Source organism: Leifsonia sp. Y878, from assembly GCF_057669685.1.
Genome location: NZ_JBYHFS010000002.1, coordinates 743220 through 854607, shown reverse-complemented (window position 1 = coordinate 854607; position 111388 = coordinate 743220). Strand labels below are relative to the sequence as shown.

General features: G+C 65.0%; 110 protein-coding genes (1 of these 110 running past the window's edge). 48 read left to right on the top strand and 62 right to left on the bottom strand.

What is annotated here, in order from left to right; genetic code table 11:
• The 4 genes in view from AC25Y4_RS10160 to AC25Y4_RS10145 are tightly spaced (at most 37 nt apart) and all read right to left on the bottom strand, a layout consistent with a single transcriptional unit that may run on beyond the window.
• On the bottom strand, positions 1 to 950 hold the 5' portion of the coding sequence (locus AC25Y4_RS10160; protein ID WP_488120271.1) for a ribonuclease J. Its footprint begins 727 nt before the window's first position; the window shows 950 of its 1677 coding nt (coding positions 1-950); the start codon lies at positions 948 to 950; the stop codon falls past the left edge of the window.
• A 32-nt stretch (positions 951 to 982) separates the two neighbouring features.
• Positions 983 to 1960, bottom strand: a complete 978-nt coding sequence (gene dapA / locus AC25Y4_RS10155) for a 4-hydroxy-tetrahydrodipicolinate synthase (protein ID WP_488120270.1) — start codon at positions 1958 to 1960, stop codon at positions 983 to 985.
• 37 nt (positions 1961 to 1997) lie between these two features.
• Positions 1998 to 2870 carry an SDR family oxidoreductase gene (locus tag AC25Y4_RS10150; protein WP_488120269.1) on the bottom strand — a complete coding sequence of 291 codons (873 nt, stop codon included), beginning with the start codon at positions 2868 to 2870 and terminating at the stop codon, positions 1998 to 2000.
• Positions 2867 to 3448, bottom strand: coding sequence for a dihydrofolate reductase family protein (locus AC25Y4_RS10145; protein WP_488120268.1), 582 nt, complete (start codon positions 3446 to 3448; stop codon positions 2867 to 2869). The genes AC25Y4_RS10150 and AC25Y4_RS10145 overlap by 4 nt, the downstream gene beginning before the upstream one ends.
• A gap of 202 nt (positions 3449 to 3650) precedes the next feature.
• Here AC25Y4_RS10145 and AC25Y4_RS10140 point away from each other — a divergent pair, with 202 nt between their 5' ends.
• Complete coding sequence (locus tag AC25Y4_RS10140; RefSeq protein WP_488120267.1) at positions 3651 to 4742, top strand: DUF2510 domain-containing protein; 1092 nt, start codon at positions 3651 to 3653, stop codon at positions 4740 to 4742.
• 191 nt (positions 4743 to 4933) lie between these two features.
• Here AC25Y4_RS10140 and AC25Y4_RS10135 read toward each other — a convergent pair whose 3' ends face one another.
• Complete coding sequence (locus tag AC25Y4_RS10135; protein WP_488120266.1) at positions 4934 to 5581, bottom strand: TetR/AcrR family transcriptional regulator; 648 nt, start codon at positions 5579 to 5581, stop codon at positions 4934 to 4936.
• Between the two features lie 80 nt (positions 5582 to 5661).
• Between AC25Y4_RS10135 and AC25Y4_RS10130 the strand changes: the two genes are divergently transcribed.
• The 10 genes from AC25Y4_RS10130 to AC25Y4_RS10085 all read left to right on the top strand — a co-directional run bounded on the left by AC25Y4_RS10130 (position 5662) and on the right by AC25Y4_RS10085 (position 15192).
• Positions 5662 to 7164 (top strand): APC family permease, encoded by a 1503-nt coding sequence (locus tag AC25Y4_RS10130; protein ID WP_488120265.1) that lies wholly within the window; start codon positions 5662 to 5664, stop codon positions 7162 to 7164.
• Positions 7157 to 8806 (top strand): amidohydrolase, encoded by a 1650-nt coding sequence (locus AC25Y4_RS10125; RefSeq protein WP_488120264.1) that lies wholly within the window; start codon positions 7157 to 7159, stop codon positions 8804 to 8806. Before AC25Y4_RS10130 ends, AC25Y4_RS10125 begins: the two co-directional genes overlap by 8 nt.
• Positions 8806 to 9828, top strand: a complete 1023-nt coding sequence (locus tag AC25Y4_RS10120) for a nitrilase-related carbon-nitrogen hydrolase (RefSeq protein ID WP_488120263.1) — start codon at positions 8806 to 8808, stop codon at positions 9826 to 9828. The genes AC25Y4_RS10125 and AC25Y4_RS10120 overlap by 1 nt, the downstream gene beginning before the upstream one ends.
• A 26-nt stretch (positions 9829 to 9854) precedes the next feature.
• Positions 9855 to 10871, top strand: coding sequence for an agmatine deiminase family protein (locus AC25Y4_RS10115; RefSeq protein ID WP_488120470.1), 1017 nt, complete (start codon positions 9855 to 9857; stop codon positions 10869 to 10871).
• Positions 10872 to 10908: 37 nt separating this feature from the next.
• Positions 10909 to 11157, top strand: coding sequence for a LapA family protein (locus AC25Y4_RS10110; RefSeq protein WP_488120262.1), 249 nt, complete (start codon positions 10909 to 10911; stop codon positions 11155 to 11157).
• 84 nt (positions 11158 to 11241) lie between these two features.
• Positions 11242 to 12486: an amidohydrolase gene (locus AC25Y4_RS10105; RefSeq protein ID WP_488120261.1), complete on the top strand. Its 1245-nt coding sequence runs from the start codon at positions 11242 to 11244 to the stop codon at positions 12484 to 12486.
• A gap of 51 nt (positions 12487 to 12537) precedes the next feature.
• Positions 12538 to 13113 (top strand): TlpA family protein disulfide reductase, encoded by a 576-nt coding sequence (locus AC25Y4_RS10100; RefSeq protein ID WP_488120260.1) that lies wholly within the window; start codon positions 12538 to 12540, stop codon positions 13111 to 13113.
• On the top strand, positions 13094 to 13690 hold the full coding sequence (locus AC25Y4_RS10095) for a DUF4395 domain-containing protein (RefSeq protein ID WP_488120259.1): 597 nt from the start codon (positions 13094 to 13096) through the stop codon (positions 13688 to 13690). Before AC25Y4_RS10100 ends, AC25Y4_RS10095 begins: the two co-directional genes overlap by 20 nt.
• A 108-nt stretch (positions 13691 to 13798) precedes the next feature.
• Positions 13799 to 14224 carry an OsmC family peroxiredoxin gene (locus tag AC25Y4_RS10090; RefSeq protein WP_488120258.1) on the top strand — a complete coding sequence of 142 codons (426 nt, stop codon included), beginning with the start codon at positions 13799 to 13801 and terminating at the stop codon, positions 14222 to 14224.
• A 77-nt stretch (positions 14225 to 14301) separates the two neighbouring features.
• Positions 14302 to 15192 carry a TIGR01777 family oxidoreductase gene (locus tag AC25Y4_RS10085; RefSeq protein WP_488120257.1) on the top strand — a complete coding sequence of 297 codons (891 nt, stop codon included), beginning with the start codon at positions 14302 to 14304 and terminating at the stop codon, positions 15190 to 15192.
• Positions 15193 to 15520: 328 nt separating this feature from the next.
• Here the strand turns inward: AC25Y4_RS10085 and AC25Y4_RS10080 are convergent, their stop codons facing one another.
• Positions 15521 to 15685 carry a hypothetical protein gene (locus AC25Y4_RS10080; protein WP_488120256.1) on the bottom strand — a complete coding sequence of 55 codons (165 nt, stop codon included), beginning with the start codon at positions 15683 to 15685 and terminating at the stop codon, positions 15521 to 15523.
• Positions 15686 to 15872: 187 nt separating this feature from the next.
• On the opposite strand from AC25Y4_RS10080, the gene AC25Y4_RS10075 reads away from it, so the two are divergent.
• The 3 genes from AC25Y4_RS10075 to AC25Y4_RS10065 are packed head-to-tail and all read left to right on the top strand — an operon-like array spanning position 15873 to position 18057.
• A complete protein-coding gene (locus AC25Y4_RS10075; RefSeq protein WP_488120255.1) occupies positions 15873 to 16319 on the top strand; it encodes a GntR family transcriptional regulator in 447 nt (148 codons plus the stop codon).
• Positions 16316 to 17224, top strand: a complete 909-nt coding sequence (locus AC25Y4_RS10070; RefSeq protein WP_488120254.1) for an ABC transporter ATP-binding protein — start codon at positions 16316 to 16318, stop codon at positions 17222 to 17224. The genes AC25Y4_RS10075 and AC25Y4_RS10070 overlap by 4 nt, the downstream gene beginning before the upstream one ends.
• On the top strand, positions 17221 to 18057 hold the full coding sequence (locus tag AC25Y4_RS10065) for a hypothetical protein (RefSeq protein ID WP_488120253.1): 837 nt from the start codon (positions 17221 to 17223) through the stop codon (positions 18055 to 18057). The genes AC25Y4_RS10070 and AC25Y4_RS10065 overlap by 4 nt, the downstream gene beginning before the upstream one ends.
• Positions 18058 to 18172: 115 nt before the next feature.
• Here the strand turns inward: AC25Y4_RS10065 and AC25Y4_RS10060 are convergent, their stop codons facing one another.
• The 3 genes from AC25Y4_RS10060 to dapB all read right to left on the bottom strand — a co-directional run bounded on the left by AC25Y4_RS10060 (position 18173) and on the right by dapB (position 21263).
• Complete coding sequence (locus AC25Y4_RS10060) at positions 18173 to 19813, bottom strand: acid phosphatase (RefSeq protein ID WP_488120252.1); 1641 nt, start codon at positions 19811 to 19813, stop codon at positions 18173 to 18175.
• Between the two features lie 242 nt (positions 19814 to 20055).
• On the bottom strand, positions 20056 to 20505 hold the full coding sequence (locus AC25Y4_RS10055) for a tetratricopeptide repeat protein (RefSeq protein WP_488120251.1): 450 nt from the start codon (positions 20503 to 20505) through the stop codon (positions 20056 to 20058).
• Complete coding sequence (dapB, locus tag AC25Y4_RS10050; protein WP_488120250.1) at positions 20502 to 21263, bottom strand: 4-hydroxy-tetrahydrodipicolinate reductase; 762 nt, start codon at positions 21261 to 21263, stop codon at positions 20502 to 20504. The genes AC25Y4_RS10055 and dapB overlap by 4 nt, the downstream gene beginning before the upstream one ends.
• A gap of 60 nt (positions 21264 to 21323) precedes the next feature.
• On the opposite strand from dapB, the gene AC25Y4_RS10045 reads away from it, so the two are divergent.
• Together AC25Y4_RS10045 and AC25Y4_RS10040 are read left to right on the top strand one after the other, a co-directional pair.
• The gene (locus tag AC25Y4_RS10045; RefSeq protein WP_488120249.1) at positions 21324 to 21833 is read left to right on the top strand and encodes a GNAT family N-acetyltransferase; all 510 of its coding nucleotides are present in this window, start codon (positions 21324 to 21326) and stop codon (positions 21831 to 21833) included.
• Positions 21834 to 21877: 44 nt separating this feature from the next.
• A complete protein-coding gene (locus AC25Y4_RS10040) occupies positions 21878 to 22078 on the top strand; it encodes a hypothetical protein (protein WP_488120248.1) in 201 nt (66 codons plus the stop codon).
• 69 nt (positions 22079 to 22147) lie between these two features.
• Here AC25Y4_RS10040 and AC25Y4_RS10035 read toward each other — a convergent pair whose 3' ends face one another.
• Together AC25Y4_RS10035 and AC25Y4_RS10030 are read right to left on the bottom strand one after the other, a co-directional pair.
• Positions 22148 to 22750 (bottom strand): histidine phosphatase family protein, encoded by a 603-nt coding sequence (locus tag AC25Y4_RS10035; RefSeq protein WP_488120247.1) that lies wholly within the window; start codon positions 22748 to 22750, stop codon positions 22148 to 22150.
• 112 nt (positions 22751 to 22862) lie between these two features.
• Positions 22863 to 24254 (bottom strand): M16 family metallopeptidase, encoded by a 1392-nt coding sequence (locus AC25Y4_RS10030; protein WP_488120246.1) that lies wholly within the window; start codon positions 24252 to 24254, stop codon positions 22863 to 22865.
• A gap of 149 nt (positions 24255 to 24403) precedes the next feature.
• Between AC25Y4_RS10030 and AC25Y4_RS10025 the strand changes: the two genes are divergently transcribed.
• The gene (locus AC25Y4_RS10025; RefSeq protein WP_488120245.1) at positions 24404 to 24994 is read left to right on the top strand and encodes a TetR/AcrR family transcriptional regulator; all 591 of its coding nucleotides are present in this window, start codon (positions 24404 to 24406) and stop codon (positions 24992 to 24994) included.
• A gap of 34 nt (positions 24995 to 25028) precedes the next feature.
• Here the strand turns inward: AC25Y4_RS10025 and AC25Y4_RS10020 are convergent, their stop codons facing one another.
• On the bottom strand, positions 25029 to 26072 hold the full coding sequence (locus AC25Y4_RS10020) for an aldo/keto reductase (RefSeq protein WP_488120244.1): 1044 nt from the start codon (positions 26070 to 26072) through the stop codon (positions 25029 to 25031).
• Between the two features lie 169 nt (positions 26073 to 26241).
• Here AC25Y4_RS10020 and AC25Y4_RS10015 point away from each other — a divergent pair, with 169 nt between their 5' ends.
• Positions 26242 to 26802 (top strand): glutathione peroxidase, encoded by a 561-nt coding sequence (locus tag AC25Y4_RS10015; RefSeq protein WP_488120243.1) that lies wholly within the window; start codon positions 26242 to 26244, stop codon positions 26800 to 26802.
• Here AC25Y4_RS10015 and AC25Y4_RS10010 read toward each other — a convergent pair.
• From AC25Y4_RS10010 to AC25Y4_RS09990, 5 genes are read right to left on the bottom strand one after another with little or no spacing between them, the layout of a single operon-like run.
• Complete coding sequence (locus AC25Y4_RS10010; RefSeq protein ID WP_488120242.1) at positions 26799 to 27611, bottom strand: HpcH/HpaI aldolase/citrate lyase family protein; 813 nt, start codon at positions 27609 to 27611, stop codon at positions 26799 to 26801. The genes AC25Y4_RS10015 and AC25Y4_RS10010 overlap by 4 nt on opposite strands.
• Positions 27608 to 28120, bottom strand: a complete 513-nt coding sequence (locus tag AC25Y4_RS10005; protein ID WP_488120241.1) for a MaoC family dehydratase — start codon at positions 28118 to 28120, stop codon at positions 27608 to 27610. Before AC25Y4_RS10005 ends, AC25Y4_RS10010 begins: the two co-directional genes overlap by 4 nt.
• Positions 28117 to 29412 carry an acyl-CoA dehydrogenase family protein gene (locus AC25Y4_RS10000; protein WP_488120240.1) on the bottom strand — a complete coding sequence of 432 codons (1296 nt, stop codon included), beginning with the start codon at positions 29410 to 29412 and terminating at the stop codon, positions 28117 to 28119. The genes AC25Y4_RS10005 and AC25Y4_RS10000 overlap by 4 nt, the downstream gene beginning before the upstream one ends.
• Positions 29409 to 31643 carry an acetyl/propionyl/methylcrotonyl-CoA carboxylase subunit alpha gene (locus AC25Y4_RS09995; RefSeq protein WP_488120239.1) on the bottom strand — a complete coding sequence of 745 codons (2235 nt, stop codon included), beginning with the start codon at positions 31641 to 31643 and terminating at the stop codon, positions 29409 to 29411. The genes AC25Y4_RS10000 and AC25Y4_RS09995 overlap by 4 nt, the downstream gene beginning before the upstream one ends.
• Positions 31644 to 31650: 7 nt before the next feature.
• Complete coding sequence (locus AC25Y4_RS09990; protein WP_488120238.1) at positions 31651 to 33258, bottom strand: carboxyl transferase domain-containing protein; 1608 nt, start codon at positions 33256 to 33258, stop codon at positions 31651 to 31653.
• Between the two features lie 87 nt (positions 33259 to 33345).
• On the opposite strand from AC25Y4_RS09990, the gene AC25Y4_RS09985 reads away from it, so the two are divergent.
• Positions 33346 to 34014: an SACE_7040 family transcriptional regulator gene (locus tag AC25Y4_RS09985; protein WP_488120237.1), complete on the top strand. Its 669-nt coding sequence runs from the start codon at positions 33346 to 33348 to the stop codon at positions 34012 to 34014.
• Positions 34015 to 34031: 17 nt separating this feature from the next.
• On the opposite strand, the gene AC25Y4_RS09980 is transcribed toward AC25Y4_RS09985, so the two are convergent.
• From AC25Y4_RS09980 to pdhA, 4 genes are all read right to left on the bottom strand, one after another.
• Positions 34032 to 34691: a VOC family protein gene (locus tag AC25Y4_RS09980; protein ID WP_488120236.1), complete on the bottom strand. Its 660-nt coding sequence runs from the start codon at positions 34689 to 34691 to the stop codon at positions 34032 to 34034.
• A gap of 48 nt (positions 34692 to 34739) precedes the next feature.
• A complete protein-coding gene (locus tag AC25Y4_RS09975; protein WP_488120235.1) occupies positions 34740 to 36026 on the bottom strand; it encodes a dihydrolipoamide acetyltransferase family protein in 1287 nt (428 codons plus the stop codon).
• Positions 36026 to 36985, bottom strand: coding sequence for an alpha-ketoacid dehydrogenase subunit beta (locus AC25Y4_RS09970; protein WP_488120469.1), 960 nt, complete (start codon positions 36983 to 36985; stop codon positions 36026 to 36028). Before AC25Y4_RS09970 ends, AC25Y4_RS09975 begins: the two co-directional genes overlap by 1 nt.
• A gap of 116 nt (positions 36986 to 37101) precedes the next feature.
• Entirely contained in the window at positions 37102 to 38319 is a 1218-nt protein-coding gene (gene pdhA / locus AC25Y4_RS09965) for a pyruvate dehydrogenase (acetyl-transferring) E1 component subunit alpha (protein ID WP_488120234.1), read from the bottom strand.
• Between the two features lie 315 nt (positions 38320 to 38634).
• Between pdhA and AC25Y4_RS09960 the strand changes: the two genes are divergently transcribed.
• From AC25Y4_RS09960 to AC25Y4_RS09950, 3 genes are read left to right on the top strand one after another with little or no spacing between them, the layout of a single operon-like run.
• Positions 38635 to 39393, top strand: a complete 759-nt coding sequence (locus AC25Y4_RS09960; protein WP_488120233.1) for a TetR/AcrR family transcriptional regulator — start codon at positions 38635 to 38637, stop codon at positions 39391 to 39393.
• Complete coding sequence (locus AC25Y4_RS09955) at positions 39390 to 40139, top strand: SDR family NAD(P)-dependent oxidoreductase (protein ID WP_488120232.1); 750 nt, start codon at positions 39390 to 39392, stop codon at positions 40137 to 40139. Before AC25Y4_RS09960 ends, AC25Y4_RS09955 begins: the two co-directional genes overlap by 4 nt.
• 46 nt (positions 40140 to 40185) lie before the next feature.
• Positions 40186 to 40662: an Lrp/AsnC family transcriptional regulator gene (locus tag AC25Y4_RS09950; RefSeq protein ID WP_488120231.1), complete on the top strand. Its 477-nt coding sequence runs from the start codon at positions 40186 to 40188 to the stop codon at positions 40660 to 40662.
• A gap of 180 nt (positions 40663 to 40842) precedes the next feature.
• On the opposite strand, the gene AC25Y4_RS09945 is transcribed toward AC25Y4_RS09950, so the two are convergent.
• Positions 40843 to 43122 (bottom strand): polyribonucleotide nucleotidyltransferase, encoded by a 2280-nt coding sequence (locus tag AC25Y4_RS09945; RefSeq protein WP_488120230.1) that lies wholly within the window; start codon positions 43120 to 43122, stop codon positions 40843 to 40845.
• Positions 43123 to 43558: 436 nt separating this feature from the next.
• On the opposite strand from AC25Y4_RS09945, the gene AC25Y4_RS09940 reads away from it, so the two are divergent.
• Positions 43559 to 44578: a zinc-dependent alcohol dehydrogenase family protein gene (locus tag AC25Y4_RS09940; RefSeq protein WP_488120229.1), complete on the top strand. Its 1020-nt coding sequence runs from the start codon at positions 43559 to 43561 to the stop codon at positions 44576 to 44578.
• Between the two features lie 80 nt (positions 44579 to 44658).
• Here the strand turns inward: AC25Y4_RS09940 and AC25Y4_RS09935 are convergent, their stop codons facing one another.
• The 9 genes from AC25Y4_RS09935 to AC25Y4_RS09895 form a co-directional block, all read right to left on the bottom strand.
• Positions 44659 to 45288 carry an FMN reductase gene (locus AC25Y4_RS09935; protein WP_488120228.1) on the bottom strand — a complete coding sequence of 210 codons (630 nt, stop codon included), beginning with the start codon at positions 45286 to 45288 and terminating at the stop codon, positions 44659 to 44661.
• Position 45289: 1 nt separating this feature from the next.
• Positions 45290 to 46435, bottom strand: a complete 1146-nt coding sequence (locus AC25Y4_RS09930; RefSeq protein WP_488120227.1) for an LLM class flavin-dependent oxidoreductase — start codon at positions 46433 to 46435, stop codon at positions 45290 to 45292.
• Between the two features lie 61 nt (positions 46436 to 46496).
• Entirely contained in the window at positions 46497 to 48050 is a 1554-nt protein-coding gene (locus tag AC25Y4_RS09925) for an amino acid permease (RefSeq protein ID WP_488120226.1), read from the bottom strand.
• Positions 48051 to 48104: 54 nt separating this feature from the next.
• Complete coding sequence (locus AC25Y4_RS09920; RefSeq protein WP_488120225.1) at positions 48105 to 48542, bottom strand: VanZ family protein; 438 nt, start codon at positions 48540 to 48542, stop codon at positions 48105 to 48107.
• 81 nt (positions 48543 to 48623) lie between these two features.
• A complete protein-coding gene (locus tag AC25Y4_RS09915; protein WP_488120224.1) occupies positions 48624 to 49676 on the bottom strand; it encodes an LLM class flavin-dependent oxidoreductase in 1053 nt (350 codons plus the stop codon).
• 80 nt (positions 49677 to 49756) lie between these two features.
• Positions 49757 to 50530 carry a fructosamine kinase family protein gene (locus AC25Y4_RS09910; RefSeq protein WP_488120223.1) on the bottom strand — a complete coding sequence of 258 codons (774 nt, stop codon included), beginning with the start codon at positions 50528 to 50530 and terminating at the stop codon, positions 49757 to 49759.
• 319 nt (positions 50531 to 50849) lie between these two features.
• The gene (gene rpsO / locus AC25Y4_RS09905) at positions 50850 to 51119 is read right to left on the bottom strand and encodes a 30S ribosomal protein S15 (protein ID WP_488120222.1); all 270 of its coding nucleotides are present in this window, start codon (positions 51117 to 51119) and stop codon (positions 50850 to 50852) included.
• 341 nt (positions 51120 to 51460) lie between these two features.
• Positions 51461 to 51952, bottom strand: coding sequence for an SRPBCC family protein (locus tag AC25Y4_RS09900; RefSeq protein WP_488120221.1), 492 nt, complete (start codon positions 51950 to 51952; stop codon positions 51461 to 51463).
• Positions 51949 to 52305, bottom strand: coding sequence for an ArsR/SmtB family transcription factor (locus tag AC25Y4_RS09895; RefSeq protein ID WP_488120220.1), 357 nt, complete (start codon positions 52303 to 52305; stop codon positions 51949 to 51951). The genes AC25Y4_RS09900 and AC25Y4_RS09895 overlap by 4 nt, the downstream gene beginning before the upstream one ends.
• Positions 52306 to 52486: 181 nt before the next feature.
• Between AC25Y4_RS09895 and AC25Y4_RS09890 the strand changes: the two genes are divergently transcribed.
• Together AC25Y4_RS09890 and AC25Y4_RS09885 are read left to right on the top strand one after the other, a co-directional pair.
• On the top strand, positions 52487 to 53710 hold the full coding sequence (locus AC25Y4_RS09890) for a phosphotransferase (protein WP_488120219.1): 1224 nt from the start codon (positions 52487 to 52489) through the stop codon (positions 53708 to 53710).
• Positions 53710 to 55089: an aspartate aminotransferase family protein gene (locus tag AC25Y4_RS09885; protein WP_488120218.1), complete on the top strand. Its 1380-nt coding sequence runs from the start codon at positions 53710 to 53712 to the stop codon at positions 55087 to 55089. Before AC25Y4_RS09890 ends, AC25Y4_RS09885 begins: the two co-directional genes overlap by 1 nt.
• 83 nt (positions 55090 to 55172) lie before the next feature.
• Here AC25Y4_RS09885 and dhaK read toward each other — a convergent pair whose 3' ends face one another.
• The 6 genes from dhaK to AC25Y4_RS09855 all read right to left on the bottom strand — a co-directional run bounded on the left by dhaK (position 55173) and on the right by AC25Y4_RS09855 (position 60113).
• Complete coding sequence (dhaK, locus tag AC25Y4_RS09880; protein ID WP_488120217.1) at positions 55173 to 56168, bottom strand: dihydroxyacetone kinase subunit DhaK; 996 nt, start codon at positions 56166 to 56168, stop codon at positions 55173 to 55175.
• Positions 56169 to 56265: 97 nt separating this feature from the next.
• On the bottom strand, positions 56266 to 56928 hold the full coding sequence (gene dhaL / locus AC25Y4_RS09875; protein WP_488120216.1) for a dihydroxyacetone kinase subunit DhaL: 663 nt from the start codon (positions 56926 to 56928) through the stop codon (positions 56266 to 56268).
• Entirely contained in the window at positions 56925 to 57713 is a 789-nt protein-coding gene (locus AC25Y4_RS09870) for an HAD-IA family hydrolase (RefSeq protein ID WP_488120215.1), read from the bottom strand. The genes dhaL and AC25Y4_RS09870 overlap by 4 nt, the downstream gene beginning before the upstream one ends.
• A 2-nt stretch (positions 57714 to 57715) precedes the next feature.
• Positions 57716 to 58576: a class II fructose-bisphosphate aldolase gene (locus AC25Y4_RS09865; protein WP_488120214.1), complete on the bottom strand. Its 861-nt coding sequence runs from the start codon at positions 58574 to 58576 to the stop codon at positions 57716 to 57718.
• 140 nt (positions 58577 to 58716) lie between these two features.
• Positions 58717 to 59166 carry a PaaI family thioesterase gene (locus AC25Y4_RS09860; protein WP_488120213.1) on the bottom strand — a complete coding sequence of 150 codons (450 nt, stop codon included), beginning with the start codon at positions 59164 to 59166 and terminating at the stop codon, positions 58717 to 58719.
• Complete coding sequence (locus AC25Y4_RS09855; protein ID WP_488120212.1) at positions 59163 to 60113, bottom strand: LLM class flavin-dependent oxidoreductase; 951 nt, start codon at positions 60111 to 60113, stop codon at positions 59163 to 59165. The genes AC25Y4_RS09860 and AC25Y4_RS09855 overlap by 4 nt, the downstream gene beginning before the upstream one ends.
• 157 nt (positions 60114 to 60270) lie before the next feature.
• Here AC25Y4_RS09855 and AC25Y4_RS09850 point away from each other — a divergent pair, with 157 nt between their 5' ends.
• Genes AC25Y4_RS09850 through AC25Y4_RS09840 form a run of 3 tightly spaced genes read left to right on the top strand, consistent with a single transcriptional unit; the run spans position 60271 to position 62168 of the window.
• A complete protein-coding gene (locus tag AC25Y4_RS09850; RefSeq protein WP_488120211.1) occupies positions 60271 to 61452 on the top strand; it encodes a M4 family metallopeptidase in 1182 nt (393 codons plus the stop codon).
• On the top strand, positions 61449 to 61715 hold the full coding sequence (locus AC25Y4_RS09845; RefSeq protein WP_488120210.1) for a protealysin inhibitor emfourin: 267 nt from the start codon (positions 61449 to 61451) through the stop codon (positions 61713 to 61715). Before AC25Y4_RS09850 ends, AC25Y4_RS09845 begins: the two co-directional genes overlap by 4 nt.
• A gap of 30 nt (positions 61716 to 61745) precedes the next feature.
• On the top strand, positions 61746 to 62168 hold the full coding sequence (locus tag AC25Y4_RS09840) for a pyridoxamine 5'-phosphate oxidase family protein (protein WP_488120209.1): 423 nt from the start codon (positions 61746 to 61748) through the stop codon (positions 62166 to 62168).
• A 56-nt stretch (positions 62169 to 62224) separates the two neighbouring features.
• Here the strand turns inward: AC25Y4_RS09840 and AC25Y4_RS09835 are convergent, their stop codons facing one another.
• The 4 genes from AC25Y4_RS09835 to gdhA all read right to left on the bottom strand — a co-directional run bounded on the left by AC25Y4_RS09835 (position 62225) and on the right by gdhA (position 66292).
• Positions 62225 to 62629 (bottom strand): pilus assembly protein CpaE, encoded by a 405-nt coding sequence (locus tag AC25Y4_RS09835; protein WP_488120208.1) that lies wholly within the window; start codon positions 62627 to 62629, stop codon positions 62225 to 62227.
• 194 nt (positions 62630 to 62823) lie between these two features.
• Complete coding sequence (locus AC25Y4_RS09830) at positions 62824 to 63195, bottom strand: FKBP-type peptidyl-prolyl cis-trans isomerase (RefSeq protein ID WP_488120207.1); 372 nt, start codon at positions 63193 to 63195, stop codon at positions 62824 to 62826.
• A gap of 247 nt (positions 63196 to 63442) precedes the next feature.
• A complete protein-coding gene (locus tag AC25Y4_RS09825; protein ID WP_488120206.1) occupies positions 63443 to 64846 on the bottom strand; it encodes an FAD-binding oxidoreductase in 1404 nt (467 codons plus the stop codon).
• 84 nt (positions 64847 to 64930) lie between these two features.
• Positions 64931 to 66292, bottom strand: coding sequence for an NADP-specific glutamate dehydrogenase (gene gdhA / locus AC25Y4_RS09820; RefSeq protein WP_488120205.1), 1362 nt, complete (start codon positions 66290 to 66292; stop codon positions 64931 to 64933).
• Positions 66293 to 66456: 164 nt separating this feature from the next.
• Here gdhA and AC25Y4_RS09815 point away from each other — a divergent pair, with 164 nt between their 5' ends.
• Together AC25Y4_RS09815 and AC25Y4_RS09810 are read left to right on the top strand one after the other, a co-directional pair.
• Positions 66457 to 67332, top strand: coding sequence for a fumarylacetoacetate hydrolase family protein (locus AC25Y4_RS09815; protein WP_488120204.1), 876 nt, complete (start codon positions 66457 to 66459; stop codon positions 67330 to 67332).
• Positions 67333 to 67480: 148 nt separating this feature from the next.
• Positions 67481 to 68242 carry a glycosyltransferase family 2 protein gene (locus AC25Y4_RS09810; protein WP_488120203.1) on the top strand — a complete coding sequence of 254 codons (762 nt, stop codon included), beginning with the start codon at positions 67481 to 67483 and terminating at the stop codon, positions 68240 to 68242.
• 42 nt (positions 68243 to 68284) lie between these two features.
• Here the strand turns inward: AC25Y4_RS09810 and AC25Y4_RS09805 are convergent, their stop codons facing one another.
• Entirely contained in the window at positions 68285 to 69205 is a 921-nt protein-coding gene (locus AC25Y4_RS09805) for an alpha/beta fold hydrolase (RefSeq protein WP_488120202.1), read from the bottom strand.
• 75 nt (positions 69206 to 69280) lie between these two features.
• A complete protein-coding gene (locus AC25Y4_RS09800) occupies positions 69281 to 70732 on the bottom strand; it encodes an aspartate ammonia-lyase (RefSeq protein ID WP_488120201.1) in 1452 nt (483 codons plus the stop codon).
• Between the two features lie 329 nt (positions 70733 to 71061).
• On the opposite strand from AC25Y4_RS09800, the gene AC25Y4_RS09795 reads away from it, so the two are divergent.
• Positions 71062 to 71889 carry a dienelactone hydrolase family protein gene (locus AC25Y4_RS09795; protein ID WP_488120200.1) on the top strand — a complete coding sequence of 276 codons (828 nt, stop codon included), beginning with the start codon at positions 71062 to 71064 and terminating at the stop codon, positions 71887 to 71889.
• A gap of 179 nt (positions 71890 to 72068) precedes the next feature.
• On the opposite strand, the gene AC25Y4_RS09790 is transcribed toward AC25Y4_RS09795, so the two are convergent.
• On the bottom strand, positions 72069 to 73655 hold the full coding sequence (locus AC25Y4_RS09790; RefSeq protein WP_488120199.1) for an amino acid permease: 1587 nt from the start codon (positions 73653 to 73655) through the stop codon (positions 72069 to 72071).
• A 243-nt stretch (positions 73656 to 73898) separates the two neighbouring features.
• On the opposite strand from AC25Y4_RS09790, the gene AC25Y4_RS09785 reads away from it, so the two are divergent.
• From AC25Y4_RS09785 to AC25Y4_RS09765, 5 genes are all read left to right on the top strand, one after another.
• Complete coding sequence (locus AC25Y4_RS09785) at positions 73899 to 75266, top strand: glutamine synthetase family protein (RefSeq protein ID WP_488120198.1); 1368 nt, start codon at positions 73899 to 73901, stop codon at positions 75264 to 75266.
• Positions 75253 to 76053, top strand: a complete 801-nt coding sequence (locus AC25Y4_RS09780) for a gamma-glutamyl-gamma-aminobutyrate hydrolase family protein (RefSeq protein WP_488120197.1) — start codon at positions 75253 to 75255, stop codon at positions 76051 to 76053. Before AC25Y4_RS09785 ends, AC25Y4_RS09780 begins: the two co-directional genes overlap by 14 nt.
• Positions 76050 to 77411 (top strand): aldehyde dehydrogenase family protein, encoded by a 1362-nt coding sequence (locus AC25Y4_RS09775; protein WP_488120196.1) that lies wholly within the window; start codon positions 76050 to 76052, stop codon positions 77409 to 77411. The genes AC25Y4_RS09780 and AC25Y4_RS09775 overlap by 4 nt, the downstream gene beginning before the upstream one ends.
• An 84-nt stretch (positions 77412 to 77495) precedes the next feature.
• Positions 77496 to 78287 carry a 3-oxoacyl-ACP reductase gene (locus AC25Y4_RS09770; protein WP_488120195.1) on the top strand — a complete coding sequence of 264 codons (792 nt, stop codon included), beginning with the start codon at positions 77496 to 77498 and terminating at the stop codon, positions 78285 to 78287.
• Positions 78288 to 78299: 12 nt separating this feature from the next.
• Positions 78300 to 79046 (top strand): FadR/GntR family transcriptional regulator, encoded by a 747-nt coding sequence (locus AC25Y4_RS09765; RefSeq protein WP_488120468.1) that lies wholly within the window; start codon positions 78300 to 78302, stop codon positions 79044 to 79046.
• A gap of 76 nt (positions 79047 to 79122) precedes the next feature.
• Here AC25Y4_RS09765 and AC25Y4_RS09760 read toward each other — a convergent pair whose 3' ends face one another.
• Both AC25Y4_RS09760 and AC25Y4_RS09755 read right to left on the bottom strand, forming a co-directional pair.
• Positions 79123 to 79422, bottom strand: a complete 300-nt coding sequence (locus tag AC25Y4_RS09760; RefSeq protein WP_488120194.1) for a hypothetical protein — start codon at positions 79420 to 79422, stop codon at positions 79123 to 79125.
• A gap of 144 nt (positions 79423 to 79566) precedes the next feature.
• Positions 79567 to 81045: an NCS2 family permease gene (locus AC25Y4_RS09755; RefSeq protein ID WP_488120467.1), complete on the bottom strand. Its 1479-nt coding sequence runs from the start codon at positions 81043 to 81045 to the stop codon at positions 79567 to 79569.
• Positions 81046 to 81229: 184 nt separating this feature from the next.
• Between AC25Y4_RS09755 and AC25Y4_RS09750 the strand changes: the two genes are divergently transcribed.
• Positions 81230 to 82504, top strand: coding sequence for a uracil-xanthine permease family protein (locus AC25Y4_RS09750; protein ID WP_488120193.1), 1275 nt, complete (start codon positions 81230 to 81232; stop codon positions 82502 to 82504).
• Between the two features lie 701 nt (positions 82505 to 83205).
• On the opposite strand, the gene AC25Y4_RS09745 is transcribed toward AC25Y4_RS09750, so the two are convergent.
• The 3 genes from AC25Y4_RS09745 to AC25Y4_RS09735 form a co-directional block, all read right to left on the bottom strand.
• Positions 83206 to 83538, bottom strand: a complete 333-nt coding sequence (locus AC25Y4_RS09745) for a peptidase (RefSeq protein WP_488120192.1) — start codon at positions 83536 to 83538, stop codon at positions 83206 to 83208.
• Positions 83535 to 84728, bottom strand: a complete 1194-nt coding sequence (locus AC25Y4_RS09740) for an anion permease (protein ID WP_488120191.1) — start codon at positions 84726 to 84728, stop codon at positions 83535 to 83537. Before AC25Y4_RS09740 ends, AC25Y4_RS09745 begins: the two co-directional genes overlap by 4 nt.
• Before the next feature lie 107 nt (positions 84729 to 84835).
• Positions 84836 to 85309, bottom strand: a complete 474-nt coding sequence (locus AC25Y4_RS09735; protein ID WP_488120190.1) for an 8-oxo-dGTP diphosphatase — start codon at positions 85307 to 85309, stop codon at positions 84836 to 84838.
• An 80-nt stretch (positions 85310 to 85389) separates the two neighbouring features.
• Between AC25Y4_RS09735 and AC25Y4_RS09730 the strand changes: the two genes are divergently transcribed.
• Positions 85390 to 85644, top strand: coding sequence for a mycoredoxin (locus tag AC25Y4_RS09730; RefSeq protein WP_488120189.1), 255 nt, complete (start codon positions 85390 to 85392; stop codon positions 85642 to 85644).
• Here AC25Y4_RS09730 and AC25Y4_RS09725 read toward each other — a convergent pair.
• The 4 genes from AC25Y4_RS09725 to AC25Y4_RS09710 all read right to left on the bottom strand — a co-directional run bounded on the left by AC25Y4_RS09725 (position 85641) and on the right by AC25Y4_RS09710 (position 91468).
• Complete coding sequence (locus tag AC25Y4_RS09725) at positions 85641 to 86669, bottom strand: 6-phosphofructokinase (RefSeq protein WP_488120188.1); 1029 nt, start codon at positions 86667 to 86669, stop codon at positions 85641 to 85643. The genes AC25Y4_RS09730 and AC25Y4_RS09725 overlap by 4 nt on opposite strands.
• A 125-nt stretch (positions 86670 to 86794) precedes the next feature.
• Positions 86795 to 88978 carry a DEAD/DEAH box helicase gene (locus AC25Y4_RS09720; RefSeq protein WP_488120187.1) on the bottom strand — a complete coding sequence of 728 codons (2184 nt, stop codon included), beginning with the start codon at positions 88976 to 88978 and terminating at the stop codon, positions 86795 to 86797.
• 223 nt (positions 88979 to 89201) lie between these two features.
• Positions 89202 to 89552, bottom strand: coding sequence for a DUF6804 family protein (locus AC25Y4_RS09715; protein WP_488120186.1), 351 nt, complete (start codon positions 89550 to 89552; stop codon positions 89202 to 89204).
• On the bottom strand, positions 89552 to 91468 hold the full coding sequence (locus AC25Y4_RS09710) for a DUF2207 domain-containing protein (protein ID WP_488120185.1): 1917 nt from the start codon (positions 91466 to 91468) through the stop codon (positions 89552 to 89554). The genes AC25Y4_RS09715 and AC25Y4_RS09710 overlap by 1 nt, the downstream gene beginning before the upstream one ends.
• A gap of 109 nt (positions 91469 to 91577) precedes the next feature.
• Here AC25Y4_RS09710 and AC25Y4_RS09705 point away from each other — a divergent pair, with 109 nt between their 5' ends.
• The 3 genes from AC25Y4_RS09705 to AC25Y4_RS09695 all read left to right on the top strand — a co-directional run bounded on the left by AC25Y4_RS09705 (position 91578) and on the right by AC25Y4_RS09695 (position 94394).
• Positions 91578 to 91856 carry a metal-sensitive transcriptional regulator gene (locus AC25Y4_RS09705; RefSeq protein ID WP_488120184.1) on the top strand — a complete coding sequence of 93 codons (279 nt, stop codon included), beginning with the start codon at positions 91578 to 91580 and terminating at the stop codon, positions 91854 to 91856.
• Positions 91849 to 93318, top strand: a complete 1470-nt coding sequence (locus AC25Y4_RS09700; RefSeq protein WP_488120183.1) for a M20/M25/M40 family metallo-hydrolase — start codon at positions 91849 to 91851, stop codon at positions 93316 to 93318. Before AC25Y4_RS09705 ends, AC25Y4_RS09700 begins: the two co-directional genes overlap by 8 nt.
• Positions 93319 to 93515: 197 nt before the next feature.
• Positions 93516 to 94394: an EamA family transporter gene (locus tag AC25Y4_RS09695; protein ID WP_488120182.1), complete on the top strand. Its 879-nt coding sequence runs from the start codon at positions 93516 to 93518 to the stop codon at positions 94392 to 94394.
• An 8-nt stretch (positions 94395 to 94402) separates the two neighbouring features.
• Here AC25Y4_RS09695 and AC25Y4_RS09690 read toward each other — a convergent pair whose 3' ends face one another.
• Positions 94403 to 95152 carry a GntR family transcriptional regulator gene (locus AC25Y4_RS09690; protein WP_488120181.1) on the bottom strand — a complete coding sequence of 250 codons (750 nt, stop codon included), beginning with the start codon at positions 95150 to 95152 and terminating at the stop codon, positions 94403 to 94405.
• A 168-nt stretch (positions 95153 to 95320) separates the two neighbouring features.
• Between AC25Y4_RS09690 and AC25Y4_RS09685 the strand changes: the two genes are divergently transcribed.
• The 6 genes from AC25Y4_RS09685 to AC25Y4_RS09660 are packed head-to-tail and all read left to right on the top strand — an operon-like array spanning position 95321 to position 101849.
• On the top strand, positions 95321 to 96250 hold the full coding sequence (locus AC25Y4_RS09685) for a phosphate/phosphite/phosphonate ABC transporter substrate-binding protein (RefSeq protein WP_488120180.1): 930 nt from the start codon (positions 95321 to 95323) through the stop codon (positions 96248 to 96250).
• Positions 96251 to 96288: 38 nt separating this feature from the next.
• Positions 96289 to 97119 (top strand): phosphonate ABC transporter ATP-binding protein, encoded by an 831-nt coding sequence (phnC, locus tag AC25Y4_RS09680; protein ID WP_488120179.1) that lies wholly within the window; start codon positions 96289 to 96291, stop codon positions 97117 to 97119.
• A complete protein-coding gene (gene phnE, locus AC25Y4_RS09675) occupies positions 97116 to 98840 on the top strand; it encodes a phosphonate ABC transporter, permease protein PhnE (protein WP_488120178.1) in 1725 nt (574 codons plus the stop codon). Before phnC ends, phnE begins: the two co-directional genes overlap by 4 nt.
• Complete coding sequence (locus tag AC25Y4_RS09670; protein WP_488120177.1) at positions 98837 to 99985, top strand: TIGR03364 family FAD-dependent oxidoreductase; 1149 nt, start codon at positions 98837 to 98839, stop codon at positions 99983 to 99985. The genes phnE and AC25Y4_RS09670 overlap by 4 nt, the downstream gene beginning before the upstream one ends.
• Entirely contained in the window at positions 99985 to 100710 is a 726-nt protein-coding gene (locus AC25Y4_RS09665) for an HAD family hydrolase (protein ID WP_488120176.1), read from the top strand. The genes AC25Y4_RS09670 and AC25Y4_RS09665 overlap by 1 nt, the downstream gene beginning before the upstream one ends.
• Positions 100707 to 101849: a zinc-binding dehydrogenase gene (locus AC25Y4_RS09660; protein ID WP_488120175.1), complete on the top strand. Its 1143-nt coding sequence runs from the start codon at positions 100707 to 100709 to the stop codon at positions 101847 to 101849. The genes AC25Y4_RS09665 and AC25Y4_RS09660 overlap by 4 nt, the downstream gene beginning before the upstream one ends.
• A 364-nt stretch (positions 101850 to 102213) precedes the next feature.
• Here AC25Y4_RS09660 and AC25Y4_RS09655 read toward each other — a convergent pair whose 3' ends face one another.
• Positions 102214 to 102819 carry a TetR/AcrR family transcriptional regulator gene (locus tag AC25Y4_RS09655; protein ID WP_488120174.1) on the bottom strand — a complete coding sequence of 202 codons (606 nt, stop codon included), beginning with the start codon at positions 102817 to 102819 and terminating at the stop codon, positions 102214 to 102216.
• Positions 102820 to 102902: 83 nt separating this feature from the next.
• On the opposite strand from AC25Y4_RS09655, the gene AC25Y4_RS09650 reads away from it, so the two are divergent.
• A complete protein-coding gene (locus AC25Y4_RS09650; RefSeq protein WP_488120173.1) occupies positions 102903 to 103736 on the top strand; it encodes an SDR family NAD(P)-dependent oxidoreductase in 834 nt (277 codons plus the stop codon).
• Positions 103737 to 103826: 90 nt separating this feature from the next.
• Here AC25Y4_RS09650 and AC25Y4_RS09645 read toward each other — a convergent pair whose 3' ends face one another.
• From AC25Y4_RS09645 to AC25Y4_RS09615, 7 genes are all read right to left on the bottom strand, one after another.
• Complete coding sequence (locus AC25Y4_RS09645; RefSeq protein WP_488120172.1) at positions 103827 to 104387, bottom strand: GDSL-type esterase/lipase family protein; 561 nt, start codon at positions 104385 to 104387, stop codon at positions 103827 to 103829.
• A gap of 111 nt (positions 104388 to 104498) precedes the next feature.
• The gene (locus tag AC25Y4_RS09640; protein ID WP_488120171.1) at positions 104499 to 106103 is read right to left on the bottom strand and encodes an SDR family oxidoreductase; all 1605 of its coding nucleotides are present in this window, start codon (positions 106101 to 106103) and stop codon (positions 104499 to 104501) included.
• Positions 106104 to 106281: 178 nt separating this feature from the next.
• The gene (locus tag AC25Y4_RS09635) at positions 106282 to 107145 is read right to left on the bottom strand and encodes an aldehyde dehydrogenase family protein (RefSeq protein WP_488120170.1); all 864 of its coding nucleotides are present in this window, start codon (positions 107143 to 107145) and stop codon (positions 106282 to 106284) included.
• Positions 107142 to 108734, bottom strand: a complete 1593-nt coding sequence (locus AC25Y4_RS09630; protein WP_488120169.1) for an aldehyde dehydrogenase family protein — start codon at positions 108732 to 108734, stop codon at positions 107142 to 107144. Before AC25Y4_RS09630 ends, AC25Y4_RS09635 begins: the two co-directional genes overlap by 4 nt.
• Before the next feature lie 11 nt (positions 108735 to 108745).
• The gene (deoC, locus tag AC25Y4_RS09625) at positions 108746 to 109750 is read right to left on the bottom strand and encodes a deoxyribose-phosphate aldolase (protein ID WP_488120168.1); all 1005 of its coding nucleotides are present in this window, start codon (positions 109748 to 109750) and stop codon (positions 108746 to 108748) included.
• Positions 109747 to 110712 carry a sugar-binding transcriptional regulator gene (locus AC25Y4_RS09620; protein ID WP_488120167.1) on the bottom strand — a complete coding sequence of 322 codons (966 nt, stop codon included), beginning with the start codon at positions 110710 to 110712 and terminating at the stop codon, positions 109747 to 109749. The genes deoC and AC25Y4_RS09620 overlap by 4 nt, the downstream gene beginning before the upstream one ends.
• A 207-nt stretch (positions 110713 to 110919) precedes the next feature.
• Entirely contained in the window at positions 110920 to 111378 is a 459-nt protein-coding gene (locus tag AC25Y4_RS09615; protein WP_488120166.1) for a bleomycin resistance protein, read from the bottom strand.
• Positions 111379 to 111388 lie beyond the last annotated feature (10 nt).

The window sequence follows — 111388 nt, the reverse complement described above, 5'->3', positions numbered from 1 at the left end:
CGGCTGAGCACTGCCATCGGCTCGCCCTGCGACCCGGTGGACATGTAGACGATCTTGTCGTCTGGGATGTCCTTGGCCTTCTTGAAGTCGATCAGCACGTTGGCCGGCACCTTGAGGTAGCCGAGGTCGGCAGCGATGGTCATGTTGCGCACCATCGAACGGCCGAGCAGGGCAACGCGGCGACCGTTGGCGTGAGCGGCGTCAAGCACCTGCTGCACACGGTGCACGTGGCTGGAGAAGCTGGCCACGATCACACGACGCGGCGCGCGGGCGATGACGTCATCGAGCACGGGGCCGATGGCGCGCTCGCTCGGCGTGAAGCCGGGAACGTCAGCGTTGGTCGAGTCGACCAGGAACAGGTCGATGCCCTCTTCACCGAGACGCGCGAAGTCGCGCAGGTCGGTGAGACGGTTGTCGAGCGGCAGCTGGTCCATCTTGAAGTCACCGGTGTGCAGCACTGAGCCACCATCGGTGAAGATGGCGACGGCAAGCGCGTCGGGGATCGAGTGGTTGACGGCCACGAACTCCAGTTCGAACGGGCCGATGATTTCTTCCTGGCCCTCCTTCACCGTGAGCGTGAACGGCTTGATGCGGTGTTCCTTGAGCTTGGCTTCGATGAAGGCGAGCGTCAGGGCAGAGCCGATCAGCGGGATGTCGGCGCGCAGCTTGAGCAGGTAGGGAACCGCACCGATGTGGTCTTCGTGACCGTGCGTCAGAACAATGCCGAGCACGTCGTCAAGACGGTCACGGATCGGGCTGAAGTCGGGCAGGATCAGGTCAACACCGGGCTGGTGCTCTTCGGGGAACAACACTCCGCAGTCGACGATCAGAATCTTGCCGTCGATTTCGAAGGTGGTCATGTTTCGGCCGATTTCGCCGATTCCGCCGATCGGGGTGATGCGGAGTGTGCCCGGCTTGAGCTTGGGCGGATCGTATACGTCGTTGGGCATATGCCCTCCTCAGGTGATTATTTCGGGTGTGATTAGCGTGTAGTGCCCGCAACCTTCGGCAATGCGCCGCCAGCGGCGGCGTTGCGGTCAGGGCGGAAGTTCGAGAAGTCGACGCCAGGAATGTCTGTGACCAGGTCGATCTCGTCTTCGATCTTCGCGGCCTCCCATTCCTCTGGGCCGACCAGGGGCAGGCGCACGCGCGGGCTACTGATGCGGCCCAGTCCGTGCAGGATGTACTTGGCCGCGACGGTGCCAGGCACGTGGGTCATGACAGCGCGCACCAGCGGTTCGAGCTGCTGGTGTGCTGCGGTGGCCGTCGTCAGGTCGCCGGCGTTGACCGCGTCGATGATGACGCGGTACGGCCCGGCTGCGACATTGGCGGTGACGCCGATGAGTCCGGTCGCACCAATGGCCAGGTGCGGCAGGATGTTGGCGTCATCGCCGGAGAAGTAGAGCAGGTCTGTCTGGTTCAGCACGCGGCTGGCCTGCGCGAAGTCGCCCTTGGCATCCTTGATGGCACGGATGTTGGGGTGCTTGGCCGCCCGCAGGATGGTCTCGTAGGCAATCGGAACGCCGGTGCGCCCCGGGATGTCGTACAGGATGACCGGCAGATCTGTTGCATCGGCGATCATCCGGAAGTGGGTGAGCACTCCCGCCTGGGTTGGCTTGTTGTAGTACGGCGTGACGATCATGTTGCCGTCGGCGCCGGCCTTCTCGCTGCGCTTGGCGAGCTCAATCGCGTGGGCCGTCTCGTTCGAGCCACCGCCCGTGATGATCTTGGCGCGCCCGGAGGCGACGGCCTTGCCGACCTCGACGAGCTTCAGCTTCTCCGGGTCGGTCAGGGTGGAGGTCTCACCGGTCGTGCCGGTGACGACGATGCCATCCGCTCCTGCGTTGATGACGTCGTCGATGTGCTTCTCGACGCCAGGCCAGTCCACTTCACCGTCCGCGGTGAAGGGGGTGACAAGAGCGACGAGAACCTGACCGAAGGGATTCAAAGACGTAGACACGTTTTACAGGGTATCGGGTTGAGACGCAATCAAACGCCTAACGATTGGCGAGCACGTCTTCCAATGTGCGCGGGGCGTGCCCGGTAATAGCCTGCACCTCGGTGGTGACCCGCGCCAGTTCACCATCTGCGATCGCGGTATACGTGCTGACCCACGCCTCAACCTGCCAGTCTGGTGCGCCGTAGTGGGCGCGGGAGGCGAACGCCTCCTCCAGCGTTTCATTGACGAAGGTAAATTCTTTTCCCGTTGCAGCGGATGCCCGACGCGCGACGTCTGCGAAGCTCAGGGCCTCTCCCCCGGTGAGTTCGTAGATGGTGTTCACGTGCTGGTCTGGATGCAGGAGAACGGTTGTCGCGACATCCGCCACGTCTGCCCTGGCGACAGCGGCCGTGACGCCGTCGCCGGCCGGACCCCGGATCACGCCGTTCTCGTCGGCGAATTCTGGCAGCAGGTCGAGGTAAAAGTTGTCGCGGAGGAACGTGTAGTCCATGCCGGTGTCGCGAATGGCGGCCTCTGTGGCGCCGTGGTCGCGGGCCAGCGTGAAGCCGGCGGCGTGCCCGGCTCCGACAAATGAGGTGTAGACGATGTGGCGAACGCCAGCCCTGGCGGCCGCGGTGATGAAGGTGACGTGCTCGTGCACCCGGTCTGCCGATTCGTGGGCCGAGACCATGAAGAGCACGTCGACCCCGTCGAGAGCTTTCTCGGCGGCGGCCGCATCGCGGTATTCGGCGACGCCGATCTCTGTGTCATTCGCCGCGCCGTTCTCTGCGCCGCCGAGCCGCGGTGCTCGTGCGGCGTCGCGCACGATCAGGCGAACGGTGAGTTCGTCGCTAGATGCCTGGTCAACCAGCCCCCTGGCCACGCGGGAGCCGATGTGGCCTGTAGCCCCGGTCACTGCAATGCGTGTCATGCTGCGCTCTCCTTCACTACCTCGTACGTTGACTGGGTGAATCCGGCACCGAGCTCCCGCGTTCCGGTGAGTGCGAGGGTGATGTCGTGATCCAGAGGGCCGAACAGCGACGCACCGCTGCCGAGCAGCACGGGCGCCCTGGTGATGGTGAGGTCGGTGATGAGGCCGGCCCGAAGGAAGGACTGGATGGTCTGGCCGCCGTCAACGTAGACGCGGTGAGCGCCTTCGCTCGTGAGGGTGGCCACGGCGTCATCGAGGCAACCGTGCACGCTGGTGAGCGCTTCGAATCGTGGCCCCGCAGTCCCTGCGGCAGCCGCCGCCTCCGACTCGTGCGCAAGCCTGCGGCTGAGGACCAGTACGCGCTTGCCCTCATAGGGCCATTGCCCGAATCCGAGGATGGTCTCGTAGGTTGTCCGACCCACGACCAACGTGTCGATCGAGTCGAAGAATGCGTCGTATCCGGTGTCTCCGAGTGCGGCTGCGGAACTGGTCAGCCAGTCGAGGTCGCCGTTCTCCCTCGCGATGAATCCGTCGAGGCTGGTACCAATGAATACGGATGCTGCAAAGTTCACCGTCATACTTCGCACGCTACCACCGGGCACCGACGCCGCAGCTGGCCGGTGGCACAGCTGGCCGGTGGCGGATCTCACCGGCGACCCAGCCAGCCGGCGCCAGTCACTTCTTCGGGGCGTCATCGACCCCTGCACTGGGGTAAGCAACCGCAGACCGCTTCTGCCAGCCTCAATTTGCTTGTACTTCAACAATGGGGGGGGCTCATTGGTGCGCGCAGAACCCGGCTTCGTCGTACCCGCTGGCTGGTACGTTGACCCGCAGCATGGCCGCCAGCTTCGCTGGTGGAGCGGGGCGTCCTGGACGGAACACCTCGCACCGCTCCCAGAGCTGATCAATACGCCGACGGAGGCCCCGGGAGCGGCATCGCCCGCCACCGCCACAACTAGTGCTTCTGCCCTGACGGCCAATCACGAGTCAACCACGACGGATGACTCCCCCACCGCTCAGATTCCCGCAGAAACGGATGCCCGCGACGCTGCGGCGAGCGCAGCGGCTCCCGAGCGGGCAGAATCCGCAGCACCCCTCAGCCGGCGTGAGCTGCGGGAACGCGCTGCCGACTCAGCAACTGCCCTCACTCCCCCTGTCCCGCGCATCGCCCCGGTCTCCAGCTACGGCTGGGATGACGAAACCGAGAAGGTCGACACGTTTCGATCCGCTGTCATACACGCACCGGTCACCGCCTATCGCGTTATCCCCAGTCGCTGGAACACCCTTTCGGTCTGGCTGATCGCCTTCACGCCGTGGATGACACTCGTCTGCATGGTCTTGTGGTTCATGGTGAGCGCCCAGCACAGCAGTATCTGGGCGCAGCTTCGTCTGCTCGTACTTCCGCTTCTCCTCACGCTCACGTGGGCGGGGCGAGACCGCAAAAGGCTGAGCACGTGGGGGCACGACACCGTGCCCCATTGGGCATGGGCGCTCCTCGGACCACTCAGCTATCTCATCGCCCGTACCGTTGTGCTGCGACGGAACGCCGGCGTGGGTTCCGCACCCCTCTGGGTATGGATCATCAACCTGATCATTGTCGTTGGCAGCAGTGTGCTCCTCAGCTTCGCGGTGCTGGCTGCCTACGTGCCGGAGATGATGCGAGGCATCGAGCAGAGCATCAGCGCAGACCTCCAGTCGAGCGGCGCCACCTACACGGTCGAGTGCCCAGACACGCTGACATCGTTCTCACTCACGTTCACCTGCACGGCGACGGATGCCACGGGCACGACCCAGCCGATCAACGTCGAGATGGACGGATTCGACGGGGCGTACTACTACTCGGTTCCTGGGGCGCTTCCCGAGCAGGCGTGAACGGCCACGTCAACCACCTGCACCCGTAGTTCAGGCGGAGAAATTGTGAAACGCCGAGCAGACATGGCGTGTGTCGTCGGCGTGTCGCAAAAACTCCGCTCGAAGCGGTAGGAGCGGCCTGGTGTGCAGGTCTCGAGACGGCCCTGGCGGGCCTCCTCGACCAACGGGGGTGCGAGACGGAGGGACGGGGGTCAGGCCTGGAGCGGCATCCGCTGGCGCAAGCCGGCTATCAGCAGCTCGCAGCCGTACTCGAACGAGCGCTCCGCGCGGGTTGCAGCGTCGTTGGCTGCGATCGCACGCTGCAATGGGCTGGGGGCAGCGGCATCCGCTCCCGGTGATTCGGGAAAGCGCCAGACCTCGCTCGGCGCGTGCGTGTCGAGCGCAGCGCCGAACGCGAAGCTGTCGAGCATGCAGATCATGGGGATGAGATCGTCGTCTGGCACCCCGGCTTCGCTGAACTTCGTCGCAACGCGGTCATACACGTCGATGGCAGCTGGGTGCGTGATGGTCTGCCTGAACAACAGCGGCACAAGCGCCGGTACCTGTGAATAGGTGCGGCGCATGGCTCGTACCGTGGCCAGCACCAGCGCCTCCCAGCCGACGGGCGGGGAGGACGCCCCCAGCACCCCGACGTCAACGGGGTACTGCTCGAGCAGCTTGCCGCGCATGAGTTCGATGATCTCTTCGCGGCCGCTGACGTGGTTGTAGAGGGATGACGGCGTCACACCGAGACTCTTGGCGAGCCCCGGAATGGTGAACTCTCCCGTTGCCTGAAGCAGGCGAATGCTCGCGTCAGTGATGATGTCGACCGAAAGAAGGGCTACGTGGGGTCGAGGCATGACGTTCCTCCTGAATCGAATTTACACAGCCGTCATATTTGGGTCTTGACCGCGTAATACGTGCTCAACATACTAAACGAATGACATTCGTTAACACAGGTAGTGCGGCGGAATCAACGTCGATCCCAGCCCCCTCTCCCAGCGGCACGCCCGACCCCAGCGGCACGCCTGCCGGCCTGAAGAAGAATGTCCTCGGCACAGCGTCGATCGCCTTCATCGTGGTCTCTGCTGCTGCACCGCTCACGATCATCGCGGGTGTCGCTCCGCTGGCGATCAGCATCGGCGGCATCGGCTCTCCGAGCGCCTACCTCATCGCCGGCCTCGTGCTCGCCTTGTTCGCCGTTGGGTTCATGGCGATGACGAAGCACGTCAAGGCACTCGGTGGTTTCTACAGCTACATCGCCAATGCTCTCGGCCGGCATGCAGGCCTCGGCGCTGGTCTCGTCGCCGTCGTCTCGTACAACGCGCTCCAGATCGGTCTCTACGGCCTGCTCGGCGTGCAGGCGGCCGGCGCGTTCACCGCGTTCACCGGCATTGACGTGCCGTGGTGGGTCTTCGCGGCCGTTGCCATCGGGCTCGTCTACGTGCTCGGCTACCGCGGCATCGATATCGGGGCCAGGGTACTCGTCGTGCTGCTCACCCTTGAGACCGCAATTCTGCTCGTGCTGGCCGTCGCCGTCCTTGCCGCTGGCGGGGCATCCGGTTTCACGTTCGACTCATTCGCACCACAGAACGTCTTCGTCCCTGGCGTCGCCGCCATCCTTGGCTTCGCGTTCGCCGCGTTCATGGGCTTCGAGTCATCCGCGCTCTACCGCGAGGAAGCACGCAACCCCGACCGCACCCTGCCGCGCGCCACCTACATCGCCGTCGGCTTCATGGCCATTTTCTACACCTTCTCCGTCTGGATCCTCGTGCAGGCGTTCGGCAGCGCCGAGATCGTCGCGGTCGCCGGTGAGCACACCGCTGACCTGGCCTTCGTCGCCATGCAGCAGTACGTCGGCGACTGGGGCGTCGCCCTGATGTACATCCTCATCGTGACCAGCGTCTTCGCCTCGCAGCTCGCGTTCCACAACGCGATCAACCGCTACACGCTGTCGCTCAGCCGCGACGGAGTGCTGCCTGCACGCTTCGGAAAGCTGCACCCCGTTCGCCGCACCCCGTATGTCTCCGGAATCGTGCAGTCGGTCGTGGCCATCATTGTGGTCGCCTTCTTCGCCGTGCTCGGCCTCGATCCCTACCTGCAGTTGCTCATCTGGGTGAACACCCCAGGCGTGATCGGCATCACCATGCTGCAGGCGCTCACCAGCGCCGCCGTCATCGTCTTCTTCGTGCGTCACCGCGAGCTTGCCCGACGCTGGTACGTGGTACCGGCGGCCGTCCTTGCCACCATCGCGCTCCTCACGGTCACCATTCTCGTCACGTCGACCATGGAGCTGCTCACCGGCTCAACCGACGTGCTGTTCAACGCGATTCTCGTCGCCGTCACCCCCACGGTGTTCCTGGTCGGCGTCATCGCCGCCGCCGTCATCAAGCGTCGCCGCCCCGACATCTACGCCCGCATCGGAGGCCTGCGCAATGTCTGACGCCACTCCCCTCGACCTCGTCGTGCACGCTGCCCAGGTGCACACCATGACGACCGCTGACACAGACAGCACCCGCACAACGGATGCCGCCATCACCTCGATCGGCATCCGCAATGGCTCCATCGTCACCGTTGGCACGAGAGCGGATGCCGCCAGCTGGCAGGCAGAGACGTCGCTCGACCTCGGGGACGCCACCATCACGCCGGGGCTCACGGACGCGCACATCCACCCGATCATGGGTGCCGCGCTGGCAAGCGGGGCCGACCTCACGAGCGCCAGCACCATTGAGGAGGCCCGCGCCGTACTCGCGGCATACGCTGCCGACCTGTCGCGTGACGACTGGGTGCTCGGCTGGGGACTGAACCTGAACGTGTTCGGCACAGACGACATCCGCGGGGATGTCTTCGACACCGTCACACATGGCCTGCCGATGTTCCTGCGCCTGTTCGACGGGCATTCTGCATTGGCCAACCCGCGCGCCCTTGAGATCGCCGCTGTGACCGGGCCGCGCGATTTCGGCCAGGCCTCCAGCATCGCCTGTGACGAAACCGGCACGCCCACCGGCATGCTGTACGAGTGGGATGCCATGGACCTCGTCCAGCAGCACCTGCCGGAGGACGGGCCCGAAGTTCTGGCCGGTCGGTTCCTCGACATCCTCCACCAGATGTCAGCCACCGGCCTCACCGGCGGTCACGCCATGGACTTCACCGGCTCACCGGTCGACATGCTGCACGCCCTCGAAGCCGAGCTCGATCTGCCGCTGCGACTGCGCTTTGCGCCATGGTGCAACCCCGGCGCCACGGAAGCCGACCTTCAGGAACTGCTCGCGCTGCAAGGCGAGTACGGCCGACGCTGGAGCGTCGAAGGCGTCAAGCTGTTCATCGACGGCACCATCGACAATGGAACGGCCTGGCTCGCCCAGCCGGACTCCCTCGGCCAGTCCCGCGACAGCTTCTGGCCAGACCCCGCCTCGTATCGCGCCGCCCTCAGCTGGCTCGACGCGCACGGCGTGGCCACTGCCACCCACTCCATCGGCGACGCCGGCATTGAGTACGTGCTCGACACCATGGCGATGCTTGAAAGAACGGTCACCCACCGCGTCGAACACATTGAAACGGCGCCCGCGGCAGTCGTTGCGCGGTTCGCCGCCCTCGGTGTCGCCGCGAGCATGCAGCCAACGCACTGCACGCACTACACGAAGCCAGACGGCAGCGACAACTGGTCGCGTCGCCTCGGGCCTGAGCGCACCGCTCGCGGATTTCCGACGAGGGACATTCGCGACAGCGGCGCTATCCTCGCCCTCGGCTCTGACTGGCCGATCGCACCGTTCGACCCGCGCGCGATCATGGCCGATGCCCAGCTCCGCAGGCAGGTCGGCCACCCGGAGGCCGCGCCCTGCCAGCCGGAGCAGGCGCTCACGGCCAGGATGGCGCTGGAGGGCTACACGAGCCATGCAGCTGCCTCGATCGGGCAGCTAGATCAAAGCGGCACCATCGCACCTGGGCGGTACGCTGACCTCACCGTTTTCGGCGCAGACCCGCTGGCGCTCGGCGCAGACGACCTGGCTGACGTTCCCATCGTCGCCACCATCGTTGCCGGATCCCTGCAGTACCGCGGCAAGGACTACCAGGGAGAGATCTAATGGCAACGACGCCACGTGAATCGAACATCCGCGTCATCGAATCGAGCGGCGACTTCCCCTCGCTGGCCCACGTCGATCGTGCGCCGGCCGCTCCCCTGCGCGTCGCCCTGGTCCAGCACGCCTGGCAAGCGGATGCCGTGGCCCTCCGCTCCTGGCTGGACGAGGCCGTCGACGCGGCAGCGGCCGCCGGCGCCCAGATCGTGTTCCTGCCGGAGATCACGCTGAGCCGCTACCCGGCCGACACCATTCCCACGGGCGTGGCCAGCGACCAGGCCGAAGACCTCGCGACGGGTCCGACACTGGAGTTCGCGGAATCGGCTGCCCGTCGAACCGGCTGCTACGTGCACGTGTCGCTGTATCGCACGGCACTGGGTGCCGATGGCCAGAGCGACGGACTCGGCCTCAACACGGCCATCATCGTCAGCCCCGCCGGCGACCTCGCCGCGGCAACGAACAAGCTGCATATCCCGGTCACGGCCGGCTACTACGAAGACAAGTACTTCCGGCAGGGCCCGGCCGACGAGCCGTACCCCGTCTATGCACTCGACGACCTGGCCGGCGCCCGCCTCGGCCTGCCGACCTGCTGGGACGAATGGTTCCCAGAGGTCGCCAGGGCGTACGCGCTGGGCGGCGCGAACCTCGTGGTCTACCCGACGGCGATCGGCTCAGAACCCGACCACCCCGACTTCGACACCATGCCGCTCTGGCGCCAGGTGATTGTCGGCAACGGCATCGCCAACGGCCTGTTCATGGTCGTGCCCAACCGCACGGGAGCCGAGATCAAGCCAGACGGCACGCCGGGCAACACCTTCTACGGCTCGTCGTTCATCAGCGATCCATACGGCCGCGTGCTCGTCGAGGCGCCGCGCGACGAAGCCTGCGTGCTGGTTGCCGACCTCGACCTTGGCCAGCGGGACGACTGGCTCGACCTGTTCCCGTTCCTGGCCACCCGGCGTCCAGACACGTACGGCGTGCTGACCGCGCCGGTCGAAACGGGCCGATCGACACGGCGTGTGCCGTGACGCTTTCACCCTCAAGCGGATGGCGGATGCCCGCAGAGGGCGACCGTCACGAACGCCTGTGGCTGGCCTGGCCGACCAGCGGCTACACCCTCGGCGAGAGCGCGGCAGAGGCTGAGACGGCCAGGCAGACGTGGGCGGCCGTTGCCAACGCGGCGGCGGACTTCGAGCCGGTGTCTGTCGTTGTCGCCCCGCGCGACGCCGACCTCGCCCCGCGCTACCTCGACGCGTCGATCGAGCTGCACGTTCGTGAGCTCGACGACGCCTGGATTCGCGACAGCGGCCCTACCTTCGTGGTCAATGACGACGAACCAGGTCGGCTCGGCGCGGTCACCTGGGTGTTCAACGGCTGGGGCCAGCAGGAGTGGGCCAGCTGGGAGCACGACAGCACCCTTGGCCCCGCTGTCGCAGAGTGGGCCGGCGCAGACTGCATCGAGTCCACCCTCGTCAACGAGGGCGGCGGCATCCACGTCGACGGGCTCGGCACGGTGTTCGTCACCGAGACGGTGCAGCGGGATCCAGGGCGAAACCCCGGCATCTCCCGCGCAGCAGTGGAAGCCGAATTCGCTCGCACCCTTGGCACGACCAACACCGTGTGGCTCCCCCGCGGCCTCACCCGCGACTCAGCGGAATTCGGCACCAGTGGCCACGTCGACATCGTCGCCACCATTGCATCGCCAGGCCGAGTATTGCTGCACGACCAGCGCGACCCCGCACATCCCGACTTCGCTGTCACCGCGCTCATCCGCGAGGCGCTCACCGCGGCAAGGGATGCCGCAGGAAACCCGTTCGAGATCATCGACCTGCCAGCCCCGACCGTGCTGCGCGACGCCGGCGGATTCGTCGACTACAGCTACGTCAACCACGTGCTCGTGAACGACGGCGTCATCGCCTGCTCGTTCGGCGACGAGCGCGATGCGGATGCCGTCGCCATCCTTGGCGACGCCTACCCAGGACGCCGGGTGGTCACCGTTGACGCCCGCCCGCTCTTCGAGCGCGGCGGAGGCATCCACTGCATCACCCAGCAACAGCCCGCCGTTCGCTAGGCTCTGCGGTACGTACCGCCAGTGAACGGAGTGCACAGTGTCGACATCCGCTGAAAACCGCACCGAGAAGCGCAGTTTCCTGTCCCGGCTCACGCCGCTCAATTGGGTTGCCATCGTGTTGGTGATCCTCGCGGTGATCTTCATCGCGCAGAACACGGGCACCGCCTCTGTTGACCTGCTGTGGCTCACCGTTGCCGCTCCGCAGTGGTTGACCATCAGCATCGTCTTTCTGATCGGCTGGCTAGCCGGGTACTTCAGCAGTCGTCGCAGGAACGACAAGAAGTAGCGCCACGCTCCATCAATCACCCTCTGGTCAACCGGCGACCCTCTGGCTACCCTGACAGCGACAAGCAGAGGGGAAGCCGCAACCATGCGCCCACACGAGAACATCACCATAGATCCGACGCTGGCTGATCTGTACAAAGACATCCACAGCCATCCGGAACTTGGCTTTCAGGAGCATCGCACCGGCGACATCGTGTCTGAACGGCTGCGTGCACTGGGCTTCGACGTCACGACAGGAGTTGGACAGACCGGTATCGTCGGGCTGCTCACGAACGGGTCAGGTCCAACGGCGCTGCTTCGGGCAGACATGGACGCCCTGCCGGTGAAGGAAGATACCGGCCTCGACTACGCCAGCACCGTCACGGCGACCGATGAGCATGGCAAAGTCGTGCCGGTCGGCCACGCCTGCGGCCACGACATGCACATCACCGCGCTCCTGGGTGCAGCTGAGGTGCTCTCCACCGACACCGCCAGCTGGTCTGGAACTCTCATGCTGGTCTTCCAGCCGGCTGAAGAACTCGGCGCCGGCGCGCAGGCCATGGTCGACGACGGCTTGTTCGAGAGGTTCCCCAAGCCCGATGTGGTGCTCGGCCAGCATGTTGCCCCGCTGCCGGCCGGCAAGATAGCCGGCCACCCCGGTCCGTCGTACGCGGGCTCCGACTCATTGCGGGTGCGCCTCGTGGGAAAGGGAGCACACGGGTCACGCCCTGAGGCCTCCATCGACCCCATCGTGATGGCCGCCGACACGGTGCTGCGCCTGCAGACCATCATCTCCCGCGAGATCCCGAGCACGGCGACAGCGGTACTCACCGTCGGCTCTATCCACGCCGGAGACGCCGCCAACGTCATCCCCGGCTCTGCCGAGCTGCAGTTGAACATCCGCAGCTACGACGACGCCACTCGGGAGCGCATCCTGAGCAGCGTCGATCGTATTGTGCGGGGCGAAGCTGCAACGGCCGGTGCGCCAGAGCAGCCGACGATCACCGAGATTGAGCGGTTCCCGATCGTCGTGAACGACGCAGCGGCGTTGAAGAAGACCTTCGACGCGTTCGCGGCGTGGCTGGGTGCCGACAAGCTCCTCGATCCGGGGGCGGGGGCCGGCAGCGAGGACGTCGGCGTGCTCGCGACGAGCTCAGGCGCCCCGCTGTCGTACTGGCTGCTCGGCGGCACAGACCCTTCGCTGTTCACCACGGGTGACATGACAGACCCTGCCCTGCTCACCGTGCCATCGAACCACTCACCGCGCTACGCTCCCGTCATCGAGCCGACGCTGTCGATTGGAGTCACCGCGCTCGTCACGGCGACGAGAACCTGGCTGCCACCCGCGTAATCTGCGGTCACAGTGGCCTGCAGGTGCCTGCCCGCGCGTAGCGTCGCTGGCATGCATCCGCTCCTCGCGCTGCTGGCCATTGCGGGCCTCGTTGCGATCGTCACCGCGATCGGCCTCGTGTGGCGCGCCCGCAACGGCCGGCTGAGAGGCGCAGCGGATGCCGTATCTCGCGCTCCGCAGGCGGCAACGGCTGGTGACGGCGCGGCCGGTGACGGCGCGGCTGGTCACGGCGCGGCTGGTCACCGCGCGGCCGTCGACGCGCTCACTCCTGCCGACCTCGGCGGATCGGCACCGCTGGGCACGACCGCGACCCTCGTGCAGTTCTCGACCGAATTCTGCGCCCGATGCCCAGCCACCCGGCGTTTGCTCGGCGAGGTGGCATCGGAACGGGACGGCGTGGTCCACCTCGATGTCGATCTCACACACAGGGCAGACCTCGCCAGGCAGTTCAAGATCCTCCAGACGCCGACCACCCTGATCCTCGGTCCAGACGGCGTGCCGACAGCCAGGATCAACGGGCTGCCCAGACGGCCAGAGGTGACCACTCACCTCGATGGGCTACTGAACGGCAGCCACCCCCGCCACCCAATCCCTGAAGGGAACAGCCATGCCACCGTCATCCGCTGACCACTCGGCAAACGCAGCGCACTCGACCAACGCAGCGCACTCGACCAACGCCCCGCACTCGGCTGCCGCGCAACCCGCAGCAACGCAGCCCATCGCGACCCAGCCCGTCGGCCGGGCGGGCATCGACCCGCGCGGGCCGCGGTTCAGCGCTGGAGTCACGGCGGTGCTCCTGCTTGTCGTGGTTTTCCTTGCCCTGGTGGGAGCATCCGTTGCCGCGCTCGTGCTGCTCGGTGTGCTCGCTGCCCTGTTTGCCTGGGGCGCATTCGCCGGCGTCCGGGCGCACCCCTATGGGCTGTTCTTCGCCAGGGTGGTGCGGCCGCGCCTGCAGCCGCCCACAGAACTGGAAGACCCGGCGCCGCCCCGATTCGCGCAGGGGGTTGGGCTTGTGGTCACCGGCATCGGCGTGGTCCTCGGCCTTCTCGGCCTGCCCCTCGCGGTGCCGATCGCCGCGACGGCGGCGTTCATCGCGGCCTTCCTCAACAGCGCCTTCGGCTACTGCCTCGGCTGCCAGATCTATCTGCTCCTGGTGCGGGCTGGCATCCTCGGGCGCGTGCGCCCCGCCGTCACCCCCGTCTGAGCTCTCCGAATTGAAGCGGCTGACAAGCTGGCTGTGCGTTCGCTCTTCAACCGTCGTCGACTCTGATCGTGCGGATAGGCTGAGCCCACAACTTCAGGAGGTTTCACCATGGCACTCACCAGCGAAGCAACCACAGTCTGGACCGGCTCCCTCGCGACCGGCAGCGGCACCACCACGCTCGACTCTTCGAACACTGCAGAGTTTTCCGTCAATTGGAAAGCGCGTGCAGAAGGCGAAGCACACACAACCAATCCTGAAGAGCTGCTCGGTGCTGCGCACTCAGCGTGCTTCTCGATGGCCCTGTCGCTCGCACTGAGTGAAGCCGGACACGTTCCAGAGAGCATCCAGACCACGGCGGCCGTCACGTTCCAGCCTGGCAAGGGCGTTGTGGGCAGCCACCTGCTGGTGAACGCAACCGTTCCCGGTCTTGACCAGGAGCAGTTCCTCGCCTTCGCCGAGGATGCGAAGGTGAACTGCCCGATCTCGCAGGCCCTCGCCGGCGTCCCGATCACGCTTGAAGCCGAGCTGGCCTAAGCAACACGCAGGCTCGGGCCCGCGCGCCCGAGCCTGCCTCTCGCTCGTTGACTTTTGGGTCGGGAAGCCGGTTTCACATGCAGGTCTTGGTCTCTGGAGCCTCCGGGCTCATCGGCACCGAAGTGTGCCGCCAGCTCGAGGCAGCCGGGCACACCGTGCTGAGGCTCGTCAGACGAGAACCGCTGCGCCCAAGGGAGTACCGCTGGCAGCCCGCTGAACTCACGATCGATCCGACGGTGATCGATCGTGCTGACGCCGTCATCAACCTCGCAGGCGCGTCGCTGGCCAGGTTGCCGTGGACGCCCGGCTACCGGCGCACCATCCTCACCTCGCGTATCCACGCCACGCGCACGCTGACGGATGCCATGGCCACGGCATCCCGCCAGCCCCAGGTGCTGCTCAATGCGTCTGCCGTCGGGATCTACGGCAACCGGCCAGGGCAGGTGCTGACAGAGTCGTCGTCGCCGGCCACTGACTTTCTCGCGAACGTCGTCTCAGCGTGGGAACAGGAAGCGCAGCGTGCCCCTGCTGGGACGCGCGTCGTGATGTTTCGCTCTGGGCTGGTGCTGGCACGCGGCGGGGCCCTCAAGCCGCTCCTCCCCCTGACCTCGCTGGGGTTGGCCGGTCCGCTCGGCGGCGGCGAGCAGCACTGGCCGTGGATCAGCCTCCTCGATGAGGCCGCCGCGATCGTGCACCTGGTCGAATCCGCTGTGTCTGGGCCGGTTAACCTGGTCGGCCCAGAGCCCGCGACCGCCAACGACGTGATGCACACGCTGGCCGACGCCATGCACCGCCCGTACCGCCTGCCGGTGCCGCGCGCTGCGATCACCCTGGCGCTTCAGGACGCCGGTCGCCAGTTGCTGCTGGCCGACCAGCAGGTTCGCCCTGAGAAGCTGCTGGCCGACGGCTTCGTCTTCACGCACTCGACGCCGGCAGAGGCGATCCGCTGGATGCTGAGCGACTCGTAGACCTCGCGCGTTGGTCGCGCCAGCTGTCTATTGAGTAACTGGAATCGGATCGCCTCCGAGATCCGCTCGCAAGAAATCGACCTAAAACTGTCGCTTTGGGTCGATTTCTTGCGAGTGGATGCCGATCAGGGGCCGTCGCGCGCATCGAACGCAGCCACGCTGCAACTGCAGCATGCGCGCAGCTGCGTACAACCCGCGCACCTCGAGCTTCGGTGGTTGAGGGGCTGCCAACGAGGGAGCACTCACTTCACAGACGCTCGCCGGCGCTCGCTTCTGAGCGAACGGAGCCATCTACCTCGCAGATGCTCGAGGATATTTGTCTGCCGCGCTAGGTACTGCGTCGCCCGGCGATGTATCGGAGCAGCCACACGATGATGGCGATGATGAGCAGGACGATCCCCACCCACAGCAGCCATTGAACGGCCTGGACAAAACCGCCGAAAAGAATGAGCACAATCGCGGCGACCACGATGATGACAACCAATGCAGTCATTTCAACCACTTCCCATTGATCCAGTGCGAGGGTGCGAGTATCCGCTTCGGTCTTGACTCTTTCCCCTGGCACGTCCCCTGTCAAGCCGCAGGAGAAATTGAGGGTTGACATCCGCTTGCCCGGATGGTTGGTTAGTTACACAACCAACTAACCGGCGAACCCCGGATGCGCTGAAAGCAGGACACCCGTGATCGATGACGGCAAGCCGATCTTCGTTCAGATCGCCGAGCAGATCGAGAACGACATCATCGATGGCGTGATCGTCGAAGAGAGCCCGGTTCCCTCGACGAACGAGTTCGCCGCGTTCTATCGCATCAACCCCGCCACGGCTGGGCGCGGCGTCAATCGCCTGGTCGACGACGGCATCCTCTACAAGAAACGCGGCATCGGCATGTTCGTGGCCACCGGCGCCAGGGACAGGCTGCTGGCCCGTCGCTCAGAGGAGTTCCGCACCCACTACGTGCGGCCGCTGCTCATCGAGGCCGCAAAGCTCGACATCTCACCGACGCAACTGGTCGCCATGATCCAAGCGGATGCCGCGGCCGCGTCCCTCCCACCCGCTCACCACGGCGCCTCAGAACACAGCTCTCCTGAAAACAACGGCACTTCGACGAAAGCGACGGTTACCTCATGACAAGCACCACCCTTGCCACTGCTGTGCGCGTGGAGGGACTCACCAAGCGCTTCGGTTCGTTCACCGCTATCGACAATGTCTCCTTCACCGTCGAGCAGAACAAGATCTACGGGCTGCTCGGCCGCAATGGCGCGGGCAAGACCACGATCATGCAGTTGCTCACTGGGCAGCAGTTCGCCACGAGCGGCGATATTGCCGTCTTCGGTGAGAAGCCGGTCGAGAATGCCGGCCTGCTGCAGAAGGTCTGCTTCATCAAGGAGAGCCAGCAGTACCCGAACAGCTTCAGGCCCAAGCACGTGCTGGCCAGCGCCCCCTGGTTCTTCGAGAACTGGGACGCGGACTTCGCAGACGAACTCGTCGACGAGTTCAGGGTGCCGCTGAATCGCGACATCCGGAAGCTCTCCCGCGGGCAGCTCTCCGCGGTCGGCGTCATCGTCGGGCTGGCCTCCCGCGCCCCGCTCACCTTCTTCGACGAGCCATACCTCGGCCTCGATGCCGTCGCCAGGCAGATCTTCTACGATCGTCTCCTCGAGGACTACGCCGAGCATCCGCGCACCGTCATCCTCTCCACGCACCTCATCGACGAGGTCAGCAATCTCCTCGAGCATGTGCTCCTCATCGACGAGGGCAAGATCCTGCTCGACCAGGATGCCGACGAGTTGCGGGGTAGCGCGAGCACCGTCGTCGGTCGGGCAACGGATGTCGACGCCTTCGTCGAAGGCCGCACCGTGCTGCACAGGGATGGCATCGGCGGACTGGCATCCGTCACTGTGAGCGGCCTCTCAGACGCCGATCGGCAGCGCGCACAGGCGGCAGGCCTCGAACTCGGCCCCGTGTCGCTACAGCAACTCATCGTTCGCAAGACCTCAGGTTCATCCGTCGAGGAATGGAGCGCCAGCTCATGACCACCGCAACCCCCGCCCACACCAGTGCCACACAACCGAGTGCCACCGAGCAGGAGACGACCATGACACGCCGAGCCCCTGAGACCACGCACGCGCCTGGCGGTATCGCCCGCGTTTGGAATGTGGTGCGCTTGCACCTCGTTGACCTGCGCACGTACGTGGGCATCCCCTGGATTATCGTCGGCGGGGCGTTCGTGATCACGCTGATCATCTCGCAGATCATCATCTACGCCTCAGGTTCCGACCCCAATAGTGCCGAAACCCTGGAGGGCCAGCGCTACAGCTGGGCCGTCGTCGCCCCGCAGTGGTATCTCGTCGTGGTAGCGGTGCAGGCCATCGGCCTCACCTTCCCCTTCGCCCTCGGATTCAGCGTCACCCGCCGAGACTTCTACCTTGGCACCTCGCTGCTGTTCGTGCTGATCTCCGCCTTCAACGCTGTGGCATTCGCGGTGCTGACCCAGGTGGAGATGCTGACGAACGGGTGGGGCATAGGCGCCCGCATGTTCAACGCGCTGTGGTTCGGCATTGACGGCTTCTGGGTTGACCTGCTGTCGTTCTTCTCGATGCAGACGTTCATCTTCTTCATCGGCGCCTCGGTGGCGACCATCTACATGCGCTGGCGGATGCCAGGCATGCTGGTCTTCTGGGTTTCCCTCGCCGTGCTCGCCCTTGGGGCACTCGCCCTCATCACGTACACGAACAGCTGGCCCGCTGTCGGAACGTGGTTCGCCGCCCAGGGAATTGCCGGCTTCTTCACCTGGCTGTTCGTGCCGACAGCACTGGCAGGTATCTGCGGCTTCCTCACACTGCGGAAGGCAACCCCGAAGAACTGACGGATGCGAGGGGAGGCTCCGATCTCGGAGGCTCCCCTCGCGCACGCCCGCGCATGCGGAGCGAAGAATGGGCGCGGGGCCTTTCGGCACCCGCGCCCATCCCTCTGGTCGTGACCTAGCTCAGCGCAGTGAGCGTGATCGTGGCGGTGTACGTGCCGTCGGTGACGTCGACCGGGATCTTCAGGTCCAGTCCGGCGTCGAACGTGGCCGACCCGAGTGCGTGGCCGGCGTCGGCGTGGCCGAGGGTGGACGACACTGACAGACCTTCCCCGCCGACGAACCCGGATTCGACCCGGGCGCCGCCCTTAGCGTCGCCGCCAGTGAGCACGACGGCGGGCGACCAACCCAGGTACTTGCCTGAGAATGAGGTGGTACCGGAGGTGAAGTCACTCACCTGGGCCGAGACCGACCATTCCGGAGCGGACGGTCGCGTGTCGGTGACACGGATGGGGTTTATCGAACCGATGGCGGCGTAGTGGTCACCGGACTCGATAGCCGTGCCCATGTCGACCAGGGCATTTGTCCCGTCGATGTTCCACACGAACTCACCGGGTGCGGCCTGGGGAATGGTCACCTGAAGCTTCTGAGAGTCTGCGTCGGGAGTCGAATCGTCGATGAGCGAGACGCTGCCGTCGGCGTTGATGCTGACTTCGGCGTCCATGGCGGCGGCCAGGTTCAGTCGCTGCCAGCTGCCGGCCTCGCCCTTGTCGAGCGGGTAGCCGGAGTCGCCAGCGGTCAGCTCGAGCACCTGTCGGCGCTGCGCGTCGGTGAGGTCGGGGTGGCTGGTGATGAGCAGGGACTCGGCGTTCTGGGGCACGGTGACCGGCTGGTCGACCGCGCCGATCTGCGGGAAGTCGTAGGTCATCCGCTGTTCGTAGACGGCGATGGCCTCGTCGTCGGTGAGGTAGGGGACATCGGCCGCAATGCAGGCGTCGAGGGTGTCACCGCAGGCCTGCTCGAGCACGGTGTGGAGTTCGGTGCTTGCGGCTTCGAACAGTACGCGGAACTCCGGGTCGGTCCAGCGGCGTTCGACGATGTGCTGGCCCATCATGCGGCCGCCCATCACGTCGAGCGGGTAGTGCGCGCCCATGACGATCCGGTTGTTCCCGGCTTCGGAGGTGCGCGCCAGGATTTGGGGAGCGAGCTCGGGCAGCAGTGTCGCCAGGGTGGTTCCCTGCCAGTAGGCCTGCGAGGTGTGGCCGCTCGGGAACGCGCCGCTGGTGGAGCCCCAGGCGTCGCCGCCCACCTTGTCGCGGTAGACCAGACTCTCGCCGAAACGGATGTACGGCCGGTCGTAATCGAAGTGGTCCTTCGCCGGGTTCGACGACGAGAACCAGCCGACGAGGCCGCCCGACTTCGTCACGAGCGACTGGGTCTTGGGCAGATCGCCGTTGTCCATCGCGGTCTGGTACATCGCGCCCAGGTTCTGGCCAAGCCCGTCGGACATAGACAGGGACATGTCAGCGTACTGGTCGACGATCGCACGCTTGACCTCGGTCGAGGTCGCGTTGTTGTTGATGGCGACAGTCATGCTGTCGTTCAGGGCGATGATGTCGGGCCGGTCGGTGACGAGCGCGGAAAAGGAGTCGAGAATCGGTACGTAGTCGTATGCCGCATTCGACGGGTAGTTGTAGCTCAGTTCGTCAGGGGTGAAAGGCTCGGCGGCGTTGGCGGGTGCGGCAACTCCAGCGGAGATGAGCACCCCCAGACCTGTCGCAACGGCCAGCAGTGACGCGGATCGGCGTCTGTGGGTCATTCGGGTGGTTCCTTAACTCTAGATCGTGCGGTAATCAGATGCCCAAGCGACGGTAGTGACCCAGGGTGGCGCGGTCGTGTCTCGACAGTGAACACGAAGGGCCGACTCCCCATCGATGCGCCGCACAGCTCACCTGTCGGATCGCCTTCGGCACCGCGGAAACACAAAAACCCCTGGTCTCCGAGGAGATACAGGGGTTAGTGCTTGGGTACCTGGACTCGAACCAAGAACAATTGAGTTCGCTACAGTGCCCCAGTGGTCTTCTCCAGCGCGATCGCACGCCGCAGGGCGGCACGCGCACGGCGACGATCACCGGAAGCGTCGTAGGCGAGGCCCAGACGGAACCAGGCGCGCCAGCTATCTGGGTCGGCATCCACTTCGGCCTGGAACTGTGGGAACTGCGCATCCGCAGCCTCGCGCACCGGGCGACCGCTCGCCCGCACCGGGAGTTCTTCCTCTGGAAGGTTGCCCTCAGCGTCAAGCTGGCTCACCAGTCGCTGTGTCGCAGACCCGAAGGTCAATTCCCTGACCAGCGCCCACACTCCGATGAGGGGAAGCACGATGAGTGCGACACCGATCGCAATGCCGATCGGCTCGCCACTCGCGATGAACAGCACCGCGCGCCAGCCGACCAGGGCCATGTAGAACACCAGCAGCATGGCCATCAGGATGGCTGCGGCGCGGGCCTTCATTCTGCGGCCGTTCCGGCAGCGGTGCCGAAGCCGAGGTCAATGAGTTTGTCGAGGCCGACGGTTACCCCACGCGCCTCCCGCACCGCGTCGAGCGCCAGCAGGATGCCGCGCTCGTACGACGACGGCGAGAACGTGGTGTGGCTGATGGTGAGGGTCTCGCCAGTGCCACCGAAGATGACGTCCTGCTTGGCGATGAGTCCTTCCATGCGCAGGCTGTGGATCGGGATGCTGGCCACCTGCTGGCCCCTGGCACGCTGGTCGGTGTGCGGCGCGATCACCGGGCCGCGCTCTGCACGCGCCTCTCCGATGAGTTCTGCGGTGCGCACGGCGGTTCCCGACGGGGAATCAACCTTGGTCGAGCGGTGGCCCTCGATGATCTCGATCGAATCGTAGAAGCGGCCGGCCATCGCGGCGAACGCGGTGCCGAGCACAGAGCCGATGGAGAAGTTGGGGATGATGATGACACCGGTGTCATCGCGGTCACGCAGCGTGGCACTGAGAGCGTCAATGCGCTCCTGCGACCAGCCTGAGGTGCCAACGAGCACGCGGAGGCCGTTGTCGACGGCAAAGTCGACCACGCTCTGGCTGACGCCTGGCACAGTGAGGTCGATGACGACATCCGCTCCCAGCATCTCTGAGAGCTGGCTGCGTGAGTTGAGCCGCGCGACGATCTCGTAGCCGTCCTGGGCCTCGACGAGCCCCGCGACCAGGCGCCCCATCTTTCCTGTTGCACCGACGATGGCCACCCGTGTTGTCATGCGTCCCAATCTACCAATCACGCACGCCAGCACAGGGCGCACGCTACTAGCCTTGGGGCCATGCCAGTTTTCACCGAAGTAGCTGCGTCAGACGTTGGGGCGCTCGCCCTGCTCACCCAGTACTTCGCCGACCGGGCATCCACCTTCCCCGCCTCCCAGGGCACGTACCGCACGACATTCCCCGACCCGGCCCAGTTCGTTCCGCCGAACGGCATCTTCCTCCTCATCGGCGAAGCGAAGGACGCGGACGTCACGGCAGGTGCTCCAGACGTTATCCACGAGGGCTGCGGTGGAATCCGACGCATCGCAGACTCCCCCGACGGCGCGGTGCGCTTCGAGATCAAACATCTCTTCCTGAAGCCGGAGACGCGAGGACGCGGATGGGGACGCCTGCTGCTCGCCGAACTGGAACGCCGCGCCCGTGAGTTCGGGGCAGACGAACTCGTCCTCGACACGAATTCGAGCCTCGCCGCAGCTGCCGGGCTGTACACCAGCGCCGGCTACGCGAGTGTCCCGCCGTACAACGACAACCCGAACGCCACGGTGTGGTTGCGTAAGGTGCTCGACTGATTCGCCACTGGCGCTGGCACCGGCATGCGGCTAGATTCGGGGGCATGTGGAACTCAGTGAAGACGCTCAGGCGCATTCGGTGGATTTCACTCACGGCCGGGCTACTTGGCTTGGCTGGGTTTTGGCTCCTGCCCGCCCCCTGGCGAATCGCCAGTCTCGTCGTGTGGGTCGTCAGCATGGCCATTTGCTTTGTCGCGTTCTATCGAGCGATGTGGCTCGCGGCCGCGGTGAAGCGCACCCGCTAGCACAAGCGGATATCACACCGACCAGAGCGTCAGAGCGTCAGAGCGTCAGAGCGTCAGAGCGTCAGAGCGTCAGACCATCAGGTTGTCTGGCAGGCCCGTCCGCAGCTCGAATGGCAGGTGCCCGAGGTCGTTGTGCGTCACCAAAGTCCACGGGCGACCCGGCTTCTGCTGCAACACAGTCAGCCCACAGTTGGCCTGGTTGATGCCCACCCAGCGCCAGTCTGGCGCACCGAGCACCTCGCGTACGAACCAGGCGATCACGAAGTTGTGCGTGATCAGCAGGTCGTGGCGGTCGCCGGGACGCGACTGCAGGAACTCAGCAACGGCGTCACCCATCTGGGCGCTGCCCGCATCGATCTCGGCCTCTGAGATTGACCCGAAAAAGGAATCGTACGCCGTTGGCGTGTCATGGCCCTTGCCTGACGGATAGCAGTCGAACAGCAGCGCCGACGACTCTGGGGTGAGCGATGGCAGGCGATCAGCGATGATCTCGGCCGTCTCTGCCGCTCGCTGCAGGGGCGAGTGCCAGGCACTGGTGAACGGCACTCCCCCGAGCCGCTCTGCGAGGAGCCGTGCTTGCCGCTTGCCGCGCGCAGACAGGGGGCCATCCGGCATGCCGTGCTCGGCATCCTGTTGCTCGCCGTGACGGACCAGGTAGATGTAGTGGGGCATCGTTGTCCCTCTCTCATTTCTCGCGTGACGCTGGGTTTCGGGTGAACAGGCTGGTGTCGGGCGCGGTTGCGCTCCGCTGTGGCGCACACGGCGCCACCCCACCGTCGAGCGGTTAAGGCTGCACAGCTGCTGCCCCGTCTGGGGCGGTGAATGCGGGTGTTCGTGCCGGGAGAATCGAGGCAAAGACATCGTCGTCCAACGCACCGACGGCCGCAATGGACAGCGGCCCAGACACGAGTTCGGCGGCGAGTGCCTGCACGTCGTCGGCCGTGACGATGTCGAGGCGTCGAAGCGCCTCATCGAGGTCGGAGAACTCGCCAAGGGTGAGTTCGGATCGTCCCAGGCGCGACATACGGGTGTCTGAGTCTTCCAAAGCCAGAGCGGATGCCCCCGACAGCTGACCAGACGCACGCTTCATTTCATCTGCGGTCACGCCATGGTCAGCGAGTCTGTGCAGTTCGGACATCATGAGCTCGGCGACCTGGCCGGCCTTCGCTGGCGTGCAGCCGGCGTACATGCCGAACATCCCGGCGTCGGAGTATCCCGGCGCGAACGAGTAGACGGAGTAAGCCAGCCCGCGCTTCTCGCGCACTTCCTGGAACAGGCGCGATGACATGCCACCGCCGAAGATCGAGTTGAGCACGCTCATCGTGACGCGACGGTCGTCTGCGGCGACCAGCCCCGGCATGCCGATCAGCATGTTCGCCTGCTCGAGCGGCCGGTTGACGATGGACAGTGGCTGCCCCTGTGTCAGGAGTGACGAGCCGGCGCTCCGACGCTCGACGGGCGCGGCGAACTCTTCGAGGTCCCACCCTGCGCGGGCCAGTGAACGTGTGACCTGCGCGACAAGCACATCGTGGTCGACGGCGCCGGCAACCGTGATGACGAGATCTTGGGGGCGGTAGTTCATGCGGTAGTGCTCGAGCACGGCTTCCCGGGTGGCGGACTTGATGGTGCCCGGGTTGCCGCCGATGGGGCGACCGAGTGGGTGATCACCGAAGACAGCCTCGAAGAGACGCTCGTTGGCGACGTCGGCCGGGTCGTCATCGGCCATGGCCAGTTCTTCCAGGATGACGCCGCGTTCGTTGTCGAAGTCGTCAGGGTCGAGCCGCGACGAGGTGAACATGTCGGTCAGCACCTCAACGGCCATCGACAGGTCGCGATCCTGCACCTTGGCGTAGTAGCAGGTGTACTCCTTGGCCGTCATGGCGTTGTGCTCGCCGCCGACCGAGTCAAATGCAACGGCGATGTCCAGCGCCGACCGCGTTGTCGTGCCCTTGAACAGGAGGTGCTCGAGGAAATGCGTGGATCCGTAGTGCAGAGGAAGCTCATCTCGCGAACCAACTGCCACCCAGTAGCCGATAGTCAAGCTACGAGCCCCCGGTACGTGCTCACTCAGAATTCGCACCCCACTGGGAAGCACGCTGCGTCGGACGAGGGAATCACCTGCGGCGAAGAACGATAGTTCGGCCAGGTCTAAGGGGAACTCAACTGCACCGGTCATGTCCCCTCAACCTTACGTCACCACCGTTTGGAATGGGCTTTTGGCGTTTTCCGGGGGGACAGACAGACCAGTCTGTTTGTCCGTATGCTACAGTCTGTCTACTGGGTCCCGGGGGGCCGTCAAACGTGAACACCATAGGAGTTGGCCGGATGGTCGCACTGCAAGAATCGTCGGTCAGGCCCACCACGCACGCCAAGGTGCGCATCCTGGAGACAGCAGACACCCTGTTCTATGGCGAAGGCGTACACACGGTCGGTGTTGACCGGATCATCGCAGAGGCGCACGTGACCAAGGCGACGTTCTACAAGTACTTCCGTTCGAAGGACGCGCTCATCGTTGCGTACGTCCAGGGACGCGATAAGCAGAGCCGTGACTTCATCGAGTCGCTCGAGAAGTCGTACGACACCCCAGACCGACGACTCCGCGCATTTGTCGCGTCTGTCTCAAACGATCTGATGAACTCCAGCTTCCAGGGTGGCGCCTTCATCAACGCCGCAGCGCAGTTCACCGACCCGATGCACCCGGTGCGCATTGCGGTGACCCAGCACCGCGAGTGGTTTGCGACGGTGCTTGAGAACATGTTCCGCGGAATGGGACACCCGCGCCCAGGTGACGCAGCCGATGACTTCACCCTCGCCAGGGACGGTGCCGTCTCCAGTGCCCACCTCGGCGACGCCATCGCAGCAAACGCGGCGCTCGGCCGTGCCGTGCAGCGCATCCTCGACGAGAGCACCCGCTAGCCCCTCAGCCTGAGCGGCCGCCAACCGTCAGCGGTCAGCACGACGCTGAGATGCGATCCAGTTCCATCCGGTCGCTGCGCGTCAGCACGATATGTGCCGCCGTCATCAGCGCCTCCACCTGTGCTGGGGAGCTGGCGCTGGCAACCGGTGCCACGATGCCGTCGCGTGAGAGCAGCCAGGCCAGGGCGATCGACGCCGGGGGCACATTGTGCTCCGCAGCGATGCGCTCCATGGTCGTGAGCACACGCAGCGGCTGTCGGTGCAAATAGTGCGCTGCCCGCACACCCCTGGCCGAGTCGACCAGGTCGGCCTTCGTTCGGTACTTGCCCGTGAGAAAGCCGTGCGCCAACGCAAAGTACGGCATGACGCCGAGTCCCTGTGCCCGCGTCACCATGGAGAGCGACCCTTCGAACGCTTCCCTGTGCACGAGGTTGTAGTGGCTCTGCAGGGCAACGAAGCGCGGCAGGCCGTTCGCGGCCAGCACGCGCGCCTCCATGAGTCGCTCCGCGGAGAAGTCAGATGCCCCGATGTGCCGCACCTTGCCGCTTCTCAGCAGCAGATCGACGGCGCCCAGGCTCTCCTCCATGGGCACATCGCCGTCGTCGAGGTGGAAGTACAACAGGTCGATATAGTCGGTTTGCAGCCGCTCGAGCGACGCGTTCACCGCACCGACGATACTGCGAGCTGTGAGTCCTGGGTGGTCGTGGTTGCGCCCGATCTTGGTCGCGACGATCGTCGTATTGCGCGTGCCGCGACTGCGCATCCAGTTGCCGAGGATGACCTCGCTGAGACCGGCAGCGTAGCTGTCGGCCGTATCGACGAAGTTCCCGCCCAACCCGTGGTGACGGTCGAGGATCTCGTGGCTCGTATCGCCACTCGCTGTCCACCCGAACACACTGCCACCGAGGGCAAGCGGATAGACGTGGAGGCTCGTATCGGGCAGCGTGCGCAATGCCGTTGGCTCCGGCGCCTGTCGGCGTTTTTGCTCGTCACTGGCCGCCTCAACCTGCGACAGGTCAAGCTCGCCAGACTCTACGCCAGCGGTGTTTTTCTTCGTCAGTGCCCGATCGTGAAACATCCCGTTTCCCTTCCCCCTCGTCCGAGACTATGTCAGCGCTGCGGCACTATGTTGCGCCCATTACGGCAGTTGTCTGAAAGTTCTCGAAGCTGTACGACTATCGGCACCGGGTGCCAGATAGTGAGCCGTCTCGCAGCCTAAAAGTGTTGTGCTGGCGTAGATTTACCGCATGACCACCTCAAACCTGTATGACGTTCCCCTCACGATGATCGATGGGAGCCAGAGCACGTTCGGCCAGTTCGCGGGCAAAACTGTCCTGGTCGTGAATGTGGCGTCTCACTGTGGATTCACTCCGCAGTACGAGGGTCTCGAAAAGCTGTACGAGCGCTTCGCCGGCGACGATTTCGTCGTGCTTGGCATGCCGTGCAACCAGTTCGGCAATCAGGAATCAGGTTCTGAAGACGAGATCGCGTCATTCTGTGAACTGAACTTCGGCGTCAACTTCCCGCTGACGGCCAAGATCGATGTGCGCGGCAAGAACCAGCATCCGCTCTATGCGCAGCTGACCAAGTTCAAGCACGGCATCCTGCCCGGGCTGATCAAGTGGAACTTCGAGAAGTTCCTCATCAGCGCCGACGGCCAGATCATCGATCGCTTTGCGCCGACCGTCACCCCCGATTCACCAGACCTGGTGAACGCGGTGGAGCGCGCCCTGGCATCCGCCAAGGCCACAGCTGCGGGTCGAGCGGATGCCGACACCGCGGCCGAGACGACGTCAGAAGAGGTTTAGCTCGCAGCCCCTGCCCGACGCAGCGTTGCCTCTGCCTGCCTGAGCAACGGCCTGTCGATCATGCGCCCGTCGACGACGAACACGCCGCGGGAGCCCTTCGAGGCCGCCACGATCTCGCGGGCCCGCGCCACGTCGTCCTCCGATGGGCGGTAGGCATCGCGGATCACCGGTACTTGGCTGGGGTGGATGCAGGCCGTGGCGCCGAAACCGCTGGCGACGGCATCCGTTGCTTCTTCCCTCTGCCCATCGAGGTCATCGATGGCCAGGTGCACGGTGTCGATGGCGACGATCCCGTGCGCGCCGGCGGCAATCAGCACGCTGGCGCGGGCGAACCTGGCAACGTCGCGATACGTGCCATCGGGGAATCGGCTCGTCGACCCGCCCAGTGCCGCAATCAGGTCTTCTGCTCCCCACATCATGGCGACGACATTGGGTTCGGCGGCGATCTGCGGCGCGGCCAGCACGCCCTGCGCCGTTTCGCACAACGCGACCACCTCGTAGCCGGTCAGCGCAACGGCCTGTGCGCCTGAGGTCGCCTTCGGCAGCATCACCGTGCGGTAGTGGGTCTCGGCGAGCGCCAGCAAGTCATGCTCGAAGTCATCGCTGTCGACCGGGTTGACCCGCACGATGGTGCGCGCCGGATCCAGCCGGCTGGCGGCGAGCGCCTCGCGGGCTGCCGCCTTGGCCGCGGGTGCGACGGCGTCCTCAAGGTCGATGATCACGGCATCCGCTCGAGTGATCGCCGTGTCGTAGCGATCCGGCCGGTCGCCAGGGCAGAACAGCAGGGCAGGTCCCATGGTGAATGTCATGGTGCGGCGTCCTTGCACCAGACCAGCACCGACCGTTCTGCGACCGCCACAACGGTGCCGTCCTGGTTGGTGCCGGTATGGATGAGTGTGACGATGCCCTGGCCAGGACGCGAGGCCGAGAGTCGTTTGGCTGTGACGATGCTCTCTGAGTAGAGAGTGTCGCCGTGGAACAGCGGATGCGGAAACCTCACTCCGGCGAACCCGAGGTTGGCCACGATGGTGCCCTCTGTCAGCTGGGCGACAGAGCTGCCGACCAGGGTCGAGAGGGTGAACATGGAATTCACCAGCCGCTGGCCGAACGGCTGGGTGGCTGCCCACGCCGCGTCGAGGTGCAGCGACTGGGTGTTCATCGTCAGGGTGGTGAAGAGCACATTGTCGGCCTCGGTCACCGTGCGACCTGGCCGGTGCACGTAGCGCGTGTGCTCATCGAAGTCTTCGTAGTAGAGACCGCGCTGCAGGACGACGACGCGGTCATCCGTCGCGTGTGCCTGGTGGTCTCGCTGCGTCATGCCGCCCTCCCGTTCAGTGCGCCGTTCGCACCGCCGTTCGTGCCGTTGGTGGCGTTGGTGCTGTTCGCACCGCCCTCAAAAGAATTAAAGCCGAGTTCGCGGGCAATGACCATGAGTTGCACCTCCGTTGTGCCCTCTCCGATCTCGAGCACCTTCGAATCGCGATAGTGCCGGGCAACGGGAGTCTCGTTCAGGAAGCCGTATCCCCCGAAGATCTGGGTGGCGTCACGAGCGTTGTCCATGGCGGCTTCGCTGGCGATCAGCTTCGCCATGCTGGCCTCGAGCTTGAACGGCTTGCCATTCTCAAGCTTGTGCGCCGCGTCGTAGTACGAGAGCCTGGCTGCGTGCACCCTGGCCTGCATGCGCGCGATGGTGAACGCGATGTGCTGGTTCGACCCGATGGACCTGCCGAAGACATTGCGGGTCTTGGCGTAGCGCATGGCCTCCTCGAGGCAGCCCTGGGCGGCGCCGGTGCAGAGCGCGGCGAAGGCCACCCGCCCCTCGTCGAGCGTCTGGATGAAGTTCGCGAAGCCTCGCCCGCGCTCCCCCAGCAGGTTGCCCTCCGGCACGTGCACATCGCGCAGCGTCAGCGGATGCGTGTCAGACGTGTGCCAGCCCACCTTGTCGTACGACGGCTCAACCGTGAACCCAGGGGTGCCGTTCGGCACCAGGATGGCGCTCAGCTCCTTCTTCACCGACCCGTCTGCCCGGTGTGACTCCCCCGTCACCGCCGTGATGGTCACGAGGGCGGTGATGTCGGTGCCGGAGTTCGTGATGAACTGCTTGCTGCCGTCGATGACCCACTCGTTCCCTGCAGCACCGGAGACCAGGCGGCCGGTGGTCTGGGTGCCTGCCGCGTCTGACCCGGCTTCGGCTTCGGTGAGGCCGAAGCCGGCGAGCGCCTTCCCCGCAGCGAGCCGAGGCAGCCATTCCTCCTTCTGCGCCTGGTTGCCGCTCCGGAAGATGGGCATCGCGCCGAGGCCGACGCCCGCCTCCAGCGTGACGGCGATGCTCTGGTCTGCCCGAGCGAGCTGTTCGACGGCGAGACACAGTGGGAAGTACCCCTGGTCGCTGCCGCCGTATTCGCGAGGGAATGGCAGCCCGAAGAGCCCCATCTCCCCCATGGCATCGATGATGTCGTAGGGCAGGCTCCGCTTCGTGTCGTACTCATATGCGGCGGGAGCAACGACCGTGTCGGCGAAGTCCCGCACCTGGTCGCTGAGCTTCTGGTGTGCAGCGCTCAACTCGGAGGCGCTGCTGTTGGTGCGGTTTGTACTGAGCTCGTGACTCATGATTGATCTCCACTCGTGAGGTTGCCAGGATTCTGAGGGTTGCCGGGGTTGCCGGGGTTGCCGGGGTTGCCGGGGTTGCCAGGGTTTGGACTGTGGGATGACGCGGTAGGTGGGGAGCTTTCGATGGTGGCGAGCACCTGGCCGCGGGCGACCACGTCGCCGACGGTGTGTGCGATCCGGACGATCCCGGCCAGCGCTGCCACGAGCGTGTGCTCCATCTTCATGGCCTCGATCGTGACGATGGCGGCTCCGCTGTCGACGCTGTCGCCGTCGGTCACGCTCACGTTCGTCACGGTGCCCGGCATGGGTGAGCGCAGCTGCGGGTCGGCCACGCCGGGCACCGGTGCATCGCCGGATCTCAGGGCCGCGAGACGTTCTGCATCCGACACCACCCGAACGGATGCCGTGGCCTGCCCGTCCGCAATCCAGACGGTGCGCGGCCCACTGCCTGCTTCAACGAGCTCTGCAATGCGCACCACCCCCGCGACCTCGACGGTGTAACGGCTGGGTTCGCCGTTCAGGCTCCGAATCCCCGCAGCCACCGGGGTTCCGGCGCCGATTCTGACACGCGCGTCGTCTGGCTCCCCGGTCACCGATACGGCAACCTGGGCATCGTTGATCTCCAGCAGGTAGCGCACCGCGCGGGGCTGGCCGAGACGCCAGCCGCTTGGTCGGTGCCAGACAGATTCCGCTGTCTCCCAGGCGGAGCGGTGCAGGAACAGGGCGACGGCTGCCAGCATCCGCTCGTGTCCTGTGCCCAGTCCGGCCAGCTGCTCTGCACCCGCAGCCACGCCCCCAGAGGAATCCGCACCCGCACTCGCACTCGCTGCAGTACCAAGGCTCTGCTGGACGGCCGGTGTAGCCAGCATCCGTTCAATGAGTCCGGTGTCGAGGCGACCCGCGACAACATCGGGGTCGGCGAGCAGCGCACGCAGGTAGGCCACGTTGGTTCGCACGCCCAGGATCAGTGTTTCGGCGAGTGCCGCGTCGAGACGAGACAGCGCTTCGGCCCTGCTCTCGCCCCAGGCGATTACCTTCGCCAGCATCGGGTCATAGCGCGCGACGATCTCCAGCCCCGGCAGCAGCGCGCTGTCGACCCTGATTCTCGGCCCCGTCGGCTCCCGCAGCGCGATCACCGTGCCAGTCGACGGTAGGAAACCGTGGGCAGGATCCTCGGCGTACACCCGCGCCTCGATGGCATGGCCGGTGAAGCGGATGTCGTCCTGCCGCAGCGTCAGGTGCTCCCCCGCCGCGATGGCAAGCTGCCAGGCAACGAGGTCGACGCCGGTCACCAACTCGGTGACCGGATGCTCAACCTGCAGCCGCGTGTTCATCTCCATGAAGAAGAACTCGTCGGGCGCGGCGTCTGACACCAGGAATTCGACGGTGCCTGCCCCGCTGTACTCGACGCTGCGTGCGGCGGCGCAGGCTGCCTCTCCCATCCGGGCGCGCAGGTCATCGCCGCCTGGCAGGCCGCCCAGAAGCGGCGACGGCGACTCTTCCACCACTTTCTGGTGTCGGCGTTGCAGCGAGCACTCGCGTTCACCGAGGTGAATGACCTGGCCGTGGTTGTCGGCCAGCACCTGCACTTCGATGTGCCGCGGCCGCTCGATCAATCGCTCAAGAAAGAGGGTGTCGTCGCCGAACGCCCGAGCGGCGACACGCCTGGCTGACGCGAGCGCCGCCGGCAGATCCTCCGGGGCGGTGACGACATACATGCCCTTGCCGCCGCCACCGGCTGAGGGCTTGACGAGCAGCGGAAACCCGACTGTCGCCGCCGCGTCGATCAAGGCGGCATTGCTCAACCCTGGCTCTGCGACCCCCGGGATCACCGGCACGTTCGAGCGCGCAACGTGAGTTTTCGCCCTGATCTTGTCGCCCATCACGGTGAGCGCCGTGACGCTTGGACCGATGAAGACGAGTCCGGCGTCGCCGACCTGGGCTGCGAAGTCGGCGTTCTCACTCAGAAAGCCATAGCCGGGATGGATCGCCTCTGCGCCGGATTCTCGCGCAGCAGCCAGGACCGCCGCCCCGTCCAGGTAGTCGTCAACGCGGAGCGCAACGTCTGCTAGCTGCACGTGCAGCGCTCCCCTGTCTGCATCGCTGAAGACGGCCACAGAGCGGATGCCGAGCTCGCGCAGTGTCCGGATGATCCGGCACGCGATCTCCCCGCGGTTGGCCACCAGCACAATGTTGAACGGGCGGCGGAGTGTCTGCTGTTCGATGGGCATCCGCTTCTCACATCCTGAACAGGCCGAAGGCCGTGGCGGGCAACGGAACGCGTGAGCAGACGTCGAGGGCAAGGCCGAGCACCGTGCGGGTATCGGCCGGGTCGATGATGCCGTCGTCCCACAGGCGAGCTGTCGAGTAGTACGGGTTGCCCTGGCGTTCATACTGCGCGGTGATCGGAGCGGTGAACGCCGACTCGTCTGCCGCGCTCCAGCTTTCTCCCCTGGCCTCGATCTGGTCGCGTTTGACAGTGGCCAGCACAGCGGATGCCTGTGGGCCGCCCATCACGGAGATGCGGCTGGCCGGCCACATCCAGAGGAAGCGCGGCGAGTACGCCCGCCCGCACATGGAGTAGTTGCCGGCGCCGAACGAGCCCCCGATCACCACGGTGAGCTTCGGCACCCTGGCCGTGGCGACCGCGGTCACCATCGCGGCGCCGTGCTTGGCGATGCCGCCGGCCTCCGCGTCCCTGCCCACCATGAACCCGGCGATGTTCTGCAGGAAGACGAGCGGCGTTCCCCGCTGGTCGCAGAGTTCGATGAAGTGGGCGCCCTTTTCTGCCGACTCGCTGAACAGCACGCCGTTGTTGGCGATGATGCCCACCGGATGCCCGTGGATGCGCGCGAACCCGGTGATCAGCGTTGTGCCGTACTCGCGTTTGAACTCGTGGAACTGGCTGCCGTCGACCAGCCGGGCGATCACCTCGTGCACGTCGTATGCCGCCTGCACGTCGGTGGGGACCACCCCATATAGTTCGGCTTCGGACACCGCGGGATCCACGGGCTGCTGCACGTCCCAGGCAGGCAGGTTCGGTGCGGGCAGCGTCGCCACGATGTCACGCACGATCTGCAGGGCGTGATCGTCGTCGTCGGCCAGGTGGTCACTCACGCCGGAGACGCGGGCGTGCAGTTCGCCACCACCCAGCTCTTCTGCGGTGACGACCTCCCCGATCGCCGCCTTCACGAGGGGCGGGCCGCCGAGGAAGATCGTGCCCTGGCCGCGCACGATCACTGTCTCGTCGCTCATCGCCGGAACGTACGCGCCGCCCGCCGTGCACGAGCCGAGGACGGCGGCGATCTGCGGAATCTTGCGCGCAGACATGGTGGCCTGGTTGAAGAAGATGCGACCGAAGTGGTCGCGGTCGGGGAAGACGTCGTCCTGCATCGGCAGGAAGGCTCCCCCTGAATCGACGAGGTATATGCACGGCAGATGATTGTCGAGGGCGATCTCCTGCGCGCGCAGGTGCTTCTTCACCGTGAGCGGGTAGTAGGTGCCGCCCTTCACCGTTGCGTCATTGGAAATCACCAGCACATGGCGGCCGTGCACCAGGCCGATGCCGGCGATCAGGCCGGCGGCGGGCGACTCGTCGTCGTACATTCCGTTGGCGGCCAGCGGCGCGATCTCAAGGAACGGGCTGCCGGGGTCGAGCAGCCGGTCGATGCGCTCTCGGGGCAGCAGCTTGCCGCGGGCGATGTGCCGGTCGCGGGAGCTCGCCGTGCCGCCGAGGGCTGTCTGCTCCAGCCTCTGGCGCAGCTCCGCCACCAGGGCGTGCTGTTCGCTCGCGTTCTTCCGGAACGATGCATCACTCGCATCGATCCGGCTCTGCAGTGTCTCCATCGACGCATTCCCGCTCCGAGCCGGTGTTCCGACTCCCGGTTTCAAGTTAGTATTCACTAACTGGATTGTCTAGGGGTGGAGGGAAAGATGCGCGAGGTGAAGCATGACAGCGACGCCAACACCGACACCGAGCCGCGCCCGCTGACGCCGCGCAGCGTGGCCAAGGCCGAACGGCGGGCGTCGATTTTGGCGGCATCCGCTCGCCTGTTTGCCTCTGCCGGGTTCAACGGGGTGTCGATCGAAGACCTGGGCGCGGCCACCGGGGTGAGTGGGCCGGCGATCTACCGCCATTTCAGCAGCAAGCAGGCCGTGCTCGCGGCGCTGCTCATCGGGGTGAGCGAGGATCTCGTTGCAGGGGGCCAAGCTGTCGTCGACACCGCACCGGATGCCGCCACCGCGCTACGTGCGCTCGTCACCTTTCACGTTGATTTCGCACTGTCGCAGCCCGATGTGATCCGCGTGCAGGATCGGGATCTCGACAGCCTGGGCAAAGCGGACAGCCACCAGGTGCGTGCGCTGCAACGCCGCTATGTGGAGCTGTGGGTGGGCATACTCAGCGAGTTGAATCCGCACACGGAGACCGAGTTGCTGCGGATCAGGGCGCACGCCGTGTTCGGTCTCATGAACTCCACTCCGTACAGCACGAGCGTGACGACTGGCGCTGCGACTCGGAGGGGGAAGGGTTCCTCCAGAGACACAATCCGTGCCCTGCTGGAAGCAATGGCGCTCGGCGCCCTCACCGTTAATCCGGCTTGATCTGACCCGATCCCTCGCTAGCTGGTGGACGTGCAGACGCACATCTCGTTGCCCTCGACATCGGCCATGACCCACCAGTCTGGCGCGAACTCGTCGGTGACCAGGGTGCCGCCGGCTTCAATGATGGCGGCGACGCGCTCCTCGGCATCCGCTTCGGTCACGTAGGCGTCGAGGTGAATGCGGTTGCGGTCGGTGCGCGCGATCTCCATGTGCTGGAACCAGATCCGCGGGCCAACACCAGCCGGATCAACGAGCTCAATGCCGTTCTCGCCCGTCGTCTCGACGTAGCCGAAGGCCACCAGCCAGAATCCCTTGATGGCGTCCACGTCGGTGCAGTCGATCGCCACGTCGTACCGGCCGGGCACGACGCCCGTTGTCGAGATGTCCAGCTCCCCGGCGATGGCGGCGATGGTGCCGGCCAGCTGGAGGTCGCGGTCGGTGACTCCGCCGGCATCGTGTGAGCTCAGCGTTACCCCGACGCTGCCATAGCCGAGGCGCACGTCCGGGTGGTGATTGGCATCCTCTGCCGCCAGGCCGATGCGATTGACCAGTTCGAGTCCGCGCGCGAACGTGCCGGTGGCGAACTCCGCCTCCAGGCTGCCGTTGAAATGCACGAAGCCAGTCTCGGCCAGCGCGGATGCGGTCTGCATCGCGGTCAACACGGTCGGAGGAGTCATGGTCTCACTCTCCCCCACCGCCCGCGGCCGGTCAAGCGAGGGCACGCGCTACACGAGAGCCAGCGTCACCCCAGGATTCGACAGCATCCGGCCGATGTCGACCAGGAAGTGGGATGCCTGCTCACCATCGACCAGCCGGTGGTCGAATGTCAGCGTGAGCGTCATCACGGAGCGCAGCGCAATCCCACCATGGTGCTCCCACGGCACGCGGCGCACCGCTCCCATCGCCAGGATCGCGGCCTCACCCGGATTGAGGATGGGCGTGCCAGCATCGACCCCGAAGACTCCGATGTTGGTGATGGTGATGGTTCCCCCGATCAGAGACGACGGCTGGGTGGTACTCGCCCTCGCCTCTTCGGCCAGCGCGGTGATCGCACCGGCCAGCTCCGTGAGGCTCATGGCATCGGCCCGCTTGATATGCGGCACCAGCAGACCCCGCGGCGTGGCCACGGCGATGCCGAGATTCACGGCATGAAACTCGACGATCTCTCCGGCAGCGTCATCCCAGCTGGCGTTGAGCGCCGGGCTGCGCCGCACGGCGAGGCACAGCGCTTTCGACGCCGCGGCCAGGATGCCGATGCTGCGTCCATTGTTCACCGGGCCGAGCGACTCCAGCAACTCGAGCGTCGGCGTGACATCGACAGTGAGCGACTCGCTGGCCTGAGGTGCCGTGAACGCGCTCTGCACCATGGCTGCCGCTGTGCGACGGCGCACCCCGGTCACCGGTGTGCGCGTCTCGGTTGCGGTCTCGGCTCCTCCGGCCGTCGGCTCGGTCTCTGCAACGGATGCCGGTGGCACGGTCGCGATCGGCTTGCGCGGTCGCCGCGCTGGACGCCCGCCGCGTTCCGCCTCTGCTCCGTAGCCGACCAGGACGGGTTCGCGTTCTGGAGAAGAGTCGAGGTCGTCTGCCCCTGACTCTCGCTCTGGTCGCGGCCGTGGTTCGGTCTCCGGTTCTGGGACGGGGAGCGGTTCAGGCACGGGATCAGTCACGGGATCCGTCACGGCTTCGGTCGTCACGGCTTCGGTCATCACGGATTCGGCCCTCGCAGCATCGGTCCTCGCAGATCCAACCGCAGCGTCTTCGACGACCCCGGCCTCAACGATCTCAAAGCTCACGATCGGCTCCCCCACCTGCACCACATCGCCCGGCTCGTGATGCAGCTGCCGCACGATGCCGGCGAACGGCGACGGCAGTTCGACGGTCGCTTTGGCCGTCTCCACATCGGCCAGCGGCTGGTTGAGCGTGACCGTGTCGCCAGACGCCACGAGCCAGGTCACAATCTCCGACTCGGTGAGCCCTTCGCCGAGGTCTGGCAGCGTGAACACCTTGATCATTAGCGGCGTCCCATCACTCGGTCGACCCCGTCGAGCATCCGGTCAAGGTCGGGCAGGTGATGCCGTTCCATCCTGGCCGGCGGATACGGAATATCGAATCCGGTCACCCGAACCGGCGCTGAGGTGAGGCTCGAGAAGCAGCGCTCGATCACCCCGGTCACGATCTCCCCGCCGATGCCACCGGAGAGGGCAGCTTCGTGGCTCACCACCAGGCGTCCTGTCTTACGAACGGATGCCGTGATGCAGTCAAAATCGATGGGCGCCAGCGACCGCAGGTCGATGACCTCGATCGAGATGCCTTCGTCGGCGGCGGCACTGGCCGCATCCTGCGCGACCGCGAGCAGTCCGCCGTACGTGACGAGGGTGACATCCGTTCCCTGCGTCGTCACGACGGCGTCGCCCATCGACGTTCCGAGCGTCTCGTCGACGTGGCCCTTGACGTGATAGCGGCGCTTGGGTTCGAAGAACAGCACGGGATCGTCACTCTGGATCGCCTGTCGCAGCAGACTGTAGGCGTCTTGCGGGTTGGAGACGGCGATGACGCGCAGCCCTGCGGTGTGGGCGAAGTAAGCCTCTGGAGACTCGGAGTGATGCTCGGCCGCGCCGATCCCGCCACCGAACGGCACCCGGATGGTGAGCGGCATCCGCACCGCGCCCTGCGTGCGATAGTGCAGCTTGGCCACCTGGCTGACGATCTGGTCGAAGCCTGGGTAGATGAAACCGTCGAACTGGATCTCGCACACCGGCCGGTAGCCGCGATACGCCAGACCGACCGCGGTGCCGATGATCGCCGACTCGGCCAGCGGGGTGTCGATCACCCGCCGGGGGCCGAACTCGCGCTGGAGTCCGTTCGTCACCCGGAAGACGCCGCCGAGGGCACCGATGTCCTCACCGAGGAGCACGACCTTGTCGTCGTCGTGCATGGTGCGGCGGAGCGCCGCGTTGATGGCGTTCGCCATGGTCAGTGTCGTTGGTGGCGCAGTCGGCGGTGCGGACGCTGGCGCAGTCGGCCCTGCAACTGCGGCAACCGGCGCCCCCACCGGCGATGCCGTTGGCGTTGATTCGGTCGTGATGCTCATGACTGCGCCTCCCCGTCAGCGCCGTCGATGTCGGAGCTGTCGACATCAGCGCTGTCAGAGCTGTCAACATCAGAGCTGTCAACATCAGAGCTGTCGACGTCAAAGCTGTCGACGTCAAAGCTGTCGAGGTACTCGGCATACGTTGCCCGCTGCGCGTCGATCCCGCGGTGAGCGGAAGCGAACACGTGGTCGAAGAGCCGCAGGGGTTCCGGTGCCGGGTCGTTGACGCACCCGGCGCGCATTTCCGCTGCGACGGCATCCGCTTTCTTGGCCGTTTCTTCATCGAAGGCCGACGAGAATTCACCCTCACGTTCCAAGAGCCGGCGGAGCCGGAGAAGCGGATCCTTCGCCTTCCACGCCTCAAGTTCGGCGGCATCCCGGTAGCGGGTGGGATCGTCGGCAGTCGTGTGCGGGCCGATTCGGTAGGTCACGGCCTCGATGAAGGTGGCTCCCCCGCCCGACCGTGCACGCTCGAGCGCGATGCGGGTGGCGGCCATCACCGCGAGCACGTCGTTGCCGTCAACCCGGAGGCTGGGGATGCCGAAGCCGGGTGCGCGGTCGGCGATATGCCGCACCGCCTGCAATCCGACGGGCTCTGAGATGGCCCATTGGTTGTTCTGGCAGAAGAAGACCACGGGGAGGTGGAAGCTTGCCGCGAAGACCATGGCCTCGCTCACGTCACCCTCGCTGGTCGCGCCATCGCCGAAATAGGCGACGGCCACCGAATCGACGGCATCGAGGTCGCAGCCCATGGCGTAGCCGACCGCGTGCAGCGTGTGCGCTCCGATGATAATCGACGGGGTCGCCATGCCAACGTCGTACGGGTTCCAGCCGGACGGCGCCGTTCCGCGCCACGACCGCACGAGATCGGTCAGCCCGACGCCGCGACAGTAGGCAACCGCGTTCTCGCGGTAACTGGTGAAGACGAAGTCATCCGCTCGCAACGCCCGCGCAGAGGCGACCTGCGCCGCTTCCTGGCCCAGCAGCGGCGGCCAGAGTCCCAGCTCCCCCTGCCGGGCAAGCGCCGTGGCTTCACTGTCGATCCGCCGCACCACCACCATGTCCTGGTAGAGCGCCCTGAGGTGGTCCGGCGTGACATCCGCTATCCACGGGTCGAGCACCGGATGGGCCAGACGGTCACCCGAGGGGGTGATGAGCTGGAGGACGTCGTCGATATCGGGCCGAACCCTGGCATCGGGAGCTTCTGTGAACACGTCTGCACGCAACCTTTTCTGTCACGATCAGGACCGGGGTGCTTGTGGCGTCCGGCCCTCTGCGGCGCCATTGCCGAGATACTGCGAGACTACGCTCGGACAACACCCAGCACAATCACTTCGTTCTCGCTTGTGCACAATGCGTCATTTGTACGGACGTGGGTGTGCAATCACTCAAACGGATGCCGCAAATCAGCCCGATCGCCGCCCACGCCAGGTCGCGGCTTCGCCCGTATCAACCGAGTTCCAACCGGGGCGGTCGAGGCTCGCCCCGGCGTACGGTTTCTTCACACTCGTCGCGTATACACTGTAAACATGCCCACCCCCGCCGCCCCGCTCACCGCGGAAGCCATCGTGGCCGCTGCCATTGTGATCGCCGACAGGGATGGCCTCGACGCCGTCTCCATGCGGCGCGTTGCCGCGGCCTTCGATGTGTCGGCCATGGCGCTCTACCGGCACGTGGACGATCGCGACGCCCTCCTCGTCCAGATGGCAGGGGCGGCCGTCCGCGACTTCCCCCTACTGCCGGCCGGCGACGCCTCCTGGCGCGAGCTGCTCGTGCACATGGCCGACGCCAACTGGGGATCGTTCGAGGCCCATCCCTGGCTGCTGCGGATCGTGCTGACACCCGATCGCTTGCTCAACATGGCAACGCTCGACCAGCTCGAAACCCTGCTCGGCAAGCTACACGCCGCAGGGCTCCCCCTCGACGAGTGCTTCGACTGCCTGCTCGGCATCTCAGCGCTGGCCATCGGCGCGGCGAGCATCGTGTTCGCCGCCAATCCCGGCAGCCCAGAGACCGGCAGCACAGAGACGGCCAGCCCAGAGACGGGCTACGCAGAAACGGGCACCGAGACCGGCCGCACGAGTCGGGTCATCGACGGCTGGTCAGCGGATGCCCGCAGCTCACACCCCATCGCCGCCCGCTTCCACGAGCGCGGCATCACTCGCACCTCGACGCATCGGGCGCTGGACTTCACGGTTCAGAACTTCCTCGACGGCGTCGAGTTGCGCATCATAAACCTCCGGACATCGACTGTTCACGACGCCGGACAATTGAAAGGTAAGCAATGAAACTCGACAACAAGGTAGCAATCATCACCGGCGGCGCCGGCGGAATCGGCCAGGGAATCGTGCGCCGGTTCCTCACTGAGGGCGCGAAGGTCGTCGTCGTCGACCTCAACCAGGCCCAGGGTGACGAACTCGTTGCCAACCTCGCAGACCTCGGCGAGGTGCACTTCATCGCCAAGGACATCTCCCTGGCAGAGAGCGCCACGGAAATCGTTGCAGAGACCGTGGCACGCTTCGGCAAGCTGGACGTGCTCGTGAACAACGCGCACGCCTCACGCCAGGCACCCATCCTGGAGACGACTCCCGAAATGTGGGACCTGTCCATGGGCACCGGTCTCATGGCCACCTTCAACCTGATGCGCGCCGCGCACCCTGAGCTCGTGAAGACCACCGGCAGCATCGTGAACTTCGCCTCCGGCGCCGGCATCAAGGGCCTCCCGACGCAGGCCACGTACGCCGCAGCGAAGGAAGCCATCCGCGCCGTTTCACGCGTGGCAGCCAACGAGTGGGCTGCCGACGGCATCCGCGTCAACATCGTGTCGCCGATCGCGCTGACCCCCGGCATCGAGCAGTGGAGTGCCGCATTCCCCGACGCCTACCAGGAAGTCGTCGACGGAATCCCGCTCGGCCGCCTGGGCGACCCAGAGACCGACATCGCACCGATCGTCGTGTTCCTCGCCAGCGAAGACTCCCGCTACATGACCGGCCAGACGCTGATGGCAGACGGCGGTTCGATCAAGCTGTACTAGTCGGCATCACCCATGATGGGCAGGCCCTAGCTGCTAGGGTCTGCCCATGATCACCGTCGATTCGACAGACATCCGCTTGTTGCGCGCACTCAGTGACGACCCGCGCAGCACCTTCGTCGCGCTCGCGAACCGGCTGGGGTTCTCGCGCAACACGATCCAGGCCCGCATGTCGAGGCTCGAAGAGTCGCACGCATTCCTGTCATTTGATCGCCGCATCAGTCCGGCCGCGATCGGGTATCCGCTCACCGCATTCATCGACGTGCACCTGCAGCAGAAACGGCTTGCCGAGATCGTTGCGAAGCTGGCGCTCATCCCTGAGATCGTTGAGGCGCACGGCATGAGCGGTGACGCCGACCTGCAGATTCGAGTGGTGTGCACGGATGCCGACGACCTGTTCCGCATCGACGGCACCATTCTCGCGGTGGACGGTGTCGAACGCACGGCGACGTCGCTGGCCATGAGCGAGCTCATCCCCTATCGCGTGCAGCCGCTGCTGGATCGCGGCCTGGAGTCCGTCGACTGATCTCCCGCCGCGCATCGTGGTAGGCAGGGCGGGTTTCGAGACGCGACCTCGTTCCTCGGGCGCTCCTCAACCAGCGGGATTGGTGCATCAGGGAATGCGAAAGGGCCCGCCTGCCGAAGCAGGACGGGCCCTCCGTCTCACCGGCAGCCTGGCGAGAGGCGTACCGGGAGATCTATATGACTAGCCTTCAGCCGGAGCGTCAGCGTGCTCTCCAGTGGCGCCACGGCCTTCCGTGTCAGCACCTTCTTCAAGCACCGGGGCGAGCGACAGCTTGCCACGGTCATCAATCTTGGTGATCTCAACGAGGACCTTCTGGCCAACGTTGAGTACGTCTTCGACGTTCTCGACGCGCTTGCCACCGGCGAGCTTGCGCACCTCAGAGATGTGCAGCAGGCCGTCCTTCCCAGGGAGCAGCGAGACGAAGGCGCCGAATGCGGCGAGCTTCACGACAGTTCCGAGGAACTGCTCGCCAACCTCGGGGTTGGTCGGGTTCGCGATGGCGTTGACCTGCGCACGCGCAGCCTCTGCCGACGGTCCGTCAACGGCGCCGATGTACACGGTGCCGTCTTCTTCGATCGAGATGTCTGCGCCGGTCTCGTCCTGAATGGCGTTGATCGTCTTGCCCTTCGGGCCGATCAGCTCGCCGATCTTGTCGACGGGGATCTGGACACTGATCACGCGAGGCGCGGTCGGTGCCATCTCATCAGGAGCGTCGATTGCAGCGTTCAGCACGGCGAGGATCGTCGTGCGAGCGTCGCGGGCCTGCGTCAGTGCGCCACGGAGCACCGAGGCGGGGATGCCGTCGAGCTTGGTGTCGAGCTGGATCGCGGTCACGAATTCGGCGGTACCGGCAACCTTGAAGTCCATGTCGCCGAGTGCGTCTTCTGCACCGAGGATGTCGGTGAGGGCCGCGTAGCGGGTCTCACCGTCAACGGTGTCGGAGATCAGGCCCATGGCGATACCGGCAACGGGTGCGCGCAGCGGCACACCGGCGTTCAGCAGCGACAGGGTCGAAGCACAAACAGAACCCATCGACGTCGAACCGTTGGAGCTGAGAGCCTCAGACACCTGACGGATGGCGTAGGGGAATTCCTCACGCGTCGGCAGCACGGGAACCAGGGCACGCTCAGCGAGCGCTCCGTGGCCGATCTCGCGGCGCTTCGGCGTTCCCACACGGCCGGTTTCACCGGTCGAGTATGGCGGGAAGTTGTAGTTGTGCATGTAACGCTTCTTGGTGACCGGGTTCAGCGAGTCGATCGTCTGCTCAAGCTTGAGCATGTTCAGCGTGGTGACACCCAGGATCTGGGTCTCGCCGCGCTGGAAGATTGCCGAACCGTGCACGCGCGGGATGACAGCAACTTCTGCATCGAGCGGGCGGATGTCGGCCAGGCCGCGTCCGTCCATGCGGATGCCCTCGTTGAGAACGCGGGTACGCACGACCTTCTTGGTGACCGACTTGTATGCGGCACCAACCTGGTTCAGTGCGGAAGCAGGAAGCTCGCCGGCTTCGACCTTCGCGCCGATGGCGTCCTTGACGCGAGCCTTGAGTGCGTCGTCAGCATCCTGACGCTCGACCTTGGCTGCGATCTGGTAGACGTCCTTCAGCTCAGCCTCTGCAAGAGCTGCGACTGCGTCGTAGGTCTCCTCCTCGTAGGGCGGGAAGAGCTTGAAGTCAGCGGTCGGCTTAGCTGCGGCATCCGCAACCTTCTGCTGGGCTTCGATGAGCTGCTTGATGAACGGCTTCGATGCCTCGATGCCCTCAGCAATGACCTCTTCGTTCGGCTTGATAGCGCCGGCCTTGATGAGGTTCCACGCGTTGTCGGTTGCTTCTGCCTCGATCATCATGATCGCGACATCCGCGCCACCGTCGATCAGGCGGCCGGCAACGACCATGCTGAACACGGCGTCTTCGAGCTGCGAGTGCTTCGGGAATGCAACCCACTGGCCGCCACCGTTCTCGTCAGGAATGAGGGCGACGCGAACGCCACCGATCGGTCCGGAGAACGGCAGGCCTGCGAGCTGGGTCGACATGGATGCCGCGTTGATCGCGAGCACGTCGTACAGCTCATCTGGGGCAATGGCGAGAACGGTCACGACGACCTGGATCTCGTTGCGGAGACCGTCGACGAACGACGGGCGCAGCGGCCGGTCGATCAGACGGCAGGTGAGGATCGCCTCGGTGGAGGGGCGTCCTTCGCGACGGAAGAAGCTGCCCGGGATGCGGCCAGCAGCGTACATACGCTCTTCGACGTCGATGGTCAGCGGGAAGAAGTCGAAGTTGTCCTTCGGCTGCTTGCTCGCGCTGGTGGCGGAGAGCAGCATTGTCTCTTCGTCAATGTAAGCGGCGGCAGAACCCTGCGCCTGCTGGGCAAGACGCCCAGTTTCGAAGCGGATGGTGCGCGTTCCGTACTTGCCGTTATCGATAACGGTTTCGGCGAACGTGATTTCTGGACCTTCCAAGAGGTCTACTCCTTTGTTTAGACTCGTTTGCCCGTATGGCGCGCGAGTGGATACATCGGAGCAGGGAACAGGCAGAAACTTCAGCCACGGTGACGTTGCGTCCCATGTTGTGCTGGCCACCAGTAGAAATTCACCAACCGAGTTCTACGACCCTGTTGGGAAACCACCACCGAGGACCAGCTTCCTGCCAGCCTGCTCCACCAGCACTCCGTGAGCGCTAGTAACGATCAATCATCACGATTGATCATGCCGAGTCTAACAGAGCACACCCACACAAGTCTGGTAGCGGCGCAGTCGCCGTGCCGCGTGCTGTCACCTCGTGGCGCGGGTCGTGGCGCATCGACGAGTTCACTCCGGCTCGCACTCCCCAGATGTCTCCATCCGTGATCTTCTGGATGTGCGACAACAATCACACACACATGAAGGAGTAATTCGAATGCGTGGAGTCATCATGCACGCCCCCGGCGACGTCCGGGTCGAAGACCGAGACGATCCGGCAATCGTCGAACCCACCGACGCGATCATCCGCATCACGGCCACCTGCATCTGCGGCTCAGACCTGTGGCCGTACCGCGGGATCGAAGACGTCTCCGACGCCGTGATGGGCCACGAATATGTTGGCGTCGTTGAGCACATCGGCTCCGCCGTGAAGACGGTGAAGCCAGGCGACTTCGTCGTTGGCTCCTTCTGGGCCTCTGACAATACCTGTGAGATCTGCAGAGCCGGATACCAGTCACGCTGCATCCACGCAGTGCCCATGGGGGCGATCGGCACCCAAGCCCAGTTCGCCCGCATCCCGCTTGCGGACGGCACGCTCGTCGCAACTCCTGGTCAGCCAACGCCCGACCTCATCCCGTCGCTGCTGGCATCATCCGATGTACTGGGCACTGGCTGGTTTGCCGCGGTTGCCGCAGAAGCCGGACCAGGCAAGACAGTCGTTGTCGTCGGGGACGGGGCTGTCGGGCTCCTTGCCGTCCTCGCCGCCAAGCAGCTCGGTGCAGAACGAATCATCGCGATGAGCCGCCATGCGGATCGGCAAGCCCTCGCCCGCGAATTCGGCGCGACCGACATCGTCGAGGCTCGTGGCGACGACGGGGTCGCGCGGGTCAGAGAACTCACGGGCGGACTCGGCGCTCACTCGGTTGTCGAGGCCGTCGGCACCCAGGAATCGATGATGCAGGCCATCCGCTCTACCCGCCCAGGCGGCCACATCGGCTTCGTCGGGGTGTCCCACGATGTGCAGCTGCCCGGTATCGAGCTTTTCTTTTCGACGGTGCACCTGCACGGCGGCCCCGCCCCCGTACGCCGGTTCCTGCCGGAGTTGATCCAGCTGATCTGGGACAGGAAGATCAATCCTGGCGCCGTCTTCGACCTCACCCTTCCGTTGGAGGATGCCGCAGAGGGATACCGGGCCATGGATCAGCGGCGGGCCATCAAGGTCCTTCTCCAACCCTGAGGCTCAGTATCCCCCGTGCATTTAACGCGCCAGATTCAACGCGCCGCGGACGGCGCGTTGAATCTAGTACCGCGTTGAATCTAGTACTCGGGCTGGAAGCCGCCGGTGGGGCTGAACGACGCGTCGAGCGCGAAGGGATCGCGCACCTGGCTCGACCGGTCAGACACCGCAACCAGGGCGGCAAGCTCCCCAGCGGCCCTGTCGATGCGGTCGGGCAGGGTCTTCACCTTGTCTGCGCCACTCCCCCAGTCTTCAGACGCCGCGAACACCGCAGTCGGCACGACGACTGAGTGCAGGTAGGTGAACATCGGGCGGATGGCGTAGTCGAGTGCGAGCGAGTGACGTGCGGTTCCGGCCGTTGCACCGATCACCACCGGCATGTCGGTCAGCGCCCTGTTGTCGATCACGTCGAAGAACGACTTGAACAGGCCGCTGAAGCTCGTCGTGAAGATCGGCGTGACGGCGATGAGGCCGTCTGCGCCGGTCACGGCCTCGATGACCTCGTCGAGCTTCGGACTCGGGAAGCCGGTGAGCATGTTGTTCGTGATGTCCTGCGCGTAGTCACGCAGGTCAAAGCTCACAACCTGAGTCTCGATGCCGTCATCGGCCAGGCGGGCAACTGTCGCTGCCGCGATCTTGTCGGCCAGCATCCGAGTGGATGACGGCTGGCTGAGGCCGGCTGAGAGAACGGCGATGGTGCGCGTGGTCATGTTAGGCCTCCTTCGTGGTGGTGACTGCTGCTGATGTCTGTGCGTGCTTCTCGGCATCCGTGACCGCGGCGGCAGCTGCGGCCGCAGCCTTCAGGGATTCGTGGGTCGGGGCGTCAGGCACGGATGCCGGACGGTTCTTCGCGAACTCCTTGCGAAGCACGGGAACGACTTCCTCACCGAGAAGGTCGAGCTGCTCGAGCACGGTCTTCAGGGGCAGGCCGGCGTGATCCATCAGGAACAGCTGGCGCTGGTAGTCACCGACGTAGTCGCGGAACGCGAGCGTGCGGTCGATGACCTGCTGCGGGCTGCCGACGGTGAGCGGAGTCTGCTCGGTGAACTCTTCCAGGCTGGGGCCGTGTCCGTACACCGGCGCGTTGTTGAAGTACGGGCGGAAGTCGTTGACGGCATCCTGCGAGTTCTTGCGCATGAAGACCTGGCCGCCGAGTCCGACGATCGCCTGCTCGGCCGTGCCGTGTCCGTAGTGCTCGAAGCGCTGGCGGTAGAAGCCGACCATCTTCTGGGTGTGCGATGCCGGCCAGAAGATGTGGTTGGCGAAGAAGCCGTCGCCGTAGAACGCGGCCTGCTCTGCGATTTCAGGGCTGCGGATCGATCCGTGCCAGACGAACGGCGGCACGTCATCGAGCGGACGCGGGGTGGACTGGAACCCCTGCAGCGGCGTGCGGAACTCGCCAGACCAGTCGACGTACTCTTCGCGCCAGAGGCGGCGAAGCAGCGCGTAGTTCTCCAGCGCGAGCGGGATGCCCTGGCGGATGTCCTTGCCGAACCACGGGTAGACCGGGCCGGTGTTTCCACGGCCGAGCGTGAGGTCGACACGGCCGTCAGCGATGTGCTGAAGCATGGCGAAGTCCTCGGCGATCTTCACGGGGTCACTCGTCGTGATCAGCGTCGTTGCGGTGGAGAGGATGATCCTCTCGGTCTTGGCCGCGATGTAGCCAAGCATGGTCGTCGGGCTCGACGGCACGAACGGCGGGTTGTGGTGCTCGCCAGTGGCGAAGACATCGAGGCCGACTTCTTCGGCCTTCTGCGCAATGGTCAGGATGGCCTTGATGCGCTCGTTTTCGCTCGGCGTGTGGCCAGTGGTTGGGTCGGTCGTCACGTCGCCGACGGTGAAGATTCCGAACTGCATGTCAAGCCCTCTTTTCAATGCGTTTGCATGTATATCGGACTCAACGGGCACTATGCCATTCCTATTCCCGCAGCTCCGTACTATTTTTCTCGTTGCTCTTCTCCGGCGGTTCCGTGCTCTCCCTCACGGTCTCGTCGAAGTCTTCCTTGGCCTTCAACCCGACCAGTGCGTGGCGCCGACCGTAGCTGAAATAGATAATGAGCCCCAGGGCCAGCCACACCAGGAATCGCACCCAGGTCAGCGTCGTGAGGTTCAGCATCAGCCAGAGGCACAGTACCGCGGACAGCACCGGGAGATACGGCGACAACGGAACCCGGAAGCCGCGCTTCAAGTCCGGCCGGGTGCGGCGAAGCACGATGACCGCGATGCTCACGAGCACGAAGGCCGACAGCGTGCCGATGTTGATCATCTCCTCCAGCACCCCGACATCCGTCAACCCGGCGATCAACGCGACCAGCACGCCCACCATGATCTGGATGCGGGCCGGCGTGTGCCGTTTGTCGCTCGTGCGGCTGAGGCTCCGCGGCAGCAGGCCATCACGGCTCATGGCGAACAGCACCCGCGCGAGCCCGAGGAGCAGCACCATGATCACCGTCGTCAGGCCGATCAGGATGCCGACGGAGATCACCTGCGCCGCCCACGTTGCGCCCACAGCAATGAAGGCCGTGGCCAGCGACGCATTCGGGTCGTCGGCGAGCACCGTGTACGACACCATCCCGGTCAACACGATGCTGACCCCGAGATAGAGGAGCGTGACGACAGCCAGCCCGGCGAAGATGCCACGGGGCAGCGTGCGTTGCGGCTCTTTCACCTCTTCAGCGGATGTCGCCACCACATCGAACCCGATGAACGCGAAGAAGACGAGCGCGGCGCCAGACAGGAGCCCGAAGACGCCGTACTGGGCGGGCGCAGCCCCCGTCATGAAGGAGAAGAGTGACTGCGTCCAGACATCCCCTGTTCCGGGTTCGGTGGGGATGGCGGGCGGGATGAACGGCGTGTAGTTTGCCGGGTTGATGAAGAACGCGCCGACCACGATGACGAAGAGCACGATCGCGACCTTGATCACGGTGAAGACGGCGCCCACCCGCGCGGAGAGCTTGGTGCCGAGCACGAGCAGGGTGGTGAAGATCGCCACGATGACGAACGCTCCCCAGCTCACGTCGAGGCCCAGGATGTTGATGGTTGACGGGATGTCCCAGTTCCACAGCGTGAACACGTTGCTGAGGTAGATGCCCCAGTACTTCGCGATCACGGCACCGGCGGTGAGCATCTCCAGGATGAGGTCCCAGCCGATGATCCAGGCGAGCAGTTCGCCGAGGGTGGCGTAGGTGAACGTGTAGGCGGAGCCGGCGATCGGCACGGTGGAGGCGAACTCGGCGTAACACATGATGGCCAGCGCGCAGGTGACGGCCGCCAGCACGAATGCGACGGTGACGGATGGCCCTGCGTAGCTTCCGGCGGCCTTGGCGCCGACCGAGAAGATTCCGGCGCCGACAGCGACGGCAACGCCCATGACCATGAGGTCGAAGACGCCGAGCGTGCGTTTCAGGCTGCGACCGGACTCAAGCGAATCCGCCATGGAGTCTTCGATGCTCTTGGTGCGCCAGAGGCTCATCAGCTGTGCCTTCCGATGAGGGCGAAAGCCGTGCCGACTCGCGCCGCAGGTAATTTATCGTACGGCGGAGCGTTCGCGTCGCACAGTGGCAAATCTCGCAATCATGAGCATGATGGCGATGCCCAGCATGGCGCCGAGACTGTTGGCCAGGATGTCGCGGAGGTCTGGCACGCGCGTCGGCAGGAACTGCTGGGTGAACTCGATGACGCAGGTGGTGGCGACGCCAAGAGCAAGGGCGAGCCACCACCGCTGGCGCCCGAGCAGCACGAGCAGGAGCGCACCGAGAGGAACGAACATCGCCACGTTGGCCAGGAACTCGACGAGATCGTAGGTAATCCAGGCGGTTGCCGGCGTGCCGGCGACGAAGTGCAGCACAGCGGTGAGCACGCCACTGTTGCTGTCATCGAGCGGCTGCGGGCCGAGCGTGACGCTGCCGATCAGCGCGAGGTACGCGACCGTGCCAGCGAGGACGGCGGCGCGGGAGCGGGACATCGTTCTATCGTGCCCTACTCCCGCTTCCGCTGGTCGAGGAGGCCGCCAGGCCGTCTCGAGACCCCCGACCGGAGTTGCGCGCTAGCGGCCGAGCAGCTGCTCTGCCAGAAGCTCGAGCGTGCGCACGCGAGCCGGTGACGTGGTGGCTGCGGCATCCTGGTGCGCGGAGGCGACGGGCTGCAGCATGACTTCGTCAACGCCGAACTTCTCGGCGAGAGACCTGACCTGGGCTGCGGCACCGGCGGCGTCGCCGATGACCCAGCTGGCCGACATCCGCTTCACGAGTTCTGCCTGGTTCGGATCCAACGTCGCGGCCTGCGCCTCTTCGACGGTGGCGAGTGGGCCGAGCGGCATTCCGCTGCGGAGCCTGGCCATCTGCTGCATCTGGGGCAGGGCAAGGGCGTGCGCTTCTTCGGATGTCTCGGCAACCGACGCATTGAGCGTGAGGAACGTGCGCGGGGTAGCCAGGGTCTCCGACGGCTTGAACTCACGGCGGTAGATCCTGAGCGCCTCGGTGGTGCTGTCGCCGGAGAAGTGATTGGCGAACACGTACGGCATGCCGCGCTCTGCGGCGAGGTGGGCCGAGTATTCGCTTGAGCCCAGCATCCAGAGCTGAGGCACAGAGGTGGCAACCGGGGTGGCATGCAATTCGTACGTGCGGCCGCTGGTGAGGTCGAGGGTGGCGCCGTCGGGGTGCAGCAGTGCCGTGATGTCGCCGATGTTGCGCGGGAACGCCTCGACTTCGCTGACCGCTCCGCTTGCGCGCAGCAGCGCGCTGATCACGGGGTCACTGCCGGGGGCACGGCCGAGGCCGAGATCGATGCGGCCGGGGAATGCTGCCTCGAGCAGCGCGAACTGCTCGGCGATGATGAGCGGTGAATGGTTCGGCAGCATGACGCCGCCGGAGCCGACCCTGATGCGCTCTGTGCGCGAGGCGAGGATACCGATGAGTACCGGCGGGTTGGTCGATGCCACCGCTGCCATGTTGTGGTGTTCGGCGACCCAGTAGCGCTCGAATCCCAGCGCGTCTGCGCGTTGGGCGAGGCTGATCGACGCGGTAATGGCGTCTGAGGAGGTCTGGCCGGTACGAACCGGAATGAGGTCAAGTACGGAGAGCGCAAGCGGAGTAGTCATCACGGAAGTGAACCCTCCGCGGTGCGGAGTTATTCCGGTCTGGGCCATTCCGGTTTTGGCAGGTCCTGGCCTGCTGCCACCTAATCCGCGAGAGCGAGCACCTTCTCTGCGGCCTCCGCCAGGGCGAACCCGTATGAGGGCCCGTGTCCGGCCGCGTGCACGGCGAGCGGATGCAGCTGGTGCAGCGGGATCCGCTCGCGCCAGAGCGCGCGGAGCGGCAACACCGACTCGTATCCGGCCAAAATGACGTTCAGATGTGGGCATCCAAACAGGGCGAGCATGGCGAGGTCGGTCTCCCGGTGTCCGCCGTGCGCCGCTGGATCGATGAGCACGACGCCGTCTGCCGACCAGAGCACGTTGCCGTTCCAGAGGTCGCCGTGCAGTCGTGCCGGCGCGTCTTCGTCGTCGAACTCACCCCGAGCAATCAGGTCGCAGGCATCGCGAACGAGCTGCTCCCCCACCGCGGTGATCGACCCGACCTTCACCGCGACATCGAGGTATGGCAGCACGCGGTCGCGGGCGTAGAACACGCCCCAGCTCGTCTCGTGGGCGGCCGGCAACGAGCGGTTGCCGATGTAGAGCGGTCCGTCCCAGCCATCTGGCGGAGCACCGAACGCGGCGGCCCCAGCGGCATGCGTCACGGCGAGGGCCGCGCCGAAGTTGCGGGCGGCATCCGCTGTGGGCGCCACGCTCTCGATGTGCTCGATGACGAGGTGGCCAGGCTTGACGTCGATGACGGATGCGACGCTCGCGCCATGCGCGGCAGCCAACCAGGCGAGGCCCGCGGCTTCAGCCTCGAAGAACTGGGGCGGCGGATCGGTGCGCCTCTTCACAAACTCCAGCCGTTTGTTCATGACTTCACTCTGCACCGGGCGCTGCGCCTTGTCGAGGTTTCCGGACTCTGCCTGCCAGTCAGGTGCGCCCGGTCTGCATAACGTGCGCCCGGTCTGCATAACTCCTGCACATTGCTTCTTCCGCCAGAAACCGCCCCGGGATTCCGGGGCAGCTGCCGAGTTCGGCAGCGAATTGCAGGAGTTATGCAACTAGGCGGCGTCGAACTGTTGCCCTCGGGGCCGAATTGCAGCCCGACAACGCAAAAACGGGCCGCCACCCGAAGGTGACGACCCGTTTCAAGAAGTTCGCGTTGTCAGCGAAGATCCGTTTCGGATGCGACTAGCGACGCAGTCCGAGACGCTCGATGAGCGTACGGTAACGGCTGATGTCGACGTCGGACAGGTATCCGAGGAGACGACGACGCTGACCAACCAGCAGAAGCAGGCCACGACGCGAGTGGTGGTCGTGCTTGTGCTCTTTGAGGTGCTCGGTGAGGTCCTTGATGCGCTGCGTGAGCATTGCAATCTGGACCTCGGGGGATCCGGTGTCACCTGGGTGGGTAGCGTATTCTTCGATGATCGCCTTCTTAGCATTAGCTTCGAGTGCCATAGATGGGATCCCCTTTCTCTCACTGCGCGGTGCCCGGGGCGGAATGCCTGGGCTCTCTTTATCCGCGGCCGATTAGACGGCAACTTCATGAGTTTAGCAGAGTTGTCACCGCGCGTAAGACTTCTGACGAGATGCTCGTGTGCGCCATTGTGGCGTCGGCGACCCGAACGCCGACGCCACGGCATCCAGCTTCGGTTGGGGAGGGGGGAACCTCAACTGAAGGGGTCTGCAGCAATTCTTGTCGCGATGTGTGACAAGTGTGCTCCTTTGCGGCAAACCGAGAGCGGATGCCGAGTAAACGTGCATTTTCGCCGTCCCCCCTGCCCTGTGGAGGAGTTGCTCTAGCGAACGGGTGCCGCGGCCAACAGCTCGTCGAGCCGCTCGTATCCTTCCGAAAGGCCGCCTTCCATCCCGCTGGCGATCATGCCGTCCCGATCCTCCTGCAGTTGGTATACGGAGTGCACGCTGACGCGCGTGCGGCCGTTGCCGAGGTCTTCGAAGGAGGCCGAATCCAGGCTGACGTGGCCGGGATATCCGTCGAATTCGAAGGTCTGCACGATTCGCTCCTCTGGCTGGACGCTGTGAAAAACGCCACTGAATCCGTAGACACCGCCCTCCGCGTCTGTGTGGGTGTATGCCCAGGCGCCGCCGGGACGCACGTCGTATTCCTTGAGGTCCATGGTGAGACGCCTCGGCCCGAGCCACTGGGCGACGAGTTCCGGTTCGACGTGTGCCCGGTAGACATCTGCCAGCGGAGCGTCGAACTCGCGCACGATGTCGACAAATGGAACGCCGGGCTGAGCCGTGACGGTAACGGGGTTGTGGGTAGTCATTTCTCTCCTGCTTTCATGGTGTCGAGCACGGCGTCGAGGCGGCGGAACTGTTGCTCGGCGACGAGCCGGTAGTTGTCGATCCATGCGGTGAGCGATTCGAGTGCAGCAGCGTCCAGGTGGCAGGGGCGGCGTTGGCCGTCTCTTGTCCGGGTGATGAGCCCGGCACTTTCGAGTACCTGAATGTGCTTTGACACGCCCTGCTTGGTCATGCTGAACGGCTCTGCAAGTTCATTCACGGTGGCCGGCCCCCGAGACAGTCGAGCAACAAGCGCCCGCCTGACCGGATCTGCCAGAGCCAGGAATGCGCGGTCCAGCTGCTCATCCTGCTCGTGCCGGCCATCACTCTGTAGCATTAATCAACCTTTTCGTTTATCAACCGTTTAGTTGACTCTTTCACGATACGAGCATGCACTCGTGCCGTCAAGGGTGAGATCGGTAAAACTGCATGCCAGCGCAGGCACGCTCGCACGCACAGCCAGCGGCATGTTTGCCGAAGTCCTCGATTCGCCGAGCCCCTCCTGCTTGACTGGTGCTGTGACCACGACCGACGCCACCGGCACTCCGGAATCGACAGAGTCGAACAGCGCTGCAAGCACAATCGGTACACGCTTCGAGCGGCTGAGCACAGAGGCGGCGAGCGCCATCCTCGAACAGGTATGGGGCATCCGTGCCGCCGCGCTTTCCCGGCTGGATACCGAGAACGACGACACCTTTCACGTCCACACGGCGCACTCGATCTCAGCGACCTCAGTAACCTCAGTAACCGCAGCCGCGCGGGAAACAGTTCCCGCTCACGCCGCCGACTTCGTGCTCAAGGTGGCGCACCCCGCCGAGCCAGCAGAGCAGATCGAGTTGCAGAGTGCAGCTCTCCTGCACGCCGCGGCTCGCAACCCCCCGCTGCCCCTGCAAAAGATCATTCCGGCGCTCACTGGCGAACTCCACCCCCGGGTATCAACGCCGCTCGGCGGCAGTCACGATGGCGACAGTGGCGACGGTGACAGTGGCGGCAGTGGCCACGGCGCCAGCCGCATCGGCCGCCTCCTCACGTACATTCCAGGGCGGATGCTGCAGGACACGTCGCCCACGCTCCCCCAGTTGCACGCGTGCGGGCGCAGCCTTGCCACGCTTGCGGCAGCCCTCGCCGACTTCGAGCATCCTGCTGCTCACCGCGCGCTCCCTTGGGACCTGCAGCAGCTCGGAATGCTCAGGGACAAACTGCCGGCCGTTGCCGACGACACCCTGCGCGCCGAACTCGACCGCGCACTCCGCACCCTGCTGCGCGACACCCTCCGCCGACTTCACCGCACGCGTCGCCAGGTGATCCACAACGACTTCCATGGCGGCAACGTCGTGGTGGATCCAGCTGACCCGGCATTCGTCACCGGGATCCTCGACTTCGGCGACACCGTTGCGAGCTTCCTGGTGGCCGACCTGGCCGTGGCCATGTCCTATGTCATCGGCCCAACGGGCGGCAACACAACGGGCATTAACACGACGGGCACCGACCCGACCGGCACCGACACAACAGCCGCCGACCCCTGGCTCGCCGCAGACGCCCTCCGCGACGGCTACCGGGAGATCACGCCACTCACCGACGATGAGCTGGCCATGCTGCATCCGCTCGTCGTCGGCCGACTGGTGCAGCGCCTCGTGCTTGGCAGCTGGCTGGCCGAGTCAGACCCCGCCAATGCGGCGTATACGGCCCGCAACCTGCGGACGACCCTCGACCAATTCGCCAGCGTGAAAGGAGCGCTGTAATGGCCGGACCGAGCAGCTATTTCAACCCCGATCGCCAGGGAGAGCTCGCCGCAGACCAGCGCGAATTGGTCGCACAGCGGGAGCGCCTTCTCGGCCGCGCGTACCGCTTGTTCTACGAACAGCCGATCGAGATCGTGCGCGGTGCCGGCACCCGCCTCTACGACGCAGACGGCACCGCGTATCTCGACGTTTACAACAACGTGCCATCCGCCGGCCACTCCCACCCGCGGATCGTCGACGCCATCGCGACCCAGGCGGCCACCCTCAACACGCACACCCGCTACCTCAGCCGCGGCATCCTGGACTATTCGGCCGACCTGCTCGCCACCTTTCCGGCCGGCATCGACAACGTCATGTTCACCTGCACAGGGTCGGAGGCCAACGACCTGGCGCTGCGGCTGGCCAAAGCGGTGACCGGCAACGAGGGCGTGATCGTCACCCGCAACGCGTACCACGGGATCACCACGGAGGTCGCGGCCATCTCCCCCTCCCTCGGCGGCCTGGGCTCCATCGCCCCGTGGGCACGGGTCATCGACGCACCGACCGGCGACGGCGCCGCCTTCATCCACGATGTGATGGATGCAGCAGACGAGCTGAGTCAATCCGGCCACGGGCTTGCCGCGGTCATCGTCGACACGATCTTCGCCAGCGACGGCGTGATCCCCGGCGACAACACTCCAGGCGCTCCCGGGTTCCTGGCTGGTGTCCTCGCCATGACGCACGCCGCGGGCGGCCTCTTCATCGCCGATGAAGTGCAGCCGGGGTTCGGTCGGCTCGGCAGCTGGAGCGGCGTCGCATCTGCCACAACGGATGCCGACACCCGCGTCCCCTTCGGTGCCCCTTCGTCCGGCCTCTGGGGTTTCAGCCGCCACGGCATCGTGCCCGACATCGTCACGCTCGGCAAGCCGATGGGAAACGGAATGCCCATCGCGGCCATGCTCGCCAGGCGGGAACTCGTCGACGAGTTCGGGTCGAAGACGCGCTACTTCAACACCTTCGGCGGCAACCCGGTGTCGATCGCCGCCGCACAGGCAACCCTCGACGTCGTGCGTGACGAGCGCCTTCACGACAACGCCGCTCACGTCGGCGGCTACCTGGCCGACCAGCTGCGTCAGCTGGCCAGCACGACGCCAGAGCTCGGTGCGGTGCGTGGGGCTGGGCTCTTCATCGGCGTTGACATCGTGGATGCCGCCGACGGGAGCCCCGACGAGGCACGCACCATCCGACTGCTCAACGAACTTCGCAGGCGGCACGTGCTCATCGGGGCATCCGGTCTTGGCAACAACACGCTCAAGGTGCGCCCGCCGCTGCCATTCAGCATCGCGGATGCCGACCTCTTCCTCACCGAGCTGGACGGCGCGCTCAGCGCCCTGCGCTAGCTCGTCGCCCATCGGCTCGGCGGGTCTCGAGACACTCGCTGGCGCTCGTTCCTCGACCAACGGGAGGGACAGAGGGCAGGCGGCTAGAAGATCCGAACGGCAACCTCCGCGGGCGCCGCGAGCAGCTCCTCGATCTCGTCGTCGAGCTTCACCAGGGTGAGCGAGGCGCCCGCCATGTCGAGCGAGGTGCAGTACTCCCCCACATAGCTCCGGCCCACGGTGATTCCGCGCTCGGCCAGCTGCTGGTGCGCGCGCCCGTACAGGATGTACAGCTCGCTGATCGGAGTGCCGCCGAGTCCGTTGATCATGAGAGCCACGCGGTCGCCCGACTGATAGGGCAGGTCATCCACCACCGCGTTCAGCAGCTCATCCACGATCTCATTCGCCGAGACCAGCTTCGCGCGGCGCCGTCCTGGCTCCCCATGGATGCCAACGCCCACCTCCATCTCGTCCTCACCCAGTTCAAACAATGGCGACCCCTTCGCCGGCGGCGTGCAGGAGGTGAGCGCGATGCCCATGGTGCGCGTGACGCTGTTCACCTTCTCGCCGATCCGAACGAGCTCATCGAGGTCTGCGCCCTTCTCTGCCGCAGCACCGACGGCCTTCATCACGAAGAAGTTGCCTGCGACGCCGCGTCTGCCCACCGTCCACGTCGAGTCCTTCACCGAGACATCGTCGTCGATGAACAGCGTCTTGACCGTGATGCCGTCGGCCTCACTCAGTTCCGCCGCCATTTCGAACGCCATCTTGTCGCCGGTGTAGTTGTTGACCAGCAGCAGCACACCCTTGGGCGAGGCCAGCAGCTTCGTCGTCTCGTAGACGTATTCCATGGGAGGGGCGGAGAAGATGTCACCGGGGCACGCGGCATCCAGCATGCCCTTGCCCACCGTCATCACGTGTGCGGGTTCGTGACCGGAGCCCGACCCCTGGATGATCGACACCTTGTTCGGGTTCGGGGCGTCTTTCCGCATGATCAGGTTGTACCCCGGCACATACGTGAGAGTGTCTGGGTTGGCCAGCGCAATGCCGGTGAGCATCTCTGGCACGTACTGCTTCGGGTCGTTGACGAATTTCTTCATGTCCTGGGCTCCATTGCCTTCAGTTGTTACTCCGCCCTGTGCCCCTCCGGCACAGGTTTGATCAGGGAAAACACGGCCGGTTCAGCGCCCCGCCCGTTCAACGCTCGCCTCTTGAACGCTCCGCCCACTCGGAGCTCAGCCGCTCCAGCATCACGGCCACCGCTACGGCGCCGGGATCCGGCGACCCGATGCTGCGTTCTCCGGTGTAACTGGCGCGGCCACGCATCGCCTGCATCGGGGTGGTGGCATCGGCGCTGGCCCGAGCAACGAGCGCGAGCGCCGCGAGGGTGTCGGCAGCGTCGGCCGCGTCGCCGCCCGTGCCAGCCGCGTCCTCGAGCGCATCCGCTACCGGCACCAGCGCGTCGAGCAGGGTCTTGTCGCCGACATCCGAATTGCCGCGTGCCTTGATGCCGTCGATTGCGGCCCGCAGCATCTCCACGACGTCGGCGGCAGTGAGCTCGTCCTTGCCCCTGGCCGATGTCGATGCGCGCAGGAAGGCTGTTCCCCAGATCGGCCCAGACGTGCCGCCGATCCGCCCCGAAATGACCATGGCAATCTTCTGCAGGAACACCGCTGGGCTGCTCCTGTCGTAGCTGTCCCAGTCGGCCAGCACAATCTCGAAGCCGCGGGCGAGCGAGTATCCGAAGTCGCCGTCACCGACGACCGCATCGAGATCGCCGAACTCCTTCTCGTTGTCGACCGCCGTCTGCGCAATGCTGCGCACGACGAACTCGGTATCTGCCACGCCGGATGGGCTCATGTGAGGTTCCTCTCTGGTGCCTGGAGTATCGCGTCGAAATCGGCGAGCGTGACCCACGCGCCAGGGGTGAGGTTCAGCGGATCGGCCAGCGTCACCGTCGCTTCCCCATCGGGGTCGCCGAGGGAGGACACCACGAGGGATGCCCCATCGAAATGTTCGGCTGCCGTGTAGCTGCTCACGGTGATCACCGTCTTCAGGCCTGCGGCGAGCGCCGCGCGCAGTCCGTTCTCGCTGTCTTCGACCACCACGGCATCCGTGGCGTCGATGCCGCGCTCCCTGATCGCATGCAGGTAGATGTCGGGAGCCGGCTTCTTCGCGGCCACGATATCCCCGGCGAAGACGCTGAATCGTGCGGCCAGTTCGTCGCCAACAGCATGGCTGAGCACGGCACGAACGGATGCCTCGGCCGACGTCGACGCGACGGCCAGCGTCCAGCCTGCTGCCGCGGCATCCGTCACGATGCGCCTGATACCCGGACGCGCCGGCATCACGCCTGACGCAACCCGCTCTGTATAGATCGCCGTCTTTCGCTTGTGCCACGCGGCGACGGTGTCTGCCCACTCCGCCGGGTCGTCCGACAGGCCGATCTCGGCGGCAAGGCTCGGCGTGAGGATGCTCGTCATGCGCTCCTTGCCGCCGCCGATCTTCACCTTCTCGGCGTAATCTTCGTCGCTCCAGTGCACTGGGACGCCGAATTCCTCGAAGGTCTGGTTGAACGCAGGCAGGTGGCCGTCACGCTCCGTGTCGGCGAGCACACCGTCACAGTCGAAGATGAGCGCCGGCACGATCAGTCGGCCTTGCCTGCGCTGCCGAACTGCTCGGCCAACGCAATAGTCATGCTGACGATGTCACCGCGGACGAAGCTGAACAACGACGGCGGATCCCACTTGTCCCTGGCCTCCGCGTCTTTCAAGAAGGCCAGGTTCGATTTCATGTAGGTAATCTTCAGCGCCGTTGAGATGTTCACCTTGGCGCAACCGCGCGCGATGAGATCGGCGAACTGGGCGTCGGTGAGACCGCTGCCGCCGTGCAGGGCGATCGGAATCGGATGCGCCTCGACGATGTCGGTGACGCGCTGGAAGTCGAGCACCGGCTCGTGCTTGTACACGCCGTGGGCATTGCCGATCGCCGGCGCGAACACGTCGACCCCCGTGGCTTCGATATAGCGGAGCGACACCTCGAGCGTCTGCCTGGCTGACGGCGTCTCAGAGCCGATGCCGTCTTCCACGCCCGTGATCGACTCGATCTCGCCCTCGACGTGGGCGCCGAATGTCCTGGCCTGCTTGACCACCTCGACCGATTGCCGCTGGTTTTCTTCAACCGGCAGCGTGGAGGCGTCGAAGAGCACGGAGTTCCAGCCGCGCTCAAGGCACTCTGTGATGAGGTCGCGATCCGGGCAGTGGTCGAGGTGCAGGGCGACGGGCACGTCGATCCCCGCGGTCATCGACTCCCACATGGCGTACAACACCTTCGACCCGATCGATCTCACGGTCTTGACGGATGTCTGCACGATGACGGGCGAGCGGGCCTCAACAGCCCCGGCCAGTACGGCTTCCATCGTCAGGTCATTCACGATATTGATTGCCGGAACGCCGTAGCGCGCAGCAAATGCGCGGTCGACGATGTCCTTCAGAGTGGAAACAGCCACATTGCTCACCTACCCCATCTGGGGGTCATCCTAGGGCGAGTGGTGCGTGCCGGACAAGAGTGGACGGCGGGTCTCGAACGCTCGCCGGCGCTCGTTCCTCGACCACCGGCAGTGGGTCAGCGGGTCAGCGGGTCAGCGGGTCAGCGTTCGAAGATGAGCAAAGTGGATGTCGCGCTCGCGTACAGCCGGCCATCGGCATCCGTCAGCGTTGCCTGGGCGAATGCCACACGCCTGCCCGATGACAGCAGCGTGGCTTCTGCACGCACGAGCCCTGTGTCGGCGAGTATGGCGCGGTGGTACGACACCTTGAGCTCCAGCGTCGTGTAGCCCTGGGTCGGGCTGAGCTTGGACTGGGTCGCGCACCCGCACGCACTGTCGAGCATCGTGGCCGCATAGCCACCGTGCACTGAACCGATCGGGTTGTAGGCGTGGTGGCCTGGCACGCCCTCAAAGACCGCCCGGCCGTCGTCGACCTCGACGAGCTGGATGTCGAGCGACTCCGCGATCCCTGGGCGGCGGCCCGTCGAGATGAGCGCCCGCAACTGGTCAAGTCCTGACTGGCCGGGGGCGACCTCGTCGTTGAGCGTCACCGGTGGTCTCCTTCGCCTGCGCGGGTTGTTGCGGCTTGGGTTGGGGCCGACGACGGCGTGGCAGGCGGCGTGGCGAATCTCGACGCAACCTCCTCCAGCACCGATTCGGAGCCGGCGTAGATGCCCGTCTCCCGCGGCCAGTGGCTGATCACATCGGTGAAGCCGAGTTCTGCCGCGCGACCGACGGAATCGTCGAAGGCGCCAACGCTCGACAGCGAGTATGCGCCGCCGCTGTCGAGTGAGAGGTAGCGGTCGAGTGTGGCCGGGTCCCTGTCGACCGCGACTGCGGCGTCGTCAAGCCGTCCGGCCAGGGCCTCGACGGCCTTCCACCAGTCCTCGCCCACGGCGCCGTCCTTGCCGGTGGTCACCCAGCCGTCGCCGAACGTCGCGACAAGTTTCAGCCCCTTCGGCCCGTTGGCTGCGATCACGAACGGAACGCGTGGCTGCTGGCTCGGTCGCCCCACCATGCGCGCCTTCACCGCGGTGTACCAGTCGCCAGAGAAGCTGATGCCGCCAGATCCCGGCGTCTCGTGCCGGAGCAGCTCGTCGAGTCTGGTCACAAACTCCGCGAACCGTTCGTGCCGCTCTGCTGGCGAGTATTCGGGCTGGCCGAGCACGTACGCGTCGAAACCCGTGCCGCCAGAGCCGATGCCGAGCAGCAGGCGGCCACCCGAGATGTCGTCGATCGTCGCGACTTCCTTCGCAAAGGGCACCGGATGCCGGAAGTTGGGCGACGACACGAACGTGCCGAGGCGGATCCGACTGGTGACAACGGCCGCAGCGGCCAGCGTTGCCGTCGTCGCATGCCATGGCTCGTCGGCCAGCGTCCGCCACGACAGGTGATCGTAGGTCCAGGCGTGGTCGAAGCCGAGGCTCTCGGCGCCCTCCCACTTTCGGCGGGCATCCGCCCACGAGTCTTGCGGAAGAATCGTGATTCCATATCGCATGATGCGAGTCTACGGATGCGGCATCCGCTCGCCACTCTCTGCGGCTCGTTTCGTGTGATTGGCCGTCGCCCCCAGTTCTTCGTCACTGTTCTTCGCCGCTGGCCTTCGTCGTTGAAATTTCTTCACTACTGTCGGTTGTCGGTGCCAGACTCTCGGCATGACAGGCATCCAGAGTTCAGCACCCCGTCAGACGCACCCCACAGCGCACTGCGGCATTGTTCCGCCGTACCTGTTGGCACGACTGGCAGACCAGCGCGACCCGAAGTTCCAGGCTGCGGCTGAGGCGGCCAGGCGCTCGCTCGCGCACGACGAGCCGATCCGGTCAGCTCGGCAGTTCTTGCATCCCACGGTGACCGGTGACGCGACGACGACAAAGGGCACGCACCCACTCGACGAACCGCAGCGCATTGTGTCGGACGCCGGCGGCCGCGAGACGCTGCCCGGCGCTGTCGTGCGCAGCGAAGGGCAGCCAGCCACAGCGGATGTCGCGGTGAACGAGGCCTATGACGGTCTCGGGCACACCTTCGACATGTTCCTGAGCGCCTTCTCCCGTGCCTCGATCGACGGAGCAGGCCTGGCGCTCGCTGCGACGGTGCACTACGGGCTCGAGTACGACAACGCATTCTGGAACGGCGAGCGCATGGTGTTCGGCGACGGAGACGGCGAGGTGTTCAATCGCTTCACCATCTCGCTCAGCGTCATCGGCCATGAACTCACCCACGGAGTCACGCAGTTCACCGCGAACCTGGACTATCGGGGCCAATCCGGCGCACTCAACGAGTCCGTCTCCGACGTCTTCGGTGCTCTCGTTGAGCAATACGCCCAGCGGCAGACCGTAGCGGAGGCCAGCTGGCTCATCGGAGAGGGGCTGTTCACCGATGAGGTGCAGGGCGTCGCGCTTCGGTCGTTGAAGGCACCGGGTACTGCGTACAACGACGACGTTCTCGGCACCGATCCACAGCCGTCGAGCATGGCCGACTACGTGACAACGACGGATGACCACGGTGGGGTGCACATCAACTCCGGCATTCCGAACCGGGCGTTCTACCTCGTAGCGGATGCCATCGGCGGGTTCGCGTGGGAGGCCGCCGGCCAGATTTGGTACGACACACTGACCTCTCCAGACCTGTCATCCGACGCCGACTTCGCCGAGTTCGCCGCGGCGACGCTCACCGCTGCCGCTGCACGGTTCGGCGGTGACTCACCGGAATACGACGCGGTGGTTGCCGCGTGGACGACAGTGGGCGTGCCACTGCCGGATGCGCCTCCCCCGGCGGGGACACCACCGGTCACACCGACGCCGAGCGCGCGAACAAAGCGGAGTAGCATCGCGGCATGAGGGTCATGGTGTCGCGAAGCGGCGGAATCGCCGGCTTGCAGCGTGTCTGGGAGGTGCGGGTCGACGACCAGCCGGATGCTCTCGACTGGCGTGCACTTCTGGCCGCGCTGCCCTGGGATGACACCCCGCAGACCGCGCCCGAACCCGATCGGTACATCTACCGCATCCGCTGCGCGCCGCACGAGGTCGTGCTCGCGGAGCCGCAGGTCTCCGGCCAGTGGCGCGAATTGGTGGATCGGGTGCGAGCAGCGGCCAGCGGATGACGAAACGGACGTCGCGTGGGACGATGAAGCATGGCTAACGACGAGGGACCCGTAGAAGTACTCTCCGCCGACGAATGCTGGGACACGTTGTTGTCGACCAGCCTCGGACGTCTGGGCGTCGCCGTTGCCGGCGAACCCGAGATTTACCCGGTCAACTTCGTCACGGCAGACCGCAAGTTGTACTTTCGGACAGCTGAGGGCACCAAGCTGCTCTCCCTGGTGGTGAACCAGCGCGTGGCATTCGAGGCAGACGGCGTCGGCAACGACCAGGCCTGGAGCGTCGTCGTGAAGGGTACGGCGCGCATTATCGAGAAGCAGTCGGAGATCGACTCTGTCAACGCACTTCCCTTGCAGCCGCTGATCCCCACCCTGAAGTACATCTTCGTGGAGATCACCCCGACTGAGATCTCTGGGCGCAGGTTCGAGCTCGGCCCTGAGCCTGAACGGTACTAATCCAGGAGCGCGAGGAGTGGGCTGCGGGGTAAACCGTCAGTCGCCCGCTCGCTTGCCTACCGCAGGACCAGTACCGACAGCAGCGCGACCGCGTAGGCGTCGGCCGGGCTGGATGCCTCGCAGACTGAGACCGTGTCATCGTGCTGCACATCGACTTCGAAGCGGTCATCCGCCAGCCGTCGCAGTGCGCGAAAACTCGATCCGAGAAGCTCTCTGAGCTGGTCTTCCCTCGGCAGCCAGAGCGCATCCTCGAGGGCGAGCGAATCGAGCGCCCACTCCGTTGTGCCGTTGAATCCCAGGATCGTGCCCGTGTCGAACACGTGCGGCTCGATCGTCATGTCGCTGACGGTGAAGACGTCGCCCTCCAGCTCGGCGCGCTCAATGCGGAAGGCATCCCCAGACAGCGGATGCCACACCACTCCGAGCAGCCGCAGCTCGCGGGCCAATTCGGTGGAAATCATCCCCCATTATTTGCACCGTCCGACGCGGAATGGAAGAGCGGGCACGGAGATGCCTGCAGCGCGATCAGCCGCGTGCCGACGTGCGCCGCGCCACGGTGGCCAGACGCCGTCGTGAGCCCGCACAGCACAACGGCGTGGTCACGAGTGCCGTCGGCATCCGTGGCCACGCCGTGTGCGTGAAACAGGTCGAGTGGTTAGCTGACGCCCAGCAGGTCGATCACGAAGATCAGCGTCTGGCCGCTCAGGTGGTGTCCTGAGCCTGCGGGTCCGTATGCCAGGTGCGGCGGGACGATGAGCTTGCGACGGCCGCCGACCTTCATGCCCGGAATGCCCTGCTGCCATCCGGCGATCAGGCGGTCAAGCGGGAAGTTGATGGACTGGCCGCGACCCCACGACGAGTCGAACTCCTCACCGGAGTCGTACTCGACGCCCAGGTAGTGCACGTCTACCGTCGCGCCTGGCGTCGCTTCTTCGCCGTCTCCCACAACGATGTCAACGATCTCGAGGGCCTCGGGCGCCGGGCCATCTGGTGCGTCAAGTTCTGGCTTTGAATTCAAATCAGTCATGTATCCATCCAAGCGGATTCTCGCCCAGTTCGCACAACCGAAAATTCCTCCTTGCGCGAACGGATGCCCGGGTGCAGGCTGTTAACAGATGAACTCGTTGACCCGGGAGAGTCGTAGGCAGTGCCACACCACCGGGCGGCGAGTTCTTCCCGTTAAGGGCGATGTCGGGTAAGGGAGATGTCGGGCTCGCGGACGGTTTCGAGACGCGGCCTCGTTCCTCGGTCGCTCCTCAACCGCCGGGGCGGGGCTACACGCGGTCGAACATCGTCTCGGGGTTCAGGATGCCGAGCGGATCGAACACGGCCTTCAGCTGACGCTGCAGTTCATAGCTGGTGTCGCCCAGTTCTTCGGCGAGCCAGCGCTTCTTCAGGATGCCGACGCCGTGCTCTCCCGTGAGCGTGCCGCCGAGTGCCAGCGCCGCGTGGAAGAGTTCGCTGGCCGCATCCCAGACGGCGTCGGGTACGAGCGGAGCATCGACGGCGCGGTCGGGGTCGGCCTTGATCACGAAGTTCGGGTGCAGGTTTCCGTCGCCGGCGTGCGCGACGGTGGGGATGAGGATGCCGGTGCGCGTGCTGATCTCGTCGATCGCCGCGAACATCTCCGCCATGCGTGAGCGGGGCACGCTGACATCCTCGATGAGAACCTCACCGAGTGCGACGAGCGCCGGGTGAAATGACCGGCGAATCGCGAGCAACCGCTCCCCCTCTGCGGCATCCGTCGACAGGCGAGCGGTGCCGCCGCTCGCGGCGAGGATTTCCATGGCCAGCTCGGCCTCTGCGACAGCTGCGACGCCATCCGTTTGAACCAGCAGGAACGCGCCTTCGTTGATCGGCAGTCCGGCCGTGCCCGCATCATCGAGGTAGGCGGCGATGGTGGTGAGCGCCATCGGGTCGAGGAGTTCCATGACGGCAGGTTGCACACCCTCAGCGATGAGTCGAGCGGATGCCGCCGCCGCTGTCGTCACATCGGGGAACACTGCGCCGATGGTCATGGTGACGCCCTGCACGATTCGTCGCGTGCGTACCGTCGCCTCGACGATGACGCCGAGCGTGCCCTCTGAACCCGTCATCAGGGCGGTGAGGTCGTAACCGGTGACGCCCTTGACGGTTCGATGACCCATTTCGAGCAGGCGGCCGTCGGCCAGCACCACCTTCAAGCCGAGCACGGCTTCCCTGGTGACGCCGTATTTGGCGCACAATAAGCCCCCGGCGTTCGTCGCGATGTTGCCGCCGACGCTGGCGATGGCCTTGCTGGCCGGATCTGGCGCGAACCACAGTCCGTGTTCGGCGAGCGCATCGTTCAGGTTTTGGTTGATGACCCCCGGCTCGACGACGGCAAGCTCGTCTTCCGGCCTGATTTCGAGGATCCGGTTCATGCCGGCAACGCTCAAGACGATGGAGCCCTCGCCGCCGCAGGCGCCGCCGGCGAGCCCGGTTCCGCTGCCGCGTGTGACGACAGGAACCCTGAACTCTGTTGCGATGCGCAGCGTGGCCTGCACGTCCTCGATCGAGCGAGCGTGGACGAGCGCAATCGGCGTGCCGTCGGCGACCCAGCCGGATCGATCGACCCGGCTGGCCGCACGTTCGTGTGGATCGGTGCTGACAATGCTCCCGAGTTCGGCGACGAGACGGGAGAGGAGAAGAGCAGACATAATCGCTAAATTACACTGCGCCAGCAGGTCTCCCCCGACGCGTGACGCCCTCTTACCGGGAGGACGCTACGGGGCGGACGCTATCTAGATGACGCCCTGGGCGAGCATGGCATCGGCCACGCGGGTGAACCCTGAGATGTTGGCCCCGAGCACGTAGTTTCCCGGCTCGCCATACTCTTCAGCCGTCTGGGCGCAGCTCTCGTGGATTCCGCGCATGATCTCGGCCAGACGTGCTTCCGTGTGCTCGAAAGTCCAGGAATCCCGCGATGCGTTCTGCTGCATCTCCAGGGCAGAGGTGGCAACCCCACCAGCGTTGGCCGCCTTGCCCGGCGCGAACAGCACGCCACCCTCGACGAGGATGCGGACGGCATCCGGTGTGCACGGCATGTTGGCACCTTCAGCGACAGCGCTCACACCATTCGCGACCAACACGGCAGCGTCGTCGGCGTGCAGCTCATTCTGCGTGGCGCACGGCAGCGCAACGTGGATGGCCGTCTCTGCCGCGATGGACCAGATGTTGCCTGCTGCACGGTATTCAGATGCCGTGCCGCGCAGCTCCGCGTAGTCGGCGAGGCGACCGCGACGGTTTTCCTTGATCTCACGCAGCAGCTCGACGTCGATGCCGTCCTTGTCGTAGACGACGCCGGACGAATCGGAGCAGGCCACGACGGTGCCACCGAGCTGGTGCACTTTCTCGATGGCGTAGATGGCGACGTTGCCCGATCCGGAGACCAGCACGCGCTTGCCGTCGAAGTTCTCACCGCGGGTGGCGAGCATCTGCTCCGTGAAGAAGACCGCGCCGTAACCGGTGGCCTCCGTGCGGGCACGTGATCCGCCCCAGCCGACACCCTTGCCGGTGAGGACACCGGACTCGTAGCGGTTGGTGATCCGCTTGTACTGGCCGAACAGGTAGCCGATCTCACGGCCGCCGACGCCGATGTCGCCGGCGGGAACGTCAGTGTACTCGCCGATGTGACGGTACAGCTCGGTCATGAACGACTGGCAGAAGCGCATGACCTCAGCGTCAGACTTGCCCTTGGGGTCGAAGTCGCTGCCACCCTTGCCGCCGCCGATCGGCATGCCAGTGAGTGCGTTCTTGAAGATCTGCTCGAAGCCCAGGAATTTCACTGTGCCGAGCGTTACCGATGGGTGGAAGCGGAGCCCGCCCTTGAACGGGCCGAGTGCTGAGTTGAACTCAACGCGGAAGCCGCGGTTGATCTGCACGCGACCGGCGTCGTCGGTCCACGGTACCCGGAAGATGATCTGGCGTTCCGGCTCGCAGATGCGCTGCAGGATCGACGCTTCCGCATACTGCGGGTGCCGGTTCACGACGCGGCCGAGGGACTCGAATACCTCTCGCGCGGCCTGGTGAAATTCCACCTCTCCAGCGTTGCGTCGGAGAACGCTGTCGAAGATGGGCTGGATTGCAGGGTCAAGCGAGTTCATAGGTGGATCTTCCTGACGGGAACGGAAGCTTCCAGACTAGCCCTCGTGCTGCGGCCCCAAACTGGGTGCCGCTCAACCTGAGCGTGCAGACCTCCAATGTCCGACAGTGCCAGTTGTGATATCCGCGCAGTGGCAAGTGCAGAAGCGCCCGCTAGCCTAAGAATGTGAAATTTGCGCACCTCAAAGTTGAAGGCCAGTCCACCCCACGTCTTGCTGTGACCATTGGAGACTCGGTTCTCTTCCTTGACGAGGTGATGGAAGACGCGCCGCGCGACCTGCAGGAGCTCCTCGATGCAGGGGGAACGGAATACGACCGCGTGCGTGCGCACGTCGACAATGCGCGTGCCCAGAATGTCTCCCTGACGCCACTCGACGGGCTGCGATACGCCTCTGCCGTGCTGCGTCCGCCGCAGATCATCGCCATCGGCGCCAACTACGCCGCCCATTCCTCAGAGTTGAAGCTGCGCTCGGAGACGGCGGCCACCGTGTTCTCGCTGTGGCCGAACTCGCTCACGGGACACGAATCGACGGTCACCTGGCCGAAGGATCTCGCCACCCAGGTCGACTACGAGGCCGAGGTCGGCGTCATCATCGGCAAGGCCGCACGCAATGTCTCTGTGCACAATGCCCTCGACTACGTCTTCGGATACACCGTGGTCAACGACATCACCGCGAGGGACCTGCAGTTCTCCGAGGCGCAGTGGTCGAGATGCAAGTCGTTCGACGGCTTCACGCCGACAGGCCCCATCGTCGTGACGGCCGATGAGATCGGTGATCCGCAGGACCTGTGGCTGACCACCCACGTCGATGGTCGCATTCTGCAGGATGCCTCAAGCGGCGACATGGTGCGCACCGTTGCCGAGCTCATCGCCTTCCTCTCGAGCACCGCGACATTGCTGCCAGGCACGCTGATCTCCACGGGTAGCCCAGGAGGTGCCGGGTACAGCCGCAAGCCGCAGGTTTTCCTGCGTGACGGCTCCACCGTCACCGTCTCGATCGACAAGATCGGCTACCTCACGACGTACTGCCGCGAGATCTAGGGCGGTTCCCGCGGAACCGGCAGCTGCACCGGCACACATCGCGCCAACCTGAAAAGGCGTGAAGAGTGCTCGTCAGCCTGCCGTTTTGAATGGCCAGAAGCGTAGGCTGTGAACCATTCTGCTGCCGCACGTGGGGAGGAGGCGGTTCATGTCACAGATCTCCGTGGTCATACCCGCCTGGAATGATGCCCGCATGCTCCGCGTGGCACTTGATGCACTCGCGCAGCAAATCAGGCCGGCCGACGAGATCATCGTGGTCGACAATGCGTCAACGGATGACACGGCCGAGGTCGCACGAGCGGCCGGCGCCACTGTTGTCTACGAGCCGCTCCAGGGCATCTGGCCGGCGGCATCCGCTGGATATGACGCCGCTAGTGGCGACATCATCGCCCGCCTGGACGCTGATTCGATCCCTCCCGTCGACTGGCTGATGCACATCGACGCCGAATTCACCCTGTCGCCGGAGGCCGATGTGATCACCGGTCCTGGCGATTTCTATGACTGCAATGCGTTTGTCGCGCTGCTGGGTGGAACCCTCTACATCGGTGGCTTCTTCTTCGCCATGGGATTTTGGCTGACGCAATCCCCGATTTTCGGATCGAACTTTGCCATGCGCAGGGGTGTCTGGCGAGACGTACGCGACCGGGTGCACCGCACCCTGCCTGACGTGCACGACGACCTCGACCTCAGCCTGCACCTCGGGCCGGCGGTGACCGTCGTGTACGAGCCGTCGTTGCGCGTGGGGATTTCGGCCAGGCCGTTCAGCACCTGGAGCGGCTTCAGCAGGCGCATCAGATGGGCATACCGCACGCTAGCCATGCACATGCCAGAGGAGACGCCGTGGCGAAGAGCCGCCGTGAAACGGGGCCTCGCTGCGGCGCAGTCCGACCGGGCCCGCCGGGCGGCATAGTCCGACGACCGGGCCTGCAGGGGGCCTAGGTCGACACTGGCTTCAGCTGGTCGGAGCCGCTCCCCGGTAGAGCTCAATGAGGTCGTACGCCAGCAGGTGCGGAGTGGTCTCGCACGGGCTGTGCCCGGTTGGATACACCCGGAACTCTGCGTTGATCCGATCGGCGAACTCGTGATGCAGATCAATGGGCCACAGATCGTGGTGACCGACAGCGATAAGCGCCGGCACTCTGCTCGCGCGCACGGCGTTGTCGGTGAACGGCACCTGTTTCATGAGCAGGGCGATGTCATCCACGCTCTGTCTGCTCGTGTATTGAAAACGCATCCGCACCAGGTCGAGTCTGCCCGGCGGCACTCGGTTCTTGTTGGTGACGATCCCCCAGACGAGGAGACTCGCGATGCCACGCGGTGGAATCACGTAGCTGAGCGGACCGATCCAGCGCACCCCTGCAAACGATTGCCCTGAGCGAGGGGGAACGCTGAGCAGGGCAAGCGTGGCGAACAGCTCCGGTCGTTTCGTGAGGGCCAGTTGAGCGACGACGCCGGCGAACGAGTACCCGAGCACGTGCGCGGGTGCTGCGCCTTCGTCCAGGAAGGCCACGAGGTCGTCGACGAACAGGTCGTAGCTGTAGTGGCCCTGCTCATTCGGTCCGGCGAGCGCCGACTCATATTGACCGGCCATGTCGTAGCTCTGCACGAAATACCCGGCATTTGCCAGCAGCGGCGCGAGGAGCACAAAGTCTTCCTTCGAGCCAGTGACGCCGGGAACCAGCACCACCCGCGGGGCCTCTGGTTTGCCAAGGGAGATGACGGCGAGCGATCCGCTTGGGGCAGCGAAAATCGATCGCACGGCGCCAGGCGGAAACACCGTCCAGTCGATGTCAGGCAACGTTTCATCACGCGTCGCGAGTTCTTCCCGCGTGCTCTCACCGATGTTCAGTCGGAATTGCTCCCAGATGGACACCTGCTCAGCGTATCGCTGCCGGGGAGAATGAACATGGCATCCGCCCCAACAGCGATCGAAACAGCTCGGTGCTGGCTACTCGATGATCGGAATCGCGGTCGTCGGTGTGGCCACCGTGACTCCCGACAGCCTGGCCGGCTCGAGTTCCCGCATGACGTCGACCCTGGTCATCAGCTTGGACTCGACGACGAGGTCGGCAACATTTCGACCGGTGAGCAGTGCGGTCTTCGCGAGAGCAGCTGCGGCCGAGTAGCCGATGTGCGGAATCAGCGCCGTGATGACGCCGACACTGGATCCCACCATCGCGTCGAGGCGGTCCTCGTTCGCGGTGATGCCGTCGACGCAGTTGACCCTGAGCGTCCACATGGCCTGCGTCATCCAGGCCAGGCTCTGCAGCAGCGAGTGCGCAATCACGGGCTCGAACGCGTTCAACTGCAGCTGTCCGCCCTCTGCGGCCATGGTGACTGTCACGTCAGCGCCGGCAACGGCGAATGCGACCTGGTTGACCACCTCTGGGATCACCGGGTTCACCTTGCCAGGCATGATGCTGGATCCGGCCTGCTTGGGCGGCAGGTTGATCTCGCCGAAGCCGGCCTGGGGGCCGGAGGACAGCAGACGCAGGTCGTTGCAGATCTTAGACAGCTTGATGGCGCTGCGCTTGAGGTTGGCGCTGAACGACATGAACCCACCGGCGTCGCTCGTGGATTCGATCAGGTCTGGCGCGGTCTCGAGGCTCAGTCCGGTGATCTCATTGAGATGACGGATAGCGGCAGCCGCGTACCCCGGATCGGCCGTGATTCCGGTTCCGATGGCCGTTGCGCCCAGGTTGATCTCCGCGAGCAGCCACACGGCCTCTGTGAGCCGGTCGTAGTCTTCACCGAGCGTGGTGGCGAAGCCGTGGAATTCCTGGCCGAGTGTCATCGGCACGGCATCCTGCAACTGGGTGCGACCAACCTTGAGAATGTGGTTGAACTCGACGGCCTTGTCGGAGAACGATCCCTGCAGCGCCTTGAGTTCACGCAGCAGGTGGCGGAGGGAGAAGGTCAGGGCGATCTTGATCGCTGTCGGGTAGGTGTCGTTGGTCGACTGGCTGCGGTTCACGTGGTCGATCGGGCTCAGGATGTCGTAGCGACCCTTGGCGTAGCCGGCATGCTCGAGGGCGATGTTGCAGATGACCTCGTTGGCGTTCATATTGGTGGACGTTCCCGCTCCACCCTGAATCACGCCGACGACGAATTCATCGTGGAACTGCCCATCGATGATGTCCTGGCAGGCGGCATCAATCCAGGCTGCCTTCTCCGGGGAGAGCGAACCGATCTCTTCGTTGGCGCGGGCGCAGGCCTGCTTCACAGAGGCGAGCGCAACGATGAAGTCGGGGTACACCGAGATGGGGCGCTTGGCGATGGGGAAGTTGTCCATGGCCCGCTTGGTGTGCACGCCCCAATATGCGGCCTCTGGCACCTCAAGCGGTCCGAGTGAATCGCTTTCGATGCGGAATCCGGGTCGAGCCACAGTCGAGCTCTCCATTCCCTGGCCATGGCCAGAATTCGTTGATTCGAATCGAAGTGGCGGGGTTGCTGACACGCTGGTTGACACACTGGCTCCATTGCCGTCGGTGGGATGAGCCGAAGCTCGTGACGTTTAACCCTATCGCGGGATGCACGCACGAAAACGGGCCGCAGCGCAGCGGATTGCCGCACCCCGGGGCCACCGCGCACGAAATCACCCGTTCGACGGCGAAATCGTGACTCTCTCGTCTGAGGTGATCACCCGCCAGCGAGTGCTGATGGCCGGTGGAGACGGGAATGTGGGACTATCAAGCCCAAGTATGAGATTGCCTCAACGAGGAGAACACCGTGACAGATCACGACACTGCCGCAGCCAGGGCGCCGGAAGCCGATCTCCTCGGCTGGTCGCGGCATCCGTTCACCGCGGCTGGCCGCACCCACGACTGCTTCGAGAAGGGCAGCGGACCAGGCGTCGTACTCATCCCTGAGATCCCCGGCATGACCCCAGAGGTAATGGGGCTCGCAGAGCACCTGGTTGACTCCGGTTTCACCGTTGTCGTTCCCTCGCCTTTCGGCGAGCCTGGCCGCCCGGCAACCGCGGGCTATACGACAGGCGTGGTCGCACGCCTCTGCGTGTCGGCCGAGTTCCGTGCGTTCGCGACGAACGCCCACCGACCCATTGCCGACTACCTGCGCGCCGTCGCCGCTGATCTGGCAGGGCGCACCCCCGGCGCCGGTGTTGGCGTGATCGGCATGTGCTTCACCGGTGGTTTCGCATTGGCGACGGCCGTCGACGATTCTGTGCTGGCATCCGTCGTCAGCCAGCCGGCAGTGCCCTTCCCGGTCAGCGCGGCGCATCGCGCAGACCCTGGGGTGTCCGCCGCCGAAATGAACCGCATCCTCGCGCGAACCAATGTGGGCGATCTCTGCGTGCTCGGCCTTCGATTCAGCGAGGACACCGCATCGCCCCGTGCTCGATTCGCCGGCTTGCGCGCCCGCCTCGGCGACGCATTCGAGGTCATCGAACTCGATTCGTCGCCGGGCAACGCCAGCGGCTTCTCCCCGCGCGCGCACTCGGTGCTCACGCACGAGGTGCGCGAGACACCCGGCCACCCTGCACTGCTCGCCCGTGAGCGCATGGTGTCCTTCCTGCAGGAGCACGTGCGCGTCGGGTAGTCGGTGCGGCGCGTGGCCCGGGCCCCTCGCATCGGCGCATCGGCGCTGCGACTTCTCCCCCTGTACGTTCGGCGCGCCCATAACCGCGAACCGCGCCCGCTGTAGCGGGCGCGGTGGGCGATAGCGGGCGCGGGTTTCGAGACGGCCCTGGCGGGCCTCCTCAACCAGCGGTTGGGAGGCTAGACCTTCTCCGGTTCTGCGTCGTCGACGCCGCCGGTCTTGTCGACGCCGTCGATCCCGAGGATCTCCTCCTCAATGACTCCGCCGTAGCCGTCTGCCTGCGGGTCGCCGTGCAGACCGCCGGACACCGCGTACTCCTCCTCAGGAGAGAGGATGAGACGGTTGCGACCCCAGAGCGCGAATCCGACGAGCATCACGACGTAGACGACGACGATGGCAACAATGGCGGGCTGGAACGTCTCATTGAGGAGGAACCCGACGAAGATCGCCGCGGACAGGATGCCGGCGATCACCGCGCCAGGCACGCCCCACGGGCTCACGTACGGACGCTTGGCGTTCGGGTACTTCCTGCGGAGGACCACGAACGAGATCATCTGCATGAGGTAGGCGAGCACCGCACCCCAGACGGCGATGTTCAGCACGATGGCACCGGCAACGGCGCCGGCCCCTTCTTCATCCAGGCTGCTGAGCACATCGACAACGACGAGGGCCACGAAGCCGATGACGGCGCCGGCGACCAGTGCCACCCACGGTGTCTGCCGCTTGCCGGTGAGGGAGAGGAACTTCGGGTAGTAGCCGGCGCGTGACAGCGAGTACATGTTGCGTCCGTAGGCGAACATGATGCCCTGCAGCGACGCGAACAGACCGATCAGGGCGAACAGTGCCAGCACGGCAGCAGCCTCGTCTCCGACCATGACCCTGAAGCCGTCAAGCAGCGGCTCTCCGGCGGTGCCCGTCGCTTCAGCGCCGAGGATTCCGGTGTTCAGGAACAGCACGAGCAGGCCGGTGATGATCAGCGTGCCGCGAGCCCACAGGCCGGCGCGCGGGATGTCCCTCACGGGGTCGTGTGCTTCTTCAGCGGCCAACGGCAGCTCTTCGATACCGAGGAAGAACCACATCGCAAACGGCAGTGCGAACAGGATGGGCAGCACGCCGTGGGGCAGGAAGGCGCTCTGGCCGGCATCCGGAATGATGTTGAACAAGTTGTCCCACGAGAAGTGCCCTGTGAATGCGGCCATGACGGAGAACACCAGCAGGATGCCGATGGAGATGATGGAGACGACGATGGCGAACTTGAAGGAGATAGCGGCGCCAGCGGTATTGAGAGCGATGAAGATGAGGTAGAGGACCACCCACCAGATCCAGGCCGGCATCGAGAAGCCGAGCAACTCGCTGGTGATGCCGTCGGCATACGACGCGGAGAAGAACACGATGACGGCCGTCGTCGCGACGTATTCAATCGTCTCTGCGAGGCCCGTCACGAATCCGCCCCACGGGCCGATTGCCGCACGGGAGAACGAATACGCTCCCCCGGTGTGCGGCATGGCAGAGGCCATCTCACCGATCGAGAAGATCATGCCGTAGTACATGACGATCAACAGGGCGAAGGCGATCAGCATGCCGCCGAACCCGGCATAGTCGATGCCGAAGTTCCATCCGGAGAAGTCACCGGAGATCACAGCCGCAACGGCGAGGCCCCAGAGCCCCCAGACGCCGGCTGACCGCTTGAGCTTTCGCTTCTCGAAGTATCCATGCTCTGCCGTCGTGTACGTCACGCCCGACACCCGCAGTGTGTCCTTTGCCATCTCGATTCCTTCTCGATTGGGTTGCACACGCGACGAGCGCCAACGTATACAAAGCTGACAGTTGCTGGCATGACTATAGGGCTATCAATGGTCGGCGTAACTACCTTTGGGAGAAATATTTGCTGAAATCGCAGAAATAGTTCCCCTGACCAGTGGACTTATCGCGGGGCCCTTGTGATGTAATGGTCTGCGCCACACCGAATTGAAGCTGCACCATCGACGTTCTCGCTGAGGAGAAGTTCCATGACACAGGCCTCCGGATTCATCTCCATCGACCAGCTCACAGAGCAGGTGCGCACCGGCGTGACCGACACGGTGATCGTTGCATTCACCGACATGCAGGGCCGACTGGTCGGCAAGCGGGTGTCTGCCCGCCTGTTCCTCGAGGACATCGCCGCGCATGGCGCAGAATGCTGCAATTACCTGCTCGCCGTCGATGTGGAGATGAACACCGTCGACGGATACGCCATGTCGAGCTGGTCACGCGGCTACGGCGACATGGCCATGATTCCCGACATGAACACGCTTCGACAGACGACCTGGCTGCCGGGGGCCGTGCTCGTCACCGCCGATCTGCACTGGCTCGATGAAGCGCCGGTCGTGGCATCCCCGCGGCAGATCCTCAAGAACCAGCTGCAGCGGCTGGCCGATCGCGGGTTGACCGCGTTCGTCGGCACAGAACTCGAGTTCATCGTGTTCGAAGACAGCTACCGCCAGGCCTGGAAGGCCGGGTACAAGGACCTCACCCCCGCCAGCGATTACAACATTGACTACGCACTGCTGGCCTCCACCCGGATGGAGCCGCTGCTGCGCGAGATCCGGCTGGCGATGGATGCCGCCGGCATGTACTGCGAGGGCGTCAAGGGCGAGTGCAACCTCGGCCAGCAGGAGATCGCGTTCCGCTACGACGAGGCACTCGCCACCTGCGACAACCACTCGGTCTATAAGAACGGAGCCAAGGAGATCGCCGACGCCCATGGCAAGAGCCTCACGTTCATGGCGAAGTTCAACGAGCGCGAGGGCAACAGCTGCCACATCCACATCAGCCTGCGCGGCACAGACGGTTCCGCCGTCTTCGCCGACCCTGATGCCGCCGACGGCATGTCCACGATGTTCAGGCAGTTTCTCGCAGGGCAGCTGGCCGTCATGCGGGAACTCACGCTGTTCTCCGCGCCCAACATCAACTCGTACAAACGCTACGTCGACGGCAGCTTCGCCCCGACGGCGATCGCGTGGGGGCATGACAATCGCACCTGCGCCCTCCGCGTCGTCGGCCATGGACACGGCATGCGCGTTGAGAACCGGGTGCCGGGGGGCGACGTGAACCAGTACCTGGCTGTCGCCGCACTGATCGCCGCCGGCCTCCACGGCATCGACAACGAACTCGAGCTGGACGACGCGTTCGAAGGCAACGCATACGTGAGCGACATGGTGCGGGTACCGGCGACTCTCCGCGAGTCTGCGGCACTGTTCGGTGAGTCCGCCGTTGCCAGGGAGGCATTCGGCGACGAGGTCGTCGAGCACTACCTCAACAACGCGCGTGTCGAAGTAGCAGCGTATGACGCCGCCGTCACCGACTGGGAAAGGGTTCGCGGCTTTGAACGACTCTGAGGTGAACGGCGCTGGCACCGGTGCCCGTCGACCTCCGGTCATCGGGCTCACCACGTACCTGGAGCAGTCAAAAACCGGCGTCTGGGATGTCCCGGCATCGTTCTTGCCCAAGGTGTACTTCGAGGCGGTCACTGCCGCAGGCGGCATCGCCGTACTGCTGCCACCGCAGCCCGTTGACAACGTGATCGCCGACCGGGTGCTCGATGGGCTCGACGGCCTGATCATCACCGGGGGCAAAGACCTGGATCCGGCCAGGTACGGCCAGGAGCGGCATCCGCTGACCGACGAGCCACGCCTGGATCGCGACGCGTGGGAAGACACCCTGCTGCGGAGGGCCATCATCAGGGAGTTGCCGTTCCTCGGCATCTGCCGCGGAGCCCAGGTGCTGAACGTCGCGCTCGGCGGCACCCTGCACCAGCATCTGCCCGACGTCATCGGCCAGGGCAGCTACCAGCTCGGCGGTGGCGTGTTCAACGACGTCGGCGTCACTGTGGCGTCTGACACCACACTTCATGGCTTGCTTGGGGACGACCTGTCGGTGCCGGTGTACCACCACCAGTCGATCGACCGGGTGGCCGATGGGCTGGTCGTGAGCGCCACGACCGCCGACGGCGTGATCGAGGGCGTCGAGCTGGCGACGGTGCCGTTCGGGGTCGCCGTGCAATGGCATCCGGAGGAGGCGAGTGACGACATCCGCTTGTTCGCCGGGCTCGTGCAAGCGGCAACGACATACGCGGCAACGACGTACGCCACGAACAACGCAACGCCCGGGGAGGCACACGCATGACCAGCTATACGATCATCAACCCGGCCAACGAGTCGGAGGTCAGCAGCGTTGAGTTGCTCGACGCCGACGCCACCGACGAGGCCGTCGATCGAGCAGTTGCTGCCCAGCAGGACTGGGCGAGGGTCGCCCCTGCAGACAAGGCCAGGCTGCTGCGCCGCTTCGCGGAGGCTGTCGACAGCGACAGCGAACGACTGGCGCAGCTCGAGGTGTCGAACTCCGGGCACCCGATCACGCAGGCGCGCTGGGAGGCCAACCACGTGCGCGACGTGCTCACCTACTATTCGGCGTCGCCAGAGCGGATGTTCGGCCAACAGATTCCAGTTGCCGGCGGCATCGACGTCACATTTCACGAACCGCTGGGTGTCGTCGGCATCATCACCCCGTGGAACTTCCCGATGACCATCGCGGCCTGGGGGTTCGCGCCCGCCCTCGCGGCCGGCAACGCGGTGCTGCTGAAGCCGGCGGAGTGGACGCCGCTCACCAGCATCCGTCTTGGGGAACTCGCGCTGGAAGCCGGGCTGCCTGAGGGATTGTTCCAGGTGCTGCCAGGGCGTGGTTCTGTCGTCGGCGAGCGGTTCGTCACGAATCCTGCCGTACGGAAGGTGGTCTTCACCGGTTCAACGGAGGTGGGCAAGAAGATCATGGCCGGCTGCGCCGACCAGGTGAAGCGGGTCACGCTGGAGCTCGGCGGCAAGAGTGCCAACATCGTCTTCGCCGACGCCGACCTGGAGAAGGCCGCAGCGACAGCCCCGTATGGCGTGTTCGAGAATGCCGGGCAGGATTGCTGCGCCCGGAGCCGCATCCTGGTGGAGCGAAGCGCATACGACCGCTTCATGGAGCTGCTCGAACCGGCGGTGCAGGGCGTCACCGTGGGCGACCCCACCGACGAAGCCACCGAAATGGGCCCACTCGTCTCAGCCACGCACCATGCAGCGGTCTCCGCGTATGTGCCAGACGACACCAACGTCGCCTTCCGTGGCAGCGCTCCCAGCGGGCCAGGCTACTGGTTCGCGCCGACGGTGCTAACGCCTGCGTCTCGCACCGACCGCGTCGTCACAGAGGAGATCTTCGGGCCGGTGGTCACGGTGCTGCCGTTCGACGACGAAGCGGATGCCCTCCAGCTGGCCAACGACACAGAGTACGGCCTCTCCGGCTCGATCTGGACCCGCGACGTCGGACGCGCGCTGCGGGTGGCCCGCGGCGTCGAGTCTGGCAACTTGTCGGTGAACTCGCACTCCTCCGTGCGGTACTCAACACCATTCGGCGGCTTCAAGCAGTCGGGGCTCGGCCGAGAACTCGGGCCGGATGCCCCGCTCGCGTTCGCAGAGACCAAGAACGTCTTCATCGCCATGGACTGACCGACTGACCGACTGACCGACTGACCGACTGTACCCCGCACGATTTTTCACACCACACGTTTCAGCACCACGAAGGAGCACTGGATGAGCAGCATCACCCCTATTGACCTCACTCAGCGACTGGCCGGCAAGGTCGCCGTTGTTACCGGAGGGGCAAGCGGAATCGGCCTGGCCACGGCCAGGCGGTTCGCGGCGGAGGGCGCAAAAGTTGTGATCGGCGACATGGACGAGGTCGCGGGCCCGGCAGCAGCCGAGCTCGTCGGCGGTCTCTTCGTCAAGGTCAATGTCACAGACGAAGACGAGGTCAACGCCCTCTTCGACACCGCCAACGACACGTACGGCTCTGTCGACATCGCTTTCAACAACGCGGGGATCTCGCCGCCGGAGGACGACTCCATCGAGACCACTGAGCTGCCGGCGTGGCAGAAGGTGCAAGACGTCAACCTCAAGTCGGTCTACCTGTGCTCGCGCGCCGCCCTCCGCCACATGGTGAAGCAGCAGAGCGGATCGATCATCAACACCGCGTCGTTCGTCGCTGTTCTCGGGTCGGCCACCAGCCAGATCTCATACACCGCATCGAAGGGTGGCGTGCTGGCCATGAGTCGTGAGCTCGGTGTGCAGTTCGCGAGGCAGGGCATCCGCGTGAACGCACTGTGCCCTGGACCGGTGAACACTCCCCTGCTGCAGGAACTGTTCGCGAAAGACCAGGAGCGCGCCCAGCGCCGGCTGGTGCATATTCCGGTTGGCCGTTTCGCTGAGCCGGAGGAACTCGCTGCGGCGGTTGCCTTCCTGGCCAGCGATGATTCCTCGTTCATCACGGGGTCGACGTTCCTGGTGGATGGCGGCATCAGCTCGGCCTATGTCACGCCCCTATAAAATCAGACCGTGATGACAGACGAGGCGGTACACCCGAGCGGTGAGGCGTTGTTGCGACCCGTTCGCGGCAGCAACGCCTTCGAGGAGACTGTGCAGCGGTTGCTCCAGACGGTGCGCCTCGGCATGATGGCGCCCGGTGAACGGCTCCCGGCCGAGCGTGACCTCGCCGGCATGCTCGCGGTGAGCAGGGACACCCTGCGCGATGCGATCGCCGCCCTCGCCGACGCCGGCTACCTCGTCTCCCGCCGCGGCCGCTACGGCGGCACATTCGTGAGCGACGAGCTGCCAACGGGGACACCCGGTGTCGATGCATCGGGCGAGCTCGTCACGCGGCGGCATTTCCCGGTCGACGAGATCGAAGACACCCTCATCCTGCGCGACATCCTCGAAGTGGGTGCCGCCCGCCATGCCGCCAGCCGGTCGCTCAGCCAGGCCGAACGCGAACTGCTGTGGACAAGCCTCAGCGAGGCGAAGGGAGCAGGAGACGACGACTACCGGCGACTGGATTCACGCCTGCACCTCACCATCGCAGAGGTGGCGGGCTCACCGTCGCTCATGCCGCTCATCGCCGAGGTGCGGATGCGCGTGAACGAAATGCTCGACAGCATCCCTTCGCTCGGTCCGAACATCGCCCATTCAGACGCCCAGCACGAACAGATCGTGATCGCCATCCTCACCGGCAGCCCCGACGCAGCGGCGACCGCCATGAGCGAGCACGTCGCCGGTTCCGCCGCCCTGCTCCGCGGGTTCCTGCAGTAGGTCACTGGCACCAGAAAACGAATGCCGTCCTGCGTGTGGCAAGGACGGCATCCGTTTGTAGATTGTGGTGGAGATCCTAGATGAAGGCCAGCGGCAGGAACGGCAGCAGGGCGAGTCCGAAGACCAGCATCAGCACGACGCCCAGCACGGCGCCGGCCAGGATGACGCCGTTCAGCACGATGCCCCAGATGGCGATGGTGCGGCCCGCCGGCTCACGCTGGAGCGCGAGGACACCGGCGACGAGGCCGGCGATCGGCGCCAGGAAGGTCCAGCCGGCGAAGATGGAAACGAGTCCGAGAACCAGGCTTGAAATGCTGAGCGCATTCGTCGTCTGAGACGCAGTCGTCGGAATCTGGTAAACGGATGAGGTAGTCATGAGTGGTTGTCTCCTGTGTAGTGATGCCGGAATGGCACAGCTACAACGCTACGGATCGTGCCGCGGCGACAGTATCGGGTTACCCCCCTGATCTCAGCTGGGGCTGGCCGGGGCACGCGCCCCGGCCGTCCCCGGCCGCGATGACTACAGTCCCATCAGGCTTTCGATCGGCCCGCGCACGAAGAAGAGCACGAATCCGGCGGCCACGATCCACAGCAGCGGACTGATTTCCTTCGCCTTGCCGGAGAGCGAGCGCACGAGCACCCAGCTGATGAATCCGGCACCGATGCCGTTGGCAATCGAGTAGGTCATCGGCATGACAACGATGGTGAGGAACACGGGCAGCACGATCGAGAAGTCATCGAACTCGATGAAGCGAATCTGCGAAACCATCATCGCACCGACCATGACGAGGGCCGCGGCGGCCACCTCGAGGGGCACGATCTCGGTGAGCGGCGTGAAGAACATGGCGGCCAGGAACAGCAGACCGGTGACCACGTTGGCGACACCGGTGCGTGCACCTTCGCCGATGCCAGCTCCCGATTCCACGAAGACGGTGTTCGATGAAGCGGATGCTGCACCACCGACGACGGCGCCGACGCCCTCGACGACGAGCGCCGACTTCAGTCGGGGGAAGTTACCGTCCTTGTCAGCAACGCCTGCCTCATTGGCGAGGCCCGTCATAGTGCCCATGGCGTCGAAGAAGTTGGTGAAGACCAGGGTGAAGACGATCATGAGCGCGGCAAGGGCACCGATCCGCTCGAAGGCGCCAAAGCTCACGTCGCCGACCAGGCTGAGGTCTGGAATCGACACGATGCTCGTAGGCAGCTCTGGGGCGTTCAGGTTCCAGCCGGCCGCGTTGGTACCGAGCGACGGGCCCACCTTGAAGATTGCCTCGAGGATGACCGCGATGATGGTGGTTGCGACGATGCCGATCAGGAGCGCTGCCTTGGTCTTGCGCGCGACGAGCACGCCCATGATGATGACGCCGATCACGAAGACCGCGGTAGGCAGGGTTGCGACGGAACCGCCCTCACCCAGCTGGATGGGCGGCGATGATGCCCCACTGGTGCGCACGAAGCCGGAGTCGACCAGGCCGATGAACGCGATGAACATACCGATACCGACGGTGATCGCCAGCTTCAGCTGCCGCGGAACGGCATTGAAGATCATCGAGCGAAGACCGGTGGATGCCAGCAGCACGATGATCAGGCCGTTGATGATGACGAGGCCCATGGCCTCAGGCCACGTCACTTCGCCCACCACGCTGACGGCGAGGTAGGAGTTGATGCCGAGGCCAGCGGCGAAGCCGAACGGCAGTCGTGCGACGATGCCGAACAGAATGGTCATGACACCGGCGGTGAGCGCGGTGACGGCGGCGACCTGGGCGGCGGGGAGCCAGTTGCCCGCGATATCCGTTGCCGCCTGGTCTGCACTGAAACCGCCGAGGATCAACGGGTTGAGGATGACGATGTATGCCATCGTGACGAAGGAGACCAGCCCACCTCGCACCTCACGGCTCCAGGTCGACCCGCGACGGGTGATCTCGAAGTAACGGTCGAGACGAGCCTTCAGGCCGCCTTCCGGTGTCGACTTTGGTGAGTCGGTCTCTGTACTGGAAATGATGGGGCTCCTGGTGCCTGCGCGACGAAATCTAAGCGTTAAGTCTAGGCGAATCGCCGCTTTTCAGGCGCCACTCAGGTGAGAGGGCCTCCGCCCGTCTGATCCGCTCACCTGCCCGTGTGTCTGGGGAGCAACTGGCGGGCAAGTACCATCATCAGAGTTGATTTTCGAGAAATGAGAAATAGTGGCACTGCCCTGGAAACTGCACGGCGACGGAAAATCGGTCGACGCGCTCGATGTCGTCGGCCCTGATGAACGACTGACCTGGCCGCGAACAATCGGAATCGGCGCCCAGCACGTCGTCGCGATGTTCGGATCGACATTCCTGGTGCCCATCCTCACGGGCTTCCCACCAAGCACCACACTTCTGTTCTCCGGAATCGGCACGATCCTGTTCCTGCTCATCACGGCGAACAAGGTTCCGAGCTACCTGGGTTCGTCGTTCGCGTTCATCGCGCCGATCACCGCAGCGATGGCCTCGCAGGGCATGGGCGGTGCACTGTTCGGCATTATCGCTGTCGGCCTGCTGCTGGCCATTATCGGCGCCGTTGTGCACCTCACGGGATCCGGCTGGATCGACGTTGTGATGCCTCCGGTGGTGTCTGGAGCCATCGTTGCCCTCATCGGGTTCAACCTGGCCCCAGCGGCGAAGGCCAACTTCCAGCTGGCTCCGCTGACCGCGCTCATCACCCTCGCGGCCGTCATCCTGAGCACCGTGCTGTTCAAGGGCATCCTCGGTCGGCTGTCGATCTTCATCGGCGTCGTCGTCGGCTACCTCGTCGCCGTTCTCTCCGGCGAGGTCAACTTCGACGCGGTCGCGGAGGCAGCCTGGGTCGGCCTGCCCGACTTCAGCATGCCCACCAACCCGTTCGAGAACCCCGCCGTCTGGGCTCTCCTCCCGGCGTTCCTGCCTGTCGTACTCGTGCTGATCGCCGAGAACGTCGGACACATCAGGGGTGTTGCCCAGATGACGGATGCCAAGATCAACCGTTACACCGGACGCGCCCTGTTCGCAGACGGCCTGGCAACCATGTTCGCCGGCTTCGGCGGTGGCTCTGGAACGACCACATACGGCGAGAACATCGGCGTCATGGCCGCAACGCGCATCTACTCGACGGCGGCGTACTGGGTTGCCGGTGTCTTCGCCATCCTGCTCGGCCTCTCCCCCAAGGTCGGCGCTGTCATCAACACGATTCCCGCCGGGGTTCTCGGCGGCGTGACGACGGCGCTCTATGGCCTCATCGGCATCATCGGTGTGAAGATCTGGCTCGACAACAAGGTTGATTTCTCCAAGCCAGTGAACCAGTTCACTGCCGCGACGGCACTGATTGTCGGCATCGCCGACTTCACCTGGAACGCCGGCACCCTGAGCTTCAACGGAATCGCACTCGGCACCGTTGCTGCCATCGTGATCTACCACGTGATGACCGCGATCGGCCGCCTGCGGAAGACGCTGTAACAGCTGGACAACAGAACGCGGGCCGGGTGATTTCACCCGGCCCGCGTTTTGTGTCTCCGGGAGCCAGCACTGCGCTCCTGAGAACTCTGCTCCGTTGCCGGAGCACTGCCTGTTACTTCACTGCGCCTGCTACTTCACTGCGCCTGCTACTTCACTGCGCCGTACAGCCGGTCGAGCCGGGCCACCTCGTCGACTTCTATTCGGAGTTGTCTCACGAGGGTGTTCATACCCTGAATTATCCTCGGCACCACTGACGCTCCTTGGGGCCGGAAATGCGCCTTGATCTGGGCATTTTTCCGTGGATGACTGTCGCGAGGGGCGGCCTGTGGAGGAGCCTGTCGGGCGTGGAGTGAAGGGTCTCGAGACGCTCGCTGGCGCTCGCTCCTCGACCAGCGGGGCGGTTCAAGCGGAGAAAATGCGACACGCCGCGTGAAGGTGGCGGTTGCGCTCGGCGTGTCGCAAGAACTCCGCCCGAAGCCGTGCGGTGCGGAGATTGCCCAGGCCAGAACGAATCCGCCGGCCGGATCAAGAGCATCCAGACCAGGCCAGTGAACCGATATCTGAAAGCAAACCTCGGCATCGCTGGCCCTCGCCATCTCGCACACCACAGACAACCATCCGCCATTTGCCCAATAGGCACGCGCAGGCGCGGGCTCCTCGACCAACGAAACCCGGTGGTCGAGGAGCCCGGCTACGTGAAACTAGCCGTGCAGCGCGGGAACGATGAGGTACACGCCGTAGAGGACGGCACACGCGGTGAGCGCGAAGCAGACGTACGCGCCAACCAGGGCGAAACGCTTCTGCACCGGGGTCAGCGGATTGGCCGCAGCGGCCTTACGCGCCCGCTTTGCGGCCTTGGCCGCCTGTGCCGGCGTCAGGATCGAGATGGCGCCGGTGAATTCCAGGGGCTCAACGACCGGTGCTCGACCGCCTGTCACGAGTAGGCGCAGGCCAAGAGAGTAGAGGCTGACGACCACGGCCGTGGAGAACAGTGTGACAACGGCAACGGTCAGGAAGGAGACGAAGATACTCACTGTGACACCTTCTTCCGGTCCTTGCGAGCGGGCTTCCTGGGGGTCTTGCGGATCTTGACGACGCGACCAGCGTCATCGATATCGTTGACCGCGTTGTGGTGAGAAACCTTGTCGCGACGCGAGTACCAGAAGATGCCACCGATGACTGCGGCGCCAATGAGGGCGTCGAGTGCGACACCAATCGGACCAATGAGAGCGAGTCCGGCAGCGAACGCGCCCATGATCGCCGAAGCGGGAAGCGTGATGAGCCAGCCGAGCGCGATACGCCCTGCCGTGCTCCAGCGCACCGTTGAGCCACGGCGGCCGAGGCCTGAGCCGATGACCGATCCGGAAGCAACCTGGGTGGTCGACAGGGCGAAGCCGAGGTGGCTGGACGCGAGAATTGCGGCAGCCGTGCTGGTTTCTGCCGCAAAGCCCTGAGCTGGCTTGACCTCGGTGAGGCCGGTACCCATGGTGCGGATGATGCGCCAGCCGCCGGAGTATGTGCCGATGGCAATGGCCAGCGCACACGAGGCGATGACCCAGAACTCAGGACCGCTGCCCGCGACCTGGAAGCCACCAGCGATCAGCGTGAGGGTGATGACACCCATGGTCTTCTGCGCGTCGTTAGTTCCGTGCGCCAGAGCCACGAGCGACGAGGAGAAGATCTGTGCGTAACGGAATCCGCCACGGCCATCCGGCTTGTTGAGCTCACGCCGAGTGATCGCGTACGCGAGCTTGGTGGCGGTGTATGCCACAACGCCGGCGATCACCGGGGCGATCAGCGCCGGGAGGATGACTTTTTCCACGACTACGAGATAGTCGACCGCCTGGAACCCGGCGCCGATGATCGTCGCGCCGATGAGACCACCGAACAGCGCATGGCTGGAACTCGACGGCAGGCCCTTCAGCCAGGTGATCAGATTCCAGACAATGGCACCGATCAGACCGGCGAAGATGATCTCCGGCGTGATTTGGATCCCGCCTGGGCCTTCCTTGATGATGCCGCCAGACACAGTCTTGGCGACCTCAGTCGACAGGAACGCACCGACCAGGTTGAGGATGGCAGCGATGGTGACAGCAACCTTCGGACGCATGGCACCGGTTGCGATGGGCGTTGCCATCGCATTTGCCGTGTCGTGGAATCCGTTGGTGAAGTCGAATATGAGTGCCAGTACTATGACCAGCACGACGATGAGGGTGAGATCCACCGGCGACTTTCTCTGGGGCCGACACAAATGGCCGGGTGTTCAGACGATGTACATGAGCCGTTAATCGGACCCGCATAATCCTGACACTCGCGGGGGTCGAGGTCAACTTAGGACGAGCCCACCACAGAGGCTAAATCTGGGCCGAAAGTAAATGTCTTCTGCACGGCGATTCCGGACAAAACTCCCGGTAACCAGTATTTCGCGTCATCCCACATCTCGTCGAGCGGGAGGGCATCCACGTCGAACCACTCCGGATTTAACTCATCAGATTCACATGGGATGCCACGGAATTCACGGCAAACGAAGACCGTTGAACCCTGGCTCCACGCGTCCTTGTATGGGAACAGATAGGTGAGGTGCCCCATCGGTGTGAGGTCTGATGCGGCAACAATCAGGCCTGACTCTTCTTCGATCTCGCGCACAGCGGCATCGACTGGCGTCTCCCCCGGTTCGAGTTTGCCGCCGAGGCCAACGTAGTTTCCCTGACCGAGGCCCTTCTTCTTGCGTCCGAGCAACACCTGAAGGCTGCCGTCATTGTGGTTTCGGAGAAGGTAGCTCACGCACACCTGGGGCAGGATCATCCGCTTATCGTAGCCGGGGGCCACCAGAAGAATTATCTGCAGCGTCGCACATTCACATCTGACGGGCTTACGCTTGGCAGATGGATTTTGTCCCTGAAACCGGAACCATCACTATGTTCACGACCAACTGGTGCGGCTACTGCACGCGCCTCAAAGGTCAGCTGACGAAGGCCGGAATCGGCTTCCGCGAGGTCAACGTCGAAGAGGTAGACGGCACCTCTGAACTCGTGATGAGCCTCAACGGCGGCAATCGCACCGTGCCGACCGTATTGTTCCCCGACGGCTCGTCGGCGACGAACCCGTCACTCGCCGACGTGCAGGCAAAACTCTCCTAGCCGAAGAGTACGGCTGCTTCGTCGTAGCGCGCCTGCGGAACCGTCTTCAGGCCCCCTGTGGCGTCTGCGATGCTCACGATGTTGATATCGGTTCCCGTCAACGACACCATTGATCCCCAACGCGCGTCATAGACGGCGTCGATCGCGGCCATGCCGAGGCGGGTCGCCAGGACGCGGTCGTAAGCGGATGGCGCTCCACCACGCTGCGTGTGACCGAGGACCGTGGCACGCGACTCAATACCAGTGCGCTCTTCGATCATGGGCGCGATGATCTCGCTGATGCCGCCGAGGCGCGGACGGTTGAACGCGTCGAGCCCCTTGTCGGAGTGTGCCTCTTCCATGCCGGCGAGGCGGAAGCCCTCAGAGACCACGAGGACGGGTGCACGGCCGCGGTCCCGCACGTGCTCCACCCACTCGCAGATCTGCTCGATGGTCTGGGGCTGCTCAGGGATGAGGATCGCGTGCGCGCCCCCTGCCATACCGGAGTGCAGGGCGATCCAGCCGACGTGGCGGCCCATGACCTCGACCACCATGCAGCGGCCGTGCGATTCGGCGGTGGTACGCAACCGGTCGATGGCTTCCGTGGCGATCTCGACGGCGGTGTCGAACCCGAATGAATAGTCGGTGGCCGCGAGGTCGTTGTCGATGGTCTTGGGGACGCCGACAATCTTGAGCCCGGCATCAGTGAGCCGGCGTGCAGCGGTGAGGGTACCTTCGCCACCGATAGCGATGACGGCGTCGATGCCGTGCGCGTCGAGCGTGCGCTGGATGTTCTCCGGGCCGCCGTTGTCGCCTTCAAAGGGATTGGTGCGGGAGCTGCCAAGAATTGTGCCGCCCTGACGAGAGAGGCCGCGCACGCTGTGACGGTCAAGCGTCATGAAATCGTCCTGGACGAGGCCACGCCATCCGTTGCGGATGCCGACGAACTCGGTCTCGTGGACGCGGACCCCCTTGAGGACTGCTCCACGAATAACTGCGTTGAGGCCTGGGCAGTCTCCACCGCTGGTGAGGATACCGATCTTCATTTCTGACGCTCCTTCATGCGCATGAACGATGACGGCGTCTTCACCGTCTACACATCATGGCGGGCAGCAGCGTCCGACTCAAATCGGTCGCGGCCGAGCCCACACAGGGCTCGGCCGGCATCCGTTTACAATTCGCCGTCGAGCGCCTGCGTGAGCAGGTAGATCAGCGCGCTGGCCTGCACGGAGTCTGCAGTCGACACCTCTTCTTCAGAGCCGTCGAGCGCGCGGGCGGCCAGGCCCTGCTTGCTGCCGATGAGCTCGGCGATCCGGGCATCGATGGTGTGTGCCGCGATGATGCGCCAGGCCGTGACGGGTTCTTCCTGGCCAATGCGGTGCACGCGGTCGATGGCCTGCGTCTGCTCAGCGGCGGTCCAGCTGAGCTCGGCGAGCACGACGTTGGACGCAGCCTGCAGGTTCACGCCAACGCCGGCCGCGGTGAGCGAACAGACAATGATCGCGACATCAGGGTCGTTGTTGAAGGCATCAATGGCCGCCTGGCGCTCAAGCGTCGACTGGTCGCCACGGATCGAGACGGTGCGCAGGTCACGCTTGGCGAAGGTGTCCTCCGCCAGGTCCATGACGTCGATGTGCTTGGCGAAGAAGACGACCTTGCCCACCGAACGCGCCAGCTGGGCGGCGTAGTCGGCGGCGAGGCCTGCCTTGGCCTGGCCGATCTTCCGCACCATCGTGAAGACGTTCTCGCCGGTCGTTGCACCCTTCGACTCTTCGAGTTCGGCGTGCGCGACGGCACGAATGAACGATGCGCGCTGGTCTTCGTCTGGCACCATCTTCTTGCTGCCGGTTGACCTGGCCTGCACGAGTGCGTTGTAGCGGACGACGAGTCGGGCTGCGAGCTCACGCTCAGCCTTCTGGATCGAGCGACCGAGGTCGTCGTCAAGTTCGACGGGCAGGTCGGCGATTCGCTTGGCGGGCAGATCTGCAGCGACATCCACCTTGCGACGCCTGACGATGCCCATGTCGATGACGGCAGCGCGGGCCTCAGCGTAGAAGCCGAGGTCGGCCGGGGTCAGCCCGGTGGCTTCGAGCTTCGCCATCAGCTTCGCGGTCGGCTTGTCGCCGTCGATCCAGCCGAGGAACTGCCAGATGGCCCTGAAGTCATCGACATCGTTGATGAGGGGGGTTCCGGTGAGTGCCATCAGCAGCGGGTTTCCGCCCGGCGTGCGGCGTCGGATCTGCTCGGCGAGCGACAAGACGTGCTTCGACCGCTGCGACTGCAGGTTCTTGATGAAGTGCGCCTCATCGACGACCATGCCCTTGAAACCGAGGGTGCCGAGCCACGCCAGGTGGCGGTCGAGCACGTCGTAGTTGACAACGACAACGTCGGCGAACGCATCAAGCGTGTCGCCGTCGCCGTGGATGACTGTCGCCCTGCGGTGCGGTGTCCACAGTTCAACCTCGCGAGCCCAGTTCATCTTCACGACGTTCGGCACGATCGCGAGCAGCGGGTACGAGTTGGTGACGGATGCCGCGAGCAGGCTCTGCGCCGTCTTGCCGAGGCCAGGCTCGTCAGCGAGCAGGTAGCTGCGGTGGCCGAGGCGTGCGCTTTCCACGAAGCGCGCCTGATGCCGCATGAGCTCCATGCCAGCTGGTGACAGCCGGTCGATGGGGGGCGCCTCTGGCAGGTCCATGCTGGCGGCCTGGCCGCCTGAGCCGTATTCGAACGATTTGAAGAGCGGGCCGAGCAGTTCCCAGTTGGCGAGGCGTCGCACGGGGACGACGGGCGCTGGCGCTGCGGCACTGAAGTCGGGGGCAAGGAACGGGTTGGCGAGAGCTCTGGCCTTCACCGACTGCGGGATGACCTGGTTGATCGGCACCTCAGGCTTAATCTCGGCCTCACGGGTGATGATCAATTCGTCTGGGGTGAGGTCTGCGCCAGATTCGAGCAGCCAATCCCGACGGAAACGCTGGGCGACAGTCGAGACACCCGCATCGGGTTCGAGCAGCGTGATGAGGCTGGTGTCGCGCCCCGCGGTCTTCGCGAGAATCTGGGCGATGCCATCCAGGCGCTTCAGCAGTTCGGCGCGGTTGGCGTCGGTGAGTTCGGGGTCGGTCTTGACCCTGGCACGCTCCTCGCGCATCAGCAGCGCGATGACCTGGTACTTGGTGCGGTTGGTCGGGCCGAGCTTTCCGCTGGCCTGCGCCTTCGCCTCGACCTCACGCACCTTGCGGGCAAGGATCGGGATGATCGGTGCATCGTCGTCGCGAGACCGCGTGCGCGGTCGATTTCGGCTATTGCTGCTGCTTCCGCGGCTGCTTGAACCCGACGACTGTTGGCGCGTATTTGCCATTCTTCTCCACTTCGCGGGTGCCGCTATCGCGGATACAGCCCGCTGATTGCTCAGCCAGCGGCCTGGAATGACCGCCCTCGCTTGGCCCTCAGCGTCGAAGCTGCAGACTCAACCGATACGCCGAACCCTGAATCGAGCAGCGCGTCTACTGCATATGAATGCAGCGGCACGGTCGAGACGGTGACCGGGTTCTTCCGGCGTCCTGCCAGTCTACGCCCGCGGCCTACAGCTCGCGTACAGGAACTTTGATACGGATGCCCGCAATGATGAACACAATCGCCGCAATGAACTGGATAGACACCCAGCCCTGGCCGTGCAGTTCGATGACAACGACGGGGTTCCAGATCACGGCGATGGGCACCAGCCCGATCAGCCACCACCACGCCTTCGCCTGGATCGCGAACACGCACATGATCACCGCGAGGATGCTCACGACGTAGCGAACGATGATGAAGCTGTCGACATCCAGCAGCGCCAGCCCGCCGAGCAGCGCGATCGCACCGAGTAACCCTGGTGCCAGCGCAGACCGACTGAACGTCGGTTTCTTCGGCGTGCCATATTCCTTAACGCCCACTAGACGCCTCCTCCTCCACCGCCGCCTCCGCCGCCTCCGACGGAACCGCCTCCACTGAATCCTGAACTTGATGAACTGCTCGCGGTCCCAGACCACGCCGCTGTGGTCGATGAGGCGAAGGCGCCGATGCCAGTGGCAAAGAGCGCAGCGTTGAATCCGTGGGAACCGACATACCAGTCCGGCTGGGCGCCTGACCTGTCGTAGTAGTCGCCGAGCACCTTCGACCAGTTCTTCTCGAGGCCGAACAAGACGGCGAACGGCAAGACGCGTTCGTACAGCTTGACGATCTTCAGCTGGGAGTCCGGCGTGCCGGCATCCGCTTCTGGCACGAGGGATGCGTCGAGCACGGGGCGATAGGGCGAGGTGAGTGCGCCTGCCGGGCTTTGCAGCACCCGCAGCCTGTCTGACTCTGCGAGGTCGATGTAGCGGCGGAGTCCGGCCAGGTAGTCGCGCAGCTCAGAGCCGGCCGGGGTGAGTGGGCGCACGGTGGCAAGCGCTGCCATGGCGGCGATGAAACCGATGACCCCGACGAACAGTGTGAGCAGCGGCCAGAGCCCGGCGACTTCGGTGGCGAACGCGCCAATCGAACCGACCAGGGCGATGACGAGCGAGATGATGCTGGCCGCAATCAGCCAGGAGCGGATGGCGCCGCCCCTCTGCCGGCGGAGCCCCTGCGTCACGACTGTCTTCTTCACGGCGGCGACGTGTTTGTGCACCTTGCTTGCGACGGCAGGGTCCTTCGTCTTGAGGTCACGTCGCGCTCCCGGGGTGAGCGTCGGCATCAGATCGGACAGGAGTGCCAGCTCTTCGGCGTCGAGTCCTTCTGTGTGCACGAGCTCCAGGATGTAGTGACCATTGCCGTCCGCCTCCAGGACGCGCACATTCCCGCGAACGGCGAAGCTCAACAGCTGGGCCGGCATGGCCCTGCCCATCGCACCCGCGATATCGCCGGACACCAGCAGATTGACGCCCTTCGGCGGCAGGTACTCGGCGATGATCGTCGGCCGGCCCGGTGCGTTTCGCCAGCGCGTGAGGCGCGCCACCCACGCCAGGATGGCCGTAATCACGGCCAGGACGGCGCCGATCAGGCCTACCGTCGGGAATGCATTGGCGAGGAAGGAGTCGTCACGGGGAACGAACGTTCCATCGTCGAACCCGACAACGATGGTGAGGCCCTGGTATTTTTCAAGGTCTGTGGCCGTCGCCTCGAAGCTGGTGCCGGCATCCGTGTCGGTCTGCACCAGAGATTCGCACGGATCGCTCGACGTCGCCCAGCCCTGGAAACAGGCCGACTGGCCGTTCAGGGCTGCAGCAAGGTCGGCATCCATCGACAGCGTTGCGGTCACGGAGCGGAACGGCTGCGCCCACCCTGTGCCGTTCACCTCCCAGAAGAACTCGTTGTCTGCCGCGTCATCGGGGAACAGGATGACGTTGTGCTGGGTGTACGTGATGACGTAGGTCTGGAGGCCGTGCACGAACTCATCGGCCGCGATGGTGAGGGTGAGGAATTCGCCGTCATCGTCGGATGATTCGCTGTCGTAGCTGCGCGCCGCGCCGTTCTCATCGGTGACGCTCACGATGTCGAGGTCGGTGGTGTGGCCGTCGTAGTGGGTGGGGATCGCGCGTCGGATCCCGTGGTTCTGATCTGTGTCAGGGAAATCGGCGACGATGGTTTCCGTCGTGGTGAGTGTGGCGCGACCGTCGTCGTCTCTGCCCAGGTCGAGGTCGGAGTGCCAGGAATCGAACGTGAAGTCGTCGACGCCCGTTGTGAGCGCGTCGAACTCGGCCGGCGCCAGGGCTGCTGTCTCTGCCGTGGCCGAAGACGCCTGGTTAGCCGTCGGTGCCGCACCGATGAAGACCATCGTGGAAAGAGTCAGAGCAACCGTGGCTATGAGGAACCCCGTACGTCGACGCATTCTTCCAGACTAGCGAGCGAATGAGGCCTACTGAGCCGCCGCAGGTCTGCCCAAGCGGATGCCGACAATACCCCTCCACGGTATTTCGACGAACGGGTAGCCTGTAGCCATGATCGAAGACATCAAGCGCCGGGCCCTTCACCGCACGCGCATCCTCGAGGGGCAAATGCGCGGGCTCGAGAAGATGATCGAAAACGAGGACTACTGCGTCGATATCCTCACGCAGTCGCTGGCCATCCAGAAGTCGCTTGGATCGCTCAACAAGCTCCTGGTCGAGAACCATCTGAAGACCCACGTCACGCAGATGTTCGAAGCGGGCGGCGACGAGCGCGACAACGCGATCGAGGAGCTGCTGAAGATATTCGAACTGAGCAACAACCGTGGCTGATGGCACGGTGGATGCTGTCGCTGCGGTCGCTGCGGCGCCTGGGGCGGCCGTGCATGCAGACGGGGTGTCGACATCCGTTTCTCGCTTGCAGGCCTTGATTCGCATTCCGACCATGTCGCGCCTCGACGAGACGACGACGGATTGGGCGCAGTTCGACCTCTTCATTGCAACGCTGCCCGCGCTGTATCCGGCGTTGCATGCGACGCTAACCCTGGAGATTGTGGCCGGCCATTCGCTGCTCTATCGCTGGGCAGGCCGGAGTAGTCAGGCAGAGCAGAGTAGTGAAGCAAAGCTGAGCAGTCAGGCAAAGCAGAGCAGTCAGCCAGGCCAGAGCTCGACTGGCCCGACCGTGCTGATGGCGCACTACGACGTCGTGTCGGCAACCGATGATGACTGGACGCACCCGCCGTTCGCGGCTGAACTCGTCGGCGAGGGCGCCGATCAGCTCATCTGGGGCCGGGGAACGCTCGACGACAAGGGCTCACTCGTTGCCGTTCTCGAAGCCGTCGAAGCGCAGGTGCTCGCAGGCTTTCAGCCTGAGCGCGACATCTACCTGAGCTTTGGCCACAACGAAGAGACAACCGGCGCCGGTGCGTCAGCGATCGTCGACCTGCTGCAGAGCCGCGGCATCTCGCCTGGCCTGGTGCTCGACGAGGGCGGCGCGGTCGTGCAGGATATCTTCCCCGGCGTGACCAAACCCATCGCGGTGGTCGGCGTCAGCGAAAAGGGCATCACCAGCGTGATCCTCACGGTGGAACAGGCCGGCGGTCACGCGTCCACTCCCCCACGGATGCCGGCGCCGGTGCGTCTGGCCCGCGCGATCACCCGACTCAACGCCCGTCCGTTCCCTGCAGGCCTCACCCCGACCAACTTCGAGATGATCACGACCCTCGGCGCCCACAGCACCGGCATCCTGCGCTTTGTCTTCGAGCGGGCACACCTGTTCCGGATGCCGCTGACCATGCTCCTCGGTCGGCTGAGCGATGAGACCAGTGCCATGGTGCGCACCACGGCTGTGGTCACCCAGCTCTCCGGTGCGCAAGCGGCGAACGCCCTGGCCGAGAAGGCCAGTGCCGTCGTCAATGTGCGCATCGCGCAGGGGTCGAGCATCGAGGAGATGCTGCGGCACGTCACGAAGGCCATCGGTGACAAACGGGTACACGTCGCAGCTGAGCACGCAAACGAGCCGTCTGAGGTGTCTCCGACGCACGGCGCAGCCTGGGACCTGGTCACGGGCAGCATCGAGCAGGCCTTCCCCGGCACTGTCGTGACCCCGTATGTGATGCTCGGTGCCAGCGACAGCCGACACTTCACCCGTATCAGCGATCACGTCTACCGGTTCAGCCCGTTCGAGATGAGCGGCGAGGAGCGCGGCACCCTGCATGCCGTCAACGAGCGGATCCACGTGGCGACGTTCCTCCGCGGCATCGACTTCTACACGCGCGTGATCGCGGCCAGCTAGCGCGGTTTCCAGCGCAGGCGCAACCCGTTTACCCGCACCTGCTACGCTCCCCCTGATAGCGCCTAGGGTTCCGGGACGTAACTGTCTGACTGGTTCGAGCGGCGCCACGGCTGACCGCGATCGGTGAGCCGTCATCTAAAAGGATAGAAGCCTGGAGGACTCCTGTGTCGCGCCCCCGTGCGGCGGGAAGGGTCCTCGTGTCTGTATTTGCTTTGTTCCTTGTCCTTTCGGCAGCGATCTGTCATGCGGCATGGAATGTGCTGGCTCACGGTGTGAGTCGGATCGGCGTGCCGTTCTTATGGTGGGGAGCTCTGGCGAGCACCCTGATCTGGGCACCGCTCATCCCGCTCACGGGCGGGTTCGGTGTCGGCGGGCCCCAGCTCTTGGCGGGTTTCGCTGTGGGTGCCGGGGTGTCCGGTGTTTTACACGTGCTATACATGCTGGTGTTGCAGCAGGGCTATGCGCGGGGCCGGTTGTCGACTGTCTATGCGACTGCTCGCGGGACGGGGCCGGCGTTGAGCTCGTTCCTCGCCGTGGTGTTGCTCGGGGAGCACCTCGATGTGATTGCGATGCTCGGAGTCGCCGTCATCGTCGTCGGGGTGATCGCGACAGGACTGATCGATCGAACAACACCCGCGGCAGGTATGCGGCGGGGGCTGGATCTGAGCATCGTGTTCGGGGTGCTAACAGGCGTGGCGATTGCTTCATACACAATCTGGGATGCGCATGCGTTGCGCACGTGGGGACTGTCGCCGGTGGCGTTCATGGTTGGGTGCACGGCGGTGGAACTTGTGCTCTATGCACCTCAGGTGTTCCGACGCAGGGGCGAGATGATCGCTGTAGCCCGTGCGCACTGGCCGCGCATTGTGGCGTTCGGGGTGCTGTCCCCGCTGTCGTACATTCTCGTGCTGACCGCCATGACGGTGGCGCCGGTGGCGCTGGTGGCACCGGTTCGAGAGGTGAGCGTTGTCCTGGTGTCACTGTTCGGAGTGTTGGTGTTGCGCGAGGGCTCTGCTGTCCGGCGCGTCACAGCGTCGGTCGTGGTCGTGTTCGGTGTACTGCTGCTGGCGTCGTGAGTTCTGCGTCAGATGCCAATTGGTCGGATGAAGTGGCCGCCTTCAAAATAGCGCCCTGATGCTGAGACGGTGAATCGGACGATGTCGCTTCGGTAGCGGTCGTCCGACGCCTCGATGGTGCGTCCATCGGTATGGCGAGTGATTCTGCGCAGCCGGAGGATGGGCGCTCCACGTTCCAGGCCGAGCAAGGATGCATCTGTTGAATCCGCTGCGACGGCGTCTATCTCATGATCCACATCGGCCGATTTCCAGCCACGGGATTCAAGGAACTCAGTGATCGAGACGGTATCGAGGTCGACGTCGAAGAGGTGCCGACCGACCGGTTCAATGTAGGTCAACCGTTCGACCATCGTCGGCCGGCCGTCGAGTGAGCGCAGTCGGAGCACGTCGACGACGAGATCGCCCTCTGTAATTCCGAGGAGCGCAGCCTGTTCGCTGTCGGAGCGGCGAAGTGCCACGTGTTGGGTCAGGGCTCCGGGGTTTGCGCCGATCTCGCGAGCCCACTTGGTGAATGGGATCGAGACGTCTACGGCCTGGTACGCCTTGCGTTCGGTCACCCGGCTGGGGCGGCCCCTGGTGCTCTCAATCAGCCCTTCAGCCCGGAGGACGGCGAGGGCGTTTCGAATAGGCCCTCTCGATGTGCTCCAGCGGTCGGCGAGCTCACCCTCGGTCGGGATCTCGTCGCCCGGACGGAGGCGACCCGTCGTGATAGCGGAGCGCAGATCGTCGGCGATTTGCTTGTACATAACATCGGCCACGTAGGCACCCTACTGGCCCTGCGGTATTCGAGTGGCCCGGACACGCGCCGTTCATCTAGTGGATACATAGGTGAACACGTCGTGAACTAACGGCCAGATAGGTATACATCTTGACGACAGGTCGGGCAGAATTTCAGACGACCCTCGATCCCGCCCGGAAAGGCAATCATGATCACACGTACCCGTATGTCCGTCGCGACGCTCGCCGTCGCCAGTGCTCTCACCCTCGCGCTTACCGGATGCTCCGGCGCCACATCCTCCGACGATGCGGCCGCCGCAGACGCTGAGGGCGGCTACGCCGTCGATTCAAGCACCCTCGTCTTCGGGGTCGTCCCCGACTCCGTCGACACCGAGACCAACTACCAGCCCCTGATGGACTACATTGCCCAGGAGACCGGCAAAACCGTCGAATACCACGAGTCGACCGACTATGCGGCTCTGATCGAGGCGGCTATCGCCGGCCAAATCGACGTCGCCTCCTTCTCCGGTTTCACCTATGTGACCGCGACGAACAATGGTGCAGAGCTGACACCGATTTCCTCGATCATCACCACAGAGGGCCAGGAGCCCGGGTACTACTCAGAGGCGATCGTGCCAACGGGAAGCTCCATCACATCGATCGAACAGATGAAGGGCAAGAAGATCTGCTTCGTCGACCCGTCGTCGACCTCTGGCTATCTCTTCCCCAGCTACAACCTGCTTGAGGCCGGCGTCGACCCGGAGGCCGACGTGACGCCGGTGTTCGCCGGCAAGCACGACGTCAGCGTGCAGAAGGTGGGCGAGGGCGTCGAGTGCGAAGCCGGCTTCGCCGAGGACAGCGAGGTTGAAAAGTCAGACAAGGTCAAGGTCATCGCCAAGACGATGGTTCCCGGTGCCCCGATCGTCGAGTCGAACACCCTCCCGGCAGACGTCAAGCAGAAGCTTCGAGACATCCTCTCCGAAGTCACCGCAGACGACATCGTTGCAGCTGGCATCGACAGTGCAGACTCCGAGGGATTCCGGAGCGTCTTCTACGCCACCGTTCCCGTCGACGACGAGTACTACGACCAGATCCGCGACATCTGCGAGGCAACCAAAGCCACTCAGTGCCAGAAGTAGCTATCGGCTGACGCTGACGAACCGACTCGGAGAATCCCATGACGACCACACCACCCGCTGCACCTGAGAAGGTCATAGAAATTGCCGGCCTCACGAAGCAGTTCGGCACCACCACCGCTCTCAATGGCGTCTCCCTCACCGTGCGCCGCGGGGAAATCGTCGTCTTGCTCGGACTCTCCGGGTCGGGCAAGTCCACCCTCCTCCGCCACGTCGACGCCCTCGAACTCCCGACGGCAGGATCTGTGGCGGTCCTCGGGGAGAATGTGCCCGCTCTGGGCGGCCGCCGTCTGCGCACCCTCCGCAGCCGAATCGGCTTCATCTTCCAGCAGTTCGAACTCGTGCCATCGCTGACTGTCCTCGAGAACGTGCTCACCGGCGCCCTCGCCGAGCTTCGCGGTCCCCGGCTTGGCCTCTGGAGCTACCCGAAGTCAAGCAAGCTGCGCGCGCTGCGCCACCTCGAACGCGTCGGGCTTCTCGACCGTGCCTACCAGCGTGCGGACACGCTCTCAGGAGGACAGCAACAGCGCGTGGCAATTGCCCGTGCACTGATGCAGAATCCGAGCATCCTGCTCGCCGACGAGCCCGTCGCGTCCCTTGATCCAGAGTCGAGCGATCAGGTCATGGCACTCATCAGGGAGATCGCTTCCGAAGAGGGTCTCACCGTGCTCTGTAGCCTGCACCAGGTCGACCTCGCGATCGCGTGGGCCGACCGCATCGTCGGCCTCCGTCATGGCGCTGTCGTGCTCGACCTACCGACCGCCGGACTATCCAAAAGCCAGGTCATGGAAATCTACGGTCGCGTCGCAACCACAACGTCAGAGCTGGAAGCTGTTCAGATCGAGCTGCTGGCCCCAGAGGCAGCGCTGTGACCGTTACCCTTCCGTCCAGACGGGCGACACAAACGCCCGACTCCGGCGTGGCCGAGCGTGCTCCACGGCCGCGTCGTTCTCCCCAGCGAATCGCCGCCGTTCTCACACTTGCCGCTCTCGTGGTGCTGGCGGTCGGCGCCCTCGCAGAGGTCGACATTTCTCTCCCGCGCATGGTGCAGAGCTGGTCAAACGCAGAGCGTTTCTTCGTTCGCGTTGGCCCCATCACGTTCCCAGACCGCGATGTACTTGTCGCGCTCACGGCACAGACCCTCGGACTCGTGTTCACCGGCACGCTGCTGGCCGCCGTGCTGTCGGTCCCCCTGGCCTACCTCGCTGCGTCCAACACCTCTCCCAGCAACAGTTGGCGCGGCCTGGCCCGCTTCCTCGGTGTCCTCGCCAGGGCGGTTCCCGACGTCGTGCTGGCGATGGTGTTCGTGCTGATGTTCTCGCTCGGCTCCCTCCCTGGCATCCTCGCCATCGGAATCCACTCAATCGGCATGATCTCGAAAATGTTCGCCGATGCCATCGAGCAGATCGACGAAGGTCCGAGACTCGCCATCCGAGCAGCGGGCGGCTCGAAGTTGCAGGAATTCACCGCCGGTGTGCTGCCGCAGGTGCTCCCATCGTGGGTGGCCACCGTCCTGCACCGCAACGACATCAACCTGCGCGGCTCCGTCATCCTCGGCTATGTCGGGGTGGCCGGGCTGGGTTTGGAGATGTCCTACGCGTTCAAGTCGCTCGAATATGGCCGAGGACTCGGCATTGCACTCATCATCTTCGCCCTCTGTGTCGTCATGGAGATCGTCTCGAGCTCTGTCCGCGCGGCCATGCTCGGGCCAGGCAACACCGCTACAGGGCCGTTCGACAGGCTGTTTCGCCGGATCCGCCCGCCGCAGCCCGCACGAGTGCCAAACGTCCCTGCCATCACCAGCGAATCAGCGCTGCGACGTCCGTGGAATGCAACGCGTGTGCGCAACACCATCGCCGGCACTGTCGCTGTGGCAGTAGTCGTCGCGTCTGTCCTTGTCAGCGACATCCGCTGGGCCGACTTTGTCACATTTTGGGGACGGGTTCCCGCAGTAGCGGTCCAGTTCTGGCCGCCATCATTCGGCAGCTACGAGGTCGCCACGATGGTCGAAGCCATGCGTGAGACAGTCGTGATCGCGCTGGCGGCCGCCCTGTTGACGGTGGTCGCTTCATTCGTCATCGGTTCCCTCGCTGCGCGGAACGTGGCACCGAATCGGACCGTCCGGAGTGGCTTCCGGCTTCTCCTTGTTGTGGTGCGCGGCATTCCAGAGCTGATACTGGCGATCGTACTGATCGTCATCAGCGGGTTGGGGACGCAGGCAGGCACGATCGCGCTTGCCGTCGGCGGTGTCGGATTACTCGGCAAACTGATCGCCGACTCGGTGGAGGAAGTTGCCAGCGGACCAGAACGGGCGCTGACCGCGACCGGCGCAACCCGGCTGCAGATCTACGCCGGCGCAACCGTGCCGCAGTCGGCCCTTGCGATGCTCGGGCACACCTTCTATCTCATAGATACGAATATTCGCGCGGCAACCCTGCTCGGCATTGTCGGCGGCGGCGGCATCGGCTACTACCTGCTCAACGCCAGCCAAGGCTCGAACTACGCAACGGTGACCGCCATCGTGCTGATGATCCTGGTCACGGTCCTTCTTGTCGAAGGGCTCGCCATGTGGATGAGGAGGGTATTCCGATGAGTGAACGCTTCGATATCGCCATTGTCGGTTCCGGCATTGTTGGACTCGGCGCCGCCTACGCTGCGGTGCGGCGGGGACTGCGAGTCGTGGTGATCGACCGAAGCACCGAACCAGTCGGTGCGACTGTTCGCAACTTCGGCCACCTCTGCTTTACCCCGCAGGCCGGCGACGCGCGCCGCTACGGGATCGCATCGAGGGAAATCTGGCTGCGCCTCTCCCGCGACGCCGGCTTTTGGCTCCGCGAATGCGGCACACACGTAATCGCCAGGCACAGCGACGAGCTCGCCCTTCTCGAGGCATCCGCCGCTCAACTGGCGCACGGGTTCGGTGAGGAGCCGGCGATCCGGTTGCTCGACGCCACCGAAATGGCGGCCGTTGTGCCCATAGAATCGCGCCAGCTGACCGGCGGTGCGGTGCTTCCCTACGACTTGCAGACGAACCCGCGTACGGCGGCGACGGCGATTGTGCGCCATCTCGCTTCCCTCGGCGTCGAATTCCGGATGCGCACGTCAGTGGGCAGCGTCACCACCGGAACCGTTCACACCAGCAGGGGCGTCATACACGCGGATACGGTCGTGGTCGCGGTCAACCACGACATCGACCAGCTCCTCCCTGACCTCGCCGAGGAGCACCGCATTGTGCGCTGCTCGCTCGACATGCTCCGCGTAGACCTGCCGCTCCCCCGTCCGCTGGCGGCACCCCTGCTGACCGGTTGGTCCCTCATTCGCTACAGCGCCTTCGCGACGCTGCCTCAAGCGGATGCCGTACGCGAACGACTGCACACGCAGCGTCCCGACCTGGCGGCCATCGACCTCAACCAGATGTACACCCAGCTTCCCGACGGCAGTGTCATAGTCGGCGATTCCCACCACAAGGCCACTGCGCCCTCCCCTTTCCAAAGCGAAGCAACAGCCGGCCTTCTCCTGGAGGAAACGTCGAAGCTCTTCGGCGCACCGGCCAGGGTGCTCGAGCGATGGCAAGGCATCTATGCCAGCGCCCCAACCGAATTCCTGGTGGCGGAACCAGAACCCGGAGTAGTCGCCCTCGCCGCGACCACCGGCATCGGCATGACCACGGGGCTCGGCCTGGCCGAAACAATTCTGTCCGAGCGTCTCGGCGCTCTCAACCCCATGAAAGGCATCTGATGTCGCTTAACACCGAAACCCCGACCGCCACCTCCCACGCTCTCGACGGCATCGAGCTCGTCGTCTTCGACATGGCCGGAACCACCGTCAGCGACGACGGCGTTGTCGAGATGGCCTTCCAGCGTGCCGCCGAGCGCACGAACGTCGTCGCGCAGCTCTCACAGGCAGAAGCGCTCGCCTACGTTCGCCAGACTATGGGAATGTCGAAGATCGATGTCTTCACTCACCTTGCCGGCGGCGACACTCACGCAGCGGCACGCGCCACCGTCGCATTCGAGGACGCATATGCCGAGCTGATCGTCGAGCAGAACGTCACCGAGATCCCCGGCTCCGAAGCGCTGATCCGTCGTCTCATCGCTGATGGGGTGAAAGTGGCCCTCACCACCGGATTCGCACCCGTGACTCGCGACGCGATCCTCCGTTCCCTCGGGTGGATCGATCTCGTCGACATCGCTCTCTCCCCCGTTGACGCCGGTCGCGGACGCCCAGCCCCCGACCTCGTCCTGGCCGCGGCGCTGCGAGCGGGAGTCAGCGCAATGAGCGCCGTCGCCGTGCTCGGCGACACTGCCAGCGATGTCCGCTCCGGCCGAGCAGCCGGGGCCGGCCTGGTTGTCGGGGTCCTCAGCGGATCCCACGGTCGGGCCACCCTCGTCGAGGCCGGCGCAGACGCCGTCATCGAAGATGTGACGCAGTTGCCCTCGCTTTCCCCCGTGGCAGCACGATGAGCATCCAGACAATGGCAGCACCGCACAGCATTCTGCTTGAGCCAGCAGCATTGGCCATGGTCTGGGTCGCGCCAGACCGTCCGCACGAAAAGGCAGCGTTCGTCAGCGTCGACCTTGACCCGCTCGAGGTCCTCGTCGAGATCGAACTCGCAACCATCTGCGGGTCTGACGTTCACACAAGCCGCGGCGACCGTGCAGCCCCGTCTCCTCTGGTGTTGGGGCACGAGCAAGTCGGTCGGATCGTCGCCATCGGCAGCGGCTCTCCACGGGCGGTCGACGGGGCGCTCCTCGCCGTCGGCAATCGCGTCATCTGGTCGATAGCCGCAAGTTGCGGCACCTGCGATCGCTGCGTATCCGGCCTGACCCAGAAGTGCCGCACCCTCCGGAAATACGGGCACCAGAAGATCGAGAAGCGGTGGTCGCTGTCCGGTGGATTCGCCACCCACACCCACCTGCTCGCCGGCACCCCGATCGTGTGCGTGCCCGAATCGGTACCGGCCGAAGTACTCGCACCGGTCTCGTGCGGCACGGCAACTGCATGGGCAGCGCTCGACGCGGCCGCTCGCACCCACCCTCACCAGAGCCCCGATGTGCTCATCAGCGGAGCGGGACTCATTGGACTCACGGCAACCGCGATCGCAACCGACAGGGGGTCGAAAGTCGTCGTTGCCGACCCCGACCCCGTTCGCCGGGAGATGGCGCTCCGTTTCGGCGCAACTGCGACCTACAACCCGCTCGCAGACCCGGACGAGATTGCACGCATCCTCAGCGCGGCCGGTGTCGACGACGGCTTCGATGTCGTCATCGAAGCTTCTGGATCCCGCGCTGCGGTCGCCGACGCGTTCGGCTCTGCCGCGGTCGGCGGCACGATCGTGCTTGTCGGCAGCGTCTCCCCGACCGAGCCTGTGCCACTCGATCCCGAGGACATGGTTCGCCGACTTTTGACCGTGACCGGCGTCCACAATTACACGGAAGCGCACCTGATGGGCGCCGCGGCATACATAACTGAGCGATGGGAGACCCGACCATTCCATGAACTCGTCGGCGCAACCATCGCGCTTGATCGACTCGACGAGGGAATTCGTCAGGCCGGTCCAGGCGGACCAGTTCGTGTCGCGATTGATCCGCGGATCCAGTAGACGCTCGCTGGCGCTCACGTCTCGGATTCCCGACCGCTCAGGGGTCTTCGCATCGACACCGACGCCGGGTCTGGTCAACACAGACGCGACCGGCAGGCCGGCGGCAGTGAGCCTCCGAAGGAATTCGAATGCGAAGACCTCCGTCGCGGTCTTCGCCTTCGTGTACGCGCCGATGCTGGTCAACGGGAGACGTCAAATGTGGTCGGTCGCGTATCGGGATGTGCCCACGCATGAGCGGAAGTCCGTCATCCGTCTTTGCACGACGGCTCATCGAACACGCGGTTCGTCTCGGCACACCCGCTGACCGCACGCTGATGCTGGACATCTTCTCCACGGCCTCCGCCCCGCCGCCGGGTAGCCAGCATCACGCCGTGAATTGCGCGGAAACACCTCTGACCGCGCTGACGGCTTGGTCATAGAGGTCGGCAAGCCTCAAGCCTCCGCCCAATCGTGTCCATAGTTCGCCGGCGACATCGAGACACGCGATGGCGCTGGCAACAATGGCGTCAGCTGCCGGATCATCGTGGTCAGCGCCGACACCGAGTCGTTCGCGGATGTTCGGCACGAGCAGCGACTGCCAATGCAAGTGCTTTTCAATGCTGCGCGCGCGCAACGACGGCGTCTCATACATCATCTTCGAGATTTTCAGAGTGATACCAGGCTCGACTTCAAGGGCGTCCACAGCGTTCAAGGCGGCGCGAAGCGCTTCCCAGGGCGCGACAGTCAGGGGAACAGCTTCGAGAGCCTGTTGGACTAGCAGGCCCTGGTTTGCGAGGTCGCCGAGCACAACGTCTTCCTTCGTGCCGAAGTATCGGAAGAAGGAGCGTCGTGAGATGCCAGCTGCCGCGACTATCTGATCAACGGTCGTCTGCTCGAATCCCTGCTCAAGGAAAAGACGCATCGCAACGCCCGTAATTTCGATATAGGCCGCTTGCCGCGATCGCTCCCATAGTGATGCATCAGTACCCATGGTCGAACCTTATCCTAGATGCCCTGTTGACACTCAGTGCCAGCTAGACATAGAGTTCTGCATCTACCGACATTGGAGCCTTCATGCCGACCATCGACCACCGAACCCAGACCGTTCTCATCACCGGAGCCAGCTCCGGAATCGGAGCATCGTTCGCTCGCGCACTCGCCGCCCGAGGATCCAATCTGATCCTGGTCGCGCGCCGGCTCGATCGCCTCGAGCAGCTTGCGGCAGAGCTCGAACAGGACCACGGCATAACCGCCACGGCCATCGCCCAGGATCTCGGCTCGCCGACAGCGGGAACCGAGCTGTACACCGCCGTCTCCACCGCAGGTCTGCATGTGACGAGTCTCATCAACAACGCCGGGTTCGGAACGTTCGGTCCGTTCATCGAGGAGGACCCGGCGCGGCTCGCCCAGGAAGTCGCAGTCGACGTCTCCACGCCTGTGCAACTCAGCGCGGCGTTCCTGCCTGACATGATCGCGGCCGGCCACGGCTACCTGATCAACGTCGCGAGCATGGCCGCATACACGCCAGCCCCCCGCATGGCCGTCTACGGGGCAGCGAAAGCCTTCATACTCAGCTTCACCGAGTCGCTCTGGGCTGAGCTCCAGGGCACAGGAGTCACGGCGTTCGCGCTGTCCCCTGGTGCGACGAGCACCGAGTTCAACTCCGTCGTCGGCACGGACGACGCCACCGCGGGTGCCAAGATGCGAACTCCAGACGCTGTCGTCGCGACCGCCCTCGCGCATCTCTCCCGCCACAACCCAGGGCCGAGCGTCATAGACGGCACCTCCAACCGGGTCGGCGCTGGCGTCTTCCGGCTCGTGAGCCGGCGAACCACCGCCCGGTTGATGTACCGGCTCACAGATCCTGCACGTCGCAACGAAAGCACCCGGGCCTCAGCAGCCCGGTGATCGCCACGCCACGACTCGACAGTTCGGAGCACGTGCTGGCGTTCGTGTGCATAGAGCTGCTGAAACTCCCACGTTCAAGATTTCCAAGTCCTAGATGTACTGAACCGGGATCGTCGTGGTCGACGTCGGCGTCTCGAAGAGCACCTCGAGCGCCGGCTTCAACTCTGCGACCCAGATCGCGTAGCCTGCCTCGTTCAGATGCAGCCGGTCTTCGGAGAATCCCACGCCGATTTCCCCGTCTGGGTCGGCGAGCATCGGCCACAGGTCGAGATAGCCGGCATGCAGCGTTGGCGCATATTGCCACACGTGCCGATTGATCGAGCGGATGAGATCGACGTGATCGCGTTCGCGTGGCGGTATCGACTGCGCCAGGATTCGGGTCTCTGGAAGCCGCCTCCGCAGCGTGTGCAATATCGTCTCAACGTTGCGCACGATGTACTCGTCGCTCCGTCGCCAGCCCACGTCGTTTGTACCGATTTGAACGACAACTGCGTCTGGCTCAAGTTCGATAACCGACTCCAGCCTGTCCAACAGTGCGTCCGTCGTTTCGCCGCTCACACCTAAGTTGTGAACGGTGAACTCTGGAAACCATTCGTCCCAGCGACCGCCTGTTGTTAGGCCATCGCCGATGAATACTAGTGATCCGGTCATAGTGGCCTCCTCATATCCATCATGCACTGAACCGCAAACATACGACAGAACTCACAGTGGATGCGCACGCAATCGTCTTGCGTGCCCACCGGCAAGCGGGTATGAACGACGCTAGTCACGCACGATATCAGCGCTGGCAGTCGTCGATCCCGTCGGTTGCTGCGTGGCTTGCGCGACCGGTTCTGACGCGGCATCCGCTGCAGGCTGCGACGCCGCTGTAGCCGTTGACGTGGCAGCTGATGTGGCCGTCGGCTGCGACTCAGCCGTTGCGGTGATGCGGTTGGCCATGCCGGTGAAGATGACACCGTGGAACGGCAGGATCGACCACCAGTACAGCCGCCCACCGAGGCCACGAGGGAAAAAGATCGCGCGCTGCTTGTAGATAGAGCCGCCGGCGGGATCGGTTTCGGCACGCATCTCGAGCCAGGCGCGCCCCGGCACGCGCATCTCGGCGCGCAGGCGCAGCAGGTGGCCGCGCTCGATCTTCTCCACCCGCCAGAAGTCGAGGGCGTCTCCGGTGTGCAGCCTGTCGGGGTGCACGCGGCCACGACGGAGTCCGACGCCACCTGCGAGCTTGTCCATCCAGCCACGCACCGCCCAGGCGAGCGGGAACGAATACCAGCCGTTCTCTCCGCCAATCGATTCAATGACACGCCAGAGGTCGGTTCGGTCGGCGCTCGTGTGGCGTTCCTTCACATCGGTGTAGACGATGTGGCCGGCCCAGTCTGGGTCGCTGGGCAGCGGGTTGCTTGATGCGCCCTCGATGGACGCGTTCTGCCAGCTGGTCTCGACCTCGCCGTCGCGCATCCGCCCGAGAGCGAGGCGGACCGCGCGTCGATACGGAGTGAGTCCGTCCTCTGGCTGGGGAATGTAGTCGTCGATGTCGTGCTCGTGCATGACGCAGTCGTATTGCAGCGATGCAATGATCGGGATGGCCAGGCTGCGCGGAATCGGCGTCACCAGATTCACCCACTGCGAGGCCAACCATGGAGTCAAGACAGGGAGGGCTGCGATCGGTCGCTGGTGGAGGCCGGCCTCCAGCGCATAGCCATTCATCATCTGTCCGTAGCGCAGCACGTCCGGACCGCCGATGTCGAAGGTGCGGTTCACCTCTGGCGGCAGTTCGGCCGCATGGATCAAGTAATAGAGCACGTCGCGCACGGCGATCGGCTGGATGAAGTTGCGCACCCATTTCGGCGCCGGCATATACGGCAGAACGTCGGTGAGGTGCCGGATCATCTCGAACGAGGTCGACCCGGACCCAATGACGACCCCGGCCTGCAGCGCCACCGTCGGCACGCCAGAGTCCAGCAATATCTTGCCGACCTCGACGCGGGAGCGGAGATGCGGCGAGAGGTGTTCGGCATCGGGATGCAGCCCGCCCAGGTAGACGATGCGCGACATCCCAACCTCGGCAGCAGCCTGCGCGGCATTCCGCGCCGCGCGCAGCTCCATGCTTTCGAACGCTGGGCCGCTCGACATGGAGTGAACGAGGTAATAGAGCACGTCGCATCCGTCACAGGCACGTCGAACGGATGCCAGATCGTCCAGGTCGCCTGCCACGATCTCGACCTCTGAGGCCCAGGGAACATCGGTGAGGCGCTGCGGCGATCGCACGAGGACGCGCACCTCGTAGCCGGCTTCGAGCAGGCGCGGAACCAGCCGGCCGCCGATGTATCCGGTTGCTCCTGTCACGAGTACGCGTCGTGGGCTCATCACCTCAGCCTACGTTCGTGGCCGCGGTCTCGCTGGAGAGATTTCGCAGCGGCCGCAGCGGTGCAGTGGCCAAGTACCGCGCAGTCGCCGCTACAGTTCTGGCGCGTCGCGCCCGCTGTAGCGGGGGCGACGCGCCAGAACGGGCGCGCTACAAAAGCGTCGTTGTGCTCGTGAGGCCCTAGATCAGCGCCTTGGTGTGCCAGACCGTCTTGGTCTCGGTGAGGCCGACGATCCTGTCGAGGGAGGGAGCGGCGGCATCCGGTCCGTTCTCCGGGGTGATCACTCGCTTGAGCGTGTCGGCCGCCGCAATCTGCAGGTCGACCCAGTCGAGAGCCCCTGCGCCAGTGAGGTCGAGGGCGTTGACGTCGGCGTGGCTGGCGAGCCACGGAGCGATTTCGGCCGGTGAACCGGTGAGTACGTTGACGACTCCCCCTGGCACGTCGCTGGTGGCGAGCACCTCGGAGAGGCTGATGGCCGAGAGCGGCATCGTCTCGTTGGCGATCACGACGACGGTGTTACCGGCGACGAGTGCCGGTGCGACGACGCTGACCAGGCCGAGGAGTGAACCTGCGCCCTGAGGGGCGACGATGGCGACAACACCCGTGGGCTCTGGAACCGACAGGTTGAAGTACGGGCCGGACACCGGGTTCGCATTGCCCGTGACCTGCACGTACTTGTCGGCCCAGCCGGCGTACCAGACCCAGCGGTCGATGGCGGCGTCGACCTGGTCGGCGGCCATCTGCGCTGTGACGCCCTCCGAGTGCATGATCTCGTCGATGAACTGGGCGCGACGGCCTTCGAGCAGCTCGGCGATGCGGTACAGCACCTGCCCGCGGTTGTACGCGGTGCTGTTCGACCAGCCGCTGACGGCTGAGCGCGCGGCGACGACGGCATCGCGGGCATCCTTGCGGGACGCCAGCGCTGCGTTGGCGAGGAATTCGCCTGAACGGCTGGTGATCTCGTACACACGGCCAGACTCGCTGCGCGGGAACTTTCCGCCGATGTAGAGCTTGTACGTCTTGGGAACGGCGAGGCGGGTCACTTGGCGGCCTTCTTTCCTGCGGGAGACTTCTTAGGTGCGGCGGTCGCGGCGTTGGTCGACGCAGCGCCAGTCGACTCGGTGACGGCCTTCGGCGCGGTGCCGGCAGCACTGTCGAGGGCAGCTGCCTGCTCTGCGACCATCGACGGGCGAGCGGATGCCGGCTTCAGGTACGCGGTCAGGCCCTGACGGCCGCCCTCGCGTCCGTAGCCGGACTCCTTGTAGCCGCCGAACGGGCTGGCCGGGTCGAAGCGGTTGAACGTGTTCGCCCAGATGACCCCGGCGCGCAGCTTGTCGGCGACGGCCAGGATGCGGCTGCCCTTGTCTGACCAGATGCCGGCTGACAGGCCGTACGGGGTGTTGTTCGCCTTGGCGATGGCCTCGGCCGGGGTACGGAAGGTGAGCACGGAGAGCACGGGACCGAAGATCTCGTCCCTGGCGATGCGGTGACTGGTCGACACGTTCGTGAAGATCGTCGGCGCGAACCAGAAGCCGTTCTCCGGAATCGCGCAGTCTGGACTCCAGCGCTCCGCACCTTCCTGCTCGCCGATGTTGGAGAGCTCTGTGATGCGCTGCAACTGCTCGCGGCTGTTGATGGCACCGATGTCGGTGTTCTTGTCGAGCGGGTCGCCGAGGCGGAGGGTGGACATCCGCTCTTTCAGGCGGTCGACGACCTCGTCGTGGATGGACTCCTGCACCAGGAGGCGGCTGCCTGCGCAGCACACGTGGCCCTGGTTGAAGAAGATTCCGTTGACGATGCCCTCGATGGCCTGGTCAATGGGTGCGTCGTCGAACACGATGTTCGCTGCCTTGCCACCGAGCTCGAGGGTGAGCTTCTTGTCGGTGCCGGCAACCGAGCGCGCGATGGCGCGGCCGACGGCGGTCGAGCCGGTGAAGGCGACCTTGTTCACGTCGGGGTGGTTGACGAGCAGTTCGCCGGTGTCGCCGGCCCCGGTGATGATATTCACGACGCCGTCGGGGAGGCCTGCCTGCTGGCAGATCTCCGCGAACAGCAACGCGGTGAGAGGAGTGGTTTCGGCGGGCTTCAGCACGACGGTGTTGCCGGCGGCCAAGGCCGGGGCGATCTTCCACGCCAGCATGAGCAGCGGGAAGTTCCACGGGATGACCTGGGCTGCGACACCGAGCGACGCCGGGTTCGGGCCGAGGCCGGCGTGATCGAGCTTGTCTGCCCAGCCTGCGTAGTAGAAGAACCAGGCGGCGACGAGGGGCACGTCGACGTCGCGGCTCTCCTTGATCGGCTTGCCGTTGTCGAGGCTTTCGGCCACGGCCAGTTCGCGGGCGCGTTCCTGCACGAGGCGTGCGATGCGGAACAGGTACTTGCCGCGGTCGCTGCCGGAGAGCTTGGACCAGACGTTATCGTGGGCACGACGGGCGGCGGCGACCGCGGTGTCGACATCCGCTGCATTCGCGTTGCTGATCATTGCGATCTGCTTCTCGGTGGCGGGAGAGATGGTGGAGAACGGCGTGCCGCGACCGGCGACGAAGTCACCGTTGATGAAGAGGCCGTAGTCGCTGCGGAGATTCAGGACCGCCTGCGACTCGGGCGCCGGAGCGTATTCGAGAAAGTTCATGTCAGAGGTCCTTAGTCAATCGTCACGTAGTCGGGGCCGGAGTAGTGGCCGGTCGACAGCTTCTGGCGCTGCAGCAACACGTCGTTCAGCAGGCTCGATGCACCGAATCGGAACAGGTGCGGCTGGAGCCACTCTTCACCGACGGTCTCGGCGACCGTGACGAGGTACTTGGTCGCATCCTTGGCTGTGCGGATGCCGCCGGCCGGCTTCACGCCGATCTTCTCGCCGGTGAGGCGGTGCCAGTCACGGACGACCTCGAGCATCGACAGCGTGACCGGGAGCGTGGCGGCCGGAGCGACCTTGCCCGTCGAGGTCTTGATGAAGTCTCCGCCGGCGATGATGGCCAGCCAGGAGGCGCGGCGCACGTTGTCGTAGGTGTTCAGCTCGCCGGTCTCGAGGATGACCTTGAGGTGGGCGTAGCTGCCGTCGGCGCGCTTGCAGGCTTCCTTGACAGCGACGATCTGGTCGAAGACCTCGCCGTAGCGGCCGGACAGGAATGCGCCACGGTCGATGACCATGTCGATTTCGTCGGCGCCTGACGCGACGGCATCCGCTGTGTCTGCCAGCTTGATGGCGAGCGACGCACGGCCGCTTGGGAAGGCGGTGGCCACGGCGGCGACGTTGATGCCGTCGTCCTTGCCGGCCGAGTGGGAGGCGCCGAGTGCCTCGACGGCGTACGGCACCATGTCGCCGTAGACGCAGACCGCGGCGACGCGCGGGCAGCTCGGGTCTGTCGGGTCTGGCATGAGCGCCTTGCCGACGAGCGAGCGCACCTTGCCTGGGGTGTCTGCGCCTTCGAGGGTGGTGAGGTCGATCAGGCGGATGATCGTGTCGATCGCCCACTTCTTCGAGGTGGTCTTGATCGAGCGGGTGCCGAGGGCGGCCGCGCGCTGTTCGAGGCCGACGGCGTCGATTCCGGGGATGCCGTGCAGGTAGCGGCGCAGGTTCGCATCCGTTGCCTCACCGCCGAGAAGCGTCAGAGTGCGCTCCCTGGTGGCCAGTTGACTGCTTGTCATGAGTTGTCCTTGCGGTTGTGGTCGTTCAAAATAGCGTTCGCGGTCTCTTCGTCTGTCACGAGCACCGTGCACAGGCCGCTGCCCACGATTGCCCTGGCGACGGCGTGCTTGCTGCGGCCGGAGATCACGGCGATGGCCGTTTTCGCGCGGCGCAGCTGCTCAAGTTGGATGCCGAGTGTGCGCTCATCGAGCTCGGGGTCGACGATGTTGCCGTTGCTGTCGATGTAGCGGCCGACGATGTCGCCGACGGCGCCCTTCCGCACCAGCTCGCTCACCTGCTCTGCGGTGAGGTAGCCGCTGTCGACCAGGGCGGAGTTCTCGTCGGCTTGGCCGGCGCTGTACAGGTAAGCGGATGCGCCGGCGGCCATGTCGAGGACGGCCGCGACGGCGCGGTCAGACTCGATGGCGCGCTTGGTGTCGAGGCGCTCGAGGATTGCGGGGCTCGGCAACAGCGTTGCAGCGCCCATGGCCTTCTGCGCGATGGTGACCGCTGTCGTTGCAGCGGTGCCCGCTCGCTTGTTGAGGCTGACGCCGCCATTGATCTGCACGACATTGACGCCGGGCGCCCATCCCTGCTTGAGATGCAGCGAGACGTCGTGGAGGGTGCGGCCCCAGCTGAGTCCGAGCGTGCGCGGGATCGGGCGGAGGCTGGTGAGGTAGTCGGCCGCTGCCTGGGCGGTGCGGGATTGCAGCTCTTCGTCGCTTGCAACTCCGGCAGAGGAGACGACGATGGCATCCGTGAGTCCTGTCACCTCGCGGAGGCGACGTTCGACGGGCAGGCGCCGGGCGCGCGGGTGCACGATCTCGATCCGGATGAATCCGCTGGCCTTGGCCTGGGCGAGCAGCCGACCCACTTTCCAGCGGGTGAGGCGAAGGATCGACCCGATCTCGTCCTGGGTCTTGTTCTCTTCGTAGTACAGCTCGGCCGCACGGATAGACAGCAACTCGTCGGTTTCACTCATGCCGGGGCCTCCATCCTGCTGACATCGCTCAGCACTCGTTCCAGCGTAGATGGCATAGCCGACTCGATCAACACGTGTGGGCGTAGTTGCTCATATGAGCAGCGCGCCGAAGAACGAATGTGAATCAGCAGCCCGCGCCCGGCACTCGTGACATCCATAGGACTCATTGGGCAGAGATCGCTCGGTTGCACCGAGAGTCGCCACGGCTCAGTTCAGCGGCCAGCGGGCAGGGTTAGTGACACGCGACGAGAATCGAAGCAGGTAGCCGTCTGGGTCCTGCACCAGGAACTGGGACACGTCCGTGGTCGTGTCTCCGGCTTTGTAGCGCTTGATCTCCGGATCCATGAACAGCGGCCAGTTCGCCGCTGCCAGCCGATCAACAATGGGGTCGATGCCTTCTGGCAGTGAAATCTCAAAGTTGACTCCGCGGCCGAGCGGCCCCTCGAGTGGCCCTGTTGCCCAGGTGCGACCGAGGTTCATCTGATCGAGCATGACGTGCGCCGTGCCCATGTGGAGATACGAGAACCCTTCCTCCGGGCGGTCGTAGAGCACCTCGAAGCCGCAGAGCGTCACCCAGAACCCGAGGCTCACGGCGAGATCCGTGACGGTCAGTTCGGGCACGAGCCTCGGAAATGGCGTCGGCTGCTCTGCAGGGGAGGATGTCATTCCCTCAGTA

Excerpts from the sequence above, each read along its gene's own strand:
- AC25Y4_RS09830 (WP_488120207.1), bottom strand. The coding sequence starts at position 63,195 with ATGACTGATTTGAATTCAAAGCCAGAACTTGACGCACCAGATGGCCCG.
- AC25Y4_RS09785 (WP_488120198.1), top strand. The coding sequence starts at position 73,899 with ATGACACAGGCCTCCGGATTCATCTCCATCGACCAGCTCACAGAGCAG.
- AC25Y4_RS10095 (WP_488120259.1), top strand. The coding sequence starts at position 13,094 with ATGCCACCGTCATCCGCTGACCACTCGGCAAACGCAGCGCACTCGACC.
- AC25Y4_RS10135 (WP_488120266.1), bottom strand. The coding sequence starts at position 5,581 with ATGCCTCGACCCCACGTAGCCCTTCTTTCGGTCGACATCATCACTGAC.
- AC25Y4_RS09850 (WP_488120211.1), top strand. The coding sequence starts at position 60,271 with ATGACAGGCATCCAGAGTTCAGCACCCCGTCAGACGCACCCCACAGCG.
- AC25Y4_RS10070 (WP_488120254.1), top strand. The coding sequence starts at position 16,316 with ATGACAAGCACCACCCTTGCCACTGCTGTGCGCGTGGAGGGACTCACC.
- AC25Y4_RS09735 (WP_488120190.1), bottom strand. The coding sequence starts at position 85,309 with ATGATCCTGCCCCAGGTGTGCGTGAGCTACCTTCTCCGAAACCACAAT.
- AC25Y4_RS09725 (WP_488120188.1), bottom strand. The coding sequence starts at position 86,669 with ATGAAGATCGGTATCCTCACCAGCGGTGGAGACTGCCCAGGCCTCAAC.
- AC25Y4_RS10040 (WP_488120248.1), top strand. The coding sequence starts at position 21,878 with ATGTGGAACTCAGTGAAGACGCTCAGGCGCATTCGGTGGATTTCACTC.
- AC25Y4_RS09775 (WP_488120196.1), top strand. The coding sequence starts at position 76,050 with ATGACCAGCTATACGATCATCAACCCGGCCAACGAGTCGGAGGTCAGC.
- AC25Y4_RS10120 (WP_488120263.1), top strand. The coding sequence starts at position 8,806 with ATGGCAACGACGCCACGTGAATCGAACATCCGCGTCATCGAATCGAGC.
- AC25Y4_RS09685 (WP_488120180.1), top strand. The coding sequence starts at position 95,321 with ATGATCACACGTACCCGTATGTCCGTCGCGACGCTCGCCGTCGCCAGT.
- AC25Y4_RS09920 (WP_488120225.1), bottom strand. The coding sequence starts at position 48,542 with ATGTCCCGCTCCCGCGCCGCCGTCCTCGCTGGCACGGTCGCGTACCTC.
- AC25Y4_RS10000 (WP_488120240.1), bottom strand. The coding sequence starts at position 29,412 with ATGAGTCACGAGCTCAGTACAAACCGCACCAACAGCAGCGCCTCCGAG.
- AC25Y4_RS09825 (WP_488120206.1), bottom strand. The coding sequence starts at position 64,846 with ATGTCTGCTCTTCTCCTCTCCCGTCTCGTCGCCGAACTCGGGAGCATT.
- AC25Y4_RS09615 (WP_488120166.1), bottom strand. The coding sequence starts at position 111,378 with ATGACATCCTCCCCTGCAGAGCAGCCGACGCCATTTCCGAGGCTCGTG.
- AC25Y4_RS10100 (WP_488120260.1), top strand. The coding sequence starts at position 12,538 with ATGCATCCGCTCCTCGCGCTGCTGGCCATTGCGGGCCTCGTTGCGATC.
- AC25Y4_RS10005 (WP_488120241.1), bottom strand. The coding sequence starts at position 28,120 with ATGACGCAGCGAGACCACCAGGCACACGCGACGGATGACCGCGTCGTC.
- AC25Y4_RS09665 (WP_488120176.1), top strand. The coding sequence starts at position 99,985 with ATGTCGCTTAACACCGAAACCCCGACCGCCACCTCCCACGCTCTCGAC.
- rpsO (WP_488120222.1), bottom strand. The coding sequence starts at position 51,119 with ATGGCACTCGAAGCTAATGCTAAGAAGGCGATCATCGAAGAATACGCT.
- AC25Y4_RS09710 (WP_488120185.1), bottom strand. The coding sequence starts at position 91,468 with ATGCGTCGACGTACGGGGTTCCTCATAGCCACGGTTGCTCTGACTCTT.
- AC25Y4_RS09855 (WP_488120212.1), bottom strand. The coding sequence starts at position 60,113 with ATGCGATATGGAATCACGATTCTTCCGCAAGACTCGTGGGCGGATGCC.
- AC25Y4_RS09915 (WP_488120224.1), bottom strand. The coding sequence starts at position 49,676 with ATGACTACTCCGCTTGCGCTCTCCGTACTTGACCTCATTCCGGTTCGT.
- AC25Y4_RS09835 (WP_488120208.1), bottom strand. The coding sequence starts at position 62,629 with ATGATTTCCACCGAATTGGCCCGCGAGCTGCGGCTGCTCGGAGTGGTG.
- AC25Y4_RS10025 (WP_488120245.1), top strand. The coding sequence starts at position 24,404 with ATGGTCGCACTGCAAGAATCGTCGGTCAGGCCCACCACGCACGCCAAG.
- AC25Y4_RS10090 (WP_488120258.1), top strand. The coding sequence starts at position 13,799 with ATGGCACTCACCAGCGAAGCAACCACAGTCTGGACCGGCTCCCTCGCG.
- AC25Y4_RS09845 (WP_488120210.1), top strand. The coding sequence starts at position 61,449 with ATGAGGGTCATGGTGTCGCGAAGCGGCGGAATCGCCGGCTTGCAGCGT.
- AC25Y4_RS09930 (WP_488120227.1), bottom strand. The coding sequence starts at position 46,435 with ATGCAGTTCGGAATCTTCACCGTCGGCGACGTGACGACCGACCCAACC.
- AC25Y4_RS10035 (WP_488120247.1), bottom strand. The coding sequence starts at position 22,750 with ATGCCCCACTACATCTACCTGGTCCGTCACGGCGAGCAACAGGATGCC.
- AC25Y4_RS09770 (WP_488120195.1), top strand. The coding sequence starts at position 77,496 with ATGAGCAGCATCACCCCTATTGACCTCACTCAGCGACTGGCCGGCAAG.
- AC25Y4_RS09935 (WP_488120228.1), bottom strand. The coding sequence starts at position 45,288 with ATGACCACGCGCACCATCGCCGTTCTCTCAGCCGGCCTCAGCCAGCCG.
- AC25Y4_RS09995 (WP_488120239.1), bottom strand. The coding sequence starts at position 31,643 with ATGCCCATCGAACAGCAGACACTCCGCCGCCCGTTCAACATTGTGCTG.
- AC25Y4_RS09940 (WP_488120229.1), top strand. The coding sequence starts at position 43,559 with ATGCGTGGAGTCATCATGCACGCCCCCGGCGACGTCCGGGTCGAAGAC.
- AC25Y4_RS09670 (WP_488120177.1), top strand. The coding sequence starts at position 98,837 with ATGAGTGAACGCTTCGATATCGCCATTGTCGGTTCCGGCATTGTTGGA.
- AC25Y4_RS09730 (WP_488120189.1), top strand. The coding sequence starts at position 85,390 with ATGGATTTTGTCCCTGAAACCGGAACCATCACTATGTTCACGACCAAC.
- AC25Y4_RS09655 (WP_488120174.1), bottom strand. The coding sequence starts at position 102,819 with ATGGGTACTGATGCATCACTATGGGAGCGATCGCGGCAAGCGGCCTAT.
- AC25Y4_RS09950 (WP_488120231.1), top strand. The coding sequence starts at position 40,186 with ATGATCACCGTCGATTCGACAGACATCCGCTTGTTGCGCGCACTCAGT.
- AC25Y4_RS10125 (WP_488120264.1), top strand. The coding sequence starts at position 7,157 with ATGTCTGACGCCACTCCCCTCGACCTCGTCGTGCACGCTGCCCAGGTG.
- AC25Y4_RS09970 (WP_488120469.1), bottom strand. The coding sequence starts at position 36,985 with ATGGCGAACGCCATCAACGCGGCGCTCCGCCGCACCATGCACGACGAC.
- AC25Y4_RS09620 (WP_488120167.1), bottom strand. The coding sequence starts at position 110,712 with ATGAGTGAAACCGACGAGTTGCTGTCTATCCGTGCGGCCGAGCTGTAC.
- AC25Y4_RS10060 (WP_488120252.1), bottom strand. The coding sequence starts at position 19,813 with ATGACCCACAGACGCCGATCCGCGTCACTGCTGGCCGTTGCGACAGGT.
- AC25Y4_RS09985 (WP_488120237.1), top strand. The coding sequence starts at position 33,346 with ATGCGCGAGGTGAAGCATGACAGCGACGCCAACACCGACACCGAGCCG.
- AC25Y4_RS09925 (WP_488120226.1), bottom strand. The coding sequence starts at position 48,050 with ATGAGCCTCTGGCGCACCAAGAGCATCGAAGACTCCATGGCGGATTCG.
- AC25Y4_RS09885 (WP_488120218.1), top strand. The coding sequence starts at position 53,710 with ATGGCCGGACCGAGCAGCTATTTCAACCCCGATCGCCAGGGAGAGCTC.
- AC25Y4_RS09990 (WP_488120238.1), bottom strand. The coding sequence starts at position 33,258 with ATGGAGACACTGCAGAGCCGGATCGATGCGAGTGATGCATCGTTCCGG.
- AC25Y4_RS10115 (WP_488120470.1), top strand. The coding sequence starts at position 9,855 with ATGCCCGCAGAGGGCGACCGTCACGAACGCCTGTGGCTGGCCTGGCCG.
- AC25Y4_RS09960 (WP_488120233.1), top strand. The coding sequence starts at position 38,635 with ATGCCCACCCCCGCCGCCCCGCTCACCGCGGAAGCCATCGTGGCCGCT.
- AC25Y4_RS09895 (WP_488120220.1), bottom strand. The coding sequence starts at position 52,305 with ATGCTACAGAGTGATGGCCGGCACGAGCAGGATGAGCAGCTGGACCGC.
- AC25Y4_RS10015 (WP_488120243.1), top strand. The coding sequence starts at position 26,242 with ATGACCACCTCAAACCTGTATGACGTTCCCCTCACGATGATCGATGGG.
- AC25Y4_RS09955 (WP_488120232.1), top strand. The coding sequence starts at position 39,390 with ATGAAACTCGACAACAAGGTAGCAATCATCACCGGCGGCGCCGGCGGA.
- AC25Y4_RS09640 (WP_488120171.1), bottom strand. The coding sequence starts at position 106,103 with ATGAGCCCACGACGCGTACTCGTGACAGGAGCAACCGGATACATCGGC.
- dhaL (WP_488120216.1), bottom strand. The coding sequence starts at position 56,928 with ATGAGCCCATCCGGCGTGGCAGATACCGAGTTCGTCGTGCGCAGCATT.
- AC25Y4_RS09765 (WP_488120468.1), top strand. The coding sequence starts at position 78,300 with ATGACAGACGAGGCGGTACACCCGAGCGGTGAGGCGTTGTTGCGACCC.
- AC25Y4_RS09645 (WP_488120172.1), bottom strand. The coding sequence starts at position 104,387 with ATGACCGGATCACTAGTATTCATCGGCGATGGCCTAACAACAGGCGGT.
- phnC (WP_488120179.1), top strand. The coding sequence starts at position 96,289 with ATGACGACCACACCACCCGCTGCACCTGAGAAGGTCATAGAAATTGCC.
- AC25Y4_RS09800 (WP_488120201.1), bottom strand. The coding sequence starts at position 70,732 with ATGGAGAGCTCGACTGTGGCTCGACCCGGATTCCGCATCGAAAGCGAT.
- AC25Y4_RS09660 (WP_488120175.1), top strand. The coding sequence starts at position 100,707 with ATGAGCATCCAGACAATGGCAGCACCGCACAGCATTCTGCTTGAGCCA.
- AC25Y4_RS10150 (WP_488120269.1), bottom strand. The coding sequence starts at position 2,870 with ATGACACGCATTGCAGTGACCGGGGCTACAGGCCACATCGGCTCCCGC.
- AC25Y4_RS09810 (WP_488120203.1), top strand. The coding sequence starts at position 67,481 with ATGTCACAGATCTCCGTGGTCATACCCGCCTGGAATGATGCCCGCATG.
- dhaK (WP_488120217.1), bottom strand. The coding sequence starts at position 56,168 with ATGAAGAAATTCGTCAACGACCCGAAGCAGTACGTGCCAGAGATGCTC.
- AC25Y4_RS09975 (WP_488120235.1), bottom strand. The coding sequence starts at position 36,026 with ATGATCAAGGTGTTCACGCTGCCAGACCTCGGCGAAGGGCTCACCGAG.
- AC25Y4_RS09980 (WP_488120236.1), bottom strand. The coding sequence starts at position 34,691 with ATGACTCCTCCGACCGTGTTGACCGCGATGCAGACCGCATCCGCGCTG.
- deoC (WP_488120168.1), bottom strand. The coding sequence starts at position 109,750 with ATGACAAGCAGTCAACTGGCCACCAGGGAGCGCACTCTGACGCTTCTC.
- AC25Y4_RS10105 (WP_488120261.1), top strand. The coding sequence starts at position 11,242 with ATGCGCCCACACGAGAACATCACCATAGATCCGACGCTGGCTGATCTG.
- AC25Y4_RS09720 (WP_488120187.1), bottom strand. The coding sequence starts at position 88,978 with ATGGCAAATACGCGCCAACAGTCGTCGGGTTCAAGCAGCCGCGGAAGC.
- AC25Y4_RS10030 (WP_488120246.1), bottom strand. The coding sequence starts at position 24,254 with ATGACCGGTGCAGTTGAGTTCCCCTTAGACCTGGCCGAACTATCGTTC.
- AC25Y4_RS09630 (WP_488120169.1), bottom strand. The coding sequence starts at position 108,734 with ATGAACTTTCTCGAATACGCTCCGGCGCCCGAGTCGCAGGCGGTCCTG.
- AC25Y4_RS09840 (WP_488120209.1), top strand. The coding sequence starts at position 61,746 with ATGGCTAACGACGAGGGACCCGTAGAAGTACTCTCCGCCGACGAATGC.
- AC25Y4_RS09760 (WP_488120194.1), bottom strand. The coding sequence starts at position 79,422 with ATGACTACCTCATCCGTTTACCAGATTCCGACGACTGCGTCTCAGACG.
- AC25Y4_RS10080 (WP_488120256.1), bottom strand. The coding sequence starts at position 15,685 with ATGACTGCATTGGTTGTCATCATCGTGGTCGCCGCGATTGTGCTCATT.
- AC25Y4_RS10010 (WP_488120242.1), bottom strand. The coding sequence starts at position 27,611 with ATGACATTCACCATGGGACCTGCCCTGCTGTTCTGCCCTGGCGACCGG.
- AC25Y4_RS10130 (WP_488120265.1), top strand. The coding sequence starts at position 5,662 with ATGACATTCGTTAACACAGGTAGTGCGGCGGAATCAACGTCGATCCCA.
- AC25Y4_RS10020 (WP_488120244.1), bottom strand. The coding sequence starts at position 26,072 with ATGTTTCACGATCGGGCACTGACGAAGAAAAACACCGCTGGCGTAGAG.
- AC25Y4_RS09900 (WP_488120221.1), bottom strand. The coding sequence starts at position 51,952 with ATGACTACCCACAACCCCGTTACCGTCACGGCTCAGCCCGGCGTTCCA.
- AC25Y4_RS09705 (WP_488120184.1), top strand. The coding sequence starts at position 91,578 with ATGATCGAAGACATCAAGCGCCGGGCCCTTCACCGCACGCGCATCCTC.
- AC25Y4_RS10045 (WP_488120249.1), top strand. The coding sequence starts at position 21,324 with ATGCCAGTTTTCACCGAAGTAGCTGCGTCAGACGTTGGGGCGCTCGCC.
- AC25Y4_RS09910 (WP_488120223.1), bottom strand. The coding sequence starts at position 50,530 with ATGAACAAACGGCTGGAGTTTGTGAAGAGGCGCACCGATCCGCCGCCC.
- AC25Y4_RS09790 (WP_488120199.1), bottom strand. The coding sequence starts at position 73,655 with ATGGCAAAGGACACACTGCGGGTGTCGGGCGTGACGTACACGACGGCA.
- dapB (WP_488120250.1), bottom strand. The coding sequence starts at position 21,263 with ATGACAACACGGGTGGCCATCGTCGGTGCAACAGGAAAGATGGGGCGC.
- AC25Y4_RS09650 (WP_488120173.1), top strand. The coding sequence starts at position 102,903 with ATGCCGACCATCGACCACCGAACCCAGACCGTTCTCATCACCGGAGCC.
- AC25Y4_RS10085 (WP_488120257.1), top strand. The coding sequence starts at position 14,302 with ATGCAGGTCTTGGTCTCTGGAGCCTCCGGGCTCATCGGCACCGAAGTG.
- AC25Y4_RS10055 (WP_488120251.1), bottom strand. The coding sequence starts at position 20,505 with ATGAAGGCCCGCGCCGCAGCCATCCTGATGGCCATGCTGCTGGTGTTC.
- AC25Y4_RS10145 (WP_488120268.1), bottom strand. The coding sequence starts at position 3,448 with ATGACGGTGAACTTTGCAGCATCCGTATTCATTGGTACCAGCCTCGAC.
- gdhA (WP_488120205.1), bottom strand. The coding sequence starts at position 66,292 with ATGAACTCGCTTGACCCTGCAATCCAGCCCATCTTCGACAGCGTTCTC.
- AC25Y4_RS10065 (WP_488120253.1), top strand. The coding sequence starts at position 17,221 with ATGACCACCGCAACCCCCGCCCACACCAGTGCCACACAACCGAGTGCC.